Below are 112846 nucleotides of genomic sequence, written 5' to 3' on the forward strand. Positions count from 1 at the left end.
ACCACCAGCCGCAACCCGCGCAGTACCGTGGCGACCGTTACCGAGATCTATGATTACATGCGCCTGCTGTGGGCGCGGGTGGGCGTGCCCTATTCGCCCGCCACTGGCGAGCCGATCAGCGCGCAGACCGTTAGCCAGATGGTCGACCGGGTGATGGCGCTGCCCGAAGGCACGCGGCTGTACCTGCTCGCCCCGGTGGTGCGCGGCCGCAAGGGCGAATACCGCCGTGAGCTGGCCGAATGGCAGAAGGCGGGCTTCACCCGCGTGCGCATTGACGGGGAGTTCTATCCGATCGAGGAAGCGCCTGCGCTCGACAAGAAATACAAGCACGATATCGAGGTGGTGGTTGACCGGCTGGCGGTGAAGGAGGGCCTTGAAACGCGGCTGGCCGACAGTTTCGAAACCGCTCTGAAGCTGGCCGAGGGGCTGGCCTATGTCGATCTGGCGGATGTAGCGCCCAGTTCCGCTCAGCCTGAGCTTGTCGAAAGCCACGCGAAAACCTCGGGAATGAAAGGCGCCGGCATCCCCGCCAACCGCATCGTGTTCAGCGAGAAATTCGCCTGCCCCGTTTCGGGCTTCACCATCGAGGAGATCGAACCTCGCCTGTTCAGCTTCAACGCGCCGCAGGGCGCCTGCGCCACATGCGACGGGATCGGCGAGAAGCTGCTGTTCGATCCGCAGCTGGTGGTGCCGAACGAGGCGCTTTCGCTCAAGCAGGGGGCGGTGGTGCCATGGGCCAAGAGCAATCCGCCGTCGCCCTATTACATGCAGGTGCTGGCCAGCCTGGCCAAGGCTTACGATTTTGACCTGACCACGCCGTATAACGAGCTTGAGCCGGACCAGCGGATGATCATCCTCCACGGCACTGGCGGGATGCCGGTTGCGCTCACCTTCAAGGACGGGCGCAAGGAATACACCGTCTCCAAGCCGTTCGAGGGGGTGATCGGCAATCTCAACCGCCGGATGCTCCAGACCGAGAGCGCGTGGATGCGCGAGGAGCTGAGCAAATACCAGACCGCTCAGCCGTGCGAGGCGTGCGGCGGCAAGCGGCTCAACGAGAAAGCGCTTTCGGTCAAGGTTGCGGGCACCGACATCGCAGAGCCAACCAGGATGAGCGTGGCCGACGCCAAGGCATGGTTCTTGCGGCTGGAGGCGCAGCTTACCGACACCCAGCAGCAGATCGCCCGCGCCATCCTGAAAGAGATCAACGAGCGGCTGGGCTTCCTCGACAATGTCGGGCTCGATTACCTCAACCTCGATCGCACCAGCGGCACGCTGAGCGGCGGGGAATCGCAGCGCATCCGCCTCGCATCGCAGATCGGCAGCGGGCTCAGCGGCGTGCTCTACGTGCTCGACGAGCCCAGCATCGGCCTGCACCAGCGCGACAATGACCGGTTGCTCGAAACGCTCAAACGCCTGCGCGATCTCGGCAATACGGTGATCGTGGTCGAGCATGACGAGGATGCGATCCGCAGCGCCGACCATATCGTTGACCTTGGCCCCGGCGCGGGCGTCCACGGGGGCGAGGTGGTGGCGCAGGGCACGCTGGAAGACGTGCTGCGCGCCCCCGGCTCGCTCACCGCCGACTACCTCACCGGCCGCCGCCGGATCGAGGTGCCTGCCGCCCGCCGCAAGGGCAACGGCCACAAGCTCACCGTCCACGGCGCCCGCGCCAACAACCTGCGCGATGTCACCGCCGCCATCCCGCTCGGCACCTTCACCTGCGTTACCGGCGTATCGGGCAGCGGCAAGTCAAGCTTCACCATCGACACGCTCTATGCCGCCGCCGCGCGCGCGCTCAACGGGGCCCGCGTGGTGGCGGGCAGCCATGACAAGGTCACCGGCCTCGAATATTGCGACAAGGTGATCGAGATCGACCAGAGCCCGATCGGCCGCACCCCGCGCTCAAACCCCGCCACCTACACCGGCGCCTTCACCAATATCCGTGACTGGTTCGCCGGCCTGCCCGAGGCGCAGGCGCGCGGCTACAAGCCCGGCCGCTTCAGCTTCAACGTCAAGGGCGGGCGGTGCGAGGCGTGCCATGGCGACGGGCTGATCAAGATCGAGATGCACTTCCTGCCCGATGTCTATGTCACTTGCGAGGAATGCCACGGCAAGCGCTACAACCGTGAAACGCTGGAGGTGAAGTTCAAGGGCCACTCCATCGCCGACGTGCTCGACATGACGATCGAGGATGCGGAGGGTTTCTTCAAGGCCGTGCCCCCCATCCGTGACAAGATGCATATGCTGAACGAGGTGGGGCTGGGCTATGTCAAGGTGGGCCAGCAGGCCACCACGCTGTCCGGCGGCGAGGCGCAGCGGGTGAAGCTGGCCAAGGAATTGGCCAAGCGCAGTACCGGGCAGACGCTTTACATTCTGGACGAGCCGACCACCGGCCTGCACTTCGAGGATGTGCGCAAGCTGCTGGAAGTGCTGCACCGCCTCGTCGACCAGGGCAATTCGGTGGTGGTGATCGAGCACAATCTGGATGTGATCAAGACGGCCGACTGGATCCTGGACCTTGGCCCCGATGGCGGCGTGCGCGGCGGGGAAGTGGTGGCGCAGGGCACACCGGAGCAGGTGGCGGCAGAACCGCGCAGCTTTACCGGGCAGTATCTGAAACCCATGCTTGATCGGCAGCGGGAGGCGGCGGAGTAAGGTAAACCGTCATTGCGAGCCGCCGACAGGCGGCGCGGCAATCCAGATGGACGACGCTGGCGAGTAAGTCCTCCCCTCCCTTGAGGGAGGGGATTGAGGGGTGGGTGTACCCACGTCAGAAGTTGGGCACGATGAATTCCTCCCCGAAACGGGGAGGGGGACCACATCCGCTCATCCTGAGCTTGTCGGCAGCGCGAAGCGGCGGATTAGATCCTCCCCGAAACGGGGAGGGGGACCATGCAACGCATGGTGGAGGGGCACGTTCAGCCTGAGCCACACCCTAACCGTCACCCCGACGCAGGCCCCCGTACCTCGTCACCCCGGCGCAGGCCGGGGTCCAGCTTTTGCTCACACTAAGACACGAAGATGTTGCGCCTGCCGTTATAGGTCCGCTCATTCTGAGCTTGTCGAAGGATGCTTGATCGGCAGCGCGAAGCAACGGAGTAGAGGGGCTATCTTAAGACCTCAATTCGCTTTCTACTTGACGACGTCCGTCCGGCTTGAGGAATTTAAGCTGCTTGTCGATGGGTTTTCCACGTTGCCCAAAGGCATCCACTGCTCGTCGAGCGTAAGTCCAAAATGTCCATTGGCGCACGGAAGATGTGGAATCGAAGTCTTCAACCCTGACAAAAGTTTGGAAAAAGTGGTCGAAATTGAAGGTTAAAATCAGTTCCTCCGATGTGCGGTCGGAAAATCGTTTCTTGTGCTTGTTCGCTCTTATTCTGCCCGCGAAGGTCATCTTTCGCTTGAGGTTTGAGAGAGTGGAGTCGCGAATGAAGACCCGTTTTCCGTCAAAACGGAACCCCAAATATTCGAGCCCGTTGGCTCCCTTTCCGGTAATTCTGCGGAACGCTTGATCATCGCCGTCGGGAAAAAAATGGTGGACGCTGCTTTTATCTTCTTTGATTTTAAGCTCATTGCCGAATTTCGACACGGATTTTCGCACGCTTTCCTCTATTTTGAGCGCCGCAGTATCTGAGTCAGCTTGGACAACCAGAAGGATGTCATCCGAATATCTATATGCGCGTCCGCCAAATTTGACCGCCAAGCCTTTGATATGCTGGTCAAAATCCATCATGTACACATTGGCGATCAAGTCGCTAATCGGAGTTCCCTGCGGGATACCGTGCGCATGTTCGTTGGATTTAATGATAGAAGGCGTCTTGCCTTTTCCTGCAATTTTGTCGCGAAATTCGGCGGGCGTGCAAAGCTGCTTTGGCATCTTCGCGAACGGAGTCAGATAACCTTCGATCTTTTCTCCTTTGGCGGTCAGTTTCTCGCCGAAATATCCCAACCTTCGATATGCTTCTGTCCTATCGACCCATCGGTAATCTGAAAGTGCATTGAAGACTGCTTCGTGATCTGCTGGAAGCGACCCAACTCCCAACAGGGCCTCCCAAATGCCCTTTATGCGCTGATGATCCAAACTCTCGAAGAATTTGGAGATGTCTAAGGTGATTACGTAGCACTCACCAAGACTGGTGATTGTGTCGAACACATCCTTCGCAAATTCTATGTTGCACTTGCCTTTGCCATTCGGGCCCTGAATTTTGCGATAAGCGATTGGTACATCAGTGATGTCTCGCTTCTGAAGTTCGAGTTCATAGAGTGGCGATAAGATTCGTCGGTATCGCGCAAAAATATATGCATCTCTTCGGGCCGCATATCTAATCAATCGAGATTTTTGGGTCGGACGCTGAGGCTTACCTACACCAGTCGATTTGCTCGCCGGTTTTCGAAACGGCTGCCATTTCTTCTCATACTGAATGAGAGGAAAGAACGCGTTTGCGGCGACTCTCTTAGGGTCATTGACGATTTTCTTGATTTCGGAGAGCCGCAACGGCGCATCGAAATGAGGATAGTGCTTCTGATCTTCGAAGCTGGGATCCCACGGAGTGGGGCGAGAGGGGCCGGCACCTGTTGTCTTCATCAACTTTGGCCCGGCCCTCACCATTGTATGCGAGCCCGAAGGCTCTGACCTGAAGAGGTACGACGAAGTATGTTATACTTGTATTGTCGGGTTAACGAGTTTCTTCTTCAAGAAGCTCGGTCCGACCAAGCACCGCGACGACGATTTGGCAGGAGGTTACACAATGGCACTACTCACCGCGCTGATCGAGCATATTGGGCTTGACAGTCTTAACACACAACTCACCGTAGTGATTATTTGATTGTAGGAAGGTTCACACCAGCTTTCAAGGTGCGGGCACAGTTTTTTCACCAATCGTGCCGTTACCGCTAGTCGCAACGCTGTCCTACTCCCCAATCCCAGTATAGCTAACCCGGTCACCTCCACTCCATCAGGAGCGAACCATAGAATTCCGGGGGCAGCAGTAATTCCGCGGGCAGCACGCTAAATTTTCCCGTCACCCCGGACTTGATCCGGGGTCCCGCTCCTTAACTCTCGCGCCAGAAGTAAGCTGGATCCCGGCCTCCGCCGGGATGACGGATAAAAAGTCCGGGATGACGATTGCGGCATTTTGGTTCGATGGATTCCCGCTCATCCTGAGCCGGTGTGGCTGCGCCACAGCTTCGCTTCCGAAGGGGCGGGAATGACGAGTTGAGCGGGCGCTGTCCTACACACCCTCTCCTGTATAAATAGCTCGGTCCATTTGCGCTTTTGTTGGCCTCAAGCGCCGGCGCGGGCATCCGCCATCTTCGTCACCCCGGGAAGCGAAGCTCTTCCGCAGGAAGACCTGATCCGGGGTCCCGATCCCTTTTCCGGCGCACCCGAAGTAAGCGGGATCCCGGCTCGGGGGCCGGGATGACGAATGAGGGGAAAACTGTCCTACACACACCAATAGGTATAACTAGTTCGGTCCTTTTCCCCTCACGGAGCCGGACCTATGAACCTTTTGTTTTCCGCAAGCGCATCCGCGCTCGCGATTTCCTCGCATAAGCTCGGGCGGGCGGTCGCCCTTGCGGGCCTTCGGCCCGATACATCGCCATCCACCAGCGTTGGAGGAGCAGCATGAACGCGCTTGTGTCGCTCGCTGGCCCGCAGGGAGAGGGCCATTCCATCCTCACCCCCCGCGCCAGGGCCGCATTCCTCGAGCACCTGGCGCAGTTCGGCAATGTGCGGCTTGCCTGCCGCGCGGGCTCGGTCAGCCCGCAAACCGCCTATCGCGCGCGGCGCAAGTCCCCCGCGTTCGCGGCGCTGTGGGATGCGGCGCTGCTGGCGGCCCGCCAACATGCCGAGGAGGTGCTGGCCGACCGTGCGCTCAACGGGTGGGAGGAAGCGGTGTTCTATCACGGCGAGGAGGTGGCGACGCGCCGCCGCTATTCCGACCGGTTGCTGCTCGCGCATCTTGCCCGGCTCGACAAGTTGGCCGAGCGGGCGGAGGTGAGCGCCGCGCTGGCCGATCTCGACGATGCGGTGGAGGCGCTGGGGCGCGGGGAGGAGCTGGTGGAGCCGCCGTGCGAGCAGCCCGGGGCTCCTGCCTGCGCAGGAGCTCACGATGGGGCGGAAAATTTACATCAGGACCGTGTTCCATGTGTTCCATCGCATGGGGATCACCCGGCGGAAGATGCGGCGGAGGAGGCGGGCGAATCCCTGCCCGAGCCCTCGCTCGAGCTGCGCCTGCGGGCGATGGAGGCGGCGCGGCCCGCCGATGCCCCGCCGGTCAGCCAATTGGGCGATGCGGGCGAGGTTGAATGGCAGCAATTGCTCGCTTTCGAGGCGGGGATGGATTTGTGGTGGCTGGTTTCCGGCGAGGAGGAGCTCGAATCCGGCTAGCCGCAGCTGCTTGGCCCGACTCGCTCGCCTGTTGTATGCTCGGTGCGGGGCGCTTTTGTTGCGGGAGAGACTGGATGAAGTTCGGTATTGCTTCAACTGGCGCGCTGGCGCTGGCATTGGGGATCGCGGGCGCCGCTGCCGCGCAGGATAGCGGCAATTTCGCCTATGTCGGGGCCAGCCTGTTCGGCGAGAACGAAGTGGACCACACCGGCGCGGGCGAGGAAGCCAGCGGCGATTTTTCCGCCGAACTGGACCTGGCAAAGGGGCGGATGTGCTATCTGCTCGAGGTTGACGGGCTCGACACATTCACCGCCGCGCATATCCATGAAGCCGCACCGGGCAAGAATGGGCCGCCCGTCGCTGCGCTGGAGCTGGCGGGCGACAGCGGTGACGATGTGTGCACCGATGTCGATGCCGAATTGCTGAAGAAGATCGCGCGCAGCCCGGAGCGCTATTACGTCAATGTCCACACCGCAGCTTTTCCCGAGGGCGCGATCCGCGGGCAATTGGGCGAATAGGCCGGCGGCGGGCTGTGGGCGCGTGGGAGCGCTGGTGCGGGCGCGGGCGCGCTAGTCGGCGAGGAGCTCGAGTTCGACCTCGCCCACGCCGCTGCTGACCAGGCCGATTTCCTCGGCGGCGGCGCGGCTGATGTCGATCACGCGATTGCCGTGGAACGGGCCGCGGTCGTTGATGCGAACCACCACCGAGCGCCCGTTTTTCGGGTTGATGACCCGCACCTTGCTGCCGAAGGGGAGCGTGCGGTGCGCGGCGGTGAGCTGGCCCGGATCGAAGCGCTCACCGCTGGCGGTGGGGCGGCCGGCAAAGCGGCGTCCGTAGTATGACGCGCGGCCGCTGCCGAGTTGCTGCACCACTTCGCCGGGGGGCGGCGGCGGAGCAAGCGTAGCCAGGTCGACTGCGCTCTCGGGGTGGTTGTGCGGGGGCGGCGGTATGTCGAATTCCGCAAACCCGCTTTCGAAATCGGGCGAGGGGGCGGGATCTGACTCCTGCGCCTGCACGCCCGCCGCCAGCAGCGCGCCGAGCGCAAGCGCAAGCCACAGGCGCGCTCCAGCCGGGACAGCCTCCCATTCCATGGAGCGCTTTTTACACCGGGTACGGCGAACAGCGCAAATCGGCGCTGTGCAAATCGGCGCAAGCGAAGCCTGTTTGAGCTAGAATGGTGCGTGGTTTGCGGTGAACTGAAAGTATTCGCTATGGGCATAGGATAAGATAAAATGGCCGCCGCAATGCAAATGGGGCCGGTATTGCTACCGACCCCACTCTCACCAGCGCGTGGACTTCTCTTCCGGCGAACCTTTCAAGAAGCGCTTGGCGCCCGATGTCTAATCCTCCAACGGGTTGGAGGGTTTCGTCACCGGCGCTCGCGCCGGCATCCGGTTTCGCTTTCCCGTCGATCCTGCTCTTCATGGCCGAAGCCTTTCCAAGCGGTGCCGACCTTCCGGCGATTCCGAGACCATTCCCCTTTTGGTGGTTACTTCTCTCAAGCGGCTGGATTTCGCCTGGGCGTCATCCCTCCATCGATCAGCAACCAGGTTCCTGGCCTATCCGGTGGATCTGCGATCGCGTTCTCCTCAGACAACTGAACTTGCTTCCAGCTTGCACCTTCTGCATGCCCAGTCTCAAAGACCGCGTGGACAATCACCACCGCGTCGGTTGTTCTGAGAAACTCTCGTGAAATCAACTCGTTAGAGCCGAATTTCCGGTTGGATTTCTCTCCCTTCCGATGTCTTGAGACTGCGCCTTCGCAGTGAGTCGCGCAAGTTTGGCAACCCCGAGTTTTCCACTTTTCCGCAGATCAGCTGTGGACGAGAGTGGATAACTCAACGCTTCGTCGCAAAAATCAGCTGCCTTTGCTGCGATCCCGCTCTCTGTCCCGCTGCGCCAGCAGGCGCAGACGCAGGGCATTGAGCTTGATGAAGCCCGCCGCGTCCTTCTGGTCATAGGCGCCGGCATCGTCCTCGAAGGTCACATGCGCTTCCGAATAAAGCGAGTTCGCGCTCTTGCGGCCAACCACGCTTGCCTGCCCCTTGTAGAGCTTGAGCCGCACCGTGCCCGAAACCTTTGCCTGGCTGTGGTCGATTGCCGCTTGCAGCATTTCGCGCTCGGGCGAAAACCAGAAGCCGTTATAGATCAGTTCGGCATAGCGCGGCATCAGCTCGTCTTTCAGATGTGCTGCGCCGCGATCGAGCGTTATCTGCTCGATCCCGCGATGCGCGCGGGCATAGATCTCGCCGCCCGGCGTTTCATACATGCCGCGGCTTTTCATGCCGACAAAGCGGTTCTCGACCAGATCGAGCCGCCCGATGCCGTGCTTGCGGCCCAGCTCGTTGAGCGCGGTGAGCAGCGCCGCCGGGCTCATCGCCGTGCCATTCAGCGCCACCCCGTCGCCGCGCTCGAACTCCAGCGTGATATATTCGGGCGTGTCGGGCGCATCCTCGGGATTGACCGTGCGCGAATAGACATAGTCCGGCGTTTCCTCCCACGGATCCTCAAGCACCTTTCCTTCTGACGAGGTGTGCAGCAGGTTCGCATCGGTCGAAAACGGGCTGTCGCCGCGCTTGTCCTTGGGCACCATGATCTGGTGCGCCTCGGCCCAGGCGATCAGCGCGGTGCGGCTGGTAAGGTCCCACTCGCGCCACGGCGCGATCACCTTGATATCGGGGTCGAGCGCATAGGCGGAAAGCTCGAAGCGCACCTGGTCATTGCCCTTGCCGGTGGCGCCATGCGCGATCGCATCGGCCCCTGTCTGATGCGCGATCTCGACCAGCCGCTTGGAAATGAGTGGTCGGGCGATCGAGGTGCCGAGCAGATAATCGCCTTCATAACGGGCATTGGCGCGCATCATCGGGAACACGAAATCGCGCACGAATTCCTCGCGCAGATCCTCAATGAAAATATGCTTGTCCGGGATGCCCATGGCGCGCGCCTTGGCCCGCGCGGGTTCGATTTCCTCGCCCTGGCCCAGATCGGCGGTGAAGGTCACCACTTCCAGCCCGCGTTCGACGGTAAGCCACTTTGCGATGACGGAGGTATCGAGACCCCCGGAATAGGCAAGGACGACACGTTTGATATCGGACATGGAATCTACCCCGGAATTGACGGCGCGCGGGTAACAGGCACAGCGCCATTGTGCAATTGCGAAAAGGGCGGCTGGGCCGCGAGCAATCCGTCTGCAAACCTTGCAGGATGGAACACATGGAACACGGTCAAAAGACAAAAAGCGCGATTGTGTGACTGTGGGGGCGAAAAGTGTGATCGTCGGTCGCAAAGCGTCACCCTGGCGCGCAAATGTGTGATCCTGCGCCCCGTAAGGTGTCACCTTGCGGCTGCGCGGCGTGAAAGGAGCGACACTTAAATCCATCCGCGTCATTGCGAGGAGCCGATTGAGCGAAGCGAGGGCGGCGACGCGGCAATCCAGCCTGTGACCTACCCGCACCCTGCAAGGCCGGATGCTGGATTGCTTCGTCCCCCGGAGTAGGTCCGGTGTCCTCGCAATGACGAATGAGGCGTTGGCCATCCACCCGAATTAGCGCGCGGCATGCGAGTAGGAAATGTGCCTTGCGCATCCGTCATCCCGGCCCTTCGACGTCGCCTGCGGCGTCGCTCAGGATAAACTGCCGCTTTGCGGCAGGCCGGGATCCAGTTTGACGGGTAGCGATATTTTGGCTCACGCGAAGAACGCGAAGGTATGGAGCACGCAGAGTTTTAGCTCCCCTCCCATGAGGGAGGGGTTGGGGGTGGGTGTACAAATCTGCAAGGTCGATAGAATTTTTCCCACACGAAGACACAAAGGCACAAAGATAGCGTGCAATTGGTTGGAAACGCGCCCAATTTGCAGCGCGGATGACTCTGGCTGGGCGGTCAAATTAATGCACTGTCACCTTAATCCAGCCAAGCAAGGTTCAATTCGGGCAGCGCCGATAATCGGAGCCGCACTTCGCTTCCAAGTCTTGTAATTCCTTGGAGATGGCCTTGTTCTTGCGATATACCTCGATGGCATTGGCGCGGCGTTCTTGAGCGAAACGTTCGGTTGTCGCCCGCGGCGTAGGATCTCCACGAAACTGCAGGATTGCCATGTGATTCCGCTTCCATTCCCGTTCCTCGGCAGCACATGATTTCGCCAAATTCCGCGCAAAATCACTGGCCGACAGATTCGCCTGGTGCGCGTCACGCCCGACCGCAAAGCGGCAATCGACATAGGCGAGACTTGCTGCATCGGCCTTCCTCAAAAGGTCTTGGGGGACGGGCCTGCCTGTGGCTTCCGGGGTCTTTCCCGGCGGCGGTATATGGATCGAGGCCGGTGCTGCTGACGCGGCCCCGCAAGCCAGGCCGAGGATTGCGGCCGAGATAACCCAGCTTACCGAAGCAATTTTCATATCACATGCGCCCCAAATTGATTTGAATGCCGCCTTCCAGCGATCTGCTTGCCGAGCTTGCGCCAGCCCAATTCGGGCGTCAAGGTCCACCGGTTGACTTCGGAAAAGCAGTGACTTACCGCCAGGCAGCCGCACCAGCCGCGATTGCGCGCGCACCAGCCACAAACAGGAAAACCATCGCATGTTCCGCCCTTCCATATGGCTTCTCGTCGGCGCGTGTGCGCTTTTCACGTGTTCAGCCGCCTGGGCCGTTGTCATTCGACATGATACGCCGGATGAGCGGTATCAGGCCGATGAAGGCATGTTTCCGCAACTGGCCGACATGCCCGGCGTGGGGCACGGCGCGCTGATCGCCCCGCAATGGGTGGTAACTGCGGCACATACGATTCAGGGCGAGATAAAAGAGATCGTGATCGCCGGACAGGCCCGCAAGGTCGAGCGGGTCATCATCCATTCTGGATATCGCGGCTTGCCCGAGATTATGGTGGAGCGGGCATTGGCGGCGAACGATGCGACCGAGGCCATGGAGTTCCTTGCCGCCAATCACGATATCGCCCTGATCCGGCTGTCGGACCCTTTGTCCGATGTCGAGCCGGTCGACATTTACACCGGACAAGGGGAACTGGGCAGGACGGTCCAATTACTCGGTAAGGGTGCGACCGGAACCGGGCTGACCGGCGTGTTGCCCGACAGCCCGCAACGGGGCACCCTGCGCCGGGCGTTCAACCGGATTTCGAAAGTCGATGACCGCTGGATCGCCTACACGTTCGACAAGGGGCGCCGTGCGCATCGTCTGGAAGGAATGAGTGGCAGTGGCGACAGCGGCGGGCCGGTGCTTATCAAGGTGAAAGGCCGCTGGATGCTGGCAGGCCTGACATCGTGGCAAGGCGGTAACCCTGACCTTCGCCTTCCTGCGAGCGTATACGGGCAGCAGACATACAGTGTCCGCCTGTCCTTCTATGCCGACTGGATCGAGGAAATTCTGAGCGACTCTGCCGAAGGATTGCGAGAGTCTCTCTGAATTCCAGATCATAGCTGTGATTATGCAACTGCTCTGGCGAAAGCCTCGATCAAGAAGCCTGCGCAGTTCTCCGAGGCCTGCGTTCCGGCCAAACCCGCCTCAATCGCTGCCGCCTTTGCCTCACCCCCTGCGCAGCTTCTGCTCAGCCTCGCCCATATAGTCCCGCGTCAGCGGCAGCGCGTGGCGGCTGCGCGTATACTGGATCTGGTAATTGCCCATGCCGCCGCTTTCAAAGGCGGCGGTCGCGCCCGATAGGTAGAAGGTCCACATGCGGTAGAAGCGCTCGTCAAACATGGCGATGATCGCCTCGCGATTGTCCTCGCAATTGGCATACCATGCGCGCAACGTTTTCGCGTAATGCAGCCGCAGCGTTTCGATATCGCTGTGGATCAGGCGTGACTTTTCGCTCGCGGCCAGCGTCTCGCTCAGCGCCGGGATATAGCCGCCGGGGAAGATATATTTGGCGGTGAAGGCATCGGTGGAGCTTGGCCCGCCAAAACGCCCGATCGTGTGCAGCAGCATCACGCCTTCATCGGTCAGCAGATTGGCACAGGCGCGGAAGAAGGTTTCGTACTGGGGCCGTCCGACATGTTCGAACATGCCCACCGAAACGATGCGATCGAATTTGGACCGGCCCCGGGCCAGGTCGCGGTAATCGATCAGCTCGAAACTGACGCGGCCTGCCACCCCGGCGGTCGCAGCGCGCTCGCGTGCCAGCGCCAATTGTTCTTCGGACAGGGTGATGCCGGTGACTTTCACGTCGAAATGGCGCGCCAGATAGATTGACATTCCGCCCCAGCCGCAGCCGATATCGAGCACGCGCTGCCCGTCTGATAATGCCAGCTTTGCGGCGATATGCGCCAGCTTGGCTTTCTGCGCCTCGTCCAGCGTCTCGACGCCGGGCGCCCAATAGGCGCAGCTATATTGCATGTGGGCGGCATCCAGCATCATCCGGTAGAGATCGTTGCCGATGTCATAATGATGCGCGACGTTGCGCTTTGCCGAGCGTGCCTGGTTGAACGATGTCGCCAGGAACTTGAGATGCCCGCCGACCCGTCGCAGCAGCGAAGGTTCCATCAGCCCGGCGCCGCTTTCCCACGGCTTGTTCATCCGCAGCAGCTGAACCAGCTGCATGATATCGCCGCGCTCGATCACGATCCGCCCATCCATATAGGCCTCGCCCGCGCCCAGCCGCGGGTCGAGCAATATGTCGCGCGGCACGCGGTGGTCGGTCAGCCGGATCTCGACCTCGGGAAAGCCTTCTGCCGGTTCGCCCAGTTCATGCACCGTGCCCGAAGCCATGGTCAGGGTCAGCTTGCCCTTGCGGATCGCGGATTTGAGAAACTTTTCGACCAAAGCGTTTTTCATGCGAACCTCATGCCTTGCGAGAAGCCCTTGCGCGGCTCAATTCGTTCGCACCGGGTCAGAGTTCTCAATCGTCAACCTATCTATAGCCCAATTCCTGTGGCACTGCATGTCCATTCAACCCTAATATTGTTGCAGAATGTCATTTCCAGCCTGTCACGATCCTCATTCCGACCAGCCAGAACCGGCAATGACGCGGCCTTGTGCCCGGTGATGGATCATGCTGGCGATCCGCAGGGCCCGGTCACGCTGAAGGCGGTGGAGGTCCGCAAATCGTTCGGTGGTCGCGAGGTGCTCAAGGGACTTTCGCTGACTGTGCAACAAGGCGAAGTGGTGGGTTTGTTCGGGCGTGACGGTGCAGGCAAGACAACCAGTTTTTACTGCATGCTAGGGCTGCTCCGGCCGGATGGCGGGCGCATCACGCTGGGCACGCGGGATATCACGCGGTTGCCGTTCTATCGCCGGGCGATCCTGGGCCTGGGCTATTTGCCCGAACAACCTTCAGTCTTTCGCGGGCTCAGCGTGGCGCAGAATGTTTCCGCCATGCTGGAGATTGTCGAGCCGGAGCCTGAAGCGTGGGCCGCGCGGCTGGAGGAACTGCTCGACGCGCTGCACATGTCGCATCTGCGCGATGCCATGGCCCATTCGCTGTCCGGGGGGGAGCGGCGGCGCTGCGAAGTCGCCCGCGCGCTGGCGCTCGACCCGAAGATCATGATGCTGGACGAGCCGTTCGCAGGGATCGATCCGCTTACGATCGGCAGCATCAAGGACCTGATCGGCGAGATGAAACGGCGCGATATCGGCATCCTGCTGACCGATCAGAACGTGCGTGAAATGCGCAGCATTATCGATCGCGCCTATGTAATCCACGAAGGCAAAGTCATCTTCGAGGGATCGCCGCAGGATATGTCCCACGATGCTGCGGTGATCGAACGCTATCTCGGCAATACGCAGAACTAGGCGGCACTTGCCGGCGCCGTCCCCGCTGCCCTGGCGGTATCGAAGATCGCGCTAACAAACCCCGCCGGATCGTCTTCCTGGATAAAGTGGCCGCCTTTCAGCGTGCGGTGCGCGCCCAGCTTTGCGCCGGGAACACGTTCAAGGAATGGCGCATCGCCGCCGCGTGTGATCGGGTCTCCATCGGAAAACGCACAGGTAAATGGCTTGTCGAAGCTTTCGAGCGCTTGCCACGCCACTTTCTGGTCAGGCACGGCGACATTTTCGCCCAGCGGCACCAGTTCGGGGAATATCCTCGCGCCCGCCTTGCTCGCGCGGTTGGGGAAGGGGGCGTTGTAGGCCGCGACCTCCGCCTCGCTCAGCTCCGTCTTGGTCGCCTTCTGCAACAGCCCGCCGATCGGGAACACCGGAGTGAACCGCGCGAACATGCGCCAGGCTGCGAATGCCTTGGGCGCCTCCTGCCCTTCGGGCAGCCCGCCGTTTGACAGCACCACCCCGGCAAAGCGATCGGGCATCTCCGCCGCCAGCCTGAGGCCGATCAGCGAGCCCCAGTCCTGGCAGGCGAGCAGTATGTCCTTCACGCCCATCGCCTCCAGCCATTCGCGTATCCAGGCGACATGCCCGGCATAGCTGTAGGCACTCTTGGCGGTCGGCTTGTCGGATTTGCCAAAGCCGATCAGGTCGGGCGCAAGCACGCGGTATCCGGCGGCGACCACCGGCGGGATCATCTTGCGGTAGAGGAAGCACCAGCTCGGCTCGCCATGCATCATCAGCACTACCGGGCCATCGCGCGGCCCCTCGTCGAGATAATGCAGCCGCAGCCCGCCAGCGAGCTCGTGGTAATGCGGGGCAAAGGGAAAATCGGGCAGGTCTGCGAAGCGATCGTCCGGTGTGCGGTAAATTCCTGCCATTTTTTATTTTCCCTCTATTCGGCCGCTTCCTTCAATTCGGGATCGAAACGCCATGTCGGCACTTCACCCTTCGCGCGCAAGCGGGCTGACTCTTCTTCGATATATTCGCGGGTCATCGGGATTGCGTTACGATCCTTCACATATTGCACCTGCCAGTTCACCATCGTGCCATTGCGGAAGCTTTGTTCCGCCCCGGCAAGATAGAACAACCACATGCGATAGAATTCGTCATCATACATCGCGGTAATCTCGTCGCGGTGCATCACCGTGCGCTTGTACCATTCTTCCAGCGTATAGCTGTAGTGGAAGCGCATCGCCTCCACATCCATCACCTGCCAGCCGGCCTGTTCGCTTTCGGTCACCAGCTCCGACAGCGCGGGAATATAACCGCCGGGGAAGATATATTTGCGCGTCCAGGCATCGGTATAGCCCGGAGGGCCCGCGCGCCCGCAGCAATGGCTGATCATCACGCCATCGGGCTTGAGCAGCCGGTTCGTGTGTTCGAAGAACTGCGGATAGTGGACCGTGCCGACGTGTTCGAGCAGCCCGACCGAAGAGATGCGGTCGAACTCGCCGGTGACATCGCGGTAATCCATCAGCTCGAACTTGACCTTATCGGCCACGCCAAGCGCCTCGGCGCGTTCCTTGCAAAAAGCGATCTGGTCAGGCGCAAGTGCCACGCCCAGCACTTCAACATCATACATCTTGTTGAGGTAAAGCGCGAAGCCGCCCCAGCCGCAGCCGATATCAAGCACCTTCATCCCCGGCTTGAGATAGAGCTTGGCGGCAAGATGCGCCTTCTTGTCCATCTGCGCCTGTTCGAGCGAGGTCGATGCCGGATCGCCCCCGCGGTAATAGGCCATGGTGTATTGCCGGTCTTCGTCGAGGAAACGCTCGTAAAGCTGGCGAGTGAGGTTGTAGGTATGCTCGGCGTTCTTGCGGGCCGAGGCGCGCTGGTTGATCCCGTCAACCGTCGCGATCACCCTTTGCGCCAGCTTGCGCAGCGGGCCTTGTGCCTTCAACGCCTCTTCCCCAAGCCGCCTGGCGTTCATGGTGACGAACAGGATCATGTCGCGGATATCGTGTGGCTCTTCCACCACCAGCCAGCCCCACATGAAGGCTTCGCCAGCGCCCAGCTGCGGATAGCGGGCGATATGGGCTGCTGCCTTGGGGTGGGTCAGCCTGATGCGAACCGGGCCGGGTTTGCCGCCTTGTTCCTCAGGATAACTGCCCGCTCCGCTGCCATAGACATATTCCCTGCCGTCATGGTCGGTGACCACCAGCTGGCCGTGATTGATCGCTTTTTTCAGAAACTTGTCGAGCAGCCACATCGGCTTGCGTCCCCCATATTGGTCAAATTCTCAAAGTGCGCGTGCAGCAACAGCCTGTCAATTGCGAAGGGCGTGGCGGTTCACAATCTGGCCGCCGTCATTTCGCGCGCGAGGTAGATCACGTCGCGCGGCTGGCTTAGCAGGTGTTGTCCGCTGTCGACGAAGATCGTCTCTCCGCTGCGCAGATAACCTTGTGCCAGCATCAGCGCGGCTGCGGCGACTTCGCCTGGCCCGGTCTTGCGAACGAGCGGATTCAAACGGTGCGAAAGCTCGATCTCCTCTTCGCTCTGGTCATGGCTGGGAAGGATCGCTCCGGGGGCAAGGCCGTAAACCCGGTCCTGCGGACCCGCCAGGCCCATGGCCAGCATTGGAATGGTTGCCGCCAGCGCGTGCTTGCTCATCGTGTAGCTGAAGAAATCCGGGTTGGGGTTCTCCAGCTTCTGGTCGGTGACATGGATAACGCGCCTGCCACCTTCGGCGCGCGCTTTGGCAAGGAAAACCTGCGCCATGCGCGCCGGAGTTTGCGCATTGACCTGCATCACTGACCGATTGCTCGCGGGGTCAAGATCGGTGGCCGCATCGTAGGGAAAAATTGCGGCATTGTTGATCAGCACGCGCCAATCGGGCAGCCGCGCCGCAAGCTGCTGCACCATCGCCACCGCAGCATCGCCATCGGCAAGGTCGCACTGGATGATTTCGGCAGAGGGCAGGCTGTCAGCCAGCGTGCGCGCCTCCTCGTCCGAGCCGAGATAGTGGATCACTACATGCCAGCCTGCATCGCCAAATGCCCGCGCAATGCAGGCGCCAATCCGAGCTGCGCCTCCGGTTACCAATACTGCGGGCTTCGACATAAATTCTATTCAGCAGATTCGCTGCCGCTTGGCTAGGGAGTGGCCAGCTTCAATGGAGATATGTGATGAAACTCGATCTGGTGGATGTATTCGGCTCTGGCCCGCTTAGCGGCAATCCGCTGGCGGTGGTGCATGGCGCGGATGATATGAATGCTGCGCAGATGCTGGCGCTGACGCGGTGGCTGGGTTTCTCGGAAACCACGTTCCTTTTGCCACCGACCGATCCAGCGGCGGATTACCGCGTGCGGATATTCTATCCTGCGGGCGAGCTGCCGTTTGCCGGGCATCCAACGCTGGGCAGCTGCCATGCCTGGCTTGAGGCTGGGGGTGTGCCGCGGGAGCCGGGCAAGGTGGTGCAGGAATGCGGCGTCGGGCTGGTCGAGGTAAGGCAGGATGGCGGCGCGCTGGCCTTCAAGGCGCCGCCCTTTACCCGCCACGGGCCCCTGAGCGAGCGGGAGCGGGCGGCTGCGATCGAACTGGCAGGGGTCGACCCGTCAGCCGTGGTCGAAGCCGTCCATGTCGCCAATGGCCCCAAGTGGCAATTGCTGCGGCTGCGTTCGGCGGAAGATGTTCTGGCCGCCGATCCCGTCGCCAAGGCACCCGCTGGCACCGATATCGGGCTCGCCGGACCCAGCGGAGAAAACGAGGAAACTGAGTGGGAGTTGCGCGCTTTCTTTGCCGACGCGATCGGGCGGTTCGTCGAAGACCCGGTCACCGGCAGCTTCAACGCCGGCGTGGCGATGCACCTGTTCGAAACCGGGCTGGCCAGCGGCAGCTATCGCGCGGCGCAAGGCCGCAAGACCGGCGCGAACGGCCTTGTCCAGTGCAGCCAGGATGGCAGCGGCGATGTCTGGATTGGCGGGAACTGCGCCACCGTTTCGTCGCAAGGGGCGTTGAGGGCCCTGGATTGAATAGTGACCACCAAAAAGGGCGCGCCCACGCATGATGGACGCGCCCTCCAGGAATTCCTGGCTCTAATTCAACGGCACTTGAGCTCGCCGCGGTCGATTGCGCGACCGACCACGCCGCCAGCAGCCGCACCCAGCAATGCGCCCAGCGTCTTGTCGCCGCGCCCGGCCAGCTCGTGTCCGGCCAGCGCACCGACACCGGCACCGATCAGCAGCCCGGTGGTGCCATTGTCGCGCCTGCAATAATATCTCCCGTCATCGCCGCGCCAGATATAGCTGTCGCGGGTGATGCGGCGGGGTTCGAGGTAATAGCCGCGCGAATCGTAGATGGCGCGGTCCTTGGCGCGCTTGCCATGGGCAGGGGCCCAGGGCGGCGGATCGGCCGCTGCGGGGGCAGCTGTGCCAAGCCCGGTCACAGCCATCGTGCCGGCGGCGAATGCGAGAGCGATTTTCTTCATCATTTCTGTCCCTTCCGTGATTCTGACGGAGACATGCGAGATCTCGTTCATTGCATCACAACGCAAGCTGAACGGGCAGGGTAAATGGGGCATTTGCGACGAATTGCAGGACGATGTCCGACGAACCGTTGCCGCGATCCGATGGCTCAGGCCGATTCGGCCGCTTCGCGATCCAGCTGCGCGCGGCTCTTCTTTTCTGCCGCTGTCTTGAGCTGGCCGCAGGCAGCATCAATGTCACGCCCTCTGGGCGTGCGCACCGGCGCGCTGATGCCGCCTTCGAACACGATGTTCGAGAAACGCCTGATCCGTTCGGGCGTCGAACATTCGTAATTCGCGCCGGGCCAGGGGTTGAACGGGATCAGATTGACCTTGGCGGGCAGCTTGTATTGTTTCAGCAGGCGAACCAGTTCATGCGCATCTTCGTCGCTGTCGTTCTTGTCCTTGAGCATGACATATTCGAAGGTGATGCGCCGGGCATTGCTCGCGCCGGGATAGGCGGCGCAGGCGGCCAGCAGTTCCTCGATCCCGTATTTCCTGTTGAGCGGCACGATCTCGTCACGGATTTCCTTGGTCACCGCGTGGAGCGAGACTGCCAGGTTCACGCCGATTTCCTGACCACAACGCTCCATCATCGGCACCACGCCGCTGGTCGAAAGGGTAATGCGGCGTTTTGACAGCGCCAGCCCATCACCATCCATCACCAGCCCCAGCGCGCCCTTGACGTTGTCGAAATTGTAGAGCGGTTCGCCCATGCCCATCATCACGATATTGGTGAGCAGGCGCCCGTCCGCAGTGTAATGGCCCACGTCTTCGGCGTCATCCAGCCCCGCCCCATGATCAAAGGCCATATTGCCCTTGGGCCATTCGCCCAGTGCGTCGCGCGCCAGCATCACCTGGCCCACGATCTCGCCGGGGGTGAGATTGCGCACCAGCTTCATGGTGCCAGTGTGGCAGAAGGTGCAGTTGAGCGTGCAGCCGACCTGGCTGGAAACGCACAGCGTGCCGCGGTCCGCATCGGGGATGAACACCATCTCGAAATCGTGGCCGTCCGTCGTGCGCAGCAACCATTTGCGCGTGCCGTCAGTCGAATGCTGCGCTTCGATGACATCGGGCCGCCCGATCACGAACCGTTCCGCCAGCCAGGGGCGCATGGTCTTGGCGATATCGGTCATCGCTTCGAATTGAGTCACGCCGCGGTGGTAGAGCCAGTGAAACACCTGCTTGGCGCGCAGCTTGGCCTGTTTGGCGTCAAGCCCGGCCTCGGCGAAAAGATCGCGGATATGCTGCTTGGGCAAGCCGATCAGGTCGATAAGGCCATCGGCGCGCGGCGTGATCTCACGTGCGACGGGAAGGGGATCCACCTGTCCGGGGATCGGCATGAGAGCGGTATCGGCCATGGAGGCCGCGCATATAGTGTGCGGGCAAGGATTTGGCTAGCGCTTGCGGCCAAGCGCCGCCGGGGCGCAGCCAAGCGCAGCGGCATCGATCGCAGTGGCAGCGCCTGCCAGCTGGTAGCGGTCGGTAAAGCGCCGCCCGTTGCGCGCGGTCGAGGTCACGCTGATCGTGTCGGCGGATCGCATCGCGCCAAGGATCGCAGCGTCCATGGCATGGTCCGCCGCCCATGCGTCGCCGCCGCCGCCGGTCAGGGCGAAACTGCGACTTCCGATTCGCAGCGAAATCCGCGCGCGCCTGGCCATCTCGCGCGACAGGCGGAAATGCACTTGCCCCCTGATCCGGCGCTGGGGCCAGGTGCCCACGCTGGCATAGGGTTCGTAGTCCCGCGCCGCCATGCCTTGCGGGCCGACCGGCTGCGCCCTGGCGATGGCATAGCAGCGCGGAATCTGCGGGTCGCGGAACGCCGCCCAACCGCTGAACACGCCGAGGCTGTCCTTGGCGGCAAGCGGTGAGGCCAGCGTTGCGGCAATGGCAAGAAACAGGAGCGGGCGGCGGCGCTTATTCATAGTGGATCGCCGCAACTTCCCACTCTTTGCTGCCGGAGGGAAGTCGCACCGTCCGCAATTCCCCAACCGATGCGCCGCGCAGCGCCCGGGCCATGGGTGAATTCCAGCCGATCCGGCCTACGCCGGCATCCTGCTCATCGTCGCCGACCAGCGTCACGATCTTGCGCGCGTCATCCTCGTCGGCGAGCTCGACCTTCGCGCCGAAAAACACCCTTGATCGGTCAGGTTGTTCGTGTGGATCGACCACCCGCAGTGCCTTCATCCGGCGGGCGAGATGTGCCAGTTCGCGATCAATCTCGCGCATGCGCTTGCGGCCATAGAGATAATCGCCGTTCTCGCTGCGATCACCATTGCCCGCCGCCCAGCTGACGATCTCCACGATTTCGGGCCGCTCGCTGCCCAGCAGGTGATCGTAGCGCGCCTTGAGCGCCGCCATGCCTTGCGGCGTGATGGGATCACCTTGCGGTTTCATCGGTGTTTAACGGCGCAGGAAATCGGCAATCGTGCGCGGCTTCCCGGCTGGTGCGCGGCTGGGGTGCATATTGTCATAAGCCACCGCATTGCCGAGCACGCGCATGATATAATAGCGAGTTTCGAAATTGGCCGGGATCTTCTCGATCCAGGTGACATAGTCGATCTCGCCGGTGCGCGGATCGCCATTCATCCGCAGCCACTGGTTCACCCGGCCCGGGCCCGCATTATAGGCGCCGATGGCGAGCGGATAGGCACCACCGTAATAGTCCAGCATGCGGCGGAAATAGGCATCGCCCAGCCGGATATTGTATTGCGTATCGCCGGTCAGATCGGCCGACATGTAGTTCATGCCCATCTTGCCCGCCTGTTCGCGCGCAGTACCCGGCATCAGCTGCATCATCCCGCGCGCGCCGGCATGGCTGACGCGGTGCCGGTCAAACTCGCTTTCCTGCCGCATGATTGCATGCGACATGGTCCAGTCTGCAGTAAGCGGAACCTGCACGGTGGGGTGAGCAAAGCGTTCGAAGCCGGCCAGGCCATGCTCGGGCGCTGTGGCCCCGGCGACCACCGCAAATTCGGCCATATCAAGTTCGCGCGCAAGATCGGCCAGCAGCTCCATGTCTTGCGGCGTCGTTGCCTTGTCCGACAAGGCTTCGAAAAAGGCGCGTTCGGTACGCCAGTCGCGCCGCGAAGTGGCCAAGGCACGTAGCGCCTTGACCAGCGGCTGCTGGTTGAACGCAGTTCGCTGTTCGGCGCTTGGCTCAACCTTGGGCGGCTCGGCAAATTGCGGCATCGGCTGGCCCAGCGCGCCCAGCGCCAGCTGGCCGTAATACTGGTCGGCATATTGCGCGGCCATGCCGAAATAACGATTGGCGTCATTGCTATTGCCCGCCTGCTGTGAGGCCCGGCCAGCCCAGTAAAAACCCTTGGCGCGGGTGAGCGGGGTCTTGGCGGCGGCGCCATAGCGGTAGAACAGCGGTGCGGCCGCAGCGCCATCGCCCAGCTTCCAGAGTGCTTCCGTACCGCCCAGCCACACCAGATCGGTGTATTTGTCACGCAGGCGGAATGACCCTTCGCTCACGTCCGTGCCGGGCGCGAACAAATCGTCCACCGAAGCGGCGATCTGCACTGCGCGGCGTGCGCCCGCTCCCTTGGCAATCACCAGCATCTCGCTCACCATGTCGGCGCTGTCATGCGGCAAAGTGGTGAAGGCAGGGCGACTGGCGAGCACTTCAATCGCCTTGTGCAAGTTGTGGTTCTTGCGGAAATAACGGACCAGATTGTAGACCACGCCCGGCTGACTTAGCGCGTCGCGGGGGATCGCCAAGCTGTCATCAACCGGCAATTCGTCCTGCAACAGCGCCAGGCGCTTGCCGAACAGATCGCGCTTGCCAGGCGATGTCATCAGCATGTGCCGCACGGCTGCATCCGCCTCGCCCTGCCACAGCAAGGCCTCCATTCGCGCGTCATTGTCTTCCTGGGTGAAACTGCCTGCATATCGGCCCAGCAGGTAAGCCTCGGACGTTTCGCTCATCGCGCCGTCACGCCAGGCGGCACGCGCGGTTTCTGCCGCCTCGGGGCGCTGCACCGCAGCCAGCGCCAATGCGTAGCGTGCCCGGCCCGAATTGGTCAGCGGTGGGTGCTCGTCGAAATAGGCGACCAGCGCTTCGGATGAAGGTGCCTCTGCGTCGAGCGCGTTCTCGGCGCGCGATTGCAAGCGGCTGGGGCGCGGAAAATCGGGATAGGCAAGCAGGAATCCCGAATAGGCGTTGAAACCCAGCCGGTCATTGGCATTAAGCTCTTCCCAGCGGCTGATCGCTAGGCTCATCCCGGTTGGCTGCTGTGCCACCAGTTGCGCCCGCGCCATGTCCCAGCTGGCGGCATTTTGCGTTGCAGCGGGGGCACCCATCGTCAGCCCGGCAGTGCCGAGCAGCGCCGTGACCAGAATATATTTGCTGCGAGGGTTGTTTTGCATGCTGGACATTGTGCCTGTCCGCTCCTTATCAGGCCATGAATGGCTTATGGCACTGCGATTTTCCCCTCGCGGCTGATTATGCCACCGAGAAAGGTCTAAGATCAATGTTTTCTGGTTCCATTCCGGCTCTGGTGACTCCTTTTCGCGGTGGAGTGTTCGACGAAGCCGCATTCCGGCGGCTGGTTGACTGGCAGATCGAGCAAGGCAGTTCGGCGTTGGTTCCATGCGGGACAACCGGCGAAGCATCGACCTTGTCGAATGCAGAGCATCACCGGGTGATCGAGGTATGCATCGAGCAGGCGGCGGGCCGGGTGCCGGTGATTGCGGGCTGCGGCTCCAATGACACGCGCAACGCGCTGCTGCATATGAATTTCTCGCGCAAGGCGGGCGCGGCTGCGGGGCTGTGCGTAGCTCCTTATTACAACCGGCCGAGCCAGGCCGGCCTGATTGCCCATTTCAGCTTTCTTGCGGAAAACAGCGATTTGCCAATCGTTCTTTATAACGTGCCGAGCCGTACCGTGACCGATATCGAGGATGAGACGGTGGTAGCGCTGGTACGCAAATATCCGGACCGGATCGTGGCGATCAAGGATGCCAGCGGCGATCTGTCGCGCGTGGCCGACCACCGCATGGGCCTGTCAAACGAGTTTTGCCAGCTATCGGGCAATGACGAGCTGTGGCTGCCGCATTCAGCCGCCGGGGGCAGGGGCTGCATCTCGGTTACCGCCAATGTCGCGCCCGCGCTGTGCGCCGAATTCCAAGAAGCGATTGCGGCCAACGAGCTTAAACGCGCGCGCGAACTCAACGACCGGCTGTTCCCGCTGCATTACGCGATGTTCAGCGATGCTTCGCCCGCGCCGGTCAAGTATGCGCTGAGCCGGGTGCATGACTGGATCGAGCCCACGGTGCGACTGCCGTTGGTCGAATGCTGTGACGCGGCGAAGAAGGCGGTGGACGAGGCGCTGGAGCACGCCGGAATGATCACCGCGTAATCGGGAACGACGGCCGTATTTGGCCACCGTATCTGGACAGGTAGCTCAGCGATCGGGAGGGTTGTGCCGCTCCACAAAGTCAATTGCTGCCTCCAGCATTTGCCGCCGTGTCTGCGAGCGGGAAAGCCAGTGATCTTCGCCATCAAGTGTGACTAACTCGTGCGGTTTGCCTGCTTTTTTCAACGCGTTCGCCATGCGGGTTGAATGGCTATAGGGAACCACCACATCGTCACGGCCGTGGATCAGCAGGATCGGGGCATCGGCGCGGTCTGCAGCGCGTAAGGGTGACACCGCTTTCCAGCCATCGCGCGGGCCAAGCTGGTCTAGCAAGGACGCTCTGGTTGTCCTTTGGTTGCCAGAAGCGCGGTAATCCTCAAGGTAAATATTGGTAATATCGCTGACCGGCGCAACTGCCACAGCGCAGCGATAGATGTCCTGCTGCAAGGTTACTCCCGCCAAGGCGGCATACCCGCCATAACTCGCGCCCACTATGCATACGCGCGACGGGTCGACGATTCCTTGCTCCACCAGCGCCATCAGCCCGTCGGACTTGTCGGTTTGCATCTTGCGACCCCATTCGCCGTAGCCTGCCAACCGGAACGCGCCCGTGCGATTGGTGGACCCGCGGAAATTGGGCTGAAAGACAGCATAGCCGCGCGAGGCAAAGGCCTGCGCCCACCAATCGAAACTCTTGGTGTCATGGCTGTGCGGACCGCCATGGGGCATGATGATGGCAGGCAGGTTGTGCGCCTCGCGGCCCGGCGGCAAGGTCAGGATGCCGTCCATTTCCATGCCGTCGCTTGCGGAGTATTCAAACACCGAGATCGGGTCAACCTGGTTGGGGGCGATCGCCAAACGTTCATAGGCGATGGCATTGGCACGCCGGCTGGCAAGATCCACCGTAAACCACGTACCGCTATCCAGATTGCCAGTGGTACGCACGATCACATCGCCGAAATCACGGGTCCAATCGATCATCCGCATATCGAAATCGGCGAAAGCCTTGCGTACCTTGCGCGCGGCCTCCTGATGGGCGGGGTTGCGCAGCACTGGCTGGGGAGACTTGCCGCCTTCAAGGTAACCCATCAGGTGTCCGGTCAGTTCATCGAAATAAAGCCGATCAACATCCTCCTCGTTCAGGAAGGGCTCCATTTTTCCTCCGGCCAGCGGGATTTCAAACCATTCGACCCCGTCTTCAGTGCGTTCCGTGATCAGCGCGCTAGTGCCGTCATAACCAAGGCCGATCAGGCCTATCCTTCCGAGGGGGTTCGTCCCGCTCGCAATGATATCATCTTGCGGGCCACGCAGCTTCCATTCGCCATTGGAATTGTTGATTTCCATCGTGGCCGCGACATTGCCATTGGCATCCAGCAGCCAATCTGCATCTCTCCCTTCGCGCGCCGCAGCGGCCACACGCCTGCTCGAAAAGTCTTGCAGGTCAACGCGGTAAAGGAACGGGCGGCCATGGTTGAACGAGTACTCCGTCAGGCCCGTTTTTTTCAGTTCAAGCGCGCCAAAAAAGCCATACCAACGGCCATCGATTTGACGAATGCCGTAATTACCAAAAATTGCCCCGACCAGATCGCGGCGATTGCCGAAAATCAGTCCTGCCTGCGCATCGCCTGAAACAGGAATTACCCGCGCAACATACATTTCCGCCTTGTCAGTGGTGAAGGAGTAGCCAAGATCCTGAGTCTGGCTGGAGACCAGCAGGATACGGTCATCACCGATCCATTCGAAATAGCGGACTTTCATGTCGTTGACCCCGATCGAGGTCACGACCTTTGTCTGGTCTTCAATTATGATCAGCCTACGGACACCTTGCACCGTTGACAGTATCGCAAGGCGATTGCCGGAGGCAGAAAGCGCCGCATCTTCGACATCTGGCAGCTTGCCGTACTCTTCAAGGGAGACAGGCGTAGTAGCTGCCGGAGCCGAGGCTGGCTCCTGCGCGGCAACGGGCTGCATAAAGAACAGGCCAAGGCTGCAAGCTGCAGCGACTACAACACGGATAGTTGAAAGAATGGATTGATCCCCGAAATTCAGGCGCTTCCACGCCTCTCTGCGACCGCATCAGTAAATCCCATGAAAGCGGCGAGGGCAATATTTTTTTACAGGGCTTTGCCAAATCGCTGCAGGCGTCTATCTGGCGCGCCATCATGGCCCGCCCCAAACCCGCCACTTTCGACAAGCAGAAGACCGTCGCCGAAAACCGGCGCGCGCGGTTCGACTATGCCATCGAAGACAAGTTCGAGGCCGGGCTGGCGCTGCATGGGACCGAGGTGAAGGCATTGCGGGCGGGCGAAGCCTCGATTGCGGAAAGCTATGCCGAGGTACGCGACGGTGAAGTGTGGCTGATCAACGCCAACATTCCCGAATACAGCCACGGCAACCGGCTGAATCACGAACCGCGCCGGCCGCGCAAGCTGCTGTTGCACGAACGCGAGATCGACAAGCTGTTCGGCGCAGTCGAGCGCAAGGGCATGACGCTGGTACCACTTTCAATCTATTTCAATTCGACCGGGCGGGCCAAGGTCGAACTGGCGCTGGCCAAGGGCAAGCAGGCACATGACAAGCGCCAATCGATCAAGGAGCGTGACTGGAAGCGCGACAAGGCCAGAATCCTCAGAGAGAAATCCTGAAGCGCGAAGGCGGCCAGGCTGCGGGCGCTCCCAGCCCACCAGAAAAATATGCAAATCCGGGTGGATTCATCATATTGTCAGGGAGGCCGGGCTACCCATATCGGACAGTATAACCGCTTTGCCGAAATAAGCGCCGGATGCCCTTGCGGATCGGCTCCTGTAGGCGCAATGCGGCGGCGGAAAAGTGATGGCTAAAAGATCGAAAACCTGGCTGGCGGACAAAATTCGCGGCCATTTCCCCACGCGCGAGGAAATGGCCAGCAATCGCTGGCTTGCGCCGATCGCGCATCGCTTTCTCAGCCCCGAACTCTGGCGCTTTACGCGCCGTTCGGTTCCGCGCGGGGTGGCGCTGGGCGTGTTTGCGGGCTTTATCATTCCGGTCGGGCAGATATTTCTGGCCGCGTTCCTGGCCTTGCCGGCGCGTGCCAATGTTCCGCTGTCGGCTGCTGTAACCTTCGTTACCAATCCCTTTACCTTTCCCTTCTGGGCTGTGGTGGCCAACCGGGTCGGAGCTCTCATACTGAAAATTGACAGCGCAGCGACCGGGGGGGCCGCCCAATCGGAAATCGATAGCGGCCGCTGGGCGTGGCTTCTCGAACTGTTCGAGGGGACCGGCGTGACAGTGCTGGTCACGGTGTTCGGCTTTGTTGTCCTGGCCATTGTCGGCGCGGCGACGGGATATGTGCTCGCCAGCTTCGTATGGCGGATCATGGTCATGCGAAGGCGCGCCCGGCAATTACGCGGAATGGAAGCTCGCCTGGATGATCGCCTGGGGGTCAGGCAGGGATGAAGCTGACCGCCAAGTTGCTCGAAGGAGGCGGGGGCAACCAGCCGGTAATGCTTTTCGGCGGCATCGCCGCTGCGATGTTGGCAAGCGCGGGGGTGCTGTGGCTCGCAACCGGGGAAAGCTTGTTGGTGCTTGCTTACGCCCTTGGCCTTGGCGTGCTGCTGAGCGGCGGGTTGGCCTTGCAGCGGGTCCAGCGCTTGCCGCAGGCAGAAACGATGACGGTGCCGGACTGGTCGGTTACTGTCGCGGCGATCGAGCAACCGGGTGAAGCCATCGCGATTACCGACCGCGCCAATCGCCTGACCTGTGCCAATTCGGCCTATACCGGATGGTTCGGTGCCACGGCGGCGCCGCCCAACCTAGCGCTCGAGCGGCAGAGCCTCGAAGAACTGGTGCGCCTGATGCGCCGGGCCTGGCGCGATGGAAGTGCGCGGGCCGACCGGCTTGAAGGCGAAGGCGGCGCGGTTCACTGGAGCGCGGCGGCAGAGCGCGCGGGGCGGGGCGACGATCACCTGATCTGGCGTTTCCGCAAGATCGAGCCGCGGGTGGCAGATCCGCTCGCCAGCTACGATGTGACCGGCCCGTTTGGCCGGATGCTGGCCAAGGCCGGTATCGAAGCTGCGATCACCGGGCCGGACGGCACGATCAAGTCCGCCAGCGCCGGGTTCGGCGAGCGTGCGGTGGGCGATTCCAGCTCGACCCTGGCCGGGCAGGACTTCGTATCCTTCCTCCGCTCAGACGACCGTGACCGTATCTACTTCGCGCGTGAGGGACGCAGCGGTACGCCGCAAACACTGATCCACGTGCCGCTGGACGATCCGGACGACCCTTCACCGGCGGGGCCGGATGAGGTGCAATCACTGATGCTGCTGGTCGATAGCGGGGTGGGCATCGGATCGGGCTGGGAATCCTCCTCGCAAGGGGTGGCGCAGCTTGAAGCCTTGCTGGCCCAATTGCCGCTTGGTCTGGCGATGACCGATCGCGACGGGCGCTTCCTGTTTGCGAACGAGGCGTTCCTGCGCGCAGTCGAACGCGAGGAGCGCGGCCTGCCCGCTTTTCCCACTGACCTGGTTGTACGCGAAGACAAGGCGGCGCTATCCGATGCCGTGCGGCGCCACGGGCGTGGCCCCTCGACCAGCGGGAATATGGCAGTCCGCCTGAGCAATTCACCCGAAGAGACGATTTCGATGGGGCTTGCGGGGGTGCGCGGCCTGGGCGAGGCGGCGGTGCTGCTGAGCCTGGCTGATTCGAGCCAAGAGGCTCAGCTCAGGCGGCAGGTTGCGCAGGCCACCAAGATGCAGGCAGTGGGCCAGCTGGCAGGCGGCGTGGCGCATGATTTCAACAATGTGCTGACCGCGGTTATTGGCACCTGTGATCTGATGCTTCTGCGCCATACACCGGGTGACAGCGACTATGACGATATTCAGCAGATCCGTGCCAATTCGAACCGCGCCGCCTCGCTGACGCGCCAGTTGCTGGCCTTTTCGCGCCAGCAGACGCTGCGCCCCGAGGTGCTGCAACTGCCCGATGTCGTAAGCGAAGTTGGCCCGCTGATTGCTCGCCTGTTGGGTGAAAAGATCGAATACAAGGTGCAGCATGACCGCGGCTTGGGTCCGGTCAGGGCAGACCCGCAGCAGCTTGAACAGGTGATCATGAACCTGGCCGTGAACGCGCGCGACGCGATCCAGATGCATCGGGGCGGAAGCGGGCGGATCACGCTGAACACAAAGCGCGTCAACATGCGCGAAGTGGAGCAGATGGGCTCTGAAATCCTGCCTGCGGCGGATTATACCGTGCTGGTGGTGGAGGATACCGGGGGCGGTATTCCCGCGCATGTAATGCCCAAATTGTTCGAACCGTTTTTCACCACCAAGGAGCAAGGCAAGGGCACCGGCCTGGGCTTGTCGACCGCTTACGGTATCGTCAAGCAATCGGGCGGCTTCCTGTTCGCAGACAATGTGAAGGGCAGCGGTGGGCGCGTGATTGGCGCGCGTTTTTCAGTCTATTTGCCAGTGCACCAGGGGGCCGTGCCGCAAGCGGCGCAGGCGCCGATCGAGGAGCAGTCCAGCGACTGGTCGGGTGGAGGACGTGTCCTGCTGGTCGAGGACGAGGATATGGTGCGCGCGGTTGCGGAACGTTCGCTTAGCCGTGCGGGCTATGAAGTCACTGCCTGCGCCGACGGTGAAGAGGGGCTCGCCGCGATCACTGGTGGTGGGCAATTCGATCTGGTGGTGAGCGATGTGGTGATGCCGGGAATGGACGGACCCACCATGGCGCGCGCCATTCGCGAGACACATCCTGACCTGCCGGTGCTGTTCATGTCGGGCTATGCCGAAGAGCAGTTGCGCAAGGATATCGACATTCCCAAGATGCATTTCCTCCCCAAGCCGTTCAGCGTCCAGCAGATCAGTGACAAGGTAGCCGGTGTGATGCGCGGGATTGCGCGCCAGTAACGCCTTAGCCAAGTCGCTGTTTGCCCTGGCTTTGAAGCCTGGTTGAAAAAATTTCGTTCCCTACTTGTTCTATTGGAACAAATCAGATACATCGCATTCCCACAGAGGGGCTGGTTAAAACTCGATAACCGCCTCTAGGCAAGCAAGGGAGGCCATGCGATGGCGACGAATCTGAAGCTGGTAGAAAAGGAATCCTCGGTGGACCGTCAAAAAGCTCTTGAAGCTGCGCTGGCCCAGATCGATCGCGCCTTTGGCAAGGGATCGGCCATGAAGCTCGGCTCGAAAGAGACGATGAATGTCGAATCGATTTCAACCGGATCGCTTGGCCTCGACATTGCGCTGGGGATTGGCGGCCTGCCCAAGGGGCGCGTGATCGAGATTTATGGCCCTGAAAGTTCGGGCAAGACCACGCTGGCGCTGCATGTAATTGCCGAAGCGCAGAAGAACGGCGGCACCGCTGCTTTTGTTGACGCCGAGCATGCGCTTGACCCGGTCTATGCCAAGAAGCTGGGCGTCGATATCGACGAGTTGATCGTGTCGCAGCCCGATACCGGCGAGCAGGCGCTCGAGATTACCGATACGCTGGTGCGCTCGAACGCGATTGACGTGCTGGTGGTGGACTCTGTTGCTGCGCTGGTTCCGCGGGCGGAGATCGAAGGCGAGATGGGCGATTCGCATGTCGGCCTGCAGGCCCGCCTGATGTCGCAGTCGCTGCGCAAGCTGACCGGTTCGATCAATCGCAGCAAGTGCATGGTGATCTTCATCAACCAGCTGCGCATGAAGATCGGTGTGATGTATGGCAATCCCGAAACCACCACCGGCGGCAATGCGCTCAAGTTCTATGCTTCGGTCCGGCTCGATATCCGCCGCACCGGCCAGATCAAGGACCGCGACGAAGTTGTGGGCAACACCACCCGCGTCAAAGTGGTCAAGAACAAGGTGGCACCGCCCTTCAAGCAGGTCGAATTCGACATCATGTATGGCGAAGGCATTTCGAAGATCGGCGAAATTCTCGATCTTGGCGTCAAGGCCGGCATTGTCGAGAAGTCGGGTAGCTGGTTCTCCTATGACAGCATCCGCATCGGCCAGGGCCGCGAGAATGCAAAAACCTATCTCAAGGAAAACCCCGAGATTTGCGACAAGCTGGAAGCCGCCATCCGCGGCCGCACCGATGCTGTCGCCGAGGTGATGATGGCGGGCCCGGACGCGGAATCCGACGATTGATCCTCAAGCGGGCGCGCTGAACCCTGGCGGTTCATCGGGCGTGCCCGGAAAACCGGAAAGTCGGCGCTCGCTCATCTTCCGAGTTGGCGCCGACTTTTCGTTTCTGTTTCTGTGCCTGAATTGCAATGCTTTGCCTGACCCACCATGAGGGAACGAACTGATCTACGTGGCTGATCGGTTGGTGGAGGATTGAAAGTGACGAATTTCGACACGCAGGAATGGCAGGGCCGCGTCGGCAAGTCGTGGGCGGCGGAATGGCAACGTACCGATCGCAGCTTCGCTCCTTTGACTGCGGAGCTTCTGCGCCGAATCGAAGCGATCGATTTCTCTGCTGCGCTTGACATCGGCTGCGGTGCGGGGGAACTCGCAATTGCGGTTGCAAGGTCCATGTCAGCTTCACAAGTGCTGGGCGTCGATATTTCGCCGGACTTGATCGAGGCGGCGCGCGAACGATCAAGCGGAGTCGGCAATATACGGTTCGAACTGGCTGATGCGGCTGGCTGGAAACCCGCGCCGGATTTCGTGCCCGAACTGCTGTTTTCGCGCCACGGTGTGATGTTCTTCAGCGATCCGGTCAGCGCCTTCGCCAATTTGCGTCACCATGCGGTGCCGGGCGCACGGCTGCTGTTTTCATGCTTCCGATCCATTCAGGAAAACCCGTTTTTTGCCGCGATCGGCGAGTTGCTCGAAGGCGCGGCGCCTCCGCCTGACCCCACCGCTCCCGGCCCCTTTGCCTTTGCGGACGACGCACGGGTCCGCGCAATTCTGAACGAAGCCGGGTGGGAAGGAGTGACCTTCGATCGGTTCGATTTTCGGATGATCGCCGGTGCAGGCGATGATCCGGTCAGTGATGCGGTATCCTATTTTACCCGGATCGGGCCTGCGGCGCGCGCGATTGCGGCGATGGATGACAGTTTGCGCGCGTCCTTCAAGGAGCGGCTGCGCGAGTTTTCGCAACACCATCTTCACAAGGGAGAGGTCGGGCTTGCGGCCGGCGTGTGGATCGTTAGCGCCCGCAGCAATTGATTGTCGTAAGCGGCTTGTCGCCGCGCGTGTGATTGCCTAACTGCCCTCTATGATATCGACCAACGAAATCCGCCGCTCCTTTCTCGACTATTTCGCCTCGGCAGGACATGCCGAGATCGCGAGCGCGCCGCTTGTGCCCTACAACGATCCTACCCTGATGTTCGTCAATGCGGGGATGGTTCCGTTCAAGAATGCCTTTACCGGGCTTGAAACCCCGCCGGCTCCGCGGGCCACCAGTTCGCAGAAGTGCGTGCGCGCGGGCGGCAAGCACAATGATCTCGATAATGTCGGATATACCGCACGGCACCACACTTTCTTCGAGATGCTCGGCAATTTTTCCTTCGGCGACTATTTCAAGGAGCAGGCGATCCTGCACGCCTGGAACCTGCTGACCAGGGAATGGGGCCTGGCTCCGGAAAAGCTCACCGCCACGGTCTATCACACCGATGACGAGGCGTTCGATCTGTGGCGCAAGATTTCCGGCCTGCCTGAGGAACGCATCATCCGTATTCCCACCAGTGACAATTTCTGGTCGATGGGCGACACCGGGCCGTGCGGGCCATGCTCGGAAATCTTCTACGATCACGGCGAGCATATCTTCGGCGGCCCCCCGGGAAGCCCGGATGAGGACGGCGATCGTTTTGTCGAGATCTGGAACCTCGTGTTCATGCAGTTCGACCAGCAGGCGGACGGTTCGCGCAGCAATCTGCCGAAGCCTTCGATCGACACTGGCATGGGGCTGGAGCGGATCGCTGCGGTGATGCAGGGCGTGCATGACAATTACGATACCGACACGTTCAAGGCGCTGATCAGCGCCTCGGAAAACCTCACCGGGGTAAAGGCCGCAGGCGATCAGGCAGCCAGCCACCGCGTGATCGCCGATCACCTGCGGTCGACCAGCTTCCTGATGGCAGACGGCGTGCTGCCGTCCAACGAAGGGCGCGGCTATGTGCTGCGCCGGATCATGCGCCGTGCGATGCGCCATGCGCATCTTCTGGGCGCGTCGCAGCCGCTCATGCACCGCCTGGTGCCAGCGCTGGTCACCGAGATGGGCCAGGCCTATCCCGAGCTCGTGCGCGGCCAGGCATTGATCGAGGAAGTGCTCGAGCGTGAGGAAACCCAGTTTCGCAAGACGCTCGACAAGGGGCTGCGCCTGCTCGACGAGGCGACCGGCAGCATGGGCGAGGGCGGAGAACTCGAGGGCGAAACCGCCTTCAAGCTCTACGATACCTTCGGTTTCCCATACGATTTGACAGAAGACGCGCTGCGTTCGCGCGGCATCAGTGTTGACCGCGCCGGCTTCGATGCGGCGATGGCGCGCCAGAAGGCGGCGGCCCGCGCGGCGTGGAAGGGATCGGGCGATGCGGCCTCGGGCGAGGTCTGGTTCGACATTGCCGAGCGCGAAGGCGCGACCGAGTTTACCGGCTATACTGCCACCAGCGGCGAAGGGCGTGTCGTCGCATTGGTAAAGGACGGTGCCGAAGTGAATCGCGCGACTGCGGGCGATGAATTGGTGATCCTGACCAACCAAACGCCTTTTTATGGCGAAAGCGGCGGGCAGGCCGGCGATGCGGGCAGCATTTCGACTTCGGCGGGCCTGCGGGCGGATGTCGTTGACACTTCAAAACCGCTTGGCCGGTTGCACGTGCATCATGTCAGGATTGCCGCCGGTGAAGTCGCGGTTGGCGATACCGTCCACCTCGCAGTCGATGCTGCGCGGCGCGACCGGATTCGCGCCAACCACTCGGCCACCCATCTCGTCCATGCGGCGCTTCGCAACGCACTGGGCGCGCATGTGACGCAGAAGGGTTCGCTGGTGGCGGATGAGCGGTTCAGGTTCGATTTCTCTCACCCCAAGCCGCTGACAGCAGAGGAAATCGCAGCCGTAGAGGCCGAAGTGAATGCCGAGATTCGCGCGAATGAGCCGGTTTCGACCCGTTTGATGAGCCCCGATGATGCAGTGGAAGCGGGCGCGCTGGCGCTGTTTGGCGAGAAATATGGCGACGAGGTGCGCGTGCTGGCGATGGGCCGCGCGGGCGAGGGCGGGCGCAATTACTCGGTCGAACTGTGCGGCGGCACGCATGTGCGGGCAACCGGCGACATCGGCATTTTCCGTATCGTATCGGAAGGCGCGGTGAGTTCAGGCGTGCGCCGGATCGAAGCGCTTACCGGCGAGGCGGCGCGCAAATGGCTGGTCGACCGCGAGGAAGCGCTGAAGACTGCCGCAAGCGAAATTCGCGCGACCCCGGAAGAGGTGCCTGCCCGGCTTGCGGCTTTGCTGGCCGAACGCAAGGTGCTGGAAAAGGAACTGGCCGAAGCGAAAAAGGCGCTTGCGCTTGCGGGCGGCGGCTCGTCGGGCCCGGCACAAACAGCGGATGAGGAAATCGCCGGCGTCACCTTCAGCGGGCAAGTGCTCGACGGGCTCGACCCCAAGGAACTGCGGCCACTGCTCGATGAAGCCAAGCGCAGGCTTGGATCGGGCATTGCGGCAGCCGTGGCGGTGAATGACGGCAAGGCCGCCTTTGCCGTGGCAGTCACCGACGACCTGACCGAGCGTTTCAGCGCAGTCGACCTGGTGCGCGTGGGCGTCGAGGCGCTGGGCGGCAAGGGCGGCGGCGGGCGGGCCGACATGGCACAGGGCGGCGGGCCCGATGGCAGCAAGGCGCAGGAAGCGCTGGCAGCCGTGCGCGATGCGCTTGCCAAGGTCAGCGCCTAACCCTGCCAGGCTAACTTTCGAGCGTGCCGGTGCGCAGTTTGGGGCGATGGTCGAGTTCGCCATCCCGTTCCAGCTGCAAGCGGAATTCGTCACGCTTTTCGTGGATCGAGGCGATCACCGGGCCCATTGCCACGCCGATATCGACCAGCACGGCTTCCGACAATTGCAGTGTTGCCTCAAGCGTTTCGGGCACCGCATGGCTTGCCCCTGCGCGGTAAAGCTCGGCAGCGTGTTCGGGATCCCGCGCGCGGGCGACGATCAGCAAATCAGGATATTGGGCGCGAAGCTTTGCGACCAGCCTTTGCACCAGAACCGGCTCGTCCATTGTCAGCACAACTGCGGGCGCGGTTTCGATTCCAAGCCGCGACAAGGCATCTCCGCGCGCTGCATCGCCGAATATCGCACGATAGCCTTCCCGCTTGGCGCGTTCGATCATGTCTGAATCCGAATCAACCGCAACATAAGGCTTGCCATGCACGGTAAGCATATCTGCAATCAGCCGTCCTACCCGTCCGGCACCAACGATGATCGTGCGCGGCTCGTCCTTGTCATCCTCGGGCAGTTCCGGTGCAGGCTCGACCCGCCATGCGATCGACCGGCCGAGGCGAGCGAGCAACGGCGTGACCGTCAATCCGATGGCAGTCACTATCTGCCAGAACTGCGCGGTTTCAGCGTCGATCAACAGCGCCGAGCTGGCGGCGGCAAGTACGATCAGCGTGGTTTCGCTGGGGCTCGCCATCAGCACGCCGGTTTCTGCCGAAGTGCCGCGCCGCGCGCCCATCAGGCGCAACAATGTGCCCGTCACCAGTGCCTTGAACACCAGCACGCCCACCACCGCCATTGTGATCGAGCCAAGATTTTCCCAGATGGTGATCAGGTTGATGCTCATGCCAATCGTAATCAGGAACACGCCCAGCGCCAGGCCTTTGAATGGCTCCATGATGGATTCGACTTCGCCGTGATATTCGGTTTCGGCTATCAGCAGGCCCGCGATCAAGGCCCCGACAATTGGCGACAATCCGACTGCAGACGTGGCAAGGCTTGCGCCGATCACCACCAGTAGCGAGGCGGCCAGGAAGAGTTCGGGGCTCTTCGTGCGTGCAGCCTGCGCGAACAACCGGGGCAAGCCGATGCGGCCAAGCACCAACAGCACCAGCACAACCAGCCCCCCCTGCCACAATGTGTTGGCCATTCCTTCCCAGCCGGCGTCGGCCGCGTAGGGGGCCATCGCGCCCAGGATGAAGACGATCGGCACGATCATGATGTCTTCGAACAGAAGCATCGACAGCGCGGCGCGCCCGACCGGTGTTCTGGTTCCCGATATCGGCAGCACGATCGCAGTCGAGGAGAAGGCGAGCGCAAAACCCAGCGCCAGCGCCCCCGTCCAGGCCTGTCCGCCTGCCAGGCCCAGGAAGGCCGCCAGAGCGGTGCCGATGATCAGCAGTTCCAGCGCGCCCAGGCCGAACACCAGCTTGCGCAATTGCCACAACCGATTGAAGCTGAGCTCCAGCCCGATTGCGAACAGCAACAGGATGATCCCGAAATCGGCAAACGGCGTGAGGCGTCCGGAATCGGTGATCGTGATATATCTGAGCCAAGGTATCTCGGGCACCAGCGTGCCCAGCCCAAAGGGGCCAACCGCTATCCCGATCAGGATGAAGCCGATGATCGGCGTGATGCGGAAACGGGCGAAGACCGGGATCACGATCCCTGCGGCGCCCAGGATCACCAGCGCATCGGACAACATTGGAGAGGGAGCAAGTTCGCCAGCCATGGGGTATCTATAGCGCGCCCGTCGCTTCCGTCACCCGCTTTGCCGCTCTATCCCGCCGGTCTATCCCCCGCGCCCGCCATGCGGACCGGTTGACGGCTCTACCGAGTCGCCATCTTCGCCGATCCGCGGGCTCACCTGGCCCACGCGCTTGTCCCATTCGATACGGTAAAGATCGAAGCGGCGATCGGCGAGATTCTGCACTGTGCCTTCCGCCCGAGCCCAGCTGAGATCGGCGAGGTTCACGTCGCTGATCGTCAGCGTTTCTACATTTTCGCTTGCTTCGGCTGCGATCCCGTCGCGTGCAAAGGGGAAATCGCATGGGGTCAGGATGCAGCTTTGTGCATACTGGATGTCCATATTGGCGACATTGGGCAGATTGCCGACATTGCCCGAAAGCACGACAAAGCACTGGTTCTCGACCGCCCGGGCCGCAGCACAATAGCGCACCCGCATATATCCCTGGCGGTTGTCGGTGCAGAAGGGCACGAAGATGATCCGCGCGCCTTCATCAACCAGCCGCCGGGCGAGCTCGGGAAATTCGCAGTCATAGCAGATGAGCACGCCGATCGGCCCGCAATCGGTCGGGATCGCGTCGATACTGTCGCCGCCCTTGATGTTCCACCAATAGGCTTCATTGGGGGTGGGGTGGATCTTCTCCTGCGCGTGGATCGAACCGTCGCGCAGGCAAACATAGGCGACATTGTGGATGTCGCCATCATCCATCTGCGTCGGGTGCGACCCGCCGATAATGTTGATATTGTAGCCCAGCGCCATTTCGCTCAGCGCCTTGCGGATACGCGGGGTATAATGGCTCAGTGTTTCGACCGCCTCTTGCGGGCTCAGTACCTTTTCCTCCGCGCTCAGCAGCATCAGCGTGAACATTTCGGGAAAGACGATGAAGTCGGCTTCGTAATCCGCCGCTACGTCAACGAAATATTCGACATGTTTCATGAACTCGTCAAAGCCCGAAACCGCGCGCGCCTGTAGCTGGCAAGTGGCGATCCGAACGCTCTCGACGTCACGTGGCAGGCGATGCTTCCTCGGAGTGTCGCCATCGACATAGGGATTGCGCCAGACCATCCGCACGGCATTGGCTTTCGACTGCTTGTCTTCAGGCAGGTATTTTTCGAGTATACCTTGCGGTTCAAAGCCATTGGCCAGTTGGAAACGCAGGACAGGATCGTGGATCTTACCTTCGAGCACCATCTTGAGATATTCGCCGGGCGTGCGCGTGCGGTTGGTTTTGCGGCGCTGGGCGCGGGCAAATCCCGGCATTCGACCGCCGAAAACGATTCCATTCAGTTCCAGGCGTTCGGCCAGTGCGCGGCGTTCTTCGTAGAGCCGCCGCCCGATCCGTGTGCCGCGGACCTTGGGATCGACGCACATTTCATAGCCATACAGCCATTCGCCCTTGGCATTGTGGCGGCTGCCGAAGCCGTTGCCGGTCACTTCGTCCCAGCTGTGATCGGAAAAAGCGAGTTGCTGGCTGAGCCTCATTGAGGCGCAATAGCCCACCAGCTTGCCGTCAAGGCGTGCAATGAAGCAGCCCTCTGGGTAATTGTTAATCTGTCCGCGGATCTCGCCGTGCGTATAGGCGGGCAGGTCATGATAGGCGCGGCGCACAAGGTCCGCGATGGCACGAACGTCGGACAGTTCGGCCTGGCGAACTTCCAGGCGGGCTTTGCTTCGCGGCTGTGTCATATAAATCTTCTACCCGACCTTAAATAGAAAGGGCAGCCTTTCCGGTTTCGAATAGGCTGCCCTTAACTTGCGCTATGGCGTAGTTGCTGTTCCCAAGATCAGTTCCAGCCCTGCATTTCCTTTTCAAGGTTCTGCACGATCGCCTCGAAGAACTGCTCGGTGGTAAGCCAGCTCTGTTCCGGGCCGATCAGCAGCGCCAGATCTTTGGTCATCGCGCCGCTCTCGACGGTTTTGATGCAAACCCGCTCAAGCGTTTCGGCAAAGCGCACCACGTCGGGCGTGCCGTCGAACTTGCCGCGATACATCAGCCCGCGCGTCCAGGCGAAGATCGAGGCAATCGGATTGGTGCTGGTTGCCTTGCCTTGCTGGTGCTGGCGATAATGGCGGGTAACGGTGCCGTGCGCGGCTTCGGCTTCCACGGTCTTGCCATCAGGCGTCATGAGCACCGAAGTCATCAGCCCGAGCGAGCCAAAGCCCTGCGCCACGGTGTCGGACTGTACATCGCCGTCATAGTTCTTGCAGGCCCACACGAACTTGCCGCTCCACTTGAGTGCGCTGGCAACCATGTCGTCAATCAGGCGGTGTTCGTAGGTGATGCCTGCTTCCTTGAACTTTTCCGCGAAGCCTTCGTTGTCGAACACTTCCTGGAACAGATCCTTGAAGCGCCCGTCATAGGCTTTCAGGATGGTGTTCTTGGTGGAAAGGTAAACCGGCCAGCCAAGGTTCAAACCATAGTTGAAACTCGAGCGGGCGAAATCTCGGATCGAATTGTCAAGATTATACATCGCCATGGCGACGCCTGCGCTGGGGAAATCGAACACGTCGAGATCGATCTTGGTGCCGTCTTCACCGTCGAACACCAGGCGCAGCTTGCCGGGGCCGGGGATGAGCGTGTCGGTGGCCTTGTACTGGTCGCCGAAGGCATGGCGGCCGACCACGATCGGGTCGGTCCAGCCCGGCACCAGCCGCGGGACATTGTCGATCACGATCGGCTCACGGAACACCACCCCGCCCAGGATATTGCGGATCGTGCCGTTGGGGCTCTTCCACATTTTCTTGAGGCTGAATTCCTCGACCCGCTGTTCATCGGGGGTGATGGTCGCACACTTCACGCCCACGCCATATTGCTTGATCGCATTGGCGGCATCGATGGTGATCTGGTCATCGGTCTCGTCGCGTTTTTCGACGGAAAGGTCGTAATATTTCAGGTCGACGTCGAGATAGGGCAGGATCAGCCGCTCGCGGATCCACTGCCAGATGATGCGGGTCATTTCGTCGCCGTCGAGCTCGACAATCGGGTTTTTGACCTGGATTTTCTGCATGGTTGCCTGTTGCCTCTTATGGGGATGTTCGAATTTGCGAGGGCTTTAGCAGAGCAAGGCGCGCGTGCAAGGGAGGCGGGGCGCAATAAAAAACCCGCCGACTTGCGGCGGGTTTTCGATGGTGGGCGTAGCTGGGATTGAACCAGCGACCCCTACGATGTCAACATAGTGCTCTACCACTGAGCTATACGCCCGCACCATCGCAATGCCGTTCCAGGAACGGGGGAGAGGCCCCTTAGCTTGAGCCTCGCGCCCGATCAAGCGATTCGGGAATATTCAAATGGAAGCTTCGCGCTGGTCTTCAAAAATCCGTTCCACTTCCAGCACGAGATCGCGCAGGTGGAACGGCTTGGAGAGTATCCTTGCGTGGGGTTGTTCACGGCTGGCCTTCAGCGAAACCGCGGCAAACCCGGTAATGAACATAACCTTGGTGCGCGGCGCGATTTCCGCGCAGCGTTGGGCCAATTCGATCCCGTCCATTTCCGGCATCACGATATCGGAAAGCAGGAGATCAAAGTGCTGTTCCTGCAAGAAAGGTACCGCAGCCGTGCCGCGATCGACCGCGACCACTTCATATCCTGCCTTGGTTAGCGCGCGCTCCAGATAGGTGCGCATGGCTTCCTCGTCCTCTGCCAACAGGATGCGCAAGGAATTTTGTGCTGTCATCCGCCCCAGTTAGCACGAAGCACTTAAGAAACCTTTTTCACCCTCCCTGTTCTGACTGTCCCTGCGGTGCGCCGCATGGTTTTGGGCTTTGACAGGAGTTCCGCGAGCATGCAGCAATGCTGCATGGTTAACCACAAGGTCGAATCATCCCATATCCGGCTGGAACCGGGCGGCTTCATCAACGGGCTGGACGATCGGCCGGCGTTCTCGCTGACGGCACCGAAATCGCTGCCTATTCCTGTCCTGATCACGGTTCCGCATGCCGGGCGTGACTATCCCTCATCGTTACTGGCGCAAATGCGCGACCCTGATTTCGCCTGCCTCAGGCTGGAAGATCGCTATATCGACGAGGTTGCGCAGGCGATTGCCGATGCGACCGGGGCAACGCTGATTATCGCGCATGCGCCGCGGGCAATGCTGGATCTCAATCGTGCGCGCGATGACGTCGATTGGGAAATGATCGCAGGATCCAAACCCCACCCGGTGCGCCATTCGCAGGCCAATCGCCGTGCTCGCAGCGGGTTGGGGCTGGTGCCTCGACGATTGCCGGGCTTTGGCGAGATCTGGCGGGAAAAACTGCAACACGAAGAGCTTGCCCGGCGGATCGAGGGGATTCATCAACCCTATCACGCTGCGACTTCGCGTGAACTTCAGAGAATCCGTGACGAGTGGGGCGCTGCGCTGCTGATCGACCTTCATTCGATGCCGCCCCTGCGCGTTTCGAACGACCGGCCCGAGCCGGTGCAGTTTGTCATCGGGGATCGTTTTGGCACGGCATGCGATGGGGCGCTGGTTACTCGCGGCTGCCAGTATCTGGAAAGCAGGGGCAAGGGGCCAGCGCTTAACCGGCCTTATGCTGGCGGGTTTGTGCTGGATACCCATTCCGCCCCGCCATTGGGCATCCATGCCTTGCAGCTCGAAGTGTGTCGCTCGATCTATCTTGACGCGCGGCTTGAGCGGCCAACCGCGCGAATAGCGCCGCTGGCAAGGTTGCTGGCCGGCCTGGTGCGCGATCTGGGCGAGGCAACCGCGCGCATGGGGCACGGCGGAGATATGCGGCAGGCGGCTGAATAGCGCCGCTGTGACATCAATTTCCTGATAACAAATAAAAAACCACCTCGTGCAAGCGCACGAGGTGGCCAAGGTTCAGGGAGGATGCACCTGAAAAGGTGCAAAATCCGGGCAGGCAATGAGGGAAGCCTACCCGAACACTTGCAATCTAGGAGCTAGTGCGAAGGCTTTCAAGGGCCTGGCACAGCGCCGCTGGATGCGCCGTCAGCTGACCGCGTCGATCGATTCAGTGCCGGCATTGGGCAACGGAACCCGGCCCTGTTGCAATTGCCGGCCGAAGATAACCCGCATCAGGTTGAGCGAGAAGAGATGCGCGTGGATGAGCAGCAGCGCACCGCCCTTGTTGAGCTCTTCAAGCGTTGCAGCCGGAAGCTCGCGCAGCTTGTTTTCGTCAACCATCATGAAACCACGATAGATGAACGGCTTGTCAGGATCTTCATTGCGGGTGATGGCGATTTCGCCATCCATCAGCAGTTGGTGCTTTTTCAACTCGTCCATGAATGCCCGTGTCCGCATCCCCGATTCTTCGAACGACTGGCAGAAATCTAGCACGCCCTTGGTGTATTCAGTGGGCTGGCCGTCAGCCGTGAACACCTCGTTACCCTCGGCAAATTCGCCGACCACGCCCGCGCTCGGGTCAAAGCACAGCGACAGCTCTTCGCTATCCGGGCGCAACTTGGCGAGCATAAAAGGATATCGCCTCGTGTAGGCAGGAAGGTAGACATTCTCGGAGATCTTGCCGTCCTCGCCCACAAAGGTGTTCACACCTTCGTTGAGACCCATCAGCGCCAGCGGAACCGGATTTTCACCGGCACTGAAAACGATCGGGAAGTGACGTTGCGTGTCGATGAACTCATCCACTGTAACAGGGACGGCATGTGTTTGGCCGATAAAGGCGGCGGTTTCGAACTGTGTGACCTTCCAGCCCTTGTGGTCACGGCTGTTGAGCGGCATCAAGTCCTTGTAGAACAGTGGCAGTTGGGGTTGCGGCGCGCTGGCCATTGAAATTCTCCAAAATGGCAATCTGAATAATGAAACGGCCTCGCTGGACAGCCAGCGGGCCGAGCGACGGGCGCTTTAGGGCTTAGTGCCTGAAGAGGCAAGCGGCAGGAGCTTTCCGGGATTGAGCAATCCCATGGGATCGAGCGCTTGTTTGATGCTGCGCATGATTGACAGTACGGCAGGGTCGGCCAGGCGCCCCAGTTCGTCACGTTTCATTCGCCCGATCCCGTGTTCAGCACTGATCGATCCGCCATATTCGGTTACCAGGTCATGCACATGCCGACTGATGGACTGGCCTTCTGCTTGTTCCCATTCGCCGCGCACCACGCCTGGTGGCGCAAGCACATGGAAATGCACATTGCCGTCCCCCAGATGCCCGAAGGCCACACCGGTTACGCCGGGAAACCGCGTTTCTACATCGGGAATAGCTGCCTCGATAAAATCGGGCATGCTTTCCACCGGCACTGAAATGTCGTGCTGCATTGCGGGGCCGATCGCGCGCTCCGCCGGAGCGATCGCATCCCGCAGCTGCCAGAACTGTTCGGCCTGGGTTTCGCTCGTGGCAATCGCGGCATCGCGCACAAGGCCGGCGTCCAGCGCCTGAACCAGCGTAGCCTCCACCTTTTCACGCAGGGCATGGGCTTGCGCTGGCGATGCCACCAACTCGACCAGCGCGTTCCAGGGGTATGGTTCGGCCAGCGGGGCACGGGCATCTGGCAGGTAGGCAAGCACGCTGTCGAGACAATGTGCGGGCACCACTTCGAAGCCTTCCAGTTCCTCGGGCATTTCATCGGCGAAATGCAGCAGCAGGCGGCGCGCGTCACCGATCGAGCCCAGGCCAACCCATGCTACAACCCGTTCTCCGATCGCTGGAAGCAGGCGCAGGGTTGCTGCGGTCACGATCCCCAACGTCCCTTCGGAACCGATCAGCAACTGCTTGAGGTCGAAGCCGCGATTGTCCTTCTTGAGCACGGTAAGCCCGTCAAATATCTGCCCGTCAGCCAGGACCGCCTCGATCCCCAGCACTTGCGCGCGCATCGTGCCATGGCGCAGCACCTGGGTTCCGCCGGCATTGGTCGAAACCAATCCGCCGATGGTGGCCGAACCCTTGCCGCCCAGCGTCAGCGGGAAGCGCAGGTCGTGCCGTTCGGCTTCCTCATGCAGCGTCTGCAGGATTACGCCGGCCTCGCACACTGCCTGCCTGGCAGAAGCATCCAGCTTGCGTATTCTGTTCATCCGCCGCAGCGACAACAGGACCGAATCTCCGCTCTCATCGGGCGTTGCCCCGCCTGACATGCCGCTGTTTCCGCCTTGCGGGACAATCGGCACGCGATATTCGTTGCACAGCTTCACGAATGCGCCAACCTCCTCGCGCGATGCGGGTGAGGCCAGGCCCAGCGCCCTGCCATGATAACGCCCGCGCCAGTCAGTAAGCCAGGGTTCAAGCAGTTCGGGGTCACAGGTGAAGCCGCCGGGCCCCAGCAGGTCGGCCGCGCGGCGGGCAAATTGATCGGGCGAAGTCATGGCTGTGCCTATGCCATAGTGCTGCCGGAAATAGCCAGCATTTGCGCGCTGAGGAAAATGGATTAAGCCTCCATTCAAGCCGACATGCTAGATCGGCATGGTCTTGGCTACTCAGGGGTCCTGATCCTACACACAATGCCCAGCCTGCTCGCCTATTTCGCGCCACTTGCGCTATTGCTGCCTTTCGGGGCTGTGGAAGAGGCTCATTCGCCTGTTCTGCAGGACTCGGCCAGGTTCGGCCCGGACGAGGCCGAAATGTCGGTACAGCGCTCTGCCGCGGCGCGAAACATGCTGGTCGGTGAATGGGCTGTGCAGCGCGACAGTGCGTACCAGGTCAGGATTGAGCGGCGGATAACGGTCCGCGTCGTTCCGCGAAGCAGCGCCCCGCGCCAAAGCCTGATGGCTGAAATTCCCCGGCCACCACAACCCACCCGTTTTGAAGAACGCAAAATGGGCAAATGCCTGGCGATCGACGATATCACAGGTGTCCAAACCGGCAGTGGTGACCGGCTGGTGTTGTTCCTGCGTGACCGCAGGATGGTCAGTGCGCGGCTGGAGAAAGCCTGCCGCGCGCGTGATTTCTATTCCGGTTTTTATCTCGAGCGAAACGAGGACGGCAAGATCTGTGTCGATCGCGACAAATTGCTGTCGCGCGCCGGTGCGAATTGCGAGCTTGATCGGTTGCGCGAACTGGTGCCTGCTGCAGATTGAATCCAGCGCCGATAACGCTTGATTTCTTGACTTTGAGCCGGTTTTCGGCAACAGGCGCGGCGTGCGCGGCGCAGTAAAGCGCGGCCGCTCAATTACCGGCGCCTTTTTGGCGCCCATTATCCGGAAAACAATCTACGCATGACATTCGCCGATCTCGGCCTTTCTCCTGAATTGCTCAAGGTGGTTGAAGCTGCCGGGTATACGGAGCCGACTCCAATCCAGGCAGAGGCTATCCCTGCCGTGCTGATGATGAAAGATCTGATCGGGATCGCACAGACCGGCACAGGCAAGACCGCCAGTTTCGTGCTTCCCATGATCGATATTCTTGCGAGCGGGCGCCGGCGCGCGCTGATGCCGCGCTCGCTTATTCTTGAGCCTACCCGCGAGCTTGCCGCCCAGGTGGCGGAAAACTTCGTCAAATACGGCGAAAACCATGATCTCAAGATGGCACTGCTCATTGGCGGCGTGCAGATGGGTGATCAGCTCAAGGCGCTGTCCGACGGGGTTGATGTGCTGATCGCCACGCCGGGGCGGTTGATGGACCTGTTCGAGCGCGGCAAGATCCTGCTCAGTGGTTGCGAGCTGCTGGTCATCGACGAAGCGGACCGGATGCTGGATATGGGCTTTATTCCCGACATCGAGTTCATTTGCTCCAAACTTCCCGAAACGCGCCAGACCATGCTGTTTTCGGCAACCATGCCGCCGCCGATCGCAAAGCTTGCAAAGACGTTCCTCAATAACCCGAAACGGATCGAGGTCAGCCGCGCGGCGTCGACCAATGTAAACATCACCGCATTCAAGGTTCCGGTTAAGTCGCGGCAAAAGCGCGATACGCTCCGGTGGCTGCTACAGAACGACCACGTCGAGACTGCGATCATCTTTGCCAATCGCAAAACCACCGTGCGCGAGGTAAACAAGTATCTGCAGCAAAGCGGATTTTCCAGCAGCGAAATCCATGGCGACATGGACCAGTCCTCGCGGATCAAGGAGCTTGAAAGGTTCAAGTCGGGTGATGTGAACATTCTCGTCGCCAGCGACGTTGCGGCGCGCGGGCTGGACGTCAAAGGTGTCTCCCACGTCTTCAACTATGACACGCCGTGGCATCCAGACGATTACGTTCACCGCATTGGTCGCACTGGCCGTGCAGGGGCTTTGGGCCGTGCGTTCACCTTCGTTTCCGAAGAGGATGCCGAAGCCATCGCGAATGTCGAAAAACTGACCGGCAACAAGATCAAGGTGTTTGGCAAGGAAGATGTGCGGGTAGAGCTCAAGGCTGCGGCAGACGAAGCCAAGCCTGACGTGCAGCAGCGCGCGAAACCCGAGCAGCGCGAAGACAAGCCTCGCGAAGACAAACCTCGCGAGAATGAGCCACGCAATGCCGAGGCGCGCGAGGAGCGCCCCAAAAAGCGCCCCAGGAAAGAGGCTCGCGAAAAGCCCGCCAGAGTTGAAAAGCCCAGGGCGTCGCGCAAGCCCCGCGATGAAGACGATCAAGCCGTTCCCGCCGGGGAATGGAATGGCCCGCGCCCGGGTTTCCTTGATGTGGGGCTGGGCTAGCCCGAATTGCCCCGGGCGGCGGATTTGGGTTAATCCGCCGCGCTCACAAAGCTGTCGATCACGCGCTTGGTGCCGCTGTGCTCGAACTGGATTTCCAGCCTGTTGCCTTCCTGGTCGGTAACGGTGCCATAGCCGAATTTCTCGTGGAACACGCGCTGGCCAATAGCGATGTCGCTGCGCGGCTTGGCGGCGAAGCTGGCGGCAGAGCGGGTGTTTTCGCGCACGCGCACCTGTTTCGTCTCATAACCAGTTGAAATCGCGCGTTGCCAGCCGGGCCCTCTGTGCGACGATCGTTCGGGCCGGTCGCGGCTGACATGCGCGAAGGGATCCTCGCTCTCGGTCCAGTTGGCACGCCACAGGGATGCGCCGCCGGTTAGCGTCGTTTCCTGCTCGAAATGTTCCTGAGGCAGTTCCTCGATAAAGCGGCTTGGGATGCTGCTGGTCCATTGCCCGTATATCCGGCGGTTGGCGGCATGCAGGATGGTGCAGCGCCGCCGCGCACGGGTGATCGCGACATAGGCCAGGCGGCGCTCCTCCTCGAGGCTCGCCAATCCGCCCTCATCGAGCGCGCGCTGTGATGGGAACACGCCTTCTTCCCAGCCGGGCAGGAAGACATGATCGAACTCAAGCCCCTTCGCCGCATGCATGGTCATGATGGTGACCTTCTCGCCATCATCGGCGGCGTCATTGTCCATCACCAGTGATACGTGCTCGAGGAAATCGCCCAATGTTTCATATTCTTCCAACGCGCGGGCGAGTTCGGAGAGGTTTTCGATCCTTCCCTTGGCCTCGGCAGTCTTCTCGGCATCCAGCATGGCGGAATAGCCCGATTCATCGAGTACCATGCGCAGCAATTCGGCCGGGGTGACCTGCTCAGACTGTTCGCGCCAGTGGAGGAACTGGCGCAGCAGGGCGCCGATGGTGTTCGCGGCGCGGGCGGGGAGTTCGTCGCTGTCCGCCAGCTGGAGCGAGGCGGCTGCAAGCGGCATGCCGGTGCGCCGCGCATGGAGGTGCATCTTTTCGAGTGTCTTCGCGCCAAGCCCGCGCTTGGGCTGGTTGTAGATCCGCTCGAAGGCGAGATCGTCCTGCGGCTGGGCGATCACCCGCAGATAGGCCAGTGCATCGCGGATTTCGGCGCGCTCATAGAAGCGGAATCCACCGACAATCCGGTAATTGAGGCCGATCTGGATAAAGCGGTCTTCGAATTCTCGCGTCTGGTATTGCGCGCGCACCAGGATCGCCACCCGGTCTAACGCAGCGCCTTCACGCTCGAGCCGCTCGATTTCCTCCCCCACGCGGCGCGCTTCTTCGGGCGCATCCCACACGCCAATCACGCGCAGCTTTTCGCCATGGTCATGCTCGGTCCACAGCGTCTTGTCGTGCCGCTCGCTATTCGCTGCGATCAGGCCCGACGCAGCGCCAAGGATATGCGGGGTAGAGCGATAGTTCTGCTCCAGCTTGACCACCTTGGCGCCCGGGAAATCCTTCTCGAACTTGAGGATATTGGCGACTTCCGCCCCGCGCCAGGAATAGATCGACTGGTCGTCATCACCCACAACGCAGATATTCCTGTGCGCCTGCGCCAGCAGCCGCAGCCACAGGTACTGGACGGCATTGGTGTCCTGATATTCGTCAACCAGGATATATTTGAAGCGCTGCTGGTATTCCTCCAGCACTTCGCGGTGCGTGCGGAAGATGTTGAGCATGTGCAGCATCAAATCCCCGAAATCGCAGGCGTTCAATGCTTTCAGCCGGTCCTGATAGAGCTGGTAGAACTGCTTGCCGCGGCCATTGGCGTAGCTTTCGTTTTCCACCGCATCGAGATCGCCGGGACCCAGCCCGCGGTTTTTCCAGCGATCGATCAAGCTGGCGAGCTGGCGCGCGGGCCAGCGCTTCTCGTCAAGGTCGTTCTGCTGAATCAACTGCTTGAGCAGGCGCAATTGGTCGTCAGGGTCGATGATGGTGTAATTGCTTTCCAGCCCCACCAGTTCGGCGTGGCGGCGCAGCATCTTGGCGCAGACCGAGTGGAAAGTGCCCAGCCATGGCATGCCCTCGACCGCTTGCCCCAGATGCCGACCCACACGCTCGCGCATTTCGCGCGCCGCCCGGTTGGTGAAAGTGACGCACAGGATCTGGCTGGGCCAGGCGCGGTGGGTGGCGACAAGATGCGCCAATCGCGCGGTGAGGGCGGCAGTCTTGCCAGTGCCCGCACCGGCCAGCATCAGCACCGGGCCTTCGGTCGTTAGCACGGCCTCGCGCTGCGGCGGGTTAAGCTGCGCGGCATAGGGCGGGACACCGGCGTCGCCAACATAGGCGGGAAGGGGGTTTCGCTCACTCATGGCAGAAGTGAACAGGTAGGGAACACAGGCTTGCGACGCAAGCGCGATATCGGCCCCTGTCGAGTTTTCGGAACCCTGAGCGGGTGACGGTCATTAATTGAATGGGGCAAACCCGAACAGGAGAATGGACAATGAAAACCCTGATTGCCGCCTCCGCCATCACGGTCGCTGCTGTGTTTCATGCGGCGCCGGCGCTGGCCGATCATCACGAAGAGAAGAAACCTGTCATTCTTGAAACGAACGAGAAGGGCCAGGCGACAAAAATCATGCTTGGCGACAAGACATACGCAGTGTGCATGAATGACACGCAAGACAGCTGCATCAACCCGCGAGCGGCAGGCCTCAAGTGGGGCAACCGCCCGCTAGCTTACTGGCCTGGCAAGCCTGCCAGCCAGATCGATAGACCGCTGCCCCCCAAAAAGCCCGAGTAGGGCTGGCAATTCAAATCAGCCAATAGTGCGATAGTGCCGTGTGGTACTTTCGCAAAGGTTGAGCCTTACCGTGCGCAGATCACCCAATTCATTTAGTCAGCCTCTGAAGCTAGGCGAAGCAGATGGAGCCTGGCCTTTCCGACGCGTCGATCTGCGTCATGAGCAAATCCCTTGAGCTCGACAGATTCCTTGTCCGAAGTTTCGACAGCAACCCAGGTCGCGGGGCCGATCCAGCCGAGCCGCAGCAGCCGGTCCAGCGCCACCGCAGCAGCGCCGGTGCGATAGGGCGGATCGAGCAGGATCAGATCATAGGGCTCCTTTGCCGAGCCAAGCGACATGACAGAGCCATGCTGCACCGCGCCGCGCTCGCGGGCGTCCAGCGCGAGGACATTGGCGCGGATGGCATCGACAGCGGGCTTGTCCTGTTCAACAAACAGGCAATGCGCCGCGCCGCGCGAAAGCGCCTCCAGCCCCAGCGCCCCCGAGCCGGCGAACAGATCGGCAACGCGCAGTCCTGCAAAGCTGCCCAGCCTGCTGGCGAGCATATTGAACAGCGTTTCGCGGGTACGATCAGCCGTTGGTCGCGTCGCGTCTCCCCGCGGTGCGATCAATTTTCGCCCGCGCCAATCCCCTGCAATGATTCTCATTGGCCGGATGTGCGCTTCATCTGGCTGCGAAAGCGCCCTAGTTCGTGGCTGCGGATCTCGCGCGCCGCGCCGCGCGGCAGGTCTTCCAGCTCGAACGGACCATAGGCGGTGCGAATCAAGCGGCTGACTTGTAGCCCGAGATGTTCGAGCACCCGGCGCACTTCACGGTTCTTGCCTTCGGTTATGGTCAGTTCGACCCACTGGTTGCGCCCGGTGCTCCGCTCCAGATTGGCATCGATGTTGCCGTAATTGATGCCGTCGATTGTGATCCCTTCGATCAGCTCTTCAAGCTGCTCCTGCGTCACATCACCGAAGGTGCGGGCCCGATACGTGCGCGGGATGCCCGAAGAAGGTAGCTCCATCTGACGCTTGAGCTCGCCGTCATTGGTCAGCAGCAGCAGCCCCTCGGTATTGAGATCGAGCCGACCGATCGGCATTAGCCGCGGGGTTTTCTTCGGCAGGGCATTGCGCAATGCAGTGTAGATCGTGGGGCGCCCCTTGGGGTCGCTTTCGGCCGTAATCAGGCCGGTCGGCTTGTGGAACGCAAACAGCCGCGTAGGCTCGGGCGGCGCAACCGGCTTGCCATCAACCGTCACGCCCGTGAGATCCTTCAGGATCGTAGCCGGCGTTTCAAGGATCAATCCGTCGATCGCGATACGCCCATCGGCGATCATGCGTTCGACCTCGCGGCGGCTGGCAACGCCGGCGCGTGCGAGCAATTTTGCAATACGTTCGCCTTCGGGGCGTGGTTCCGACTTCATCATCCGCCGAGTAGGCGTTCAATTGGCTGCGCGCAACGCCTCATCGACGATCTGGTGGAAACGGTCGATGCCGCCTTCCAGTGTGCCCAGGGTAAGATGGTCTATTGCGCCGGTTTCAAGGCCTTGCTGGCCCAGCTCGGCGGCGCGGAAGTCTTCGCTTGCGAAAACGCCGCCATCGAGCAGCGCCCAGCTGCGTTCCCAATGGCCGCGTGCCCTATCACCTTCCGGGCCGGTGGCGGGCGCCTCGGGGATGAGCATGAAATCCTCGACCAGCGTCAAATCATGCGCCTGCGGCATCAGCACCATGACGTTGAGATAATCGGGGCTGGGGATGATCACCGTGGCCGGAAGCAACTGGTAGGCGAAAGTCACAACCCTGCGCAGCGCGGCCATATCGGTGAGGTCGACACCTTCCATTTCTTCGAGCCTGCCAACAGCGCTGCGCTGGTGCGGGCCGATCTGGTCGCCGCTGGTCACCCCGTCCTTGAAAAACGGGCCGATGGTCTGCGCGTGCAGGCGGGTGACATGGTAACTTTCCAGGAAAGCATCCATGATCAGCTTCCAGTTACCCTTCACCGTGTGAAGCTTGCGCCGGAACAGCACGAGGTCGCGCGTGCCGAAAGTGTCCATGTCCGCCCCCAACTCGCGTGCATGGGCAAAATCGGCATCCTCAACGGGTGAGAACCAGATCAGCCCGCCCGCCTCACAGCTGGGCAGTTCGACCAGGCCGAATTCGCCCTTGTCCATGCCCGGGAAAGTCTCCGGCCGGGGCAGCGCGAGCAGTTTGCCATCAAGGCGATAGGTCCAGGCGTGATAGGGGCATACCAGCCGTTTGGCGCATTGCACCTCCTCGCCTTCGACCAGCCGCGTTCCGCGGTGGCGGCAGACATTTAGGAAGACGTGTACTTCGCCATCGCCATCGCGCGTGATCAGCAGCGCTCGCCCGGTCGCATCATGCGGCAAAGCCATGCCCGGTTCGGGAAGCACCGCACTGGGGCAGAGCACCTGCGGCAGCCGATCGAACAGCGCGGCTTTCTCGCGCTTCCAGTGATCGGGATCGGTATAAACGCTGGCAGGAACGCGGGTGATGCCGCTTTCCGCGCGCTGCTCGCCGCGTTCGATCGCTCTGGCCAAGGCCAATTGACCCTCGGTCGGGCGCAAAGGTGGTGATTTCGTGTCGGCCTCGTTCATCGGGGCGTTCCTATCTCTCTTCTCCGCGTTTAGTGTCGCATAAATTGGTGAAATCAGGAAGGACGCTAGGGAATGGGTGAGGTATTCGGGCAAACCGTCCCGGCCACGCGCCGGAACATGTGGGACTCGATCAAGCCCTACCTCGAGAAAGAGTCGCTCGCGGCGTTCTTCCTCGGCGTCTCATCGGGGTTTCCCTTCGCTTTGCTGGCAGCAACGCTGACCACGCGGCTGGCGCAGGACGGGATCGAGAAATCGACCATTACTGCCTTCACGCTGGCCTTTCTGGTCTACAATCTCAAGTTCCTTTGGGCCTGGGTCATCGACGGGGTGCGTATTCCCGTGCTGGGCCGGCTGGGGCAGCGCGTTTCGTGGATGATTGTGGTGGGCCTGTTGGTGATGGCGGCAACGGTCAATATGGCGCTGGCCGATCCCAAGGGGGACATTGTGTGGACGGCGACCAGCGCGGTGATCCTGGGTGTGGCGGGAGCGACTTTCGATATCGTGATCGATGCCTACCGGATCGAGACATTGAAACCTTATCAGCTCGGCACCGGATCGGGCATGAGCCAGTATGGCTGGCGCATCGGGGCAGCAGGTGCAGGCGCGCTCGCGCTTGTCGTCGCGGCGCGATACGGCTGGAGCGCGGCCTATATCGCCTGTGCGATCTTTGCTCTCCCAGCCATCCTGACAGCGCTAATCATGGGTGAGCCGCCGCGTCACAGGGAACCCGGTGAACGCAAGGGCATGGCCGAAATGTGGCATTCGGTGGCGGGACCTTTCGCTGAATTCTTCCGTCGCAATGGCGCCTGGATGGTCTTGCTGTTCATCCTGGTCCACAAGATTGGCGATACGCTGGCCAATCTTACCTTCCGCCTGCTTTTTGACGATCTCGGCTACAGCAACGACGAAATCGCGATTTACGATGTTGGGGTAGGCTTCTGGGCGCTGATCATCGGCGTATTCGTGGGCGGGATCATCTATGCGCGGATGGGCCTCAAGCGTTCGGTGCTGATCGCGCTGATCCTGATGGCGGTCTCGAACGTCAGCTTTGCAGCACTAGCTGCTGCGGGCCAATCGAACATCGGCATGGCGGCGGCAATCGGGTTCGAGAATTTCGCCAGCGGCTATGGCGGCGTGGTGGTGGTGGCTTATTTCTCGGCGCTATGCGACTTGCGCTTCACTGCGACGCAATATGCGCTGATATCTGCGAGTGCGAGTATCGTTGGTAGGTTGCTCACCGGCACCACGGCGGGCGCGCTGATCGAATGGATGGGCTATGTGAATTTCTACCTGCTCACCACGGTGCTAGCGCTGCCGGGCATTGCCCTGTTCTGGTGGATGATGCGAACAGGGCTGGTCGATGCAGCAATGGGCACCGCCGGCACCGAAGAACGCTAGCCCGGCATCTCACCATTGAGCCGCAACACCTCGCCCGCGAGGTAGAGCGAGCCTGCGATCAGCACCGGCAGTCCGTCATCGGGCAGCGCGGCGAGCGCGGCGGGCACATCGGGTGCCGGTTTTGCCTTTGGTCCGAAGGCCTCGGGCGGGTGGCAATCATGCGCCGGCACAGGCACTGCCGTGATACTGGCAAGCGAGGCGGCGAGCGGCCTTGTCAGCGCCGCCGGGTCCTTGCCTTCGATCATCCCGATCACAAGGTGCAGTTTCTGTCCTGCGAAATGCGCGCCCAGCATCGCGCCAGCCGAGGGATTGTGCCCGCCGTCGAGCCACACCGCCCTGGCATCTGGGCGTGCACCGGCAAGCGGGCCGGGTGCGAGCATGTGCAACCGTGCGGGCCAGCGGGCCTGCATCAATCCGCTAGCAATCGCCTCGGCGGACACCGGCAGCGCGTTCTGCGCGCGCAGCATGGCCACCGCCAGCCCCGCATTGGCGCGCTGGTGCGGGCCGGGCAGGGCGAGCGGAAGGTCGGGTGCGGGCGCGGCCATGATCACGGGCGCGCTCACCCGTTCCGCCACAGTCCGAATGGTGGCCATTTCCAGTTCCGGCTGGGCGATGGTCACCAACGGCACGCCCGGCTTCGCGATGCCTGCCTTCTCGAAGGCGATCCGCGCCATCGGCTCCGGCGGGGTGCCGTCCTCAGGCGCGAGCAGGAAGCGTTCATGGTCGATGCCCAGCGCCGCGATCCCGCAAGCGGCAAGCACCTCTGGCTCCAGTACATTGGTTGCATCGAACCGCCCGCCCAGGCCGACCTCGACGACGCAGGCATCGGCAGGCGAACGGCTGAAGGCGAGAAAAGCGGCAGCGATGGTCACTTCGAAGAAACTCGGAGCCAAATCCTCGCCGACATCGAGCACTTCCTTCAGAAGCGCCGCCAGCGCCTTGTCCGAAATCAATTCTCCGGCGATGCGAATACGCTCGTTGTAGCGCACCAGATGCGGGCTCGTAGTGACGTGGACCTTGTATCCCTCGGCCTCCAGCATCGCGCGCAGAAAGGCGCAGACCGACCCCTTGCCATTGGTCCCTGCGACATGGAACACCGGCGGCAGGCGTTTGTGCGGATTGCCTAGCTGCGCCATCATTGCCCGGATCGTATCCAACCCCAGCCGCCCCTGCGGCAGGCTGAGCGCGGCGAGCCGGTCAAGCTGCGCCTGGACGCCGGGATGATCGGATCTGCCGAAGTCTTTCAAGCCAGCCTCGTCATTGCGAGCGGCGAAGCCACGCGGCAATCCATGGCTCGAGATTGCGGCAGGCGCAGCTCCATGGATTGCTTCGTCGCTTCACTCCTCGCAATGACACAGCTCCTTAGGCCGCCTTGCGCGGCTGGAGATAGCCGAGCAGCGTGGCGAGCGTTTCCTTCAGGTCCGCGCGGTGCACCACCATGTCGACCATGCCGTGTTCGTGCAGATATTCCGCGCGCTGGAAACCCTCGGGCAACTTCTCGCGGATCGTATCCTGGATCACGCGCTGGCCGGCAAAGCCGATCAATGCGCCGGGCTCGGCAATGTGGACATCGCCCAACATGGCATAGCTGGCGGTGACGCCGCCGGTCGTCGGATCGGTCAGCACTACAATATAAGGCAGGCCGGCCTCTTTCAGGCGGCGCGTCATCACGGTCGCCTTGGGCATCTGCATCAGCGACAGGATGCCTTCCTGCATGCGCGCGCCGCCTGCGGCGGTCACCACTACATAAGCGGATTTGCGATCAAGTGCCTTTTGAGCTCCGGCTACAAAGGCCGCGCCCACCGCCATGCCCATCGATCCGCCCATGAACCCGAAATCCTGCACGCCCACCATCGCCGCGCGCCCGCCAATCGTGCCCGATCCCACGCTGAAGGCATCGGCATACGGATTGTTCGTGCGGGCAATCTTCAGCCGGTCGGTGTATTTCTTGCTGTCCTTGAATTTCAGCGGGTCTTCGGTGACTTCAGGCTGAGGCAGTATCTCAAAACCATCGTCAAGCAGTAGCGCCAGCCGCGCATCCGCACCGATGCGGCCATGATGATCGCAGCGCGGGCAGACCCACAGATTGTCCTGGTATTCCTGCTCGAACAGCATTTCCGCACAAGAAGGGCATTTGACCCACAAATCCTTGTCGCTGGTGCGCTTCGCACCGAAGGTGAAGGATTTGCGGACGCGTGTGAACCAGTTCATGCCTGTTGCTCCTGACGGGCGGAGTGGACCGCGCTGGCGAGGGCCGAAGTCAGCTCCCTTAGCTTGGCAGGTGCATCTTTGCCATATTCGCCGACCAATTCGACAAAGGCGGAGCCGACCACCACGCCATCGGCCACCCTGGCGATCTCGGCTGCCTGCTCGGGATTGCGCACGCCGAAGCCGACCGCGACGGGCAGGTCGGTCGATTGCTTGATGCGGGAAACATTGGCTTCGATCGAGGCGATGTCCGCCTGCTGCTTGCCGGTGATCCCGGCGACCGAGACATAGTAGAGGAACCCCGCCGAACCATCGAGCACCTGCGGCAGGCGCGCGGCATCGGTGGTGGGGGTGGCGAGGCGGATCGGAGCGATGCCAAATTCGCGTAACATCGGACCCAAAGCATCATCTTCCTCGGGCGGGATATCCACGCAGATCACTCCGTCAACGCCCGCTTCGGCAGCTGCGGCGGCGAACCATTCCGGCCCGCGCCTCACCATCGGGTTGGCATAGCCCATCAGCACCAGCGGAGTGTCCGGGTGACGCGCGCGGAAAGCTGTCGCGATGGCGAAAATGTCAGCGGTCGTCGTGCCCTTCGCGAGACTGCGTAAATTCGCCGCCTGGATCGCCGGGCCATCGGCCATGGGATCGGTGAACGGCATTCCCAGCTCGATCACATCCGCGCCGCCCGCGACCAGCGCGTCGAGATTGGCCGCCGTGTCGCCATCGCCCGCAGTGATGAAGCAGACGAGCGCTGGGTGGGGTTTGGCGAAGGCTGAGGAGAGGCGGGTCAAAGCTCCACCCCCAGACGCTCCGCCACGGTGAAGATATCCTTGTCGCCGCGACCGCACAGGTTCGCTAGGATGATCGCGTCCTTGGGCATTTCCTTCGCGATCTTTGTCACCGCCGCAATGGCGTGGCTCGGCTCGAGCGCAGGGATGATCCCCTCGGTGCGGCAGAGCAGCTGGAAGGCTTCCAGCGCCTCGTCATCGGTGACGGCGGTGTATTTCACTCGGCCCGATTCCTTCAGCCAGGCGTGTTCCGGGCCGATGCCGGGATAGTCGAGCCCCGCGCTTATCGAGTGACCTTCGGTGATCTGGCCGTCTTCGTCCTGCAGCAGGTAGGTCTTGTTGCCGTGCAGGATACCGGGCGATCCACCCAGCAGCGATGCCGCGTGCTGATCGCCGTCAAGCCCATAGCCCGCCGCCTCGACGCCCAGCATCTTCACGTCGGCATCATCAAGGAACGGATGGAACAGGCCCAATGCGTTCGAGCCGCCGCCAATCGCCGCGACCAGCAAATCGGGCAGGCGGCCCACCCGGTCGAGCATCTGCGCGCGCGCTTCCTTGCCGATCACGCTCTGGAAATTACGCACCATCTCGGGGTAGGGGTGCGGGCCGGCGGCGGTGCCGATGATGTAGAAGGTGTCATGGACGTTGGCGACCCAGTCGCGCAGCCCCTCGTTCATCGCGTCTTTGAGCGTCGCCGCGCCGCTGGTAACGGGAATCACTTCTGCGCCCAGCAATTTCATGCGGAACACATTGGGCGCCTGTCGCGCCACGTCGGTTGCGCCCATGTAGATCACGCAGGGCAGGCCGAAGCGCGCGCAGACCGTGGCGGTGGCCACCCCGTGCTGGCCCGCGCCGGTTTCCGCGATGATGCGCGTCTTGCCCATGCGCATGGCGAGCAGGATCTGCCCGATGCAATTGTTGATCTTGTGCGCGCCGGTGTGGTTGAGCTCGTCGCGCTTGAACCAGACTTGCGCGCCGCCGAGCGCTTCGGTCAGGCGCGGCGCGAAATAGAGCGGCGAGGGGCGGCCGACGTAATGTTCGAGCAAATCGTCGAACTCGGCCTGGAACGCGGGATCGGCCTGTGCCGCGCGATATTCCCGCTCCAGATCGAGCACCAGCGGCATCAGCGTTTCGGCGACAAAACGCCCGCCAAACTGGCCGAAATGGCCGCGCTCATCCGGCTGGTTACGGAAGGAATTCTTGATGTCAGTCATATCAACTGCGCCGCTTTGCAGAAGGCGTGGATCAAGTCCACATCCTTGATGCCGGGCGCGGTCTCAACGCCAGAGGACGTATCGACCAGCGGCGCACCAGTCTGGCGGATGGCATCGGTGACATTTTCCGGTGTCAGTCCGCCTGCCAGCGCCCAGTCGATCGTGTGCCGGTGTCCCTTGAGCAGGTCCCACGAGAATGTCTCACCGGTGCCGCCAGGCATGGCTTTGGCCGGGGCATCGAACAGCAGGCGGTCAACCTTGCCGAAGAACTTCATGCTGCGCTCCAGCGTACCGGCGTCCTTCATGCCAAGCGCTTTCCACACTTCAAGCCCGCTCCTGTCGCGCACGAGCCCGCACCATTCGGGAGTTTCGTTGCCATGAAACTGGACAATATCGGGATTAACGGTGGTAATGGCGCGTGCGGTGAATTCAGGATCGGCGTTAACCAGCAGCATCACCACCTTGATTCGCCCTCGCGCCAGCTCGCACAGCTCCGCAGCCTTCCCGAGCGGGACATAGCGTGGGCTTGGCTCATAGAGATTGAGCCCGATATGCGTTGCGCCCGCTGCGATGGCAGCTTCCACCGTCTCGGGGGTCGAAAGCCCGCAGATCTTGATTTTCACGCCCATGCCTTGCCTTAAAGCGTCGCCTCTATCGCCCTTGCAGCTGCAAGCGGATCTTCCGCGCGGCTGATCGGACGCCCTATAACCAGCACGCTGGCCCCGTCATCACGGGCCTGGCGCGGGGTGACGACGCGCTTCTGGTCACCCGTCGCTTTCCCGCCCGGGCGCAAGCCCGGAACGACGAAGAAACCGTCCTTCCATTGCTTGTGAACGGCCTTCAGCTCGTGGCCTGAACACACAATCCCGTCGAGTCCGGCATCATGCGCCAGCTCTGTCAGGCGCAGCACCTGGTCATGCGCGCTGCCGCCTATGCCCGTGCGCGCCATATCGCGCTCATCAAGGCTGGTGAGCATGGTGACGGCAACCACTTTGGTGCCATTTGAAGCAGCGGCCTTGGCATCTTCCATCATCGCCCGCCCGCCGCCGGCATGGACGGTGACGATCGCAGGTTCCAGTACGTGGATGGCCTGCATAGCGCCGGCCACGGTGTTGGGAATGTCATGCAGCTTGAGGTCGAGGAAAATGGGAAGGCCCAGATGTGCGATTTCATGCACCCCGTGGTGCCCGTGCGCGCAGAAGAACTCCAGCCCCAGCTTGACCCCGCCGATGTGCGACTTGACCTTTGAAACCAGATCCTTGGCCGCGTCGATCTGCGGCACGTCAAGCGCGAGGTAAACCGGGTTGCCCATCAGTTGTCGCCGGGTTTCAACGTGTCGTCAGAAGGTGCAGCTTCGGCCACCGAGCCAGTGGGCGGCGGATTGTGGCGGGTGCTCAGTGCGTTCGACCGCACGGCGTTCTCAAGCGAGCTGATCCGCCGGTGCAGATTCCAGCGCGAAGTGCGGTGATAGAGCCACATCGGCAGCAGGCCCAGTATGAAGGCCACGATCACCAGCACCGGAACCTTGGTTTCCAGCACCAGATTGTTCCACAGGCGCACCTCGACCGGGTCCCAGTTGAAGATGGAAAACACCAGCAATCCGAACAGGATCAGCACCCAGATTATCGTGCGCACAATCTGCATAAGTCTTCTCCCTGCAAGCGCTCATGGATGAGCCTAAGGCTTTTCTCGGCAGAGTCTAGGCAGCGCTTCTGCCAAGCAGTCAGCCACCAAACACCCGCTCGAAAACCGTGTCGACATGCTTGAAGTGGTAGTCCAGGTTGAACTTCTCCTCGAGTTCTGTGCCGCTCATCGCCGCGGTTACTTCCGCATCGGCCTTGAGCAGTTCAAGCAGCGATAATGAACCGTCCGATTCCCACACCTTCATCGCGTTGCGCTGAACCAGGCGATAGGCGTTGTCGCGCGTTAGGCCGGCCTGCGTGAGCGCAAGCATGACTCGCTGGGAATGGACAAGGCCCCCCATCCGGTCGAGATTCTTCTGCATCCGTTCTGGGTAAACCAGCAGCTTGTCGACCACGCCGGTGAGCCGCGCGAGCGCGAAATCAAGCGTGATCGTGGCGTCCGGACCGATGAAGCGCTCGACCGAAGAGTGCGAGATATCGCGCTCGTGCCACAGAGCGACATTCTCCAGTGCGGGCAGGGCATAGCTGCGGATCATGCGGGCCTGACCGGTGAGGTTTTCGGTCAGGATCGGGTTGCGCTTGTGCGGCATCGCGCTTGAGCCCTTCTGGCCGGGCGAAAAATATTCCTCCGCCTCCAGTACTTCGGTGCGTTGCAGGTGGCGGATTTCGACCGCGAGCCGTTCGATCGAGCTGGCGATAACAGCCAGCGTCGAGAAATACATCGCGTGGCGATCACGCGGGATAACCTGGGTCGAAACCGGTTCTGCAGCAAGGCCAAGCTGCGCTGCGACATATTCCTCCACCTGCGGATCGATATTGGCGAAGGTGCCAACCGCACCTGAAATGGCGCAGGTGGCGATTTCGGTGCGCGCATTCGCCAGCCGCGTGCGGCAGCGGTCAAACTCGGCATAGGCCTGCGCCAGCTTGAGCCCGAATGTGGTCGGTTCGGCATGGATGCCGTGGCTGCGCCCGATCGTGGGGGTATATTTATGCTCCTCGGCACGTCGGCGGATCGCGGCGAGCAGCGCGTCCATGTCATCAAGCAGGATATCGCTCGCACGGCTGAGCTGAACCGCCAGCGTCGTGTCGAGCACATCGCTCGAAGTCATGCCCTGGTGCATGAAGCGCGCTTCGGGCCCGACCTGCTCAGCCACCCAATCGAGGAAGGCGATCACATCATGCTTGAGCACGGCTTCCTTGGCGTCGATCGCGGCAACATCGATGGCGGGATTGGTTGCCCACCAGTCCCACAATGCCCTGGCCGCGCTTTCCGGCACAACCCCCAGCTCGGCAAGCTTCTGGGTGGCGTGCGCCTCGATCTCGAACCAGATGCGATAGCGCGCCTCTGGTTCCCAGATCGCAGTCATGGCGGGGCGGGCGTAGCGGGGGACCATCGAAAACTCCGGCGTGGCAATCTGAACTGGGGCGGCGGCTATGCCGAGTGGCGCTGCAATGCAAGGGTTGCGCGCCCGGCACCATGGCAATTTCCCCGTCTCGCGCGGAAACTGCTCTAGATCAGCCCTTTTGATCTCAGCGACACATGGCCTTCGCGCCCGATGATCACGTGATCGTGCACGGTGATGCCCAGCAGCCGCCCCGCCTCGGCGATGCGGGCGGTGATCTGGATATCGGCGCGGCTCGGCTCGGGGCTGCCGCTGGGATGATTGTGCACCAGGATCAGCGCGCTGGCACCCAGGTCCATCGCCCGGCGGATCACCTCGCGCGGGTGGATCGCGGCTTCGTCGAACGAGCCATCTCCGACATGATGATCGTCGACCAGCCGGTTGCGCGCATCAAGATAGAGCACGCGCACACGCTCGACGGTAAGGTGCGCCATGTCGATCGCGAGGTAATCGAGCAATGACTGCCAGCTACCCAGCACCGGCTTGCCCTGCACTTCGCTGCGCGCCATGCGCCGCGCCGCCACCGCCACGCTCTTGAGCGCGGCGGCGCTGGTTTCGCCGATTCCTTCTACCTGTTGCAGCGCGGCGGGATCGGCATTGAGCACGCCGGCCAATGATCCGAATCGCTTTAGCAAGGCCTTGGCCACTGGCTTGGTGTCACCCTGCCGAATGGCGGCAAAGAGGAGATATTCGAGCAGTTCGTAATCGGCCAGCGCCTCTGTCCCGCCGCCGATCAGCCTTTCGCGCAAGCGGGCGCGATGGCCCAGGCCCGAATGCCTTTGCCCTGATTGTTTGCCAGCAGTTTCTTCAGCTTGCGGCAAGATTGCCCCCGCTACGACCCATTGATCACAGCATTGCCTTCGCATCGCGAAAGGCGCAAGAGTGCGCACCAATGGCGGATGCCGAAGAAATCCCGGAGAACACAGCCAGATCGCGGCGCTACTGGCCGCGCCGCCGCCGTTGGCAGTTCCTGCTCGTGTTGATCTTCCTGCTGGTGGTCTCAAGCATACTGACATGGAACTCGCGCGAGACTATTGTCGGCAATCTGGTTGAATCCGAGCTCGAACGCCTGGGCATCGATGCGAGCTACGAGATCGATTCGATCGGCCCAACGCGGCAGGTGCTGCGTAATTTCTCCATTGGCGACCCGGCCCGGCCCGACCTGTCGATCGAACGGGTAGAGGTGGTGCCCGTCGTTGGCTTTACCGGTCCGAGGGTTGGCTCGATTACGCTGATCCGCCCACGGCTGCGCGCAAGCTACAAGGATGGGCGGCTGAGCCTTGGCGCGCTTGATCAGCTGCTCGAGATCGAAAGCGAAGAGCCGGTCAGCTTGCCTGGCTGGCGCCTGGGAATTGTTGACGGACGGGCGCGAATCTTCACCGATCATGGCGTGATCGGCGCCAAGGCCGAAGGGGAGGGGCGGCTCAACCACGGATTCAGCGGCATCCTGGCAGCAGCAGGCCCGAAGCTTGAATTGGGCGGCTGCGAGATTGCCAATGCACGCCTGGCCGGGCGAATCTCCGTGGCGCGGGGGCAGCCGCGCTTGAATGGGCCCTTGCAAGTGGAAAGGGTCGCCTGTTCCGATAACCAAACCATTGTCGACCAGATCGAAATCGCGCTGGAACTGACCGGTGACCGCGACCTTGCGGGCCTTGCGGCCAAGCTTGCGCTGAATAGCGGAGCCATTCAGGCTGCGGACCTGCGCAGCCCCGGAATCAAGGGCTCAGCCGATCTCGACTGGCGCGACGGGCTTGCCAATGCGCGCTATCGGCTCGACGCGGGCAGGGTTTCGTCGCCCACACTATCTCTTGCCGGGCTTCAAGCACGCGGCGCCGCGCGAATGCGGGCGAAGGATGGGCGACTCGAGATCGACGCAGCCATCGATGCGAACGACCCGCGGCTTGGTGCGGGCTTCGAGGCGTCGCTCAAAGATTGGCGTAAGGCCAGCGCAGGAACGCTAGCGGAGCCGTTGCTGGATCAATTCGCGCGGCGGCTGGGCGCGGCTTTGCCGGGTAGCAAGTTCACCAGCGAGCTGACTTACCGCCAGTCAAATGACGGCTTCACCATTGTGGCGCCAACAGCGCGTCTGCGCGATTCGCGTGGCGACAGCTTGCTGGCCGCCTCTCAATTGCAATACAGCTCGCGCGGGGACGCCGCGCCGCGCCTGGCGGGCAATTTCGCCACCGGCGGCGAAGGCTTGCCACAGATTCACGGGCGGATGGAAGCGGGCGAAAGTAGCGGCACTACCCTGCGCCTGCGGATGGAGCCCTATCGCAGCGGCTCCAGCAGCCTCGCCCTGCCGCGCCTCAACCTGGCGCAGAACGCAGCAGGCGACTGGAAAATCGACGGCCTCCTCGCTGCCAGCGGTGCCATACCGGGCGGCTTTGCCGAGGGGGTGGTAGTGCCGGTAACCGGCCAGCTGTCGCATGCCGGGCAATTGGCGCTATGGCAGCGGTGCGCGCAGGTGACGATCGGCAAGCTTGCGCTTTCTGACCTCACGCTCGAGCGGCAGAACGTCGGATTTTGCCCAGCTGCCGGTGGCGCGATCGTGCGGGCCACGGGGAAAAGCACCCTGATTTCCGCGCGAACCGAAGGGCTGGCGCTGCAAGGGCAGCTCGGCGAAAGTGCGCTCTCGATTGGCGTGGGCGAGCTGGAATTTACCTCTGCAGAAGGGCTTATGGCGCGCAAGATTGCCGCGACTCTGGGAGAGGGGGATTCGCGCAGCGAACTTCTTGCGGACGAAATCCGATCATCATCGGCAGGCGGCATGGCAGGCACCTTCAGCGGCGTTTCGGGAAAGCTGGCAGCGGTACCGCTCGACCTCTCGAATGGTGCGGGCGAGTGGCGCTATGAGGGCGGCGTGCTGACGCTGGCTGAAGCAAGTTTCACGCTGAGCGATCGGCAGGCTGAGCCACGTTTCTACCCGCTGCGCGGTCGCGGTACCTTGCTCACCCTGCGCGATGATATGATTGCGGCGCAGGCCAGGCTTGAACACCCTGGCAGCAGCCGCGAGGTCACCGATGTCACATTGCGCCATGATCTTGCCAGCGGTACCGGCCATGCCGACCTTTCCGTGCCCGGCCTGGTGTTCGACAAGCGGCTGCAACCAAGCGAGCTGACCATTTTGGCCGATGGCGTCATCGCGCTGGCGGATGGGACAATTGCGGGCGATGGCAGGATCGACTGGAACGCGGACGGGGTTACCAGCAATGGCACTTTCTCAACCAGGGATTTCGATTTCGCTGCGGCTTTCGGCCCGGTTGAGAGCGTTTCGGGCACGGTTGAATTCAGCGATCTGCTCAACCTCACCACTGCCGGGCCTCAGCGGCTCAACATCGGCGCGATCAACCCCGGTGTCGAAGTGTTCGACGGGGTGCTCGATTTCGCTGTGCGCGATACGACCTTCGTTTCGGTTCGCGGCGGGCGCTGGCCATTCTTCGGCGGTACGATGATCTTGCGCCCGATCGAGCTCAACCTCGCTGCGGCCGAGCGGCGCAGCTATGTGATCGAGATCGTCGGCGCCGACGCGGCGCAATTCATGGCCGCGATGGAGATGGGCAATCTCAATGCGACCGGTATTTTCGACGGCACCGTGCCGCTGGTGTTTGACGAGATGGGCAATGGCGAAATCGTGAACGGCTTGCTGATCTCGCGGCCACCAGGCGGCAATCTGTCGTACATTGGCGAACTGACCTATAAAGACACTGGCGCAATCGCCAATTTCGCCTTCCAGTCGCTGCGCTCGCTCGATTTCAACCAGATGATGGTGGAAATGAACGGCCCGCTGACGGGCGAGATCGTGACGCAGGTGAATTTTGACGGCGTCAGGCAGGGGCAGGGTGCGAACCAGAACTTCATTACCCGCCGGATTGCCAAGCTTCCGATCCGATTCCGCGTCAATATCCGCGCGCCGTTCTATCAGCTGATCACCAGCCTCAAGGCAACCTATGATCCCGCCTTCATACGCGATCCGCGCGACCTGGGGTTGCTCGACGTGGCTGGCGGCCGTCTGGTGCGCCCGCAGGATGCAAAGAAGACGGACGAATCCGATGCAGCTTCAGACACGCCGGAGCTTTCCGGTGAAAAACAGCCCATTCAGACAGAAGAAAGCGAGAGCATGCGATGACACATGCGAAATTGACCGCATTTGAAGGCGATGCCACAACCGTGCCCATGTGCGGGGCAAGGCATCATCAATGGGCGTGGCTCAAGGCCGGAGCACTGCTGGCACCAGTCGCGATGATCGGAGGGTGCATCAACGTTGAGACGCCTGACAAGCCGATCGTGATCGAGCTGAACATAAATATCCGGCAGGAAGTGGTTTATATGCTCGCCGAAGATGCGGCCGAGACGATCGAAGAGAATGCAGATATCTTCTGAAGGAAGGCAAACAGGATGAACAGGTTGCGCAATATAGCCATTTCGGGCGTGCTGGCCGCGCTGACGCTGGGCGTGGCTGCCGCGCCGGTTCAGGCACAGCGTGATCCGGCCTATGCCGAAGCGCGTTCCTCGGGCCAGATCGGTGAGAAAATGGACGGCTATCTCGGCATCGTCGTGGCGGAAACGCCCGAACTCCGCCGGCTGGTCAGTGACATCAATATCAAGCGCCGCGCTGTCTATTCCGAGAGGGCGCAAGAGAACAATGTGACGCTGGAAGAATACGCCTTTTCCACCGGATGTCAGCTGATCATGAAGACCGTGCCGGGGGAAAAGTACCAGGCACCGGGCGGCGTGTGGCAGACCCGCACCGATGCCCCGCCGCAGCGTGACGCTCGTTGCCCCTGAGCGGCGGGCCAAGCTGCCCGGTCAATTCGCACTCAAGAACCCCCTTCCACCGGTTGACTCGCCCATGCCCCCCGCCTAAGGGGGCGGCGCCCTCGGCGGGCACCTCTGCCCGTGCTGTGCGTTCCAATAATCGGAGGCTGGCATGAGCGACGAGAAACCCGCACGGGAACCCATCGCTGAAGATGCGCGTATCGACGCGCTCGAAGCGCGGCTTAAGGCCGCACGCGAGCGTGAAGAAAAGCGCAACCGGCCGCAGGTAAAAGGTGCTGACGCGAACTATCGCAGCGGCAACCGGGTACTAGCGGATCTGCTTGGTGGGATTTTCGGAGGCCTTGTCATCGGTTGGGCGATCGATCGCTTCGCCGGGACAGCGCCCTGGGGTCTGTTGGTAATGCTGTTCCTTGGGATCATCGTTGCCTTCAGGAACATAATTCGTGCAGCGAACACGCGCCCTGACGATCCCGGTAAGGATCAATAGCGGCGGGTCGGAAAACAGGCGTTAGGGAAACAACGATCGTGGCAGCCGCAGAGGGCAAGGTCGATCCGATGAAGCAATTCGCCATCGAGCCGATGTTCGGCACGAGCGGATGGGAAGTGGCCGGATACAACATCGCTTTCACCAATTCGGCGCTGTGGATGCTGATCACCACAGTGCTGCTCTGGGCGTTCGTGGCAGGCGGCATGAAGCGCCAGCTGGTGCCCGGCCGCTGGCAGATGGCGGTGGAGAGCTTCACCGGCTTCATTGACGATATGCTGGAGGCGAATGTCGGCAAGCAAGGGCGCAAATATGTGCCCTATATCTTCAGCCTGTTCATGTTCATTCTGTTCGCCAACCTGCTCGGCCTGATGCCGATCGGGATTTTCGGACTGCATCCTTTCACTTTTACCAGCCATTTCACCGTCACCGGCGTGCTCGCGATCCTGAGTTTTGCGATCGTGCTGATTGTTGGCTTCTGGAAACATGGCCTGCATTTCTTCAGCCTGTTTGTGCCGCATGGCACGCCGCTGTGGCTGATCTGGCTGATCCCGGTGATCGAGCTGATTTCGTTTATGGTGCGGCCCTTCAGTCTCGGTCTGCGTCTGTTCGTGGCGATGATGGCCGGGCACGTATTGCTCAAGGTTCTCGCAAGTTTCGTGATCGGTAGCGTCAACGCGGGCGCCGTTTTTGGTGGGTTTGTCGGCGTGCCAAGCCTGGTGCTGATGGTTGCAATCAGCGCGCTCGAGATTCTCGTTGCCGGTATCCAGGCCTATGTTTTTGCTCTTCTGACGTCGCTTTATATTAACGACGCAGAGAATCTTCACTAAGTTTCATTCAACCAAACGACAGTTTCTACCCAAAGGAGTTTTTCAAATGGAAGCAGAAGCAGCCAAGCTCGTCGGTGCTGGCCTCGCAGCAATCGGTGCCGGCATGGCCGCCATCGGTGTGGGTAACGTGTTCGGCTCATTCCTTGAGTCGGCGCTCCGCAATCCGGGTGCGGCAGATGGCCAGCAGGGCCGCCTGTTCATCGGCTTCGCTGCGGCGGAACTTCTGGGCCTGCTGGCCTTCGTCGTCGCGATGATCCTGATCTTCGTCGCCTAACGACGGTTTCCAACGGCCGACCGGTTCATGCCGGTCGGCTGTGGGATATTCCAGTCGACTGATTTTCGGACCCGACACATGCCTCAAATTGCGCAGCTTGCCGATACATATGCCAGCCAGGTCTTCTGGCTGCTGATTTTCTTCGGCTTCACCTTTTTCGTCATCGGGCGCGGTATGGTGCCCAAGGTGATGGACACCGTGGCGCTGCGTGACAAGCAGATCGCTGACGATCTCGCTGCAGCCCAGGCTGCGCGGGATGCAGCAGATGAGCGCGAAGAGGCATGGCGCAAGCGCGAATTGGATAATCATGCCAGGGCGCAGGCGGTAATTGCCAAGGCCAAGTCTGATGGCTCGGCCAAGACCGAAAAGAAAGTGGCCGCCGCCCAGAAGCGGTTGGACAACAAGCTGGCGGAAGCGGAACAGCGGGTCGCTCAGGCGCGCAGCGCCGCAATGACGGAAGTTGCGACCGTCGCTGCCGAAGCGGCGCAAGACATCGTCGCCCGGTTGGCTGGTGCATCTGTTGATGCTGCCGCAGCCAATGCGGCTGTGAAGGAGGCCTTGGCCAATGGCTGATATTCTCTTGATCCTCGTCGGCGCCGCCGAAGAGGGGCATGCCGGGCCGGTGGCGTTGGGCCTGCAGGATTACCAGTGGGTTTCGCTCTCGATGCTCATCCTGGTGGGCATCTTCATCTGGAAGAAGGTCCCAGGGCTTATCACCGGTGGGCTCGACGCCAGGATCCAGGCGATCAGGGACCAGCTTGACGAAGCCAAGGCGCTGCGCGCCGAGGCTGAGGCCTTGCGCGATGAATACGCCGCCAAGATGGCTGATGCGGAAAAGCATGCAGATGCCATGATGGCCAATGCCCAGCGTGACGCCGATGCGATACTCGAAAAGGCAGAAGCTGACAGCAAGCTTATGGTGGAACGGCGCAAGCGCATGGCGGAGGACAAGATTTCGGCCGCCGAGCGTGAGGCAATCGAACAGGTCAAGGCCGCTGCCGTCACTGCCGCAACCACTGCCGCGCGCAAACTGATTGCCGAATACCACGGCGCGGATGCAGACAAGAAGCTGGCCGACGAGGTCATCGCTTCGATCTGATCGACCAACAATTCCACCAGGGACGGGCGGCCAATGGCCGCCTTTTCTTTGCCGGGGCTCCTGGACCCCGGTCAATCGGGAGCCGCCACATAAAGGCCTTGGCGTGGAGGCTTTGAATGCTAATGCGAAGTATTCGCAAATAATATCTAACAGGATTCTCTCTTCGTGAACCGCACCATTCTGACCAAGCTTCACCTTGCTTTCGCAGCCTTCATGTTCCCGGCGATGCTGATGTTTCTTACCACCGGCGCGCTTTATACCTGGGGCAATAAGGGCGAATGGCGTGAGCGCACCGAGCTGACCCAATTATCGCAGCCCTATGCCCAGCAGAGCGATGCGGACTTGCGCGACGCAGCCATTGCTGCACTGGCAGCCAACGGCTTGCCTGAACCGAGCGGTAGGATCAGCTTGAGCGGCGAGGGAGCAGGGCAGACCCTTGCCTGGACGGGCGCACGCAGCGAAGTGAGCGTAGCGGCCTCCGATGATCCGATGGTCGCCGAAGTTACGGTCAAGGAAGCCACGTTTCACCGCTGGCTGGTGCAGTTGCACAAGGCTAAGGGCAGCACGGTGTTCAAGCTCTACGCGACGCTGCTGGCCGTTACGCTTTTTCTGCTTGTGCTGAGCGGGGTAGTGATGGGGCTTCAGGCGAAACCGCTACGGAAGCTCACTATCGGCAGCGGCGTGGCAGGCCTGTCGGTATTCGTGGGTTTCGTGCTGCTGGGCTAGGCGCCCGGCTCGAACACCACCTTGCCGATCAGTTCGCGCCCCGCCATCGCCTCGAAGCCGTCGCGCCAGCGCGAAAGCGGCAGTGTGCGGTCAATCGCGGGTTTGATGCGCCCTTGAGACGCCAGTTCGGCAATGGCTGCGCTGATGGCGGCACCGCGCTCTGGAAAACGCCGGGCATATTCGCCCGCTCGCAAGCCGATGATCGAGAACCCCTTGATCAGCGGGATGTTGGTGGCAATCTCGGCGATCCGGCCGCTGGTAAAGCCGACCACCACCAGCTTGCCGCCGAAGGTGACGCAGCGGGTCAATTCGTCGAACACATCGCCGCCAACGGGGTCGAAAACCACATCGCACAAGTGGCCTGCGGTGATCTCGTTCACCTGTTCGCGGAAACGGCCTTCGCTCAGAATGACCGCTTCGGGCGCATAGCGCGCGGCGATTCGCGCGCGCTTCGCTTCAACTCCGGTAGCCGCGATCACTTTTGCACCCAAAGCTTGCGCCAGATCGACCGCCGCCAGGCCCACCCCGCCGCTGGCGCCCGTTACCAGCACCCATTGCCCGGGCTTGAGCCCGCAAAGCTCGACCAGCCCGGTATAGGCAGTGGAATAGGCCGCGCCCATTGACGCTCCATCTGCAAAGCCGATTCCCGCAGGGAGGGGGTGCAGGCCGCGTTCTGGAATGACGGCAAATTCGGCGAAGGCACCAGTCTTGTTGCCGCCGATCACCCGGTCACCCGGCTTGAACCGGCTATCGGCATCGGCCTCCATCACTTCGCCCGCCAGCTCCATTCCGCTGGTGAAGGGCACATCGGGTATGAACTGGTATTTGCCCTGCGTCATCAGCAGGTCAGGGAAATTGAGTGAGGCCGCGCGCACACGCACCAGTACCTCGCCAGGGCATCGCTCGGGCTCGGGAATGTCAGCCAGCGTGACGCCGGACAGGTCGTCAGCCAGCTTTTCGACGCGCAGCGCCTGCATGGCGGCTAGAAATTATCTTTCGCACTGCGAAGCGCGGCAAAGGTTTCATGCGGTGCGCTGCCGCCCCATTTCGCCTGCATTTCCGGATCGTCAGCCCGCAGAAACGGATTGGTCGCCAACTCTCGGGCGAGGTCCGTCGGTACGGTCCATTCGCCCTTGGCCCGCTTGGCATCAATCTCTGCACAATAATCCTGCAGGGCGGCATTGCCCGGATCGGCGTGCAGCGCGAAGCGTGCGTTCGCCGCGGTATACTCGTGCGCGCAATAGAGCGTCGTTTCAGGCGGCAGGGCCTTGATCCGCTCAAGGCTTGACCAGAATTGCTTCGGTTCGCCTTCGAACATTCGCCCGCAACCCAGCGCGAACACGCTGTCACCCACAAAGGCTACGCCCGCCTGGGGGAAATGATAGGCAATGTGGCCATTGGTGTGGCCCGATACATCGATCACGTCGGCAGTAAAATCGCCAAGCGCAACGGAATCGCCGTGCTTCACCACGCGATCGATCGAGCTGATTTTCTCGACTTCGCCCGGCGCCACAATCATGGCGCCGGTGGCATCGACGATATCCTTGTTTCCGCCGGCGTGATCGGGGTGCCAATGGGTGTTCCAGATCTGCGTGATCTTCCATCCCTTGGCATCGGCCTGGCGCAGATACTCCTTGCCATCGGGCGTGTCGATGGCGGCGGTCTCTCCGCTGGCGGGATCGTGGATGAGGAATCCGTAATTGTCGGACAGGCATGGGAATTGGTGGATTTGTAGCATGTCCTGCAATGTAGGAGCGAATGGCGCGCTAGGGAAGGCCGAACCGGGCGAACTGTTGATGCTATAGCCTGTCGTCAAACAACAGGTCGACCATGGCATGAAGTCGAGGGGCGCCGGACGTCTCGTCCGCCTGCAGGCTTAGCAGACTGTCGATTGTCAGGCTGACATAGCCATGGACCAGGCACCACAATGCCAGCGAGCGACTGGTGCTGGCCGGGACTTCTAGGCGAGCCTCGTCACCCGTGGTCGCGAGCAAGTTTGCATAGAGGCGCTCCATGGCGTCTTCCAGTTGCGGATTTGCAAGGTCAAGCTGGTCAGCGCGCCACAGCAAGCGATAACGGTGGGGATTGTGCAACGCAAATTTCAGCACCGCATCCGCCATGGTACGCGCACGTGCCGGGGTGGCCGGCGGTAGCCGGGAGGTCGCCGTTTCTACCTGCTCGGCCAGATCGTCAAAGTCCTGAACCGCGAGCGCAGTAAGCAGGGCCCGGCGATCCGCGAAGTGATTGGCAGGCGCAGCGTGGGAGACGCCCGCCTGGCGCGCGGTCTCCCGGATGGTGACATGATCGGCGCCTTTTGCGTCCAGCAATTTGCGGGCAGCAATTAGCAGCTTTTCCGCTGCGTCACCTTTTCGTTGGCCGCTAGAACCCACTCTCGCCATGCTTGCGCCTTTTCCTGGAAGATTGACACTGTCAATCAAGTTTATATTGACAATGTCAATATCAATGGAGGACGAGATGATTCGAAAATTACTGTTTACGCTGGCAATCCTGCCGTTTGCTGTCGTCACGCCGATACTGGAAGTCAGTCCGACTCATGTGTTCAACCCGGATTGGCCCGGCCATGCGCGGCTGCACGATGTCTGGCAACTGATAACGCACTCCACCCTTGCGCTTTATATGGCCTGGCTGGTGTGGCTGCGCGGTCGCGAGCGCGAAGGCTGCGTGGTCGGGTTGATCGTCATCGGCAGTTTCCTTGTCGCGCATTTTATGAGCCCGCTATACGGTGGCTCCATGAGCCATAGTGACGGCATTCCCTTGAGCCCTGCCGCACAGGCAGCGGTAATGGTCATGGCCGCCGCGGGCGGAATCCTGGCCGGCTTGCTGCTGACAGCAGGGAAACGCGGGACTGCACCACTTCGCTAAAAAAAGGCCCGCCTGTTCGTGCGAACGGGCGGGCCCTTCCTTATCAATCGACGGGCAGCTTTGCTTAGCTGTCCTTGCCCTTGAGCGCTGCACCCAGGATGTCGCCCAGCGATGCGCCGCTGTCGGACGAACCGAACTGGGCAACCGCTTCCTTCTCGTCGGCGATCTGGCGCGCCTTGACCGAGAAGTTCGGCTTCTTCGAGCGATCGAAACCGATCACCATGGCGTCGAGCTTCTGGCCGACCTGGAAGCGGTCGGGGCGCTGTTCGTCGCGGTCGCGGCCAAGGTCCGAACGCTTGATGAAGCCGGTCGCCCCATCCTCGCCAACCTGCACTTCCAGCCCGCCATCGCGCACTTCGAGTACGGTCACGGTCACGGTCTGGTTCTTGCGCAGTGCGCCTGAACCCGAACCCTCTGCCGAAGGTGCGCCCTTTTCGAGCTGCTTCATGCCCAGGCTGATGCGTTCCTTTTCGACATCAACGTCAAGCACGATCGCCTTGACCTGTTCACCCTTGCGGTGAAGCGCCAGCGCGTCCTCGCCCGAGATGCCCCATGCGATATCCGACATGTGGACCATGCCGTCGACATCGCCATCCAGGCCGATGAACAGGCCGAATTCGGTGGCGTTCTTGACTTCGCCTTCGACTTCGCTGCCCACCGGATGCTTCTCGGCGAATTCTTCCCATGGGTTGCCCTGGGCCTGCTTGAGGCCGAGCGAGATGCGGCGCTTGTCGCTGTCCACTTCCAGCACCATCACTTCGACTTCCTGCGAGGTCGACACGATCTTGCCTGGGTGCACGTTCTTCTTGGTCCAGCTCATTTCCGAAACGTGGACCAGGCCCTCGATGCCCGCTTCCAGTTCCACGAAGGCGCCGTATTCGGTGATGTTGGTGACAGTGCCGCTCAGCTTCATGCCGACCGGATATTTCGCCGCCACACCGTCCCACGGATCGCTTTCGAGCTGCTTCATGCCCAGGCTGATGCGCTGGGTATCTTCGTTGATGCGGATGATCTGCACGGTCACGCTCTGGCCGATTTCGATCACTTCGCTGGGGTGGTTGACGCGCTTGTAGCTCATGTCGGTGACATGCAGCAGGCCGTCGATCCCGCCCAGGTCAACAAAGGCACCGTAATCGGTGATGTTTTTCACTACACCTTCGGTGATCTGGCCCTCGGCCAGCTTGTCGATCAGTTCGCTGCGCTGTTCGGCGCGGGTTTCTTCCAGCACTGCGCGGCGCGAAACCACGATATTGCCGCGGCGGCGATCCATCTTGAGGATCTGGAACGGCTGCGGCACTTCCATCAGCGGGGTGACATCGCGCACCGGGCGGATATCGACCTGCGAACCTGGCAGGAAGGCAACCGCACCGTCGAGATCGACCGTGAAGCCGCCCTTGACGCGGCCAAAGATGCGCCCTTCGACGCGCTTGCCTTCGCCAAATTCGCTTTCCAGCTTGTCCCATGCGGCTTCGCGGCGGGCGCGGTCGCGGCTGAGCATCGCTTCGCCGTCGGAATTTTCGACGCGGTCGACAAACACTTCGACTTCGCTGCCGACGGTCAGGCCGTGGTCGTCTTCGCCGCGGGCAAATTCTTTCAATGCGACGCGGCCTTCGCTCTTGAGGCCGACATCGATCATCGCCATGCCGTTTTCGATGGCGGTCACGGTGCCTTTGACGACGCGGCCTTCAAAGCCTTCGTCGCCTGCACCGCCAAGTTGTTCGTTGAGTAGCGCTTCGAAATCGTCGCGCGTTGGGTTGGCTGAAGTTGCCATCAATGTGGGTTTCCTGTTCGTTTTGCTACCGGCCGCCGGTTTTTCCGGGGTCTTTCTCCGTCTCCCGCACCATTGCGGGGCAAACGGGGCAAAGGGCCGATTTCCCGCAGGGCCGAATGCCGCCGCAGGAGTTCTTCAATCCGGGGATTGCATGAACGGTCGGGCGCCTAGTGGAAATGGCCGCAAAAGGCAAGCGCAAAGCCCCCGGATGGCGAGCGTCAAATCCCGCAGGATGGAACACATGGAACACAGTCCTGAAGATCGAATCCCGGCGGGGCCATGGCGGAACGGAGCAACATGCCATGACCATGCCACGGGGGGCCGATGTAGGACATGGATTTGTAAAACTATGAGGCTGGGCCAAGCGCCTCCTGCACTGCCGCTATCGCTGCCTCGATCGCCTGTTCCCGGCCAAGGCTGGTGGTGTCGATCACCAGCGCGTCAGGCGCTGCGCGAAGGGGTGCATCCTTGCGGCTGATGTCGCGCTCGTCGCGCATCACGATGTCGCGTTCGATTTCCACCAGCGGTATCTCAAGTTCGCGATCCTGCATTTCCATCCAGCGCCGCCGCGCGCGTTCATGAACGCTGGCGGTAATGAACAGCTTTACGTCGGCATCTGGCGCGATCACCGTGCCGATATCGCGCCCATCCAGCACCGCGCCGCCTGGCTGCGTGGCAAAGGCGCGCTGGCGCTCGAACAGCGCCTGGCGCACCGCCGGATGGATCGAGACGCGGCTGGCGAATCCGCCCGTTTCCTCGCTGCGCAAGGCTGGGTCAGCAAGTAGCTCGCTGGCGAATTCGCAACCGGCCAAGGCATCGGCGGGATCGTCAGGATTGCCGCCATCAAGCGCCACCTGCCGCCCGACTGCGCGATAGAGCAGGCCGGTGTCGAGATGCGGCAGGCCGAAATGCGCGGCCAACGCCTTGGCAATGGTGCCCTTGCCCGATGCGGTGGGGCCGTCAACGGCGATGATCATGCTGCGGCGTCCTCAAGCAGGCTTATGAAACCCGGAAAGCTGGTGGCGATGGGCGAGGTGTCGTCAACCTCTACTCCTTCACGGCTGGCAAGCCCGGCAATCGCCATGCTCATCGCGATACGGTGGTCGAGATGGGTGGCAATGGCGGCGCCTTTGGGCGTGCCGGTCAGCGGATCACCGCCGGTGCCGTGGATCACCAGTCCATCGTCAGTTTCCTCGACCCGCGCACCTGCCAGCGTCAGCGCGGCTGCCATCGCGGCCAGCCGGTCGCTTTCCTTGACCCGCAATTCATCGAGTCCGCTGGTTCGCGTTGTCCCCTGCGCCAGCGCGGCGGCCACGAACAGCACCGGAAATTCGTCGATCATGCTGGGTGCGACTGCCGGATCGACTTCGATCCCGGTGAGGATGGAATGGCGCACGCGCAAGTCCGCCACCGGCTCGCCGCCCACTTCGCGGCGGTTCAGTTCGTCGATACTGCCGCCCATCTGGCGCAGCACTTCGATCAGGCCCGCGCGGGTGGGATTGAGGCCGACGTTCTCGATCACCAGGTCGCTGCCTTCGGTAATCAGTGCGGCAACGATGAAAAAAGCGGCGGAAGAGGGATCGCCGGGCACCTCCACCCGCTGCGGCTTCAGTTCCGCCTCGCCGCGGATGCGGATGATTCGCTCCCCGCCGACCTGCTCTACCTCGAGTTCCGCATCGAAGCCTTTGAGCATGCGCTCCGAATGGTCGCGGGTTGGCACAGGTTCGATTACCGTGGTTATGCCCGGCGTGTTGAGCCCGGCAAGCAGCACGGCGCTTTTCACCTGCGCCGATGCCACAGGCAGGCGATAGCTGATCGGCACCGCTGGCTGCGCGCCGCGTATGGTCAGCGGCAGGGTGCCGCCCTCCGCCGCATGGAAGCTCGCTCCCATCCGGCTGAGCGGTTCGATCACGCGGCCCATCGGACGTTTCGAAAGGCTGGCATCGCCGACCAGGCGGGCGCTGATGGCATGGCTTGCGATGAGGCCCATCAGCAGGCGAGTGCTGGTGCCGCTGTTGCCCATATCGAGGTCGCTTTCAGGCTCTAGCAGCCCGCCTACGCCCACGCCGTGGATGCACCATTCATCGCCCCGTTGCTCGATCGTGGCGCCCATCTTGCGCATTGCCTGGGCAGTGGCCATCACGTCTTCGCCTTCAAGCAGGCCGGTAACGCGCGTTTCCCCCACCGCTAGCGCACCGAACATGATTGAACGGTGGCTGATCGACTTGTCGCCGGGAACGCGCAGGCGGCCATTGAACGGGCCAAGGGGCATGAAGCGGTGAGCAGGCAAGGGAATCTCGGCTGAAAACGGGGTTGCAGTTGCGAGCGCGGCTTTTGACAGCGCCATGCCCCTATGGCAAGGCGCGCCGCGCTCTTGATTCGGAGTGAATCGCTACCCATCAAGAAAGAGAAATTTTTGCGCGGCCCGCCAAGCACGAAACCGGGCCGGACCAAGGGAATACGAAAGATATGGCCAAGCCAGAATGGGGCACCAAGCGTTCCTGCCCCAAATGCGGGGAACGCTTCTACGATCTGGGTAATGACAATCCGGTGACTTGCATCGAATGCGGCGAGGAATGGGATCCAGAGCCCGTGCTCAAGCCCAAGCAGCCGATTCCGTTCGAAGAGGACGAGAAGAAGAAAAAGGAAGCCGAGGCTGACAGCGATCTTGGTGGCGATGACGATCTGGAAGAGCTGGGCGATATCGACGAAGATGACGATTCGCCTGACAATGACGTCGACCTTGGCGGCGATGACGACCTTGGCGTGAGCAAGGGCAAGGGCGACGACGAGGATGATGAAAGCTGATTTAGCTGTTGCAAAGGGGAGGCGCGCTTTATAAAGGGCGCTTCCCGCAGGCCTTAGGGCTTGCATGAATGACTGGCGCGGGGCCTTAGCTCAGCTGGGAGAGCGCTACAATGGCATTGTAGAGGTCAGCGGTTCGATCCCGCTAGGCTCCACCAGTCACTGTAAAAGTCGGTTTAACGACCGCACGCTGGCCGACGAGTATTCGTCCGCCGGCGTTTTTCGCGTTTACGGGAGTCCCCCGGAAAAAGTGGCGTTTCACTTTTTCAGTTCGGGAAACGACCGGAAAGGAACACCTGCCATGTCCGGCGGGCGAGGAGAAGAAGTCGATGTTTGACAATCTGTCCGATCGCCTTGGCGGGGTGTTCGACAAGCTCAAGGGCCGCGGCGCGCTGAAAGAGCAGGACGTGCGCGATGCCATGCGCGAAGTCCGCATCGCCCTGCTCGAAGCCGATGTCGCGCTGCCGGTCGCCCGCCGCTTTATCGATGCGGTAACCGAAAAGGCCGTGGGCCAGGACGTGCTGCGCTCGATCACGCCGGGGCAGCAGGTCGTCAAGATCGTCCATGACGAGCTGGTCGAGATGCTGGGCGGGGCGGATACTCCCGGCCTCGATCTCGATGCCAAACCGCCGGTGATGATCATGATGGTCGGCCTGCAAGGTTCAGGCAAGACCACCACCACCGCCAAGCTGGGCAAGCTGATCCGCGAGAAGCACGGCAAGAAGGCGCTGATGGCCTCGCTCGACGTCAACCGCCCTGCAGCGCAGGAGCAGCTGGCGGTGCTGGGCACGCAGGTCGATGTCGCCACCTTGCCAATCGTGGCGGGCCAGCAGCCGGTCGATATCGCGCGGCGCGCGATGGAAGCTGCGCGGCTGCAGAATGCCGATGTGTTGCTGCTCGATACCGCAGGGCGCTTGCATGTCGATGAAGCGCTGATGGCCGAAATGAAGGCCGTCGCAGGCGTTTCAACCCCGCACGAAGTGCTGCTGGTGGTTGACAGCCTGACCGGGCAGGATGCCGTCAACGTGGCCCAGAGCTTTAGCGGCGAAGTGCCGCTGACGGGCGTGATCCTGACCCGGATGGACGGCGATGCGCGCGGCGGTGCGGCGCTTTCCATGCGCCATGTCACCGGCAAGCCGATCAAGTTTGCGGGTACCGGTGAGAAGCTCGACGCGATCGAGGCCTTCCATCCCTCGCGCGTGGCCGACCGGATCCTGGGCATGGGCGATGTCGTCAGCCTGGTCGAAAAGGCCGCGGCGACGATCAAGGAAGCGGACGCCGAAGCGCTGGCCAAGCGCATGGCCAAGGGCCAGTTCGACCTCAACGATCTGCGCATGCAGCTGCAGCAGATGCAGAGCATGGGCGGGCTGGGCATGCTGGCAGGCATGATGCCGGGCATGAAGAAGGCCAAGGCGGCGCTCGCGGCGAGCAATATGGATGACAAGGTGCTGGTTCACATGGATGCGATCATCGGCTCGATGACGGCCAAGGAACGCGCGCGGCCCGAACTGATGAATGCCAAGCGCAAGAAACGCGTGGCGGCGGGTAGCGGCACCGATGTGCAGGCGGTCAACAAGGTGCTGAAGATGCATCAGGAGATGGGCCGCGCGATGAAGCAGATCAAGAAGATGGGCGGGCTCAAGGGGCTCGGCGCACTGTTCGGAAAAGGCGGCCTGGGCGGCGCCATGCCTGGCCTGGGCGGGCCCGGAATGGGTGCTGGAATGGGTGGCAATATGCCCGGACTGGGCGGGCCCAAGGGGCCGTCGGTCGATCCCGACACCCTGCCGCCCGATCTTCGTGATTTATTGAACAAGAAGTAATTTCAAGAATTTAGACTGGAAAGGTAATCTATTATGGCAGTTGCAATCCGTTTGTCGCGCGGTGGCGCGAAGAAGCGTCCTTATTACCGCATCGTGGTGTCGGACTCGCGCAGCGCGCGTGACGGCAAGTATCTTGAGCAGATCGGCGTCTACAACCCGATGCTGCCGAAGGATTCGGGTGAGCGCGTGAAGCTTGACGAAGATCGTGCGCGTCACTGGCTGTCGGTTGGTGCCAAGCCTTCTGACCGCGTGCACCGCTTCCTTGATGCAGCCGGCATCCTTGAGCGTGCTCCAAAGAGCAACCCGAAGAAGGGTGAGCCGGGCGAAGCAGCCAGGGAACGCGCCGAAGAAAAAGCAGCCAAGCTGGCTGAAGCCGAAGAAGCCGCCAAGGCTGCTGAAGAAGCATCTGCTGAAGAAGCTCCGGCCGAAGAAGAGGCAGTTGTCGAGGAAGCAGCCGCCGAGGAAGCTCCGGCTGAAGAAGCAGCCGCTGAAGAGGCTCCGGCTGAAGAGGCACCTGCTGAAGAGACACCTGCCGAAGAGGCTCCCGCCGAGGAGGCTACAGCCGAAGAAGCTCCGGCTGAAGAGGCTCCTGCCGAGGAAGCTCCCGCTGAGGACGCTGCTGAAGAAAAGGCCGAGTAAGCCTTCCCATGTCGAACAAGCCCGTCACCCTTGCCGCCATCACCGGTGCGCATGGCGTGGCGGGCGAAGTTCGCCTGAAGCTGCTGGGCGAGGGCGTCGATGCGCTTATCGCCCACAAGAGCTTCAATGAGGGGTCGCTGACCCTCACGAAAATCCGCAGCGACAACAAGGGCGGGGCGATTGCGCGCTTCGCCGAGGTTTCAGGCCGCGATGCGGCTGAAAAACTGCGCGGCACGTCGCTCAGCGTATCGCGTGAAAAACTGCCGTCGCTGCAAGAAGGCGAATACTATCACGCCGATCTGATCGGGCTTGCGGTCGTGACAGATAGCGGCGAGGGCATTGGCCGCACAATCGCCGTGCATAATTTCGGCGCCACCGATATCATCGAGATCGAGAAAGACCCTGCTCCCGAAAAGGGCCAGAAGACCTTTATGGTGCCGATGACGCCGCAGGCGGTTCCCAGGTGGGATGCCGAGTGGCTGGTAATCTCCGGCGACTTTGTGGATCAGTGAAGTCCGTGGGCAGCGCTTGAAGGGCCGAGGCTGACTTTTCGGGGCTGGGGGCGCCTGTCAGCCTCGGCCCGACGGTATCGGCTCGCATGTGGGGGTCATACGAGCCGGGGAGCAACGGTCACGGCATCGGGTAGGCCGAGCGTTGCCAGCAACCAGGCCACGCTGAAGAGCAGTGTGGTCGAGGCAGTTGCGCCAAGTCCGGCGAGGAACGAAGGCAAATAGCTATGCCTCTGGCCTTCGTCGTTCGCCGGATCGAAGCCGAGCAACTTGACTTCAATGGATGACAGATAGGGCTTGAGCTGTTCGATCAGGTTTTTCTCGTTCTCGATTGGACGACCGGCGAACAGATCGCTGTCCCTCCGGATAATCTGGGCTTCCAACATTGGTATTCTCCTTGACTCGTGATTGATGCCAAATGCCTCATTCGTACGCATTGAGCCAACAAAAGCGCTGGCAATAGCTATAAGTTGAATTTATAGGTAATGGAATGAATCGGCTCCCTCCTCTTACCGCTGTCCGCGCCTTCGAGGCGGCGGGCCGCCATGAGAATTTTTCGCGAGCGGCGGAGGAACTGGGGCTGACACAGGCGGCCATAAGCTATCAAATCCGCCAATTGGAAGACCGGGTCGGCAAGCCACTGTTTGTGCGTGAAAAGGGCCGCGTCAGGCTGTCCGAGGCGGGCCAGCGGTTGCTTCCGGCGGTCAGCGGCGGCTTTGCCGGAATTGCCGATGCATTTGAAACGCTGCGCGAAGATGACGCGGAAATCCTGTCGGTGAATGCTTCCATGTCGATCGGCGGGGCGTGGCTTTCAGCGCGGATCGGTCGCTTCCAACTGCGCTATCCGGACATTGCCGTGCGGCTTTCGCTGTCGAACGAACTTATCGACTTTGCCGGCAGCAGCGTCGATGTGGCATTGCGGGCCGGTCGCGGACAATGGAGCGGGCTGCGCGCAGATTTCCTGTTTCGACAGCACTTTTCGCCGGTCTGCACCGCCGAATTTATCGAACGCAATGCAATCTCGAAACCGGAAGATATCTTGCGGGTTGAAAGGCTTTCGCCCAACGATTCCGTGTGGAACAACTGGTTTGCCGCTGCTGGGCTGGACACTCCACCGCCGCCGCCGCGCCCGGGCGTGGTCATGGATAGCCAGATGCAGGAAGCGAGCGCGATTCTTGGAGGTTATGGCATTGCCTTGCTCACGCCGATCTTCTGGCGCGCGGACATCGATTCAGGTCGGCTGGTCCAGCCGTTCGAATCGCTCTACGTGCCGCTCAGTTCGCATTATCTCGTAAATCCGGCGGGCAGGGTCGGTGTGCGCAAGGTCGAGCGTTTCCGCGAATGGCTGCACGACGAACTGTTGGAAGAGCGCAAGCATTCGCGCGCAACAATATGGGAAGTTCCCGAATGAGTTTTGCCGCCACCATCCTCACGCTTTACCCAGAGATGTTTCCGGGGCCGCTGGGCGTTTCGCTGGCGGGCAAGGCATTGGAGCGGGGGGACTGGTCGTGCGAAACTGTCCAGATCCGCGATTTCGCCACTGACAAGCATCGCACCGTCGATGACACGCCAGCCGGCGGCGGGGCGGGCATGGTGCTGAAAGCAGATGTGCTGGCGAGGGCGCTTGACTCAATCCTCCCCGAAACGGGGAGGGGGACCGTCGAAGACGGTGGAGGGGCACCTCCCGCAAATACGCCCATGCCCCTTCACCATCCGGCGGCCGAGGCCTTGGATGGTCCCCCTTCCTCGCTGGGGGAGGATATTCGCCCCATCCTCGCCATGACCCCGCGCGGCAAGCCGATCACCCAGGCGCGCATCCGCGAACTTGCCGCCGGACCAGGCGTCATCATCATCTGCGGGCGGTTCGAAGGCTTCGATGAAAGGCTGTTCGAGGCGCGCCCCGAGATCGAGCAGGTCAGCCTTGCAGACATCGTTCTCTCGGGCGGGGAGCCCGCCGCGCTGGCCATACTTGACGCTTGCATTCGCCTGCTCCCCGGCGTAATGGGCGCGCCTTCAAGCGGGCACGAGGAATCCTTCGAAGACGGATTGCTCGAATATCCGCAATACACCCGACCTCAAGAGTGGGAAGGGCGCACGATCCCTGAAGTGCTGCGATCGGGGGATCATGCGAAAGTCGCTGCCTGGCGCAAAGCCCAGGCGGAAGAGACAACACGGCTACGCAGGCCGGACTTATGGGAACGCTACAGTGGCGATCCGGTCCGCTCTGCCTCTGGTGCGCAGTCGAAAAAGAAGGAAATGGACCAGTGAATCTGATCCAGCAGATCGAAGCGGAAGAAATTGCCAAAGCTGGCAAGGATATTCCTGAATTTCGTGCCGGCGACACCGTTCGCGTGGGCGTGAAGGTCAAGGAAGGCAATCGCGAACGTATTCAGAATTTCGAAGGTGTGGTGATCGCCCGTTCGAACCGCTCCATCAACAGCAATTTCACCGTGCGCAAGATGAGCTTCGGCGAAGGTGTGGAGCGTGTGTTCCCGCTCTACGCGCCGATCGTCGACAGCATCACCGTGGTTCGCCGCGGCGTGGTGCGCCGGGCCAAGCTTTACTATCTGCGTGGCCGCACCGGCAAGCGTGCGCGCATCGCCGAACGCCGCGACAACGCGCCCAAGGCATAGGCCGCGGCGTAAACAACGCGAAGCATTCAAAGGGCGGCCCTGCGGGGTCGCCCTTTTTCGTTTGGGCTTTGCAATCACTTCCGATTTTCGTCATTGCGAGCAACCGAAAGCTTGCGCGGCAATCCATCGCTCGTCCATGGATTGCTTCGCTCTGCTCGCAATGACGAGGTCTGAATTGGAATGCGCTCCTTACTTTTTGCAGCCGCTCTGCTTGCCGCCGCTCCTGCCTTTGCGGAGGAGCCAATGACCGCTGAAGCCCCCAGCCTCACCTTCGAGCGCGTCTTCGCATCGCCTTCGCTTGACGGGCCGAGCCCGCGCCAGCCCAAGCTTTCGCCAGACGGGCGCTGGCTGACCTTGCTGCGCAACCGCGAAACGGACCGCGAACGCTACGATTTGTGGGGTTATGACCGCGAAAGCGGCGAATGGACCATGCTGGTCGACAGTGAAAAGCTCGGTTCGGGCCGCGAGCTTTCCGAAGACGAGAAGATGCAGCGCGAACGGCTGCGTGTCGGCAATCTCAAGGGCATCATCAGCTATCAATGGGCGAGCGACGGTACATCGGTGCTCGTCCCGCTCGATGGCGATCTTTACCTTGCCGGGCTCGATGGCAGCGTGACGCGCCTGACCGATACAGAGGAAAGCGAACTCAATCCCGCGCTCAGCCCCAAATCGGCGTTTGTCTCATTCGTGCGCGATCGCCAACTGTGGGTCGGCAAGGCAGGGGAAGAGGCCAGGCCGGTTACGCCCAGGGAAGCCGATACGATCCGCTGGGGCGAGGCGGAATTCGTCGCGCAGGAAGAAATGGACCGCCACACCGGTTTCTGGTGGGCACCCGATGAAAGCCGCCTGGTGGTTCAGCGCACCGATGAAAGCCCGGTTGGAGTGGTCACCCGCGCGGCGATCGGCGCGACCGGCACCAAAGTGTTTGACCAGCGCTATCCCGCCGCGGGCACAGACAATGCGATCGTCGAACTCTATGTGATGGACCCTGATGGCCAGAACCGGGTCAGGATCGATCTGGGCGAGGAAGCCGACATCTATGTTGCGCGCGTCGACTGGTCACCCGATGGCAGCGCGATCTATGTTCAGCGCCAGAACCGTGAGCAGACCGTGCTGGACATGCTGAAGGTTGATCCGGCCACCGGCGCAAGCGAAACCTGGTTCACCGAGCATGCTGCGCGCGCGAATTACTGGATCAATCTGGGCAATGACTACCGCTTCATGGATGACGGATCGTTGATCTGGTGGAGCGAGCGCGACGGTTTCGGGCATCTCTATCATTTCAGGAATGGCCAGTGGACCCAGCTGACCAGCGGCGAATGGGTTGTCACCCGGCTTGCGGGCGTCGACCAGAAGCAGGGCCGCCTCTATTTTGAAGGCAATGCCGATGGCGTGCTCGAACGGCATGTCTACGCGCTCGATCTCGATACGCCCGGCAAGTGGGACCGGTTGACCGAGCCAGGCTATGTCCATGCCGCAGTGATGGACGACAAGGCGCAGTCCCTGCTGGTGACGCGCTCATCGCCCACCCAGCCTTCGCAGACCTATCTTGCCGATACGGCAGGAAAACGCATCGCCTGGGTCGAAGAAAATGCGCTTGATGCCAGCCATCCCTATGCGCCCTATCTCGCCAGCCATGTCGCGCCCGAATTCGGCACGGTCGCCGCAGATGACGGAACGCCGCTGCACTGGATGATGCTCAAGCCTGATATGGAACCGGGCAAGCAATATCCGGTGCTGTTCTATCATTATGGCGGGCCAGGGCCGCAAATGGTCGATCGCGCCTGGGAAGGCGCGCTGGCGCAGGCCGTAGTGGACCGGGGCTATATCTGGTTCGTGCTCGATAATCGGGGAAGTGCGAATCGCGGCGTCGAATTCGAACAACCGCTTTATCAAGCAATGGGCGGGGTCGAGGTCGCCGACCAGAAAGCGGGGGCGGAGTTCCTCAAGACGCTCGATTTCGTCGATCCGGCCAAGATCGCGCTCTATGGCTGGTCCTATGGCGGTTACATGACGCTCAAGCAGTTACAGGCCGACCCCGGCCTCTATGCCGCCGGGATTGCCGGGGCGCCGGTGACCAGGTGGGAGCTTTATGACACCCATTATACCGAGCGCTATATGGGTGACCCGAACAAGCTGCCCGAGGCCTATCGCGCGGCCAATGCAACGGAGAATGCCGCGAAGATTGCCGACCCGCTGCTGCTGATCCACGGCATGGCGGATGACAACGTCGTATTCGAGCATTCATCCGAATTGATCGCCAAGCTGCAAGGCAGCAACACGAAGTTCGAGATGATGCTCTATCCCGGCCAGACGCACCGCGTGGCGGGCGAGCAGATTTCGCCGCATCTGTGGAACACCATCTTCAATTTCCTTGAGCGGCACGGGGTCACTGCGCCGGAGTGACGGTTTAGCCGCCCCAAGCCGAATTATTTTGCAGTGCAGCGCACAGACGCTATGGCCTCGCGTCTTGCCTTTAATGGAGTTAGTGTGAATGGGCTATCGAGTGGCGATTGTCGGGGCGACGGGGAATGTCGGGCGCGAGATGATGCAGATTCTCGCCGAACGTGAGTTTCCGTGCGACGAGGTTGCGGCGGTTGCATCGAGCCGTTCGATCGGCACCGAAGTGGAATTCGGCGACACCGGCAAGATGCTCAAATGCAAGAATATCGAGCATTTCGACTTCACCGGCTGGGATATCGCCCTGTTCGCGGCAGGCTCGGGCCCGGCCAAGGAATATGCGCCCAAGGCGGCGGCAGCCGGCTGCGTGGTGATCGACAACAGCTCGCTCTACCGGATGGACCCTGACGTGCCGCTGGTGGTGCCTGAGGTGAACCCCGACGCGATCGACGGCTATGCCAAGCGCAACATCATCGCCAATCCCAATTGCTCGACCGCGCAGCTGGTGGTTGCGCTCAAGCCCCTGCACGATGCCGCCACAATCAAGCGGGTTGTGGTGTCGACCTATCAATCGGTTTCGGGCGCGGGCAAGGCGGGGATGGACGAACTGTTCAACCAGAGCCGCGCAATCTTTGTCGGCGATCCGGTTATGGTGGAAAAATTCACCAAGCAGATCGCCTTCAACGTGATCCCGCATATCGACGTGTTCCTGGATGATGGCTCGACCAAGGAAGAATGGAAGATGGTGGTCGAGACCAAGAAAATCCTCGACCCCCGGATCAAGCTCAACGCTACCTGCGTGCGGGTGCCGGTGTTCGTGGGCCATTCCGAGGCGGTCAATATCGAGTTCGAGAACGAGCTTTCCGCCGAGCAGGCACAGGACATCCTGCGCGAGGCGCCTGGCGTGATGCTGGTCGACAAGCGTGAAGACGGCGGATACGTCACCCCGGTCGAATGCGCGGGCGACGGCGCGACCTATGTCAGCCGCGTGCGCGAAGACCCGACGGTGGAGAACGGCATTACCCTGTGGTGCGTATCGGACAATCTGCGCAAGGGCGCTGCGCTCAACGCGGTGCAGATTGCCGAGCTGCTGGGGCGCCGCCATCTCAAGAAGGGTTGACGCCCGCAGGCCTTAGTGCGGGGCTGCCTCGGCCACAGGGGCGGCTCTCGCTCGCCGGTTGACCCGCAGCAGGAAGGCGAGCGGGGCAGCGGCAAGCGTGACCCACATCATCAGCCAGAAATCATTGATATAGGCGATCATTGCTGCTTGCCGGTTCACCTCGGCATCGGCAATCCGCAGCACCACGTCCCCCATGGCCTGAAATCGTTCGATCGTCGAAACGTCGATAATATTGCCGGTCAGCGCAGTAACATGTCCGGCAAGGTCGCTGTGGCTGACCTGGATATTGCGGCCCAGCAACACCATCATCAAGGCGATCCCCGCCGAAGCGCCCAGCGAACGGCTCAGGTTGAGCAGACTCGATCCTTCCGTCCGCAGGTGCGGGGGCAGCGTGGCGAAGGCCACCACCTGCAGGGGAATGAATACCAGCCCCATGCCCAGCCCCTGGATCAGGCCCGAACCGATGATATGCATATTGTCGACTGCCAGCGACCAATGCGCCATCTGCCACAATGAATAGGCGGTCATCAAAAGCCCGGTGGCCACGATCGCCCGCGCATCGAACCCCCAGCGCATCATCAGCCCGGATAACTGCATGCTGATCAGAATACCCACTCCGCGCGGCATCAGCACTATGCCGGTGTCGATCACGCCATAGCCGAACAGGTTTTGCAGCATTGGCGGCAACAGCGCCATCACCGCGAACATGACCACGCCGGTAAGCAGCATGAACAGCAACGAAATCACGAAATTGCGATCGGTAAACAGCCGGACGTGGAACAAGGGATTATCCGCCGTCGCCAGGTGCACCACCACCATCCAGGCCGCCGCCGCCGCCACGATTGTGTAAATCCAGATTTCGGTGGCATCGAACCAGTCAACGTGGCCGCCGCGATCGAGCAGCAGCTGGAGCCCCGAAAGCGCCAGGGCAAGAAGGATAAACCCGGTCAGGTCGAACCGCCGTTTGCGCTTTTCACGATGCGGCAGGAAAGCGATCAGCGTAGCCAGTGAAAGAATCCCGATTGGCAGGTTGACGTAAAACACCCAGCGCCAGTTGGCCGATTCGGTCAGCCAACCACCCAGAATGGGCCCCAGGATCGGACCGATCATGATTCCCATCCCCCAGATCGCCATCACCTGCGGATGTTTGCTGGGTTTGGTGACATCAAGCATGAATGCCTGGCTGAGCGGTGCGATAAAGGCCCCGGCGACGCCCTGAAGCGCGCGGAAGGCGATCATCTCCTCAAGGTTCTGGGCCATGCCGCACAACATTGAGGCGATGATGAACCCCGCCACCGATCCGATGAACAATCGCCGAGCACCGATCTGGTCAGCCAGCCAGCCGGTGATCGGCAAGGCAATGGCTGAGGCGATGATATAGCTGGTCAGTACCCAGGTGACGCTGTCGATCGTCGCGCCCAGCGAAGCCTGCATATGCGGGATCGCGACATTGGCGATGGTGGTATCGAGGATCTGCAGCAGCGATGCAGACATGACCCCGATAATCAGCAGCCAGTAATTGCCGGTCTGAAGATATGCCTCATCCCCGGTAACAGTGCCGGGCAGGGCTTCGGATGCGGGGGAAGGGGCAGCAGCGCTGGCCACGGATTACTTGCCGCGCGGGTCGGTATAGACCGTTACATCGCTCGAAAGGCCGGCGATCAGGCGCTTTTCGCTCTGCTGGTCGATCGCAATGCGCACGGGCACGCGCTGTGTTACCTTGACCCAGTTGCCAGTGGCGTTCTGGGCAGGCAGCACCGAAAATTCCGAACCTGTGCCGGCACCGATGGTTTCGACATGGCCGGTCAGCTCAAGGCCGGGATAGGCATCGAATTCGACCTTGGCGCGCTGGCCGGGGGCCATGTCGGTAAGGTCGGTTTCCTTGAAATTGGCTTCGATATAGGTCGATTGCTCGGCCACCAGCGTCAGCACCGGCAGGCCGGAGACGAGCTGTTGCCCGGGTTGCAGGCGGTCAGCCTGTGCCACGCGCCCGGCGATCGGTGCGCGCACTTCGGTGCGGGCAAGCGCGAGCTGGGCATTGGCCTTGCTCGCCAGTGCCGCGGCAACCTGCGGATTCACGCCGGGCACGGCCGCGCCGGTGGCAAGCCTGGCGCGCGCCTCGCGCTGGCGCGCCTGCGCCTGGCGCAATTGTTCGCGTGCCTTGGCCAGTTCGTGCGAGGCGGCGTCAAAATCGGCCTTGGTGCTGAAGCCGCGCTTGTGCAGCGCATCAACGCGGTCAAATTTGGCTTGGGCAAACGCGATGTCTTCGCGCGCGGCGGAAATATCGACCCCGGTCAGATCGGTCGAATTGCTCAGCGCGATGACATTGGCCTGCGCAGCTGCGATCGCGGCATCTGCCTCTGCCAGCTGCAACAGGTATGGTTCGGGATCGATCCGGAACAGCAATTGCCCGGCTTCGACCATGTCGCCGTCTTCGACCATGATTTCGATAATCTTGCCGCTCACCTCGGCGCTGATCGAAACCTTGTCCTGTTTGACATAGGCATTGTCGGTCGAGACCTTGCCTTGCAGGCCAAGCCAGTAAATCCCCGCTCCGGCCAGCAGCAGCAACGGAACCGATAGCATGGTTATCAGCCGCAGCCAGCGATTGCGCGGGCGGGCCTTGGGCCCCGCATTTGCTTCATCGGGTATCGCCTGGGGCTCCAGATCGGAGAAAGCTGGATCTGCTTCAGCCATTGACCACCGCCCCCTGGCGCGCGAGCGCAAGGTTGGTGCCCATACGCTCCAGAAGTTGCGACAGTGCTTGCCTGTCAGCGTCACAAAACCCGCGCAGCACTTCGCCGAACATATCTTCGACGATTGCCTCAAGCCGGGTTACGATGCCCTTGCTCTTGGCGGTAAGATGCAGGATGCGCGCGCGCCGGTCGCTCGGGTCCGGGCGCCGCTTGATCCACCCTGCATCCTCCATCCGGTCGATGATCCGGGTCAAGGTGATTGGCTCGACTTCAAGCAATTCTGCATAATGGGCCTGATTTTGCCCGCCCTGCCGTTCAAGCGACAAGAGCAGCCTAGCCTGCACGGCGGTAAGCCCCAGGCTGCGCACACGGTCGTCAAACAGGCGGCGCAACATGCGCGAATTGTCTGCCATCCGGTAGCCAAGTTCGGAAACCATGCGTGCACATATAATAAGCTGGCTTAGTAAGTGCAAGCGAAGGCTGGCAAGGCGCTTAAAACGCGGCTAGCGTGCCGCCATGACACTCAAGGCAGATCTCTTTTTCAGCTTTCGTTCGCCCTACAGCTATCTCGCAGTGGGCCGCTATCGGGCAATGACCGAGGAATTTGACCTCGATATTGCGCTGCGTCCGGTTTGGCCGCTGGCGCTGCGCCAATCCGATTTCTTCGAACGCAACCACTCCAACTGGCTGGGCTATACCATGCGCGACATGATCCGCGTGGCGCAGTTCCACGGTATACCTTTTGGTGCGCCGCGCCCCGATCCGATCATCCAGAACATTATGACGCGCGAGATTGCGCCCGAGCAGCCTCATATCCGCCGGATCACGCGGTTGGGGCAGGCGGCGGCGCGGCGCGGCACGGGGCTTGGCTTTGCGGCTGAGGCCGCGGCGCTGATCTGGGGCGGGGCCGAGGGCTGGAACGAGGGCGATCACCTGGCTGGCGCCGCTGCGCGTGCCGGGCTGGATCTGGCCGAACTCGATGCCGAAGTTGCAGCACAGGCCGATTCGCTTGATGCCGAGATCGCCACCAATCAGCAGGCGCTGGAGGATGCGGGGCATTGGGGCGTGCCGACTTTGGTTTTTGCCGGTGAGCCCTTCTTCGGCCAGGACCGGATCGACATGGTCAAGTGGCGGATGGAGCAAAAGGGGCTGAAAAAGCGGTGAGCGGGGTCGAGACTTCGTATTTCACAAGCTTCGATGGTACCAAACTGGCGATCCATCGCATAGGTGAGGGGCCTCCGGTCATTTTGCTGCACGGGCTGTTTTCCAGTTCCGAAATGAACTGGATCAAATGGGGCCATGACCAGCGGATTGCGCGTGAGGGCTTCGAAGTCATCATGCTTGATTTCCGCGTGCATGGGCAAAGCGAAAGCCCGTCCGATCCCGCTGCCTATCCCGAAAATGTGCTGGTGCGCGATGTTGCTGCATTGATCGAATATCTCGGATTTGAGGATTATGATCTCGGCGGTTTCTCGCTCGGCGCGCGCACCGCGCTGCATGCGGTGGCGGGCGGCGTGTTACACCCGCAAAGGCTGATCGTGGGCGGGATGGGCACCGCCGGGCTGGGCGAATGGCAGAAGCGTTCGGCGCATTTCAAGCGCGTGATCGACGAATTCGACACGATGAAACCCGATGATCCGGCGTGGTACTCGCGCCAGTTCCTCAAATCGCAAGGCGTTGACCGGGCCGCAGCACGCATGTTGCTGGGCACCATGCCGGACATGGCGCTGGATAAGCTGGCCAACGTCACCATGCCTGCATTGGTGGTGTGCGGCGATGAGGATCGTGACAATGGATCGGCGGAGGAGCTGGCGGCAATGCTGCCCAATGCCACTTTCGTCGAAACACCCGGCAATCACCTGATCAGCGCGACAAAGCCGGAGATGGGTGAGGCAATTGCCCGTTTTCTTGCCGGTTGATCCAGGCTGGATCGCCATTCATCGATTTTTCAGGGCAGACGCTTGATTCAACGGCTCTGCGCGGCCAAACTGGTTTAACATGAAACCTGTTTCGTGAAAAAGGGACCGCTCCAATGAGATTTACGAAAGTCGCGCTGTCTGCGCTGGCAATATCGCTTGCCGCCTGCAGCAGTGTCCAAGCTGAGGAAGTTGCAAGCACCACTGCCGCGCCTGCCGCTGCTGAGACCTATCCCATGACTCCGGAAGGCGCAGCCGCATGGATCGACATGGTCGAGAAGGACCTGTTCGGTTTCGGCATCGACTATGCGCAAGTCTCGTGGATAAACGCGACCTACATCACGCACGATTCCGATGCACTCGCCGCCAAGTATGGTGCAATCGCGACCGAGAAGAGCGTTGCCTATGCCAATGAGGCGGCGAAATACGCGACTGTGGCCGGGCTCGACCCGGTGGTTGCGCGCAAACTCGATATCCTGCGCAACGGCATCGTCATGCCTGCACCAGTGCGCGATGGGGCGGCGACCGAGCTGAACGAAATCGCGACCGCCCTGGGTTCGGCTTACGGCAAGGGCAAGGGCACGCTGAACGGCAAGGAAATCAGCGGTTCCGACATCGAGGCCGAAATGGGCAGCCTTGATCATACGCCCGCCGAATATGCCGAGATGTGGGCCAGCTGGCACGATAATGTCGGCGCGCCGATGAAGGACGATTATGCCCGCATGATCGCGATTGCGAACGAAGGAGCAAAGGATCTGGGCTTTGCCGATCTGGGCGCAATGTGGCGCTCCAACTATGATATGGATCCTGACCAGTTTGCCGCCGAAACCGAACGCATCTGGCAGGAGGTCAAGCCGCTCTATGTTGCGCTGCACACCTATGTCCGCAGCAAGCTCAACGATAAATATGGCGATGATGTGCAGCCCGCCACCGGCCCGATCCGCGCCGATTTGCTGGGCAATATGTGGGCCCAGGAGTGGGGCAATATCTATCCGCTGGTCGCGCCCGAAGGCGCCGGCGACATCGGCTATGACATAACCGATCTGATTGCGCAGAAGGGCCTGTCGGAGACCGATATGGTCAAGGTGGGCGAGCAGTTCTTCTCCTCGCTCGGCTTTGAGCAGCTGCCCGAAACCTTCTGGGAACGCAGCCAGTTCACAAAGCCGCGCGACCGCGAAGTTATCTGCCATGCCTCGGCGTGGAATCTCGATAATGTCGACGATCTGCGCATCAAGATGTGCATCAAGCCCAATGCGGATGATTTCATCACCATTCACCACGAGCTTGGCCACAACTATTATCAGCGCGCCTATAATCAGCAGGATTATCTGCACCTGAGCGGCGCGAATGACGGCTTCCACGAAGCGATTGGCGATATGGTTGCGCTGTCGATCACGCCCGAATACCTCGTCCAGATCGACATGCTCGATCCCAAGGATGTTCCCAGTGCGGACAAGGATATTGGCCTTCTGCTGCGCCAGGCAATGGACAAGGTTGCCTTTCTGCCGTTCGGCCTGATGGTTGACCGCTATCGCTGGAGCCTGTTCGACGGATCGGTTGCGCCCGAGGATTACAACGAGGCGTGGACCCGCCTTCGCTACCAATACCAGGGCATCGTGCCGCCGGTGCCGCGCGGCCCAGATGCGTTCGATCCGGGCGCGAAATATCACGTACCGGGCAACGTGCCCTATACGCGTTATTTCCTCGCGCGGGTGCTGCAGTTCCAGTTCTACAAGGCGGCCTGTGACCAGGCCGGCTGGAAGGGCCCGCTCCATCGCTGCAGCTTCTACGGCAATAAAGAAGTGGGTAAGAACCTGAACGCGATGCTGGAAATCGGTGCGTCCAAGCCATGGCCCGATGCGCTCGAAGCATTCACCGGCGAGCGCCAGATGAGCGGCAAGGCGATGGTCGAATATTTCGCCCCGCTGATGGCGTGGCTGGAAGAGCAGAACCAGGGCAAGCCCAAGGGCTGGTGAGGCCTTCGACCGGAACGGAAAGGCCCCCGCCGCATCGCTGCGGCGGGGGCCCTCCATCGCTCTATGGGAGCGACCTCGCTGAGACGCGATTATTCGGCGCTGAACGGCACCGACGAGTGATGCAGGTCGATCACAAAGTCACCGTCGGCATTCTTCTTGTAACCGAAGGTGTATTCCACCTTGGTGTCCTTACCATCGGTGTCGGTGAAGTAATAATTGCCCATTGCGATCGCGCTGTCGCCGTCGATGATGGTGCCTTCGTTTTCCCAGCGGACGTTGGTCCAGGGCTTGACCGCGAAGCCGCCGTCTTCGGTGCCTTCGGTCCCGATGAAGTAGCTCAGCGCTTCGTCAAAGGTGCCGCGGAACTGGTCCTCGGCGGCCAGCGTCGGCTTGAACAGAACAGGCATGCCGTCTTCATAGGCGTAGAAGGTGTTGATGTGGTCGGTGGCGGCTTGCTTCACGTCACCGCCGTCGGTCGAAACCTTGCCGATGTTGACGATGCCTTGACCCCACGCTTGCTGGGCTGCGGTGACTTCTTCGGCAGTGATCGGAGCGGCGGCGGTTTCACCGGTCGGGGCGGTTTCGGTTGCGGTTTCGCCGCAAGCGGCGAGAGCGAGGCTGGCCGCGGCGATTGCGGGTACCATTACAAACTTGCGCATTGAATTCTCCAACGAATTTTGTGCCCCCAGGGGGGAATTTGATGAGCATTATCGACGCTGGAGAGGCAGTCATTTGCCGGACCGCCACTCGACCAGAGTCGATACGGTCCGACATCACGTGCGTTTTCGTGTCGCACGCCAGAGGGGCCCGGCCCGTGCGCATATAACAAGATATCTCGTGCTTGGTTCCAGACTGCGGCGGAAAAATTTTCGCAGACCAAGAATGCGATTTGGTTGGGCTCGATTGGTGCGGTAAGGCGCGAAAAAGACGGGTGATGCAGACCTTGGGAGATCGGAGATGAGATTGGCGATTGGCGCGGCGGTTTGCGCATTGGGCCTCGCTGCCTGCGAGCCGGTGGATAGACCGGTTGAAGGCAAGGCCTTGGCATCAAGCGCGCCACTAGAAGGCTCGGTTTTCGTCGCCAACAAGCGCGGCAACACTCTGTCATTGATCGACCTTGCCAGCGGAGCAGAGGTCAAACGGGTGGACAGCTGCACCAACCCGCACGAACTGGCCGTTTCTCCTGACCGCCAGCATGTCGCGCTGGCATGTTACGGCGGGACTAGCGTCGATCTGTTCCGCACCGCGGATCTGGCCAAGGTCAAGAGCATCGAGCTGGGTGAAAATGCCCGGCCGCATGGCATCGTCTGGCACCCCAATGGCGATCTTTATGTCACCGCCGAAGGGCGCCAGTCGATCTTCCGAGTTGCGAATCCGACCGGTGCCGCCGACACCAGCGAGTTCGCAACCAACCAGCGCGGCAGCCATATGCTCGCTGTCGCCTCTGATGCGCATACCGCGTGGACCACCGATCTTGGGTCGAAGACCGTTACGCGCATTGATCTTGCGGGGAATGATCCCCTCATTTCACGTGAGGTGGGTATAGAGCCTGAAGGCATTTCGCTTGCGCCGGACGGCGGGACGCTATGGGTCTCCGCGCGCGGCTCGAACAAGGCATTCGCGCTCGATCCGCAAACGCTCGAACTGCGCCACGAGATCGCCACTGGCCGCTTTCCGCTGCGCATCGCCGTGCGCCCGCAGGGTGACATGGCAGTGACTTCTGACCTTGCCGATGGGGGCTTGTCTGTGATCGACACCGCCAGCGCCGAAGTCATCCGCACCATCGCCGTATCCAGCCCGGAAGAGGCTGAGCGGCGTTTCCAGGTAACCATCGCGTGGTCCGGCGATGGCGAACGGATCTATGTCGCCGAAACCGGCACCAATACTGTGGCCGAGGTCGATTTCGAGAGTGGCCAGGTGCTGCGCCGCCTGACCACGGGCGAGGGCGGCGATGGCCTTGCGATTCTGGACGCGAGCTGAGTGCCTGGCGAGAAGAAATCCCAGTCACTTGTCGGCTGGCGCGAGCTGGTCGGATTGCCTGACTTTGTCCCGGCGCGGATCCCGGCGAAGATTGATACGGGCGCGCGCACTTCGTCGCTTCACGCGACCCGGATCGAACGCTTTGACCGCGATGGCCAGCGCTGGGTGCGCTTTCTGCTCGACCTGGGCGACGGGCGAAGCGAGCCGGTCACTTGCGAAGTTCCGCGTGCTGACCGGCGCATCATCACCAGCTCGAACGGGGAAGGGCAGGACCGCTTTATCATCAAGACCCGGCTCAGGCTGGGTGAACATGTATATCGTGCCGAGTTCAGCCTGGCAGACCGATCGGACATGAAATTTCCCATACTGATCGGGCGAACCGCGCTCAAGAACCGCTTCCTGGTCGATCCGGGGAGGTCCTGGCTCCAATCATCCCGGCAAGAGCGCAAACTTCTCAAATCTCAAGGATAAACCCATGAAAATTGCCATGCTGGCGCGCAATGCCAATCTCTATTCGCACAAGCGGCTGGTCGAGGCTGCCGTGGCGCGCGGCCATACGCTGGACGTGCTCAACACGCTGCGCTGCACGGTCAACATCGCCAGCCATCGGCCCACACTGACCTATGATGGGCAGACGCTGAAGGGCTATGATGTGGTGATCCCGCGTATCGGCGCCTCGATCACCAATTATGGCCTGGCCGTGCTGCGCCAGTTCGAGATGGCCGGGGTGTGGCCGCTCAACGAAAGCGTGGCGATCGGGCGCAGCCGCGACAAGCTGCGCAGCATGCAGATCCTCGCCAAGCACGGGATCGGGTTGCCGCTGACGGCCTATGCCAATGATCCCAAGCAGGCAGAGGAGATCATCAAGGCGGTGAACGGCCCGCCAGTGGTGATCAAGCTGCTGGAAGGCACGCAGGGCATCGGCGTGGTGCTGGCGGAAACCATGTCATCCGCCAAATCGGTGATCGAGGCCTTCCGCGGCGCCAATGTGAACATTCTGGTGCAGGAATTCATCAAGGAAGCGGGCGGGACCGATATTCGTGCGCTGGTGGTGGGCGGCAAGGTGGTGGCGGCGATGAAGCGCACCGGGGCGGCGGATGATTTCCGTTCCAACCTGCATCGCGGCGGCAGCGCCGAAGTGATCAAGATCACGCCGGAAGAACGCGCGACTGCGGTGCGTGCGGCGCGCTGGATGGGCCTGAATGTCTGCGGGGTCGATATGCTGCGCAGCAATCACGGGCCGGTGATCATGGAAGTGAACAGCTCGCCCGGCCTCGAAGGGATCGAGAAAGCGACCGGCAAGGATGTGGCCGGCCTGATCATCAAGTTCATCGAGGAAAACGCCAAGGCCGGGAAGACCAAGACCAAGGGCAAGGGTTGATGGAGACCAGACAGGAAAAGGGGCGCTACGGATTTGCCCGCAGCGCCCCTTCCAGCCCGTAAAATAGCGGCGATTTAGCCCAGGTTTGCGCTCACCATCGCCCACATCATGGGGATCGACAGCAGCACGTTGGTGCGGCTGGCGATCAGTGCGCGGGGTGCCGCTGCGGCCTTCTCCTCTGCACTCGCTTCCACGATGCCCAGCACCTTTTTCTGCGCCGGCCAGATGATGAACCACACGTTGAAGGCCATCACCAGCGCCATCCACATGCCTGCACCGATCAGGTCGACCGCGCCTTCGCCAGCGAAGGTGAGAGCTTCGACCATGTAGCCGTTGACCATGGCTATCCAAAGGCCGGTCACCACCGTGAGCAAAGCAGCCCAGCGGAAGAAGAACAGCACCTTGGGCGCGATGTGCTTCGAGATGGCGCCTTTTTGTTCGTCAGGAATTGACGGCATGGTCGGCACCTGCACGAAATTGAGGTAATAGAGCAGGCCGATCCACAGCACGCCGAAGAACAGGTGTAGCCAGCGAGCGACCGAATTGGAGTCAACCGGCGTATAGGCGCCAAAGCCGAGCATCAGTGCGAGTGCGGCAACCAGACCGATTGCCATGACGAGATGAAGATTTCCGAAGAGTTTTGCCATTGTTCTCCCCCTAAAGAGTCCGTTGCGGAACGCGCAGCCTTGTGGCGCCGCGCAGCGAGCGGACACTGGTCACAATTGCCGGGCTTGGCAAGTCCCGGTGTTATCCCGCCGGTGGAGGGTTGCGGGTTTCCTCGTCCACGCCTTCAAGGCTGAGGCCATGCTTCAGCAGCATCGGGATCTGGCTGAAAGTGAACAGGAAAGTCAGCGGCAGGAACACCCACAGCTTGGCCCAGAGCCAACCCTCGAAACTCATCTGTGCGCGCAGAGTTTCGTTCAGGATCGCCAGCAGCAGGAAGAAGACGCCCCAATTTCGTGACAGCTTAAGCCATCCCTGCTGGCTTAGCCCTTCGAATGCCGCTTCGAGCAATATTTGCAGTAGTGCCCGCCCACGCCATACGCCCACCAGCAAAGCGACGCCGAAAATGGTATAGATAATTGTTGGCTTGAGCTGGACGAAGGTGGGATCACCAAAGAACACCGTCAGCGCGCCGAACCCCACGATCAGCGCGGTTGAAAACCACAACATGGGCGAAACCTTGCCCAACCGCCATTTGGATACAGCCAGCGCGATCACCGCTGCGACCATGAATGCTATGGTGCCTTTGATGACAGCGGCCAGTTCCGCAATCGGCGCGGCTTCCTCTGGTGCGGACCAGCGATAGACACCAAGAAAAACCAGCAGCGGGCCGTAATCGACCGCGACATTGAGCCACCCGGTGCCTTTGGTCTTATCTTTCCCGTTGTCTGTCATCAGGCTACTCCAGCAATCACGCGTGCCACAAGGTCAGGATCGAACGGCCGCAGATCGTCAATTTTCTCGCCCACGCCGATGGCATGGATCGGCAGGCCGTATTGCTCTGCCGCAGCGACCAGCACGCCGCCGCGTGCGGTGCCATCCAGCTTGGTCATGATCAATCCGGTCACGCCTGCCACTTCCTTGAACACGTCAATCTGGCTCAGCGCATTCTGGCCGTTGGTGGCATCGAGCACCAGCACCACGTCATGTGGTGCCTCGGGGTTGAGGCGGCCCAGCACACGGCGGATCTTGGCCAGCTCGTCCATCAGCTCGCGCTTATTCTGCAACCGGCCCGCAGTATCGACGATCAGCGCATCGATCCCCTTGTCGGTCGCGGCCTTGACCGCGTCGAATACCACGCTGGCCGGATCGCCGCCTTCGGGGCCGCGAATGATTGGAACATTGATCCGTTCGGCCCAGGTGGCGAGCTGGCCGATCGCCGCTGCGCGGAACGTGTCGCCCGCCGCCAGCATCACGCCATAATCGTCTTCCTGAAGCAGATGCGCCAGCTTGGCGATGGTGGTAGTCTTGCCGCTGCCATTGACGCCGATCACCAGGATCACTTGCGGACGCGGGAAGGCAGTTATCTCCAGCGGCTTGGCAACCGGTCTCAGGATTTCGGCGATTTCTTCTGCGACGGCTTCTTTCAGCTCGTGCTGGCTGATTTCGAGGCCAAAGCGCTTTTCCGCCAGCCTGGTGCGGATGCGCGCTGCCGCCGACGGGCCAAGGTCCGACATGATCAGCGCGTCCTCGACATCGTCGAGCGTGGCGTCATCAAGCTTGGCGGTTCCGACCACGCTGGTCAGGTTTTCGCTCAGCCGTTCGGAGGTCTTGCGGAATCCGCCAAATAGCCGATCGGTCCAGGATTTACCGGGATTATCCGCCTCGCTCATGCGAGCAGTCCTTCCTTGATCTGTGTCGGGCACAGTTTGACGATGCAGCCGGCCTCAATGCCGGCGGGAACGGCGACCCGTGCGAAGTCAGGCGCATAGCCTGTACCGTCCCGTTCGGCGAGGACCGACATTTCCTTGCCAACCAGCGTCTGGAGCCAGCCGCTATGCACTTCTGCCGCCATGCCGCGCAGCTCGCTGGCCCGGCGCTTGATCAGCATCTTGTCATGCTGCGGCATGCGGGCGGCGGGCGTGCCGGGGCGAGGCGAATAGGGAAAGATGTGTCCGTGCACGATTCCCAGTTCGCCAATGATCGAGAGATTGGCCTGATGATGCTCTTCGGTTTCGGTCGGGAAGCCCGCGATCAGATCGGCACCGATCGCCAGTTCAGGACGGGCCTGCTTGAGCCGCGCGACAAGCTCCGCCGCATGGCGGCGCAAGTGCCGACGCTTCATCCGCTTGAGGATCAGATCATGACCGTGCTGGAGCGAGAGATGGAGATGCGGCATCAGTCGCTGTTCACAGGCAAATAAATCGAAAAGTTCTTCATCGATTTCAATACCATCAAGCGAAGACATGCGAAGCCGCATCAGTTCCGGGAAAGTGCGCAAAATCGCGCTCACAAGGCTGCCGAGCGGCGGCTTGCCGGGCAGATCGTACCCCCAGCTCGTTACATCGACACCGGTCAGGACGACTTCGGCCGCCCCTTGCGCCAGATGCTGTTCCACTTCGCGCAAGACCTGTGCGACGGTGAGTGAGCGGCTGGCCCCGCGCCCTTGCGGGATCACGCAGAAGGTGCAGGCGTGATCGCACCCGTTCTGCACTGCGATGAAGGCGCGGGTACGATTTGGCGCGATGGGTACTGCAGCAGCAGGCACATTCCACACGCGCGGATCAAGCTTGGCCTGGTTGGCGATCAACCCGTCCACTTCGGGCATTGCGGAAATTTGCTCGCGTTCGATGTCGGCAGCACATCCCGTCACCAACAATCGGGCATCGGGGTTCGCACGGCGCGCGCGGCGGATTGCCTGGCGGGTCTGGCGCACGGCTTCGGCGGTAACAGCGCAGCTGTTTATCACAACCAGATTGTCCTCATCGCCGAGCATGCCGCGCATTCGCTCGCTCTCGGCGATATTGAGCCGGCAACCAAGCGAGATAATATCGGGGCCTTTCATCGCGCGGTGACTTTCGCGTAGTCCTCCCACGCGAAGCTGCCGCGGAAGCTTTCCGTCGCCGGGCCGGTCATGAGGATGCTGCCATCCTCGCGCCATGCGATGTCAAGCGCGCCGCCGGGAAGCTCTACCGTCACTTCGCGCCCGCTCAGGCCGCGCCGCGCGGCTGCGACCGCGGTGGCGCAAGCCCCCGTTCCGCAGGCCCGGGTGAGCCCGGCGCCGCGCTCCCACACCCGCAGCCGGATGCGGTTTGGCGCTTCAATGGTCGCTACATTGACATTGACCCGCTCGGGGAACAGCGGATCGTGCTCGATCTCGGGGCCCAGCCGCTCAAGCTCCACTGCGCCACAATCCTCGACGAAGAACACGATATGCGGATTGCCGACATTGACCGCGCAGGGCGCATGCAAATCCTCCCAGCTGACAGGCATGCTGAGCGTATCCATGGCATAGGCGAGCGGGATAGCGTCCCACTCGAAACGCGGCGTGCCCATGTCGACCCGCGCGCCGCCAGCGGTCGGCTCCAGCGCGATCACTCCGCCGCCGGTCATCACCCTTGCGGGTGAGCCGTGCAGCAGTGCCACGGCCCGCGAGGCATTGCCGCATGCCTCCACCTCGCCGCCATCCGAGTTGAAAATTCGCATGCGGAAATCGGCGCTCGTATTTTCGCACGGCTCGAGCACGATCAGTTGGTCGCAGCCGATGCCTTGCCGGCGATCGGCGATCGCGGCTGCAGTCAATGCATTCAGCGCGGGCAAGGGGCTTTCGCGCCCATCCAGGACGACGAAGTCATTGCCGAGGCCGTGCATCTTGGTGAAGGGAATACGCATCGCGCAGCGCGCTCTATGCCTGCGCAGGGGCTGCGTCCAGCATTTCGGTTACTACCGGGATGAATATCTCGGGGTTGACCGGGCCGGGACTGATCATGACAAAGGCGATCTTGCGGGTTTGGGCTTTATGGGAATTGCCTCTAGGGATGCGCAAATTCCAATCTGAAGGAGCAGAATATTGCCACGCTACTGGCTGATGAAATCCGAACCGTTCAAATACAGCTGGGACGATCTTGTGGCCGAAAAGGAAGGCACCTGGGACGGCGTGCGCAATCACCGCGCCAAGAACAATCTTGCAGCAATGAAGATAGGCGACGAAGCCTTTATCTACCATTCTCGCGAAGGGCTGGAGATCGTCGGTGTAGTGACCGTTTCGGTTGAGGGGATCACCGATCCGACTGATCCGGAAGGCAAATGGGCAGCGGTGAAGGTGAAGCCCAAGGCCAGGCTCAAGCAGCCTGTGACGCTCAAGCAGATCAAGGCGGAGCCAAAGCTTGCCGATTGCGAGCTGGTGCGGCTGGGGCGGCTTTCAGTGGCCGAGATCACGCCCGAAGAATGGAAGGTGATCCTGGAAATGGGCGGCGGGCTGGCCAACAGCGTCTAGCGACCTCTGAGCCCGCTAACCGTGGCGCCACTGGCGGCGAGCTGTTCGACATCGATCTTGCAGTGGATCAGCTTCAGCCCCTGGCGACCGCGCGCTTCGGATAGCGCTCGCTTGAAATCATCGGTGGTTTCCGCGCGGGCAGTCCATGCGCCGAATGCTGCACCCAGCGCGGCAAAATCCGGATTGGCGAGCTGTGTGCCTGAAACCCGTTCGGGAAACTCGCGTTCCTGGTGCATGCGGATGGTGCCATAGGCGCCGTTATCGATCACCAGCACGGTCAAGTTGCAGCCATATTGGGCGGCGGTGGCCAGTTCCTGCCCGTTCATCAGGAAGTCGCCGTCACCCGCCAGCGCCACCACTGCGCGATCAGGGAAGCGGCGCGCGGCAGCGACGGCTGCCGGTATGCCATAGCCCATCGCCCCGGCTGTAGGGGCGAGCTGCGTGGCGAACCCTTCGTAACGCCAATAGCGGTGCCACCAGCCAGAGAAGTTCCCCGCGCCGTTGCAGATGATCGTGTCGGCAGGCCAGGTTTCGCGCATGAAGGCAACGCATTGGCCCAGGTCGAGCGGGAAATCGGCCGGTTTCGGCGTGGACCATGCCTTCCATTCTGCATGTGCTTCAGCCCCGGCGTCGAAAGAAATGATCGAATTGTCTTCCCACAGCGCCGCCGCCTCGGCGAATTCATCCATCGCACAGCAGATCGCCAGATCGGTCATATAAACCCGGTTCAGTTCTTCCGGGTCGGGATGAATATGCACGAGTCGCTGCTCGGTGCGGTCGAGTTCAGGATAGGTATAACCGTCTGTTGTCGCTTCACCCAGGCGCGCGCCCACTGCGATGACCAGATCGGCCTGCTTGACCCGCTCGACCAGCTTGGGGTTGGGCCCATAGCCAAGATTACCGGCATAAACCGGTGAAGAAGGCGAAATTGCGTCCTGCCGCCGGAACGCCGTTGCAACCGGCAGGCCGATTCGTTCGGCGAATTGCCTGAAGTATTCGCGTGCCTTGGGGTTCCAGCCAGCCCCACCGATGATCGCAATCGGGCTGGCCGCATCACCGATCAGCGCCATCAGCGCTTGCATCGCATCGGGGCAGGCGGCTTGCGATGGCCGGGTTACGAAGGGGCGCGGTTTAGCCTGCGTGGCATCATCCAGCATGTCTTCGGGCAGGGCAAGCACCACCGGGCCGGGGCGGCCCGAGATCGCAGTGGCAAAGGCACGTGCGACGAATTCGGGAATCCGGTCCGCGCTGTCGATCCGTGCCGCCCATTTGCAGATCGGGCTGAAGAAGGCCGGGAAGTCCACTTCCTGAAACCCTTCGCGCTCGCGCATCGAGCGGTCGACATCGCCCACGAACAGGATCATCGGCTGCGAATCCTGATGCGCCACATGCACCCCGATGCTGGCGTTGGTCGCGCCCGGGCCGCGCGTAACAAAGGCAATGCCTGGCCTTCCGGTCATCGTTCCATCTGCGCAGGCCATGAAAGCGACGCCGCCTTCCTGGCGGCAGGTGACAAGATCGATTTCGTCGCGGCCATGCAGCGCATCAAGCACTTGCAGGAAGCTTTCGCCGGGAACGGTGAAGATGCGGTCTGCGCCTTGTTCGATCAGGCATTCGACCAGCAGCTTTGCGGCATCGGGAGTAGGGCGTGCAGTCATGCCGAGGGGCTTAAACCTGCATTGCAAGCGAAGCAATCTATCCACAGGTCACCATGAACAGGGATGCTTAATGTCCCGCCTTGCGACAGCCCGGAATCAGAGCGCGCGAAATGGTTAGCATCGGGTTAAGAAGCCCCCATGCGTAGGAACCTGGTATTGACCGACGAGCAGGCAAGGCACCCATTTCGGGCGCTGTTGCCGGCGCATGTCCGCAGCAATGAGTATGAGGCACCCGCCGAAGTGCTGTGGAAGCTGACGCGCGAAGATGTGCGCGGCTTCGCCACCGCCTACTTCGCGACATTCGCAGCGGTGCTCGTTTTCTTCGCCTAAACCGGCCCAGCCTCCAGCTCGGCCCTGTGCAGCTGCCGGCCCAGGTATGCAGAAATCAGGCACATCGCCGCGCTGAGCAGCAATTGTTCCACCACCGGCACGCCAATCGCGCTTAGCGCCATGGCGACCAGCGCGCCGCCAACCATCGCGCCGGAATTGACGATGTTGTTCGCGGCAATGGTGCGCGCTGCGGCATCAGGCGAGCAGCGGGTGGTGAGAAATGCGTAAAGCGGCACAACGAACATCCCGCCCGCAATCGCTATCCCCAGCAGGCACAGCATGATGACTGTGGCCAGCGGCCAGGCGAGAAATTCGCTTACGCTGAGAAGCTCGGTCGGCTGGTCAGCGTGCCACATGCGGCACACGAGGTAGAAGGCGATCACGAACAGGCCCATCACGATCACCGAGGCTGGTGAATAGCGCGCCGATACGGTGCCCTTGAGCAGCGCGTTGATCGATATCGATCCGATTGCCACCCCTACCGAGAAGATCACCAGGAACAGGCTGGCGACTTCCTTGCTTGCCATGAGCGTGTTCTTGGCCAGCGGCGGGAACTGGATGAACAGGACGGCTCCAATGGTCCAGAAAAAGCTGATCGCCAGTATCGCATAATAGATCTGCCGATCGAGCATCGTTTTCCTGATCAGCCCGATCGATGCGCGAATGATGTGCCAGTCGAGCTTCTCGTAATCGGCAATGGGCGGGGCAGCGGGGACCTGGCGGCTTGTCAAATAACCTATGACGGATGTTGCGATGATGCCGCCGGCTGCCCATTCGACCGGTATCCATCCGGCCAGAATGGTACCGGTCAGAATCGCGATATAGGTCCCCGCTTCGACCAGGCCGGTGCCTGCCAGCACCTCGTTTCGTTTGAGATGCTGCGGCAGGATGGCGTATTTGATCGGGCCAAGAAAGGTCGACTGCACGCCCGTGAGAAACAATGCCAGCAGCAGCAGCGGGATCGCCAGCGTATCGACCGAAATTCCGCGCCAGGCGAGATAGAGCCCGCTTGCACCGATCAGCATCAGGCCGATCTCGCACATTTTCACCGTGCGGATGATCTTCGCCTTGTCGCGCATGTCGGCGAGCTGCCCCGCCAGCGCCGAAAGGATGAAGAAAGGCAGGATGAACAGCGCCGATGCCACCGCACTGAAGATGCCTTCGGCGCTTTCATCATCATAGACGCTGTAAACCACGAACAGCACCATCGCGGTCTTGTAGAGATTGTCGTTGAAGGCGTTGAGCAATTGGGTGCAGAACAGCGGCAGGAAGCGCCGCCGGCGCAGCAGATGCGTTGAAGTGCTCATCCAATCAGCCCCGCTGCCGCTTCATTGCAGATGATCCTAGGGTGGGGGTGAGCGGTGAACAAGCCTTTCCAGCCATCTTTTGCCCGGCGCCGCAACGCGCTAAGGGAAGTGCCTGATGCTGACCTTGCCCAATATCCTCACCCTGTCCCGGATCGGCGCGGTGCCGCTGCTCGCCTTCTTCCTGTGGTGGCCGAATTGGCAAACCGGCTATTTGATCGCTTTCGTGCTCTACAGCCTGATGGGCATTACCGACTATTTCGACGGCTATCTCGCGCGCTCCAGCGGGGCGGTTTCCAGGCTTGGTATCTTCCTCGATCCGATCGCGGACAAGATCATGGTTGCCGCTGTGATCCTGGTGCTTACAGCGCAGGGCGTGCTGCGCGGCCCCTATGTCGGTGACATGCATGTGATTGCCGGGCTGATCATTCTGGTGCGCGAGATCGCCGTGTCCGGTCTTCGCGAATTCCTCGGCGGGTTGCAAGTCTCGGTGCCGGTGACCAAGCTTGCCAAGTGGAAAACGACCTTCCAGATCATCGCGCTGGGTGCGCTCATCCTTGGGCGCGGGCTGCCCGAATGGAACATGGACATTGGCGGGATAGAGGCCAATGTGCCGCATACGGTTGGCCTCACCACACTTTGGGCGGCTGCGATCCTGACGCTGATGACGGGGTGGGACTATCTGCGTGTCGGCCTCAAGCACATGGACTGAACCTTCGCTGCGAATCAGATAATCGGGCATGAAATCACCCGGCGTCTTGAAACCAAATGCGCTTCTGGTGCGTATTCCATTCAGGAACTGAGCGCTCGCAAAGCGAAAGGCCGCGAACATGAATGGTTTGATCTGGCCAGCGGCATTTGCCGCAGCCAACATCAACTTCTTGGAAAGCATTTGGGGATACCAAGGCCCCATGAGCGCCACGCTTTCCACCTTGATTGCCGCCTTTCTCAAGATTGGCTGGGTCGCCATCGTCTTCAACGAAGTGCGCGGCGTGATCATGGCTGTGCCGGTCCTCTATGCGATGTATCAGTCAGGCGGGTCGCTCATGGCCCTGTGGCTCGGCTTCTGTTCGCTGGCCGGCATCGCGCTGTCGGTGGTGGTGCCATTGTTCGCGGCGCGGAAATTTGAGCGTTTCGCCAAGTCCCGCCTCGCACCCGCCAAGGCCTGACACCCTGCGCTAACCTTCGCGCAATTCCTCCGCCAGCAATTCGAACTCTTCCGAACGCGGGCTGTTCTTGCGCCAGATCAGCGCGATCTCGCGCTTGGCATTCTTCGCCCGCAATGGCCGTGCGACCACATCGGTGCCGTTGAGGATTCCGGCCTCGAGCGCCATTTCCGGCAGCATCGTGAGGCCCAGATCATTGTTCACCATCTGCACCAGCGTATGCAGCGAAGTGCCGATCATGGTGGCCGAGGCGCGCAGTTCGGGCCGGTTGCACGCCGCCAGCGCATGTTCCTTCAGGCAATGCCCGTCTTCCAGCAGCAGCAGCCTGCCTTCATCGATCATCGAGGCAGGGATCGAATCCGGCGGATCGCGCGGGTCATCCTTGGGAAAGGCGACATAAAGCTGGTCATCGGCGATATGCGCCATCTCCACCTCGCCGGTGGCAAAGGGCAGGGCCAGCAGCACGCAATCGACCCGCCCATGCTGGAGCGATTCGACCGCGTCGTGGCTGGTTTCCTCGCGCAGCATCAGCTTGAGCTCGGGCCGCTCGCGCTTCAGCCGCGGCAGGATGCGCGGCAGCATGAAGGGTGCGATAGTGGGGATCACGCTCATCCGCAGCGTGCCCGAAAGCGGCTTGCCCGCTGCCTGCACCAAGTCCGAAAGTTCCTCCGCCTCGCGCAGCAGCCGGTGCGCCTTTTCCACCACCTGCTCGCCCAGCGCGGTAAAGCGCACCACGCGGCGCGTGCGCTCGACCAGGGTCACGCCCAGCAGCGATTCGAGCTCGCGAATCCCCGCCGAAAGCGTCGATTGCGAGACGAAGCAACTTTCCGCCGCGCGCCCGAAATGGCCGTGTTCGTGGAGTGCGACGAGATATTGCAGCTGCTTGATGGTGGGGAGGTAGGTGGACATGCTGCCTATGCCCTTAGCCCGACACGGCGAAGGCGCAAAGTCCCGCAGGATGGAACACATGGAACACGGTCTAAAGGCAAAAAGCGCCATTGTGTGAACCTTGGGGCGAAAAGTGTGACCGTTTGCCGAAAAGCGTGAAGCTGGCGTGCGGAAGTGTAAGCCTGCTGCGCAAAAGCGTGACTCTGCGGCTCGCAAAGCGTCACTTTGCGGCAAAGGACATGTGACTTTTGGGTGGATATCGTGAGGACGGGGGTTGGGATGCGAGAATGCGTTGGCATGACACACAGTTTAGTGCGCGCAGTGTCGAGTAGGAAAGCGGGCCACGTAGCTCGTCATTACGAGGAGCGAAGCGACGAAGCAATCCAGTGTGGCAGTCGGTGCTGTTTGGGTTCGTGCAGAGGCGCTGAGCTTTACCTCCCCTCCCTTGATCCCCGCCTGCACGGGGACGGGTATCGGGAATGGGGGGTGGGTGTCCTGCCGTATCCGGAAGAAACAAATTGGTTTCACGCTAAGCCTGTCCCGGGCTTGTCGAGGGGACACCAAGGCACCAAGGTGTCGGACCTTCGGGCGGCGCCACGACAGCCATCCAATGCGGATCGAGATTGGCCCAACCGAATTAAATATACTGTCCCGGAATTCCGCTTCGCCCTCCCTGCTATCCACAGCGGAATGTGACAAATTTGTCAGCATTGGGGCTTGCGCAAGACTCTGTGTTGATTCAGTATTCTCATATGGCAACACGTTCGCGTCCAATGCGAAAGTGCGGAACGGTGATCGCTCGGCCTGGACAACCTCGCTTCCCTTCCAAAAGGAAGTGTACGCCGATCACCGTTCCGGTCCGTTCTGACTGACAGGCCAGCGCACATCAAGACGAAATTTGTTCTTTCCTAGAGATGGATGAGTCCCGGATCCCGACACCCGCCGCACGCAGGTAGCCCTCACTCCGCTGCCAGTGCCTCTTCCATCTCGGCCTGTATATCGTCGATATGCGTCATGGTCAGCTTGCCGCGCTTCACCGCAAAGGCGAGCTTGCCTTCCACCAGTTGCAGCGCGTCGCGCCCGAAAATGTCATATCGCCAGCCCTGCAGCACCGGCAGGTCACGCACCCCGGCGGCGAGCGCCTCCATCTCTTCGGCCCGCGTCAACAGCCGAGTGGCGACGTCAATCTCGCGGCTGCGGATCTTGAGCAGCAGCTTGAGGAGGTCCGCCACCAGCGCGCCTTCCTTGCCCAGCGGGGCGCCGCGCTTCATCTTTTCGGGAATCTCGTCCTTGTCGATCGGCTCCGCCTTTTCGAGCACTTTCATCAGCCGCTTGCCGATGTCATTGTCGCGCCAGGCGGATGAAAGCCCGCGCACCTTGGCCAGATCGGCCTGCTGGCGCGGCGGGTGGCTGGCGATATCGGCCAGGGTCTCATCGCGCATGATCCGGCCGCGCGGGATATTCTTGTGCTGCGCTTCGCTTTCGCGCCACGCCGCCAGAACCTTGAGCCGCCCCAGCACCTGGGGATTGCGCCCGGACTGGCGAATTCGCCGCCAGGCCTGGTCAGGATCGATCAGATAGTTGGAGGCATCTGCAAGCTTGTCCATTTCCGCGTCGAGCCAGTCGCCGCGCCCGGTCTTGATCAGCTTGTTCAGGATCCTGGGGAAGATTTTCGAAAGATGCGTAACGTCGCCGATGGCATATTCGATCTGCCGGTCAGTGAGCGGGCGGCGGCTCCAATCGGTAAATCGCGCGCCCTTGTCGATGGTGATGTCGAGCCAGGCTTCGACGAGATTGGCATAACCGATCTGGTCGTTCTGGCTGATTGCCATCATCGCGATCTGCGTGTCGAAGATCGGGTGCGGGGTTTTTCCGGCAAGGTTGACGATGATCTCGACATCCTGCCCGCCGGCATGAAACACCTTGAGCACATCCTCATTTTCCGTCAGCAGCCGCAGCAGCGGGGCAAGGTCAATGCCATCTGCCAGCGGATCGATCGCGGCGGCCTCTTTATCATTCGCGATTTGCACCAGGCACAGTTCGGGCCAATAGGTGTTTTCGCGCATGAATTCGGTATCGACCGTCACGAATTCGGATGTGGAAAGGCGCTCGCACAGCTGTGTCAGAGCGTCGGTTGTGGTAATCAGATCGTGTATTTTCATCCGTCTTTTCTTTGTGTGGGGCGGAGTACCGCCCTCGGGCCTTGCGGCCCATTTCGGAAGGGGAACCTTGACAAAGCCACCCTCTTCCCCTGTTAGCGCGCGCTTGAAACGCACACGGGCTTGCGCGCTTTTGCCTGGGCGCGCCCATAGCGCCATACACCCGAATTTGGAAAGATATTAGATGCACGCCTATCGTACCCACAATTGCGCACAGCTTGGTGAAGCAAATGTTGGCGAATCCGTCCGTCTTTCGGGCTGGATCCACCGCAAGCGCGACCATGGCGGGGTGCTGTTCATCGACCTGCGCGATCACTTCGGCATTACGCAGATCGTGGCGGACGAGGATTCGGCTGCATTGCCGGTGCTGGAAAGGTTGCGACTCGAATCGGTCGTGACGATCGACGGCAATGTGAAGGCGCGCACGCCTGAAACGGTGAACAAGGATTTACCGACCGGCGCGATCGAAGTTTTCGCGCGCGAGGTTACCGTGCAGAGTGCCGCCGAAGAACTGCCGATGCCGGTTGCGGGCGAGCAGGAATACCCTGAGGATATCCGCCTGAAATACCGCTTCCTCGATCTGCGCCGCGAAACGCTGCACCGGAACATCATGACCCGCGTGGCGGTGGTGGCTGACATGCGCGAGCGGATGCGCGCGGTGGGCTTCAACGAATTCTCGACCCCGATCCTGACTGCTTCCAGCCCAGAGGGCGCGCGCGACTTCCTGGTTCCGAGCCGCATCCACGCGGGCAAGTTCTACGCGCTGCCGCAGGCCCCGCAGCAGTACAAGCAGCTGCTGATGGTGGCGGGGTTCGACCGCTATTTCCAGATCGCGCCCTGTTTTCGCGACGAAGACCCGCGCGCAGACCGGCTGCCGGGCGAATTCTACCAGCTCGACCTCGAAATGAGCTTCGTGACGCAGGAAGAGGTGTGGGAGACGATGGAGCCGGTGATCGCCGGCACGTTCGAGGCGTTCGCCAATGGCAAGCATGTAACGCCCGCGGGCAGCTTTCCGCGCATCCCCTATGCCGAAGCGATCCTGAAGTATGGCACCGACAAGCCCGATCTGCGCAACCCGCTGATAATCAGCGATGTCTCACAGCATTTCCAGCAGTCGGGCTTCGGCCTGTTCGAGAAGATCGTGGGCGGCGGCGGCGTGGTGCGCGTGGTTCCTGCGCCCGGCACGCATGAGAAGAGCCGCAAGTTCTTCGACGACATGAATGACTGGGCACGCAAGGAAGGCTTCGCGGGGCTGGGCTATGTGACGCGCAAGCAGGGCGAGTTCGGCGGGCCGATCGCCAAGAACCACGGGGCCGAGCGCATGGAGCAGCTCTATGCCGAGCTGGGCCTGGGCGAGAATGACGGACTGTTCTTTGCTGCAGGCAAGGAATCCGATGCCGCCAAACTGGCTGGCGCGGCGCGCATCCGTGTGGCCGAGCAGCTCGACCTGATCGACCGGAACCGCTTCGAACTCGCCTGGATCGTCGATTTCCCGTTCTACGAATATGACGAGGACGAGAAGAAGGTCGACTTCAGCCACAACCCCTTCTCCATGCCGCAGGGCGGGCTCGACGCGCTGGAGAACCAGGATCCGCTGACCATCAACGCCTATCAGTATGACCTGGTCTGCAATGGCTATGAGATCGCATCGGGATCGATCCGTAACCACCGGCCCGAAACCATGGTCAAGGCGTTCGAGGTTGTCGGCCTGTCAAAGGCGGACGTCGAGCAGCAGTTCGGCGGCATGTACCGCGCCTTCCAGTATGGCGCGCCGCCGCATGGCGGGATGGCCGCCGGGGTGGACCGGATCGTGATGCTGCTGTGCGGGGCGCAGAACCTGCGCGAGATCACCCTGTTCCCGATGAACCAGAAGGCCGAAGACCTGCTGATGGGCGCGCCCAGCAGGCCCGATCCCAAGCAGCTGCGCGAATTGCACCTGCGGGTGGTCGAGCCGCCCAAGAAAGAGGGTGAAGGGGCATAAGGGGCGCATAAGCGCGGCGCAAAGTCGCAGAAGCGAATTCCTATGCCTCTTGCGCTGCGCCGATCCGTTCATTAGGGCGAATGACGAAATTCAAAACCCCATAAGCAGAGGGAACATTATGAGCGATACTGCCGACCGCGTGCAGAAGATTGTTGTCGAGCACCTTGGTGTTGAGGCCGACAAGGTCACCCAGGAAGCCAGCTTCATCGACGATCTGGGCGCAGACAGCCTCGACATCGTCGAACTGGTGATGGCGTTCGAAGAAGAATTCGGCGTCGAAATCCCTGACGATGCGGCTGAAAAGATCACCACCGTCGGTGACGCCACGAAATATATTGAAGACAACAAGGGCTAGGTCCTTCACGTCTTTCGCCCGCACGCAGGTGGCAACGCCATCACATTGGCGGGATATTGACAGGCTCGGCCCCTTGGGGTTGAGCCTGTTGCATTCTGGTCGCCCGAAAGTGCGATCCTGAACTGGAATACGGAGAAATCGATGCGTCGTGTCGTCGTTACCGGTCTTGGCCTTGTTACCCCCCTGGGTGGCGATGTAGAGACGAGCTGGAGCAATCTGATCGCTGGCAAGAGCGGGGCGGGCCCGATCACCCGTTTCGATGCCTCTGACCAGAAGTGCCAGATTGCCTGCGAAGTGAAACCGGCCGATCATGAATACGGCTTCGATCCCAACAAGCGCGTCGATCACAAGGTCCAGCGCCAGGTGGATCCCTTCATCATCTACGGCATCGACGCGGCGGGCCAGGCGCTCGAAGACGCCGGCCTGGCCGAGATGGATGAAGACCTGAAGCTGCGCACCGGTTGCTCGATCGGTTCAGGCATTGGCGGATTGCCGGGGATCGAAAGCGAATCGATCGTGCTGCACGAACGCGGGCCGGGCCGTGTCAGCCCGCATTTCGTCCATGGACGATTGATCAACCTCATCAGCGGCCAGGTTTCGATCAAATACGGGTTGATGGGGCCCAACCATGCGGTCGTCACGGCATGCTCAACCGGGGCGCATTCGATCGGCGATGCAGCGCGCATGATCAAGGATGGCGATGCCGATGTAATGCTGGCGGGTGGCTCGGAATCGACCATCAATCCGCTCGGCGTGGCCGGTTTCGCGCAGGCGCGGGCGCTCAACATGAGCATGAATGACCGTCCGACCGAGGCCAGCCGCCCCTATGACAAGGACCGCGACGGCTTCGTGATGGGCGAAGGTGCTGGCGTGGTCGTGCTTGAGGAATATGAACACGCCAAGGCGCGCGGCGCGAAGATCTATGCCGAAGTGGTTGGTTATGGCCTGTCGGGCGATGCCTATCACGTCACTGCCCCGCACCCTGAAGGAAAGGGTGCGCAGCTGGCGATGGAAATGGCGCTGCGCAAGGCCGGAATGGGACGTGGCGACATCGATTATGTCAATGCGCATGGCACCTCGACGATGGCTGACACGATCGAGCTAGCTGCAGTCAAGCGTGTGCTGGGTGATGACCTTTCGGGGGCATCGATGAGCAGCACCAAATCGGCTATCGGCCACCTGCTGGGCGGTGCCGGTGCGGTTGAGGCGATCTTCTGCATCCTTGCGATGCGCGACCAGATCGTGCCGCCCACGCTCAATCTGCACAATCCGGACGAAGGCACCGAAGGCGTCGACCTTGTTCCACTGGTGGCGAAGAAGCGGCAAGTTCGTGCCGTGCTCAACAACAGCTTCGGCTTTGGCGGCACCAATGCCTCGCTGGTGATGAAGCAGGTCAGCTGACGTGAAACGCGGCGGCTGCCTCGTTGCGGCCATCCTGGCGCTGCTCGTGGCGGGGGCAATTGCGCTGTCGGCGCTGTTCGGTTCAGCCAGGATCGAACAGGCGACAACCTTTGTCATTCCCTCAGGCTCGTCGCTCACCGCAGTGGCGAAGAAGCTTGAGGATGAAGGGCTGATCAGTTCGGCTGACGGTTTCGTTCTGCATGCCAGGTTGCTGGGCGGAGATGCGCCGATTCAGGCCGGGGAATTCCGGCTGACCCCGGATATGGGGCAGGGCGACATCCTGCGCGCCTTCCAGCAGGGCGACGTTATCCGCCGTTTCGTGACCATTCCCGAAGGCATGCCGTCGATCATGGTCTACGAACGCCTGATGGCGGAGGAACTGCTTACGGGTGAAGTCGCGGTGCCTGCCGAGGGATCGGTATTGCCCGATACCTATGATTTCGAACGCGGTGAGCCGCGCGCTGCGGTCCTTGCGCGGATGCAGGATGCGATGACCGGCTATCTCGATGAGGCGTGGGCAAAGCGCAGCCCCAGTGCGGCAGTGAAGTCCAAACGCGAAGCGGTGATCCTGGCCTCGATTATCGAGAAGGAGACGCAGGACAAGGAGGAGCTTGGCCTTGTGTCCGGCGTGCTCTCCAACCGCATTCGCATCGGCATGATGCTGGGCGCCGATGCGACCACCATCTATCCGATCACGAAGGGCAAGCCGCTGGGCCGCATGATCCGCCGGTCGGAACTGCGCGATGCCAATCCCTACAACACCAGAGCAATAGCCGGGCTACCCGTTGGGCCGATCTCCAACCCCAGCCGCGCGGCGATAACGGCGGCGCTCAATCCGGCGAAAACCAGCGCGCTTTACTATGTCGCCGATGGCAGCGGCGGGCATGTGTTTGCCGAAACGCTGGAAGAGCATAACCGCAACGTGGCGGCATGGCGCAGGTTTCGCGCGGAGAAGGGCATCTAGGTTCCTGACCCTCGGCGGCGCCTTAAGGCGTGACGATGTCGAAGGTTCCCGGCATCGGGTCGAGCGCGTCAAGCAAGTCCTGCAGCGCCCCCGCGTCGCCTTCCACCTTCAGCCCGGCTGCCTGCATCTGCGCCAGCGGCAGTTTGAGGAACATCAGCCCCAGCAGCAATTGGCGCGGGCCGGTGATGGTCGCTGCCGCCGCCTCGCCGGTTTCGCCCATCCGCGCGATCAGCACGCTGTCATTGGCTTCCAGGACCGCCGTTTCGCCGCGATCGCTGAGATTGATCTGCACGCGCAGGAGATCGCGCCCAAGCCGGGTGGGATCATAACGGGTTGCAACCGAATCAAGCAGCAGGCCAGTGGGAACTGCGGCGATCATGTCCGTGCTTTGTGTGGCGAAATTGTCTGGCCTTCCGTTGCGCAGCTCGTAGGCGGCAGCCAGGAACTGGTTACGCCAGATCGCACTTTCTGACTGGTAGCCTTGCTGCTCGTAACTGTCAGCCAGCAGCCCCTTGGCTTCGGTATTTTCAGGCTCGGCAAATACAAGCTGCTGCAACAGGTCTGATGACCAGCGATAGTCGCCCTTGGCCATGGCATTTCGGGCCAGCGCGATCACGCGCTCGGCGCCGCCCAGCGCCGCGATCATGCGGGCCGCACGGGCAACCGGCGGGTGGGGGTTGAGGTGGGCCGGCACAGCGTCATACCAGCCGAGATAATATTGGTAGATCGCCTTCGAATTGTGGCTGTAGGTGCCGTAATAGCCGTGGTTTGACCATTCATCGGCCAATTGCG

104 protein-coding genes, 2 tRNA genes and 1 pseudogene (2 of these 107 running past the window's edge) are annotated in these 112846 nt (G+C 61.5%); 52 read left to right on the plus strand and 55 right to left on the minus strand.

Features of this window, described 5'->3' with window-relative positions; genetic code table 11:
• A protein-coding gene (uvrA, locus tag ACX2DJ_RS11680) for an excinuclease ABC subunit UvrA (RefSeq protein WP_462572818.1) crosses the window boundary here: on the plus strand, positions 1–2658 show its 3' portion. 267 nt of this gene lie to the left of the window's left edge; 2658 of the gene's 2925 nt are visible here — the last part of the coding sequence; its start codon lies beyond the left edge, outside the window; the stop codon is at positions 2656–2658.
• Between the two features lie 457 nt (positions 2659–3115).
• Here uvrA and ACX2DJ_RS11685 read toward each other — a convergent pair whose 3' ends face one another.
• Positions 3116–4588, minus strand: coding sequence for a reverse transcriptase domain-containing protein (locus ACX2DJ_RS11685; RefSeq protein ID WP_462572820.1), 1473 nt, complete (start codon positions 4586–4588; stop codon positions 3116–3118).
• Positions 4589–5629: 1041 nt separating this feature from the next.
• Between ACX2DJ_RS11685 and ACX2DJ_RS11690 the strand changes: the two genes are divergently transcribed.
• Positions 5630–6394: a hypothetical protein gene (locus ACX2DJ_RS11690; protein WP_462572821.1), complete on the plus strand. Its 765-nt coding sequence runs from the start codon at positions 5630–5632 to the stop codon at positions 6392–6394.
• A 74-nt stretch (positions 6395–6468) separates the two neighbouring features.
• A complete protein-coding gene (locus tag ACX2DJ_RS11695; RefSeq protein ID WP_462572822.1) occupies positions 6469–6912 on the plus strand; it encodes a CHRD domain-containing protein in 444 nt (147 codons plus the stop codon).
• Between the two features lie 51 nt (positions 6913–6963).
• Here the strand turns inward: ACX2DJ_RS11695 and ACX2DJ_RS11700 are convergent, their stop codons facing one another.
• The 3 genes from ACX2DJ_RS11700 to ACX2DJ_RS11710 form a co-directional block, all read right to left on the minus strand.
• Positions 6964–7485: a septal ring lytic transglycosylase RlpA family protein gene (locus tag ACX2DJ_RS11700; RefSeq protein ID WP_462572824.1), complete on the minus strand. Its 522-nt coding sequence runs from the start codon at positions 7483–7485 to the stop codon at positions 6964–6966.
• A gap of 767 nt (positions 7486–8252) precedes the next feature.
• A complete protein-coding gene (locus ACX2DJ_RS11705) occupies positions 8253–9491 on the minus strand; it encodes an argininosuccinate synthase (RefSeq protein WP_462572825.1) in 1239 nt (412 codons plus the stop codon).
• A gap of 823 nt (positions 9492–10314) precedes the next feature.
• Complete coding sequence (locus ACX2DJ_RS11710) at positions 10315–10971, minus strand: hypothetical protein (RefSeq protein ID WP_462572826.1); 657 nt, start codon at positions 10969–10971, stop codon at positions 10315–10317.
• A gap of 118 nt (positions 10972–11089) precedes the next feature.
• Here ACX2DJ_RS11710 and ACX2DJ_RS11715 point away from each other — a divergent pair, with 118 nt between their 5' ends.
• Positions 11090–11809 (plus strand): trypsin-like serine protease, encoded by a 720-nt coding sequence (locus ACX2DJ_RS11715; protein WP_462572828.1) that lies wholly within the window; start codon positions 11090–11092, stop codon positions 11807–11809.
• 120 nt (positions 11810–11929) lie between these two features.
• Here the strand turns inward: ACX2DJ_RS11715 and ACX2DJ_RS11720 are convergent, their stop codons facing one another.
• A complete protein-coding gene (locus ACX2DJ_RS11720; RefSeq protein ID WP_462572830.1) occupies positions 11930–13177 on the minus strand; it encodes a class I SAM-dependent methyltransferase in 1248 nt (415 codons plus the stop codon).
• Positions 13178–13387: 210 nt separating this feature from the next.
• Here ACX2DJ_RS11720 and lptB point away from each other — a divergent pair, with 210 nt between their 5' ends.
• Positions 13388–14134: an LPS export ABC transporter ATP-binding protein gene (gene lptB, locus ACX2DJ_RS11725; protein ID WP_462572831.1), complete on the plus strand. Its 747-nt coding sequence runs from the start codon at positions 13388–13390 to the stop codon at positions 14132–14134.
• On the opposite strand, the gene ACX2DJ_RS11730 is transcribed toward lptB, so the two are convergent.
• The 3 genes from ACX2DJ_RS11730 to ACX2DJ_RS11740 all read right to left on the minus strand — a co-directional run bounded on the left by ACX2DJ_RS11730 (position 14131) and on the right by ACX2DJ_RS11740 (position 17224).
• A complete protein-coding gene (locus ACX2DJ_RS11730) occupies positions 14131–15042 on the minus strand; it encodes a haloalkane dehalogenase (RefSeq protein ID WP_462572833.1) in 912 nt (303 codons plus the stop codon). The genes lptB and ACX2DJ_RS11730 overlap by 4 nt on opposite strands.
• Before the next feature lie 14 nt (positions 15043–15056).
• Entirely contained in the window at positions 15057–16373 is a 1317-nt protein-coding gene (locus tag ACX2DJ_RS11735) for a class I SAM-dependent methyltransferase (protein ID WP_462572835.1), read from the minus strand.
• 80 nt (positions 16374–16453) lie between these two features.
• The gene (locus tag ACX2DJ_RS11740) at positions 16454–17224 is read right to left on the minus strand and encodes an SDR family oxidoreductase (RefSeq protein ID WP_462572836.1); all 771 of its coding nucleotides are present in this window, start codon (positions 17222–17224) and stop codon (positions 16454–16456) included.
• A 65-nt stretch (positions 17225–17289) separates the two neighbouring features.
• Between ACX2DJ_RS11740 and ACX2DJ_RS11745 the strand changes: the two genes are divergently transcribed.
• Positions 17290–18135 (plus strand): PhzF family phenazine biosynthesis protein, encoded by an 846-nt coding sequence (locus tag ACX2DJ_RS11745; protein WP_462572838.1) that lies wholly within the window; start codon positions 17290–17292, stop codon positions 18133–18135.
• Positions 18136–18203: 68 nt separating this feature from the next.
• Here ACX2DJ_RS11745 and ACX2DJ_RS11750 read toward each other — a convergent pair whose 3' ends face one another.
• From ACX2DJ_RS11750 to ACX2DJ_RS11770, 5 genes are all read right to left on the minus strand, one after another.
• A complete protein-coding gene (locus ACX2DJ_RS11750) occupies positions 18204–18590 on the minus strand; it encodes a glycine zipper 2TM domain-containing protein (protein WP_462573085.1) in 387 nt (128 codons plus the stop codon).
• A gap of 146 nt (positions 18591–18736) precedes the next feature.
• A complete protein-coding gene (gene rlmN / locus ACX2DJ_RS11755) occupies positions 18737–19987 on the minus strand; it encodes a dual-specificity RNA methyltransferase RlmN (RefSeq protein WP_462572840.1) in 1251 nt (416 codons plus the stop codon).
• A gap of 36 nt (positions 19988–20023) precedes the next feature.
• Positions 20024–20551, minus strand: coding sequence for a hypothetical protein (locus ACX2DJ_RS11760; protein ID WP_462572842.1), 528 nt, complete (start codon positions 20549–20551; stop codon positions 20024–20026).
• Positions 20544–21023 carry a GreA/GreB family elongation factor gene (locus ACX2DJ_RS11765; protein ID WP_462572843.1) on the minus strand — a complete coding sequence of 160 codons (480 nt, stop codon included), beginning with the start codon at positions 21021–21023 and terminating at the stop codon, positions 20544–20546. Before ACX2DJ_RS11765 ends, ACX2DJ_RS11760 begins: the two co-directional genes overlap by 8 nt.
• Positions 21024–21029: 6 nt before the next feature.
• Positions 21030–23000, minus strand: a complete 1971-nt coding sequence (locus ACX2DJ_RS11770; protein ID WP_462572845.1) for a lytic transglycosylase domain-containing protein — start codon at positions 22998–23000, stop codon at positions 21030–21032.
• Positions 23001–23104: 104 nt separating this feature from the next.
• On the opposite strand from ACX2DJ_RS11770, the gene dapA reads away from it, so the two are divergent.
• Positions 23105–23992, plus strand: coding sequence for a 4-hydroxy-tetrahydrodipicolinate synthase (gene dapA, locus ACX2DJ_RS11775; RefSeq protein ID WP_462572846.1), 888 nt, complete (start codon positions 23105–23107; stop codon positions 23990–23992).
• 45 nt (positions 23993–24037) lie between these two features.
• On the opposite strand, the gene ACX2DJ_RS11780 is transcribed toward dapA, so the two are convergent.
• Positions 24038–25960, minus strand: coding sequence for an alpha/beta hydrolase family protein (locus ACX2DJ_RS11780; protein ID WP_462572847.1), 1923 nt, complete (start codon positions 25958–25960; stop codon positions 24038–24040).
• A 191-nt stretch (positions 25961–26151) separates the two neighbouring features.
• Here ACX2DJ_RS11780 and smpB point away from each other — a divergent pair, with 191 nt between their 5' ends.
• The 6 genes from smpB to alaS all read left to right on the plus strand — a co-directional run bounded on the left by smpB (position 26152) and on the right by alaS (position 34840).
• A complete protein-coding gene (gene smpB, locus ACX2DJ_RS11785; RefSeq protein ID WP_462572848.1) occupies positions 26152–26634 on the plus strand; it encodes an SsrA-binding protein SmpB in 483 nt (160 codons plus the stop codon).
• 187 nt (positions 26635–26821) lie between these two features.
• The gene (locus ACX2DJ_RS11790) at positions 26822–27424 is read left to right on the plus strand and encodes a DUF2062 domain-containing protein (protein ID WP_462572849.1); all 603 of its coding nucleotides are present in this window, start codon (positions 26822–26824) and stop codon (positions 27422–27424) included.
• Complete coding sequence (locus ACX2DJ_RS11795) at positions 27421–29874, plus strand: PAS domain-containing hybrid sensor histidine kinase/response regulator family protein (protein WP_462572850.1); 2454 nt, start codon at positions 27421–27423, stop codon at positions 29872–29874. The genes ACX2DJ_RS11790 and ACX2DJ_RS11795 overlap by 4 nt, the downstream gene beginning before the upstream one ends.
• 159 nt (positions 29875–30033) lie before the next feature.
• Complete coding sequence (recA, locus tag ACX2DJ_RS11800) at positions 30034–31098, plus strand: recombinase RecA (protein ID WP_462572851.1); 1065 nt, start codon at positions 30034–30036, stop codon at positions 31096–31098.
• Between the two features lie 195 nt (positions 31099–31293).
• Entirely contained in the window at positions 31294–32124 is an 831-nt protein-coding gene (locus ACX2DJ_RS11805; RefSeq protein ID WP_462572853.1) for a class I SAM-dependent methyltransferase, read from the plus strand.
• Positions 32125–32173: 49 nt separating this feature from the next.
• Positions 32174–34840, plus strand: coding sequence for an alanine--tRNA ligase (gene alaS, locus ACX2DJ_RS11810; protein WP_462572854.1), 2667 nt, complete (start codon positions 32174–32176; stop codon positions 34838–34840).
• Between the two features lie 10 nt (positions 34841–34850).
• Here the strand turns inward: alaS and ACX2DJ_RS11815 are convergent, their stop codons facing one another.
• The 5 genes from ACX2DJ_RS11815 to cpdR form a co-directional block, all read right to left on the minus strand.
• On the minus strand, positions 34851–36614 hold the full coding sequence (locus tag ACX2DJ_RS11815; RefSeq protein ID WP_462572855.1) for a cation:proton antiporter domain-containing protein: 1764 nt from the start codon (positions 36612–36614) through the stop codon (positions 34851–34853).
• A gap of 60 nt (positions 36615–36674) precedes the next feature.
• Positions 36675–38315 carry a GNAT family N-acetyltransferase gene (locus ACX2DJ_RS11820; RefSeq protein ID WP_462572856.1) on the minus strand — a complete coding sequence of 547 codons (1641 nt, stop codon included), beginning with the start codon at positions 38313–38315 and terminating at the stop codon, positions 36675–36677.
• Positions 38316–38413: 98 nt separating this feature from the next.
• Positions 38414–39637 (minus strand): NADP-dependent isocitrate dehydrogenase, encoded by a 1224-nt coding sequence (locus tag ACX2DJ_RS11825; RefSeq protein ID WP_462572857.1) that lies wholly within the window; start codon positions 39635–39637, stop codon positions 38414–38416.
• Positions 39638–39756: 119 nt separating this feature from the next.
• Positions 39757–39831: transfer RNA gene (locus tag ACX2DJ_RS11830), tRNA-Val, on the minus strand.
• An 82-nt stretch (positions 39832–39913) separates the two neighbouring features.
• Positions 39914–40303, minus strand: a complete 390-nt coding sequence (gene cpdR / locus ACX2DJ_RS11835) for a cell cycle two-component system response regulator CpdR (RefSeq protein ID WP_462572858.1) — start codon at positions 40301–40303, stop codon at positions 39914–39916.
• Positions 40304–40426: 123 nt separating this feature from the next.
• On the opposite strand from cpdR, the gene ACX2DJ_RS11840 reads away from it, so the two are divergent.
• Positions 40427–41377 carry an N-formylglutamate amidohydrolase gene (locus tag ACX2DJ_RS11840; protein WP_462572859.1) on the plus strand — a complete coding sequence of 317 codons (951 nt, stop codon included), beginning with the start codon at positions 40427–40429 and terminating at the stop codon, positions 41375–41377.
• A 201-nt stretch (positions 41378–41578) separates the two neighbouring features.
• Here the strand turns inward: ACX2DJ_RS11840 and ACX2DJ_RS11845 are convergent, their stop codons facing one another.
• Together ACX2DJ_RS11845 and ACX2DJ_RS11850 are read right to left on the minus strand one after the other, a co-directional pair.
• Positions 41579–42376: a SapC family protein gene (locus tag ACX2DJ_RS11845; protein ID WP_462572860.1), complete on the minus strand. Its 798-nt coding sequence runs from the start codon at positions 42374–42376 to the stop codon at positions 41579–41581.
• A gap of 75 nt (positions 42377–42451) precedes the next feature.
• Positions 42452–43900, minus strand: a complete 1449-nt coding sequence (locus ACX2DJ_RS11850) for an FAD-binding oxidoreductase (RefSeq protein WP_462572861.1) — start codon at positions 43898–43900, stop codon at positions 42452–42454.
• A gap of 135 nt (positions 43901–44035) precedes the next feature.
• Here ACX2DJ_RS11850 and ACX2DJ_RS11855 point away from each other — a divergent pair, with 135 nt between their 5' ends.
• Positions 44036–44611: a hypothetical protein gene (locus ACX2DJ_RS11855; RefSeq protein WP_462572862.1), complete on the plus strand. Its 576-nt coding sequence runs from the start codon at positions 44036–44038 to the stop codon at positions 44609–44611.
• Between the two features lie 138 nt (positions 44612–44749).
• Entirely contained in the window at positions 44750–46165 is a 1416-nt protein-coding gene (locus ACX2DJ_RS11860; RefSeq protein ID WP_462572863.1) for a DEAD/DEAH box helicase, read from the plus strand.
• A 29-nt stretch (positions 46166–46194) separates the two neighbouring features.
• Here the strand turns inward: ACX2DJ_RS11860 and ACX2DJ_RS11865 are convergent, their stop codons facing one another.
• Positions 46195–48504, minus strand: coding sequence for an ATP-dependent helicase (locus ACX2DJ_RS11865; protein WP_462572865.1), 2310 nt, complete (start codon positions 48502–48504; stop codon positions 46195–46197).
• A 131-nt stretch (positions 48505–48635) separates the two neighbouring features.
• Here ACX2DJ_RS11865 and ACX2DJ_RS11870 point away from each other — a divergent pair, with 131 nt between their 5' ends.
• Positions 48636–48935, plus strand: coding sequence for a hypothetical protein (locus ACX2DJ_RS11870; RefSeq protein WP_462572867.1), 300 nt, complete (start codon positions 48636–48638; stop codon positions 48933–48935).
• Positions 48936–49027: 92 nt separating this feature from the next.
• Here ACX2DJ_RS11870 and rsmD read toward each other — a convergent pair whose 3' ends face one another.
• From rsmD to ACX2DJ_RS11885, 3 genes are read right to left on the minus strand one after another with little or no spacing between them, the layout of a single operon-like run.
• A complete protein-coding gene (gene rsmD / locus ACX2DJ_RS11875) occupies positions 49028–49582 on the minus strand; it encodes a 16S rRNA (guanine(966)-N(2))-methyltransferase RsmD (RefSeq protein ID WP_462572868.1) in 555 nt (184 codons plus the stop codon).
• Complete coding sequence (locus ACX2DJ_RS11880) at positions 49579–50343, minus strand: pseudouridine synthase (RefSeq protein ID WP_462572869.1); 765 nt, start codon at positions 50341–50343, stop codon at positions 49579–49581. The genes rsmD and ACX2DJ_RS11880 overlap by 4 nt, the downstream gene beginning before the upstream one ends.
• A gap of 18 nt (positions 50344–50361) precedes the next feature.
• Entirely contained in the window at positions 50362–51534 is a 1173-nt protein-coding gene (locus tag ACX2DJ_RS11885) for an aromatic ring-hydroxylating oxygenase subunit alpha (RefSeq protein ID WP_462572870.1), read from the minus strand.
• Positions 51535–51606: 72 nt separating this feature from the next.
• Between ACX2DJ_RS11885 and ACX2DJ_RS11890 the strand changes: the two genes are divergently transcribed.
• Complete coding sequence (locus ACX2DJ_RS11890) at positions 51607–52932, plus strand: AmpG family muropeptide MFS transporter (RefSeq protein ID WP_462572871.1); 1326 nt, start codon at positions 51607–51609, stop codon at positions 52930–52932.
• On the opposite strand, the gene ACX2DJ_RS11895 is transcribed toward ACX2DJ_RS11890, so the two are convergent.
• From ACX2DJ_RS11895 to radC, 9 genes are all read right to left on the minus strand, one after another.
• On the minus strand, positions 52929–54179 hold the full coding sequence (locus ACX2DJ_RS11895; RefSeq protein WP_462572872.1) for a bifunctional folylpolyglutamate synthase/dihydrofolate synthase: 1251 nt from the start codon (positions 54177–54179) through the stop codon (positions 52929–52931). The genes ACX2DJ_RS11890 and ACX2DJ_RS11895 overlap by 4 nt on opposite strands.
• 115 nt (positions 54180–54294) lie before the next feature.
• The gene (gene accD, locus ACX2DJ_RS11900; RefSeq protein WP_462572873.1) at positions 54295–55143 is read right to left on the minus strand and encodes an acetyl-CoA carboxylase, carboxyltransferase subunit beta; all 849 of its coding nucleotides are present in this window, start codon (positions 55141–55143) and stop codon (positions 54295–54297) included.
• Complete coding sequence (gene trpA / locus ACX2DJ_RS11905; RefSeq protein ID WP_462572874.1) at positions 55140–55934, minus strand: tryptophan synthase subunit alpha; 795 nt, start codon at positions 55932–55934, stop codon at positions 55140–55142. The genes accD and trpA overlap by 4 nt, the downstream gene beginning before the upstream one ends.
• The gene (trpB, locus tag ACX2DJ_RS11910; RefSeq protein ID WP_462572875.1) at positions 55931–57145 is read right to left on the minus strand and encodes a tryptophan synthase subunit beta; all 1215 of its coding nucleotides are present in this window, start codon (positions 57143–57145) and stop codon (positions 55931–55933) included. The genes trpA and trpB overlap by 4 nt, the downstream gene beginning before the upstream one ends.
• Positions 57142–57774: a phosphoribosylanthranilate isomerase gene (locus ACX2DJ_RS11915; protein ID WP_462572876.1), complete on the minus strand. Its 633-nt coding sequence runs from the start codon at positions 57772–57774 to the stop codon at positions 57142–57144. Before ACX2DJ_RS11915 ends, trpB begins: the two co-directional genes overlap by 4 nt.
• Positions 57775–57782: 8 nt before the next feature.
• Complete coding sequence (gene pyrF, locus ACX2DJ_RS11920) at positions 57783–58457, minus strand: orotidine-5'-phosphate decarboxylase (RefSeq protein ID WP_462572878.1); 675 nt, start codon at positions 58455–58457, stop codon at positions 57783–57785.
• A complete protein-coding gene (locus tag ACX2DJ_RS11925) occupies positions 58457–58789 on the minus strand; it encodes a LapA family protein (protein ID WP_462572879.1) in 333 nt (110 codons plus the stop codon). Before ACX2DJ_RS11925 ends, pyrF begins: the two co-directional genes overlap by 1 nt.
• A 79-nt stretch (positions 58790–58868) precedes the next feature.
• On the minus strand, positions 58869–60182 hold the full coding sequence (purB, locus tag ACX2DJ_RS11930) for an adenylosuccinate lyase (protein WP_462572881.1): 1314 nt from the start codon (positions 60180–60182) through the stop codon (positions 58869–58871).
• A gap of 116 nt (positions 60183–60298) precedes the next feature.
• The gene (radC, locus tag ACX2DJ_RS11935; protein ID WP_462572882.1) at positions 60299–61012 is read right to left on the minus strand and encodes a RadC family protein; all 714 of its coding nucleotides are present in this window, start codon (positions 61010–61012) and stop codon (positions 60299–60301) included.
• A 71-nt stretch (positions 61013–61083) separates the two neighbouring features.
• On the opposite strand from radC, the gene ACX2DJ_RS11940 reads away from it, so the two are divergent.
• From ACX2DJ_RS11940 to ACX2DJ_RS11980, 9 genes are all read left to right on the plus strand, one after another.
• Positions 61084–64317, plus strand: a complete 3234-nt coding sequence (locus ACX2DJ_RS11940; RefSeq protein ID WP_462572884.1) for an intermembrane phospholipid transport protein YdbH family protein — start codon at positions 61084–61086, stop codon at positions 64315–64317.
• Positions 64314–64571 (plus strand): YnbE family lipoprotein, encoded by a 258-nt coding sequence (locus ACX2DJ_RS11945; RefSeq protein WP_462572886.1) that lies wholly within the window; start codon positions 64314–64316, stop codon positions 64569–64571. The genes ACX2DJ_RS11940 and ACX2DJ_RS11945 overlap by 4 nt, the downstream gene beginning before the upstream one ends.
• Positions 64572–64586: 15 nt before the next feature.
• The gene (locus tag ACX2DJ_RS11950; RefSeq protein WP_462572887.1) at positions 64587–64976 is read left to right on the plus strand and encodes a YdbL family probable chaperone protein; all 390 of its coding nucleotides are present in this window, start codon (positions 64587–64589) and stop codon (positions 64974–64976) included.
• A gap of 142 nt (positions 64977–65118) precedes the next feature.
• The gene (locus ACX2DJ_RS11955; protein ID WP_462572888.1) at positions 65119–65454 is read left to right on the plus strand and encodes an AtpZ/AtpI family protein; all 336 of its coding nucleotides are present in this window, start codon (positions 65119–65121) and stop codon (positions 65452–65454) included.
• A 68-nt stretch (positions 65455–65522) separates the two neighbouring features.
• Positions 65523–66281 carry a F0F1 ATP synthase subunit A gene (locus ACX2DJ_RS11960; RefSeq protein ID WP_462573086.1) on the plus strand — a complete coding sequence of 253 codons (759 nt, stop codon included), beginning with the start codon at positions 65523–65525 and terminating at the stop codon, positions 66279–66281.
• Between the two features lie 46 nt (positions 66282–66327).
• The gene (locus tag ACX2DJ_RS11965) at positions 66328–66555 is read left to right on the plus strand and encodes a F0F1 ATP synthase subunit C (RefSeq protein WP_027442220.1); all 228 of its coding nucleotides are present in this window, start codon (positions 66328–66330) and stop codon (positions 66553–66555) included.
• A 78-nt stretch (positions 66556–66633) separates the two neighbouring features.
• Positions 66634–67128 (plus strand): F0F1 ATP synthase subunit B family protein, encoded by a 495-nt coding sequence (locus tag ACX2DJ_RS11970; RefSeq protein WP_462572890.1) that lies wholly within the window; start codon positions 66634–66636, stop codon positions 67126–67128.
• Positions 67121–67654 carry a F0F1 ATP synthase subunit B family protein gene (locus ACX2DJ_RS11975; protein WP_462572891.1) on the plus strand — a complete coding sequence of 178 codons (534 nt, stop codon included), beginning with the start codon at positions 67121–67123 and terminating at the stop codon, positions 67652–67654. The genes ACX2DJ_RS11970 and ACX2DJ_RS11975 overlap by 8 nt, the downstream gene beginning before the upstream one ends.
• Before the next feature lie 165 nt (positions 67655–67819).
• Positions 67820–68380: a PepSY domain-containing protein gene (locus tag ACX2DJ_RS11980; protein WP_462572892.1), complete on the plus strand. Its 561-nt coding sequence runs from the start codon at positions 67820–67822 to the stop codon at positions 68378–68380.
• On the opposite strand, the gene ACX2DJ_RS11985 is transcribed toward ACX2DJ_RS11980, so the two are convergent.
• The 3 genes from ACX2DJ_RS11985 to ACX2DJ_RS11995 all read right to left on the minus strand — a co-directional run bounded on the left by ACX2DJ_RS11985 (position 68377) and on the right by ACX2DJ_RS11995 (position 70779).
• Entirely contained in the window at positions 68377–69357 is a 981-nt protein-coding gene (locus ACX2DJ_RS11985; RefSeq protein WP_462572894.1) for an NADPH:quinone oxidoreductase family protein, read from the minus strand. The two genes, ACX2DJ_RS11980 and ACX2DJ_RS11985, sit on opposite strands and share 4 nt — an antisense overlap.
• 5 nt (positions 69358–69362) lie before the next feature.
• Positions 69363–70118, minus strand: a complete 756-nt coding sequence (gloB, locus tag ACX2DJ_RS11990; RefSeq protein ID WP_462572896.1) for a hydroxyacylglutathione hydrolase — start codon at positions 70116–70118, stop codon at positions 69363–69365.
• Positions 70119–70179: 61 nt separating this feature from the next.
• Entirely contained in the window at positions 70180–70779 is a 600-nt protein-coding gene (locus ACX2DJ_RS11995) for a TetR/AcrR family transcriptional regulator (RefSeq protein WP_462572898.1), read from the minus strand.
• 76 nt (positions 70780–70855) lie between these two features.
• Here ACX2DJ_RS11995 and ACX2DJ_RS12000 point away from each other — a divergent pair, with 76 nt between their 5' ends.
• The gene (locus ACX2DJ_RS12000; protein WP_462572899.1) at positions 70856–71263 is read left to right on the plus strand and encodes a hypothetical protein; all 408 of its coding nucleotides are present in this window, start codon (positions 70856–70858) and stop codon (positions 71261–71263) included.
• A gap of 64 nt (positions 71264–71327) precedes the next feature.
• Here ACX2DJ_RS12000 and rpsA read toward each other — a convergent pair whose 3' ends face one another.
• From rpsA to aroA, 3 genes are all read right to left on the minus strand, one after another.
• On the minus strand, positions 71328–73034 hold the full coding sequence (gene rpsA / locus ACX2DJ_RS12005) for a 30S ribosomal protein S1 (protein WP_462572901.1): 1707 nt from the start codon (positions 73032–73034) through the stop codon (positions 71328–71330).
• Between the two features lie 347 nt (positions 73035–73381).
• Positions 73382–74011: a (d)CMP kinase gene (locus tag ACX2DJ_RS12010; protein WP_462572902.1), complete on the minus strand. Its 630-nt coding sequence runs from the start codon at positions 74009–74011 to the stop codon at positions 73382–73384.
• Entirely contained in the window at positions 74008–75306 is a 1299-nt protein-coding gene (gene aroA, locus ACX2DJ_RS12015) for a 3-phosphoshikimate 1-carboxyvinyltransferase (RefSeq protein ID WP_462573087.1), read from the minus strand. Before aroA ends, ACX2DJ_RS12010 begins: the two co-directional genes overlap by 4 nt.
• 197 nt (positions 75307–75503) lie before the next feature.
• On the opposite strand from aroA, the gene ACX2DJ_RS12020 reads away from it, so the two are divergent.
• The 5 genes and pseudogenes from ACX2DJ_RS12020 (at position 75504) to rimM (ending at position 78810) form a co-directional block, all read left to right on the plus strand.
• Positions 75504–75842: a TIGR02300 family protein gene (locus tag ACX2DJ_RS12020; RefSeq protein WP_462572904.1), complete on the plus strand. Its 339-nt coding sequence runs from the start codon at positions 75504–75506 to the stop codon at positions 75840–75842.
• A gap of 79 nt (positions 75843–75921) precedes the next feature.
• Positions 75922–75997, plus strand: a tRNA-Ala gene (locus ACX2DJ_RS12025).
• Between the two features lie 171 nt (positions 75998–76168).
• A complete protein-coding gene (ffh, locus tag ACX2DJ_RS12030; protein ID WP_462572906.1) occupies positions 76169–77659 on the plus strand; it encodes a signal recognition particle protein in 1491 nt (496 codons plus the stop codon).
• Between the two features lie 33 nt (positions 77660–77692).
• Positions 77693–78157: pseudogene (rpsP, locus tag ACX2DJ_RS12035) on the plus strand (30S ribosomal protein S16); the annotation flags it as partial.
• 149 nt (positions 78158–78306) lie between these two features.
• Entirely contained in the window at positions 78307–78810 is a 504-nt protein-coding gene (gene rimM / locus ACX2DJ_RS12040; protein ID WP_462572907.1) for a ribosome maturation factor RimM, read from the plus strand.
• A gap of 95 nt (positions 78811–78905) precedes the next feature.
• Here the strand turns inward: rimM and ACX2DJ_RS12045 are convergent, their stop codons facing one another.
• A complete protein-coding gene (locus tag ACX2DJ_RS12045; RefSeq protein ID WP_462572908.1) occupies positions 78906–79193 on the minus strand; it encodes a hypothetical protein in 288 nt (95 codons plus the stop codon).
• A gap of 104 nt (positions 79194–79297) precedes the next feature.
• Here ACX2DJ_RS12045 and ACX2DJ_RS12050 point away from each other — a divergent pair, with 104 nt between their 5' ends.
• The 5 genes from ACX2DJ_RS12050 (at position 79298) to ACX2DJ_RS12070 (ending at position 84960) form a co-directional block, all read left to right on the plus strand.
• Positions 79298–80218 (plus strand): LysR substrate-binding domain-containing protein, encoded by a 921-nt coding sequence (locus ACX2DJ_RS12050; protein WP_462572909.1) that lies wholly within the window; start codon positions 79298–79300, stop codon positions 80216–80218.
• Positions 80215–81075 (plus strand): tRNA (guanosine(37)-N1)-methyltransferase TrmD, encoded by an 861-nt coding sequence (gene trmD, locus ACX2DJ_RS12055; RefSeq protein WP_462572911.1) that lies wholly within the window; start codon positions 80215–80217, stop codon positions 81073–81075. The genes ACX2DJ_RS12050 and trmD overlap by 4 nt, the downstream gene beginning before the upstream one ends.
• Entirely contained in the window at positions 81072–81440 is a 369-nt protein-coding gene (gene rplS / locus ACX2DJ_RS12060) for a 50S ribosomal protein L19 (protein ID WP_462572912.1), read from the plus strand. Before trmD ends, rplS begins: the two co-directional genes overlap by 4 nt.
• A 180-nt stretch (positions 81441–81620) precedes the next feature.
• Entirely contained in the window at positions 81621–83846 is a 2226-nt protein-coding gene (locus ACX2DJ_RS12065; protein WP_462572913.1) for a S9 family peptidase, read from the plus strand.
• 88 nt (positions 83847–83934) lie between these two features.
• On the plus strand, positions 83935–84960 hold the full coding sequence (locus ACX2DJ_RS12070) for an aspartate-semialdehyde dehydrogenase (RefSeq protein ID WP_462572914.1): 1026 nt from the start codon (positions 83935–83937) through the stop codon (positions 84958–84960).
• Between the two features lie 12 nt (positions 84961–84972).
• On the opposite strand, the gene ACX2DJ_RS12075 is transcribed toward ACX2DJ_RS12070, so the two are convergent.
• From ACX2DJ_RS12075 to ACX2DJ_RS12085, 3 genes are read right to left on the minus strand one after another with little or no spacing between them, the layout of a single operon-like run.
• On the minus strand, positions 84973–86565 hold the full coding sequence (locus tag ACX2DJ_RS12075) for a DHA2 family efflux MFS transporter permease subunit (protein ID WP_462572915.1): 1593 nt from the start codon (positions 86563–86565) through the stop codon (positions 84973–84975).
• A 3-nt stretch (positions 86566–86568) separates the two neighbouring features.
• Entirely contained in the window at positions 86569–87657 is a 1089-nt protein-coding gene (locus ACX2DJ_RS12080) for an HlyD family secretion protein (protein WP_462572917.1), read from the minus strand.
• A complete protein-coding gene (locus tag ACX2DJ_RS12085; protein WP_462572919.1) occupies positions 87650–88093 on the minus strand; it encodes a MarR family winged helix-turn-helix transcriptional regulator in 444 nt (147 codons plus the stop codon). Before ACX2DJ_RS12085 ends, ACX2DJ_RS12080 begins: the two co-directional genes overlap by 8 nt.
• A gap of 79 nt (positions 88094–88172) precedes the next feature.
• On the opposite strand from ACX2DJ_RS12085, the gene ACX2DJ_RS12090 reads away from it, so the two are divergent.
• The 3 genes from ACX2DJ_RS12090 to ACX2DJ_RS12100 all read left to right on the plus strand — a co-directional run bounded on the left by ACX2DJ_RS12090 (position 88173) and on the right by ACX2DJ_RS12100 (position 91548).
• Positions 88173–88820 carry a 2-hydroxychromene-2-carboxylate isomerase gene (locus ACX2DJ_RS12090; RefSeq protein ID WP_462572920.1) on the plus strand — a complete coding sequence of 216 codons (648 nt, stop codon included), beginning with the start codon at positions 88173–88175 and terminating at the stop codon, positions 88818–88820.
• Positions 88817–89575, plus strand: coding sequence for an alpha/beta fold hydrolase (locus ACX2DJ_RS12095; RefSeq protein WP_462572921.1), 759 nt, complete (start codon positions 88817–88819; stop codon positions 89573–89575). The genes ACX2DJ_RS12090 and ACX2DJ_RS12095 overlap by 4 nt, the downstream gene beginning before the upstream one ends.
• A gap of 113 nt (positions 89576–89688) precedes the next feature.
• Positions 89689–91548 carry a M2 family metallopeptidase gene (locus tag ACX2DJ_RS12100; protein ID WP_462572922.1) on the plus strand — a complete coding sequence of 620 codons (1860 nt, stop codon included), beginning with the start codon at positions 89689–89691 and terminating at the stop codon, positions 91546–91548.
• Positions 91549–91637: 89 nt separating this feature from the next.
• Here ACX2DJ_RS12100 and ACX2DJ_RS12105 read toward each other — a convergent pair whose 3' ends face one another.
• A complete protein-coding gene (locus tag ACX2DJ_RS12105; protein ID WP_462572923.1) occupies positions 91638–92207 on the minus strand; it encodes a metal-independent carbonic anhydrase family protein in 570 nt (189 codons plus the stop codon).
• Positions 92208–92505: 298 nt separating this feature from the next.
• Here ACX2DJ_RS12105 and ACX2DJ_RS12110 point away from each other — a divergent pair, with 298 nt between their 5' ends.
• Genes ACX2DJ_RS12110 through rimK form a run of 3 tightly spaced genes read left to right on the plus strand, consistent with a single transcriptional unit; the run spans position 92506 to position 94909 of the window.
• Positions 92506–93528: a YncE family protein gene (locus tag ACX2DJ_RS12110; protein ID WP_462572924.1), complete on the plus strand. Its 1023-nt coding sequence runs from the start codon at positions 92506–92508 to the stop codon at positions 93526–93528.
• Positions 93529–93999, plus strand: coding sequence for an ATP-dependent zinc protease family protein (locus tag ACX2DJ_RS12115; protein WP_462572925.1), 471 nt, complete (start codon positions 93529–93531; stop codon positions 93997–93999).
• A gap of 4 nt (positions 94000–94003) precedes the next feature.
• Positions 94004–94909, plus strand: a complete 906-nt coding sequence (gene rimK, locus ACX2DJ_RS12120; RefSeq protein ID WP_462572926.1) for a 30S ribosomal protein S6--L-glutamate ligase — start codon at positions 94004–94006, stop codon at positions 94907–94909.
• A 74-nt stretch (positions 94910–94983) separates the two neighbouring features.
• On the opposite strand, the gene ACX2DJ_RS12125 is transcribed toward rimK, so the two are convergent.
• From ACX2DJ_RS12125 to dapF, 5 genes are all read right to left on the minus strand, one after another.
• Positions 94984–95556, minus strand: coding sequence for a urate hydroxylase PuuD (locus tag ACX2DJ_RS12125; RefSeq protein ID WP_462572927.1), 573 nt, complete (start codon positions 95554–95556; stop codon positions 94984–94986).
• A 100-nt stretch (positions 95557–95656) separates the two neighbouring features.
• The gene (locus ACX2DJ_RS12130; RefSeq protein WP_462572929.1) at positions 95657–96307 is read right to left on the minus strand and encodes an inner membrane-spanning protein YciB; all 651 of its coding nucleotides are present in this window, start codon (positions 96305–96307) and stop codon (positions 95657–95659) included.
• Positions 96307–97245, minus strand: a complete 939-nt coding sequence (ftsY, locus tag ACX2DJ_RS12135; protein WP_462572931.1) for a signal recognition particle-docking protein FtsY — start codon at positions 97243–97245, stop codon at positions 96307–96309. The genes ACX2DJ_RS12130 and ftsY overlap by 1 nt, the downstream gene beginning before the upstream one ends.
• The gene (locus tag ACX2DJ_RS12140; RefSeq protein ID WP_462572933.1) at positions 97242–98417 is read right to left on the minus strand and encodes a MiaB/RimO family radical SAM methylthiotransferase; all 1176 of its coding nucleotides are present in this window, start codon (positions 98415–98417) and stop codon (positions 97242–97244) included. Before ACX2DJ_RS12140 ends, ftsY begins: the two co-directional genes overlap by 4 nt.
• Positions 98414–99244, minus strand: a complete 831-nt coding sequence (gene dapF / locus ACX2DJ_RS12145) for a diaminopimelate epimerase (protein WP_462572935.1) — start codon at positions 99242–99244, stop codon at positions 98414–98416. The genes ACX2DJ_RS12140 and dapF overlap by 4 nt, the downstream gene beginning before the upstream one ends.
• Before the next feature lie 196 nt (positions 99245–99440).
• Between dapF and ACX2DJ_RS12150 the strand changes: the two genes are divergently transcribed.
• Positions 99441–99848: an EVE domain-containing protein gene (locus ACX2DJ_RS12150; RefSeq protein ID WP_462572936.1), complete on the plus strand. Its 408-nt coding sequence runs from the start codon at positions 99441–99443 to the stop codon at positions 99846–99848.
• Here ACX2DJ_RS12150 and ACX2DJ_RS12155 read toward each other — a convergent pair.
• A complete protein-coding gene (locus ACX2DJ_RS12155; protein WP_462572937.1) occupies positions 99845–101506 on the minus strand; it encodes a thiamine pyrophosphate-binding protein in 1662 nt (553 codons plus the stop codon). The genes ACX2DJ_RS12150 and ACX2DJ_RS12155 overlap by 4 nt on opposite strands.
• Positions 101507–101644: 138 nt before the next feature.
• On the opposite strand from ACX2DJ_RS12155, the gene ACX2DJ_RS12160 reads away from it, so the two are divergent.
• Entirely contained in the window at positions 101645–101836 is a 192-nt protein-coding gene (locus ACX2DJ_RS12160; RefSeq protein WP_462572938.1) for a hypothetical protein, read from the plus strand.
• Here the strand turns inward: ACX2DJ_RS12160 and ACX2DJ_RS12165 are convergent.
• The gene (locus tag ACX2DJ_RS12165) at positions 101833–103143 is read right to left on the minus strand and encodes an MFS transporter (RefSeq protein ID WP_462572939.1); all 1311 of its coding nucleotides are present in this window, start codon (positions 103141–103143) and stop codon (positions 101833–101835) included. The two genes, ACX2DJ_RS12160 and ACX2DJ_RS12165, sit on opposite strands and share 4 nt — an antisense overlap.
• Before the next feature lie 115 nt (positions 103144–103258).
• Between ACX2DJ_RS12165 and pgsA the strand changes: the two genes are divergently transcribed.
• The gene (pgsA, locus tag ACX2DJ_RS12170; protein ID WP_462572941.1) at positions 103259–103852 is read left to right on the plus strand and encodes a CDP-diacylglycerol--glycerol-3-phosphate 3-phosphatidyltransferase; all 594 of its coding nucleotides are present in this window, start codon (positions 103259–103261) and stop codon (positions 103850–103852) included.
• Positions 103853–103970: 118 nt separating this feature from the next.
• Positions 103971–104309: a hypothetical protein gene (locus tag ACX2DJ_RS12175; RefSeq protein ID WP_462572942.1), complete on the plus strand. Its 339-nt coding sequence runs from the start codon at positions 103971–103973 to the stop codon at positions 104307–104309.
• A 9-nt stretch (positions 104310–104318) separates the two neighbouring features.
• On the opposite strand, the gene ACX2DJ_RS12180 is transcribed toward ACX2DJ_RS12175, so the two are convergent.
• Together ACX2DJ_RS12180 and rnd are read right to left on the minus strand one after the other, a co-directional pair.
• The gene (locus tag ACX2DJ_RS12180; protein ID WP_462572944.1) at positions 104319–105215 is read right to left on the minus strand and encodes a LysR substrate-binding domain-containing protein; all 897 of its coding nucleotides are present in this window, start codon (positions 105213–105215) and stop codon (positions 104319–104321) included.
• 938 nt (positions 105216–106153) lie between these two features.
• A complete protein-coding gene (rnd, locus tag ACX2DJ_RS12185; RefSeq protein ID WP_462572946.1) occupies positions 106154–107356 on the minus strand; it encodes a ribonuclease D in 1203 nt (400 codons plus the stop codon).
• Between the two features lie 181 nt (positions 107357–107537).
• On the opposite strand from rnd, the gene aspS reads away from it, so the two are divergent.
• From aspS to mltG, 4 genes are all read left to right on the plus strand, one after another.
• Positions 107538–109334, plus strand: coding sequence for an aspartate--tRNA ligase (aspS, locus tag ACX2DJ_RS12190; protein WP_462572947.1), 1797 nt, complete (start codon positions 107538–107540; stop codon positions 109332–109334).
• 118 nt (positions 109335–109452) lie between these two features.
• Positions 109453–109689, plus strand: a complete 237-nt coding sequence (locus ACX2DJ_RS12195; RefSeq protein ID WP_462572949.1) for an acyl carrier protein — start codon at positions 109453–109455, stop codon at positions 109687–109689.
• Between the two features lie 141 nt (positions 109690–109830).
• Positions 109831–111090 carry a beta-ketoacyl-ACP synthase II gene (fabF, locus tag ACX2DJ_RS12200; RefSeq protein WP_462572951.1) on the plus strand — a complete coding sequence of 420 codons (1260 nt, stop codon included), beginning with the start codon at positions 109831–109833 and terminating at the stop codon, positions 111088–111090.
• A 1-nt stretch (position 111091) separates the two neighbouring features.
• Positions 111092–112054: an endolytic transglycosylase MltG gene (gene mltG, locus ACX2DJ_RS12205; protein ID WP_462572953.1), complete on the plus strand. Its 963-nt coding sequence runs from the start codon at positions 111092–111094 to the stop codon at positions 112052–112054.
• A 22-nt stretch (positions 112055–112076) separates the two neighbouring features.
• Here mltG and ACX2DJ_RS12210 read toward each other — a convergent pair whose 3' ends face one another.
• Positions 112077–112846 carry the 3' portion of an alkyl/aryl-sulfatase gene (locus tag ACX2DJ_RS12210; RefSeq protein WP_462572955.1) on the minus strand. The gene runs 1180 nt beyond the window's last position, so only the last 770 of its 1950 coding nucleotides appear in the window; its start codon lies off the right edge, out of view; its stop codon occupies positions 112077–112079.

The sequence above is a fragment of the Altererythrobacter chaiwopuensis genome (assembly GCF_054957755.1).

Bases quoted from the DNA above. Each gene is read 5' to 3' on its own strand.
- ACX2DJ_RS11685 (WP_462572820.1), bottom strand. From the start codon at position 4,588: ATGAAGACAACAGGTGCCGGCCCCTCTCGCCCCACTCCGTGGGATCCC.
- ACX2DJ_RS11690 (WP_462572821.1), top strand. From the start codon at position 5,630: ATGAACGCGCTTGTGTCGCTCGCTGGCCCGCAGGGAGAGGGCCATTCC.
- ACX2DJ_RS11695 (WP_462572822.1), top strand. From the start codon at position 6,469: ATGAAGTTCGGTATTGCTTCAACTGGCGCGCTGGCGCTGGCATTGGGG.
- ACX2DJ_RS11700 (WP_462572824.1), bottom strand. From the start codon at position 7,485: ATGGAATGGGAGGCTGTCCCGGCTGGAGCGCGCCTGTGGCTTGCGCTT.
- ACX2DJ_RS11705 (WP_462572825.1), bottom strand. From the start codon at position 9,491: ATGTCCGATATCAAACGTGTCGTCCTTGCCTATTCCGGGGGTCTCGAT.
- ACX2DJ_RS11710 (WP_462572826.1), bottom strand. From the start codon at position 10,971: ATGCGATGGTTTTCCTGTTTGTGGCTGGTGCGCGCGCAATCGCGGCTG.
- ACX2DJ_RS11715 (WP_462572828.1), top strand. From the start codon at position 11,090: ATGTTTCCGCAACTGGCCGACATGCCCGGCGTGGGGCACGGCGCGCTG.
- ACX2DJ_RS11720 (WP_462572830.1), bottom strand. From the start codon at position 13,177: ATGAAAAACGCTTTGGTCGAAAAGTTTCTCAAATCCGCGATCCGCAAG.
- lptB (WP_462572831.1), top strand. From the start codon at position 13,388: ATGGATCATGCTGGCGATCCGCAGGGCCCGGTCACGCTGAAGGCGGTG.
- ACX2DJ_RS11730 (WP_462572833.1), bottom strand. From the start codon at position 15,042: ATGGCAGGAATTTACCGCACACCGGACGATCGCTTCGCAGACCTGCCC.
- ACX2DJ_RS11735 (WP_462572835.1), bottom strand. From the start codon at position 16,373: ATGTGGCTGCTCGACAAGTTTCTGAAAAAAGCGATCAATCACGGCCAG.
- ACX2DJ_RS11740 (WP_462572836.1), bottom strand. From the start codon at position 17,224: ATGTCGAAGCCCGCAGTATTGGTAACCGGAGGCGCAGCTCGGATTGGC.
- ACX2DJ_RS11745 (WP_462572838.1), top strand. From the start codon at position 17,290: ATGAAACTCGATCTGGTGGATGTATTCGGCTCTGGCCCGCTTAGCGGC.
- ACX2DJ_RS11750 (WP_462573085.1), bottom strand. From the start codon at position 18,590: ATGAAGAAAATCGCTCTCGCATTCGCCGCCGGCACGATGGCTGTGACC.
- rlmN (WP_462572840.1), bottom strand. From the start codon at position 19,987: ATGGCCGATACCGCTCTCATGCCGATCCCCGGACAGGTGGATCCCCTT.
- ACX2DJ_RS11760 (WP_462572842.1), bottom strand. From the start codon at position 20,551: ATGAATAAGCGCCGCCGCCCGCTCCTGTTTCTTGCCATTGCCGCAACG.
- ACX2DJ_RS11765 (WP_462572843.1), bottom strand. From the start codon at position 21,023: ATGAAACCGCAAGGTGATCCCATCACGCCGCAAGGCATGGCGGCGCTC.
- ACX2DJ_RS11770 (WP_462572845.1), bottom strand. From the start codon at position 23,000: ATGCAAAACAACCCTCGCAGCAAATATATTCTGGTCACGGCGCTGCTC.
- dapA (WP_462572846.1), top strand. From the start codon at position 23,105: ATGTTTTCTGGTTCCATTCCGGCTCTGGTGACTCCTTTTCGCGGTGGA.
- ACX2DJ_RS11780 (WP_462572847.1), bottom strand. From the start codon at position 25,960: ATGCAGCCCGTTGCCGCGCAGGAGCCAGCCTCGGCTCCGGCAGCTACT.
- smpB (WP_462572848.1), top strand. From the start codon at position 26,152: ATGGCCCGCCCCAAACCCGCCACTTTCGACAAGCAGAAGACCGTCGCC.
- ACX2DJ_RS11790 (WP_462572849.1), top strand. From the start codon at position 26,822: ATGGCTAAAAGATCGAAAACCTGGCTGGCGGACAAAATTCGCGGCCAT.
- ACX2DJ_RS11795 (WP_462572850.1), top strand. From the start codon at position 27,421: ATGAAGCTGACCGCCAAGTTGCTCGAAGGAGGCGGGGGCAACCAGCCG.
- recA (WP_462572851.1), top strand. From the start codon at position 30,034: ATGGCGACGAATCTGAAGCTGGTAGAAAAGGAATCCTCGGTGGACCGT.
- alaS (WP_462572854.1), top strand. From the start codon at position 32,174: ATGATATCGACCAACGAAATCCGCCGCTCCTTTCTCGACTATTTCGCC.
- ACX2DJ_RS11815 (WP_462572855.1), bottom strand. From the start codon at position 36,614: ATGGCTGGCGAACTTGCTCCCTCTCCAATGTTGTCCGATGCGCTGGTG.
- ACX2DJ_RS11820 (WP_462572856.1), bottom strand. From the start codon at position 38,315: ATGACACAGCCGCGAAGCAAAGCCCGCCTGGAAGTTCGCCAGGCCGAA.
- ACX2DJ_RS11825 (WP_462572857.1), bottom strand. From the start codon at position 39,637: ATGCAGAAAATCCAGGTCAAAAACCCGATTGTCGAGCTCGACGGCGAC.
- cpdR (WP_462572858.1), bottom strand. From the start codon at position 40,303: ATGACAGCACAAAATTCCTTGCGCATCCTGTTGGCAGAGGACGAGGAA.
- ACX2DJ_RS11840 (WP_462572859.1), top strand. From the start codon at position 40,427: ATGGTTAACCACAAGGTCGAATCATCCCATATCCGGCTGGAACCGGGC.
- ACX2DJ_RS11845 (WP_462572860.1), bottom strand. From the start codon at position 42,376: ATGGCCAGCGCGCCGCAACCCCAACTGCCACTGTTCTACAAGGACTTG.
- ACX2DJ_RS11850 (WP_462572861.1), bottom strand. From the start codon at position 43,900: ATGACTTCGCCCGATCAATTTGCCCGCCGCGCGGCCGACCTGCTGGGG.
- ACX2DJ_RS11855 (WP_462572862.1), top strand. From the start codon at position 44,036: ATGCCCAGCCTGCTCGCCTATTTCGCGCCACTTGCGCTATTGCTGCCT.
- ACX2DJ_RS11860 (WP_462572863.1), top strand. From the start codon at position 44,750: ATGACATTCGCCGATCTCGGCCTTTCTCCTGAATTGCTCAAGGTGGTT.
- ACX2DJ_RS11865 (WP_462572865.1), bottom strand. From the start codon at position 48,504: ATGAGTGAGCGAAACCCCCTTCCCGCCTATGTTGGCGACGCCGGTGTC.
- ACX2DJ_RS11870 (WP_462572867.1), top strand. From the start codon at position 48,636: ATGAAAACCCTGATTGCCGCCTCCGCCATCACGGTCGCTGCTGTGTTT.
- rsmD (WP_462572868.1), bottom strand. From the start codon at position 49,582: ATGAGAATCATTGCAGGGGATTGGCGCGGGCGAAAATTGATCGCACCG.
- ACX2DJ_RS11880 (WP_462572869.1), bottom strand. From the start codon at position 50,343: ATGAAGTCGGAACCACGCCCCGAAGGCGAACGTATTGCAAAATTGCTC.
- ACX2DJ_RS11885 (WP_462572870.1), bottom strand. From the start codon at position 51,534: ATGAACGAGGCCGACACGAAATCACCACCTTTGCGCCCGACCGAGGGT.
- ACX2DJ_RS11890 (WP_462572871.1), top strand. From the start codon at position 51,607: ATGGGTGAGGTATTCGGGCAAACCGTCCCGGCCACGCGCCGGAACATG.
- accD (WP_462572873.1), bottom strand. From the start codon at position 55,143: ATGAACTGGTTCACACGCGTCCGCAAATCCTTCACCTTCGGTGCGAAG.
- trpB (WP_462572875.1), bottom strand. From the start codon at position 57,145: ATGACTGACATCAAGAATTCCTTCCGTAACCAGCCGGATGAGCGCGGC.
- ACX2DJ_RS11915 (WP_462572876.1), bottom strand. From the start codon at position 57,774: ATGGGCGTGAAAATCAAGATCTGCGGGCTTTCGACCCCCGAGACGGTG.
- pyrF (WP_462572878.1), bottom strand. From the start codon at position 58,457: ATGGGCAACCCGGTTTACCTCGCGCTTGACGTGCCGCAGATCGACGCG.
- ACX2DJ_RS11925 (WP_462572879.1), bottom strand. From the start codon at position 58,789: ATGCAGATTGTGCGCACGATAATCTGGGTGCTGATCCTGTTCGGATTG.
- purB (WP_462572881.1), bottom strand. From the start codon at position 60,182: ATGGTCCCCCGCTACGCCCGCCCCGCCATGACTGCGATCTGGGAACCA.
- ACX2DJ_RS11940 (WP_462572884.1), top strand. From the start codon at position 61,084: ATGGCGGATGCCGAAGAAATCCCGGAGAACACAGCCAGATCGCGGCGC.
- ACX2DJ_RS11945 (WP_462572886.1), top strand. From the start codon at position 64,314: ATGACACATGCGAAATTGACCGCATTTGAAGGCGATGCCACAACCGTG.
- ACX2DJ_RS11950 (WP_462572887.1), top strand. From the start codon at position 64,587: ATGAACAGGTTGCGCAATATAGCCATTTCGGGCGTGCTGGCCGCGCTG.
- ACX2DJ_RS11955 (WP_462572888.1), top strand. From the start codon at position 65,119: ATGAGCGACGAGAAACCCGCACGGGAACCCATCGCTGAAGATGCGCGT.
- ACX2DJ_RS11960 (WP_462573086.1), top strand. From the start codon at position 65,523: ATGAAGCAATTCGCCATCGAGCCGATGTTCGGCACGAGCGGATGGGAA.
- ACX2DJ_RS11965 (WP_027442220.1), top strand. From the start codon at position 66,328: ATGGAAGCAGAAGCAGCCAAGCTCGTCGGTGCTGGCCTCGCAGCAATC.
- ACX2DJ_RS11970 (WP_462572890.1), top strand. From the start codon at position 66,634: ATGCCTCAAATTGCGCAGCTTGCCGATACATATGCCAGCCAGGTCTTC.
- ACX2DJ_RS11975 (WP_462572891.1), top strand. From the start codon at position 67,121: ATGGCTGATATTCTCTTGATCCTCGTCGGCGCCGCCGAAGAGGGGCAT.
- ACX2DJ_RS11985 (WP_462572894.1), bottom strand. From the start codon at position 69,357: ATGCAGGCGCTGCGCGTCGAAAAGCTGGCTGACGACCTGTCCGGCGTC.
- gloB (WP_462572896.1), bottom strand. From the start codon at position 70,118: ATGCTACAAATCCACCAATTCCCATGCCTGTCCGACAATTACGGATTC.
- ACX2DJ_RS11995 (WP_462572898.1), bottom strand. From the start codon at position 70,779: ATGGCGAGAGTGGGTTCTAGCGGCCAACGAAAAGGTGACGCAGCGGAA.
- ACX2DJ_RS12000 (WP_462572899.1), top strand. From the start codon at position 70,856: ATGATTCGAAAATTACTGTTTACGCTGGCAATCCTGCCGTTTGCTGTC.
- rpsA (WP_462572901.1), bottom strand. From the start codon at position 73,034: ATGGCAACTTCAGCCAACCCAACGCGCGACGATTTCGAAGCGCTACTC.
- ACX2DJ_RS12010 (WP_462572902.1), bottom strand. From the start codon at position 74,011: ATGATCATCGCCGTTGACGGCCCCACCGCATCGGGCAAGGGCACCATT.
- aroA (WP_462573087.1), bottom strand. From the start codon at position 75,306: ATGCCCCTTGGCCCGTTCAATGGCCGCCTGCGCGTTCCCGGCGACAAG.
- ACX2DJ_RS12020 (WP_462572904.1), top strand. From the start codon at position 75,504: ATGGCCAAGCCAGAATGGGGCACCAAGCGTTCCTGCCCCAAATGCGGG.
- ffh (WP_462572906.1), top strand. From the start codon at position 76,169: ATGTTTGACAATCTGTCCGATCGCCTTGGCGGGGTGTTCGACAAGCTC.
- rimM (WP_462572907.1), top strand. From the start codon at position 78,307: ATGTCGAACAAGCCCGTCACCCTTGCCGCCATCACCGGTGCGCATGGC.
- ACX2DJ_RS12045 (WP_462572908.1), bottom strand. From the start codon at position 79,193: ATGTTGGAAGCCCAGATTATCCGGAGGGACAGCGATCTGTTCGCCGGT.
- ACX2DJ_RS12050 (WP_462572909.1), top strand. From the start codon at position 79,298: ATGAATCGGCTCCCTCCTCTTACCGCTGTCCGCGCCTTCGAGGCGGCG.
- trmD (WP_462572911.1), top strand. From the start codon at position 80,215: ATGAGTTTTGCCGCCACCATCCTCACGCTTTACCCAGAGATGTTTCCG.
- ACX2DJ_RS12065 (WP_462572913.1), top strand. From the start codon at position 81,621: ATGCGCTCCTTACTTTTTGCAGCCGCTCTGCTTGCCGCCGCTCCTGCC.
- ACX2DJ_RS12070 (WP_462572914.1), top strand. From the start codon at position 83,935: ATGGGCTATCGAGTGGCGATTGTCGGGGCGACGGGGAATGTCGGGCGC.
- ACX2DJ_RS12080 (WP_462572917.1), bottom strand. From the start codon at position 87,657: ATGGCTGAAGCAGATCCAGCTTTCTCCGATCTGGAGCCCCAGGCGATA.
- ACX2DJ_RS12085 (WP_462572919.1), bottom strand. From the start codon at position 88,093: ATGGTTTCCGAACTTGGCTACCGGATGGCAGACAATTCGCGCATGTTG.
- ACX2DJ_RS12090 (WP_462572920.1), top strand. From the start codon at position 88,173: ATGACACTCAAGGCAGATCTCTTTTTCAGCTTTCGTTCGCCCTACAGC.
- ACX2DJ_RS12100 (WP_462572922.1), top strand. From the start codon at position 89,689: ATGAGATTTACGAAAGTCGCGCTGTCTGCGCTGGCAATATCGCTTGCC.
- ACX2DJ_RS12105 (WP_462572923.1), bottom strand. From the start codon at position 92,207: ATGCGCAAGTTTGTAATGGTACCCGCAATCGCCGCGGCCAGCCTCGCT.
- ACX2DJ_RS12110 (WP_462572924.1), top strand. From the start codon at position 92,506: ATGAGATTGGCGATTGGCGCGGCGGTTTGCGCATTGGGCCTCGCTGCC.
- rimK (WP_462572926.1), top strand. From the start codon at position 94,004: ATGAAAATTGCCATGCTGGCGCGCAATGCCAATCTCTATTCGCACAAG.
- ACX2DJ_RS12125 (WP_462572927.1), bottom strand. From the start codon at position 95,556: ATGGCAAAACTCTTCGGAAATCTTCATCTCGTCATGGCAATCGGTCTG.
- ACX2DJ_RS12130 (WP_462572929.1), bottom strand. From the start codon at position 96,307: ATGACAGACAACGGGAAAGATAAGACCAAAGGCACCGGGTGGCTCAAT.
- ftsY (WP_462572931.1), bottom strand. From the start codon at position 97,245: ATGAGCGAGGCGGATAATCCCGGTAAATCCTGGACCGATCGGCTATTT.
- ACX2DJ_RS12140 (WP_462572933.1), bottom strand. From the start codon at position 98,417: ATGAAAGGCCCCGATATTATCTCGCTTGGTTGCCGGCTCAATATCGCC.
- dapF (WP_462572935.1), bottom strand. From the start codon at position 99,244: ATGCGTATTCCCTTCACCAAGATGCACGGCCTCGGCAATGACTTCGTC.
- ACX2DJ_RS12150 (WP_462572936.1), top strand. From the start codon at position 99,441: ATGAAATCCGAACCGTTCAAATACAGCTGGGACGATCTTGTGGCCGAA.
- ACX2DJ_RS12155 (WP_462572937.1), bottom strand. From the start codon at position 101,506: ATGACTGCACGCCCTACTCCCGATGCCGCAAAGCTGCTGGTCGAATGC.
- ACX2DJ_RS12160 (WP_462572938.1), top strand. From the start codon at position 101,645: ATGCGTAGGAACCTGGTATTGACCGACGAGCAGGCAAGGCACCCATTT.
- ACX2DJ_RS12165 (WP_462572939.1), bottom strand. From the start codon at position 103,143: ATGAGCACTTCAACGCATCTGCTGCGCCGGCGGCGCTTCCTGCCGCTG.
- pgsA (WP_462572941.1), top strand. From the start codon at position 103,259: ATGCTGACCTTGCCCAATATCCTCACCCTGTCCCGGATCGGCGCGGTG.
- ACX2DJ_RS12175 (WP_462572942.1), top strand. From the start codon at position 103,971: ATGAATGGTTTGATCTGGCCAGCGGCATTTGCCGCAGCCAACATCAAC.
- ACX2DJ_RS12180 (WP_462572944.1), bottom strand. From the start codon at position 105,215: ATGTCCACCTACCTCCCCACCATCAAGCAGCTGCAATATCTCGTCGCA.
- rnd (WP_462572946.1), bottom strand. From the start codon at position 107,356: ATGAAAATACACGATCTGATTACCACAACCGACGCTCTGACACAGCTG.
- aspS (WP_462572947.1), top strand. From the start codon at position 107,538: ATGCACGCCTATCGTACCCACAATTGCGCACAGCTTGGTGAAGCAAAT.
- ACX2DJ_RS12195 (WP_462572949.1), top strand. From the start codon at position 109,453: ATGAGCGATACTGCCGACCGCGTGCAGAAGATTGTTGTCGAGCACCTT.
- fabF (WP_462572951.1), top strand. From the start codon at position 109,831: ATGCGTCGTGTCGTCGTTACCGGTCTTGGCCTTGTTACCCCCCTGGGT.